General features: G+C 68.8%; 90 protein-coding genes, 1 tRNA gene and 6 pseudogenes (1 of these 97 running past the window's edge). 34 read left to right on the plus strand and 63 right to left on the minus strand.

What is annotated here, in order from left to right; translation table 11 throughout:
* Positions 1-647, minus strand: a 647-nt coding sequence (locus ACFZDL_RS24265) for a site-specific integrase (RefSeq protein WP_353592832.1), incomplete at its 3' end; no start/stop codon positions are given.
* Between the two features lie 111 nt (positions 648-758).
* On the opposite strand from ACFZDL_RS24265, the gene ACFZDL_RS24270 reads away from it, so the two are divergent.
* Positions 759-1,406: a transposase gene (locus ACFZDL_RS24270; RefSeq protein ID WP_353592831.1), complete on the plus strand. Its 648-nt coding sequence runs from the start codon at positions 759-761 to the stop codon at positions 1,404-1,406.
* A 56-nt stretch (positions 1,407-1,462) separates the two neighbouring features.
* Positions 1,463-1,894, plus strand: coding sequence for a DUF4259 domain-containing protein (locus ACFZDL_RS24275; protein ID WP_353592830.1), 432 nt, complete (start codon positions 1,463-1,465; stop codon positions 1,892-1,894).
* Positions 1,895-2,084: 190 nt separating this feature from the next.
* Here ACFZDL_RS24275 and ACFZDL_RS24280 read toward each other — a convergent pair whose 3' ends face one another.
* The gene (locus ACFZDL_RS24280) at positions 2,085-3,056 is read right to left on the minus strand and encodes an aminoglycoside phosphotransferase family protein (protein WP_353592829.1); all 972 of its coding nucleotides are present in this window, start codon (positions 3,054-3,056) and stop codon (positions 2,085-2,087) included.
* Positions 3,057-3,613: 557 nt separating this feature from the next.
* On the opposite strand from ACFZDL_RS24280, the gene ACFZDL_RS24285 reads away from it, so the two are divergent.
* Together ACFZDL_RS24285 and ACFZDL_RS24290 are read left to right on the plus strand one after the other, a co-directional pair.
* Positions 3,614-4,711, plus strand: coding sequence for an integrase core domain-containing protein (locus ACFZDL_RS24285; protein WP_353592828.1), 1,098 nt, complete (start codon positions 3,614-3,616; stop codon positions 4,709-4,711).
* A gap of 9 nt (positions 4,712-4,720) precedes the next feature.
* Positions 4,721-5,089, plus strand: coding sequence for a tyrosine-type recombinase/integrase (locus tag ACFZDL_RS24290; RefSeq protein ID WP_391192246.1), 369 nt, complete (start codon positions 4,721-4,723; stop codon positions 5,087-5,089).
* Positions 5,090-5,325: 236 nt separating this feature from the next.
* On the opposite strand, the gene ACFZDL_RS24295 is transcribed toward ACFZDL_RS24290, so the two are convergent.
* From ACFZDL_RS24295 to ACFZDL_RS24325, 7 genes are all read right to left on the minus strand, one after another.
* Entirely contained in the window at positions 5,326-5,823 is a 498-nt protein-coding gene (locus ACFZDL_RS24295) for a hypothetical protein (RefSeq protein WP_353592827.1), read from the minus strand.
* Positions 5,824-6,010: 187 nt separating this feature from the next.
* Positions 6,011-12,472 (minus strand): RHS repeat-associated core domain-containing protein, encoded by a 6,462-nt coding sequence (locus tag ACFZDL_RS24300; RefSeq protein WP_353592826.1) that lies wholly within the window; start codon positions 12,470-12,472, stop codon positions 6,011-6,013.
* 84 nt (positions 12,473-12,556) lie between these two features.
* Positions 12,557-16,288, minus strand: a complete 3,732-nt coding sequence (locus tag ACFZDL_RS24305) for a LamG-like jellyroll fold domain-containing protein (RefSeq protein WP_353592825.1) — start codon at positions 16,286-16,288, stop codon at positions 12,557-12,559.
* Positions 16,289-17,508: 1,220 nt separating this feature from the next.
* Complete coding sequence (locus tag ACFZDL_RS24310; protein WP_352142243.1) at positions 17,509-18,039, minus strand: hypothetical protein; 531 nt, start codon at positions 18,037-18,039, stop codon at positions 17,509-17,511.
* Positions 18,040-18,189: 150 nt separating this feature from the next.
* Positions 18,190-20,235 (minus strand): hypothetical protein, encoded by a 2,046-nt coding sequence (locus ACFZDL_RS24315; protein ID WP_353592824.1) that lies wholly within the window; start codon positions 20,233-20,235, stop codon positions 18,190-18,192.
* Complete coding sequence (locus ACFZDL_RS24320) at positions 20,232-21,425, minus strand: 5'-methylthioadenosine/S-adenosylhomocysteine nucleosidase (protein ID WP_353592823.1); 1,194 nt, start codon at positions 21,423-21,425, stop codon at positions 20,232-20,234. The genes ACFZDL_RS24315 and ACFZDL_RS24320 overlap by 4 nt, the downstream gene beginning before the upstream one ends.
* A 6-nt stretch (positions 21,426-21,431) precedes the next feature.
* Positions 21,432-22,190, minus strand: coding sequence for an NUDIX hydrolase (locus ACFZDL_RS24325; protein WP_353592822.1), 759 nt, complete (start codon positions 22,188-22,190; stop codon positions 21,432-21,434).
* A gap of 129 nt (positions 22,191-22,319) precedes the next feature.
* On the opposite strand from ACFZDL_RS24325, the gene ACFZDL_RS24330 reads away from it, so the two are divergent.
* Positions 22,320-22,655, plus strand: coding sequence for a hypothetical protein (locus ACFZDL_RS24330; protein ID WP_353592821.1), 336 nt, complete (start codon positions 22,320-22,322; stop codon positions 22,653-22,655).
* 174 nt (positions 22,656-22,829) lie between these two features.
* Positions 22,830-23,336 (plus strand): hypothetical protein, encoded by a 507-nt coding sequence (locus ACFZDL_RS24335; RefSeq protein ID WP_353592820.1) that lies wholly within the window; start codon positions 22,830-22,832, stop codon positions 23,334-23,336.
* A 74-nt stretch (positions 23,337-23,410) separates the two neighbouring features.
* Here ACFZDL_RS24335 and ACFZDL_RS24340 read toward each other — a convergent pair whose 3' ends face one another.
* Both ACFZDL_RS24340 and ACFZDL_RS24345 read right to left on the minus strand, forming a co-directional pair.
* Positions 23,411-23,596 (minus strand): hypothetical protein, encoded by a 186-nt coding sequence (locus ACFZDL_RS24340; protein WP_353592819.1) that lies wholly within the window; start codon positions 23,594-23,596, stop codon positions 23,411-23,413.
* 165 nt (positions 23,597-23,761) lie between these two features.
* Positions 23,762-24,874, minus strand: coding sequence for an integrase core domain-containing protein (locus ACFZDL_RS24345; protein ID WP_353592818.1), 1,113 nt, complete (start codon positions 24,872-24,874; stop codon positions 23,762-23,764).
* A 112-nt stretch (positions 24,875-24,986) separates the two neighbouring features.
* Here ACFZDL_RS24345 and ACFZDL_RS24350 point away from each other — a divergent pair, with 112 nt between their 5' ends.
* Positions 24,987-25,790, plus strand: a complete 804-nt coding sequence (locus ACFZDL_RS24350) for an integrase core domain-containing protein (RefSeq protein ID WP_353592817.1) — start codon at positions 24,987-24,989, stop codon at positions 25,788-25,790.
* A gap of 1,655 nt (positions 25,791-27,445) precedes the next feature.
* Here the strand turns inward: ACFZDL_RS24350 and ACFZDL_RS24355 are convergent.
* The 4 genes from ACFZDL_RS24355 to ACFZDL_RS24370 all read right to left on the minus strand — a co-directional run bounded on the left by ACFZDL_RS24355 (position 27,446) and on the right by ACFZDL_RS24370 (position 30,487).
* Positions 27,446-27,943, minus strand: a complete 498-nt coding sequence (locus tag ACFZDL_RS24355; protein ID WP_353592816.1) for an alpha-L-rhamnosidase C-terminal domain-containing protein — start codon at positions 27,941-27,943, stop codon at positions 27,446-27,448.
* Position 27,944: 1 nt separating this feature from the next.
* Positions 27,945-28,559, minus strand: a complete 615-nt coding sequence (locus tag ACFZDL_RS24360) for a TetR/AcrR family transcriptional regulator (protein WP_353592815.1) — start codon at positions 28,557-28,559, stop codon at positions 27,945-27,947.
* A 67-nt stretch (positions 28,560-28,626) separates the two neighbouring features.
* Positions 28,627-29,508, minus strand: coding sequence for an SDR family NAD(P)-dependent oxidoreductase (locus ACFZDL_RS24365; RefSeq protein ID WP_353592814.1), 882 nt, complete (start codon positions 29,506-29,508; stop codon positions 28,627-28,629).
* A 70-nt stretch (positions 29,509-29,578) separates the two neighbouring features.
* Positions 29,579-30,487 carry an alpha/beta fold hydrolase gene (locus ACFZDL_RS24370; protein ID WP_353592813.1) on the minus strand — a complete coding sequence of 303 codons (909 nt, stop codon included), beginning with the start codon at positions 30,485-30,487 and terminating at the stop codon, positions 29,579-29,581.
* A 529-nt stretch (positions 30,488-31,016) separates the two neighbouring features.
* Between ACFZDL_RS24370 and ACFZDL_RS24375 the strand changes: the two genes are divergently transcribed.
* The gene (locus tag ACFZDL_RS24375) at positions 31,017-31,214 is read left to right on the plus strand and encodes a hypothetical protein (protein WP_353592812.1); all 198 of its coding nucleotides are present in this window, start codon (positions 31,017-31,019) and stop codon (positions 31,212-31,214) included.
* Positions 31,215-31,292: 78 nt separating this feature from the next.
* On the opposite strand, the gene ACFZDL_RS24380 is transcribed toward ACFZDL_RS24375, so the two are convergent.
* Both ACFZDL_RS24380 and ACFZDL_RS24385 read right to left on the minus strand, forming a co-directional pair.
* Positions 31,293-31,928, minus strand: a complete 636-nt coding sequence (locus ACFZDL_RS24380) for a TetR family transcriptional regulator (RefSeq protein WP_353592811.1) — start codon at positions 31,926-31,928, stop codon at positions 31,293-31,295.
* 188 nt (positions 31,929-32,116) lie between these two features.
* Positions 32,117-33,715, minus strand: a complete 1,599-nt coding sequence (locus ACFZDL_RS24385) for a DHA2 family efflux MFS transporter permease subunit (protein ID WP_353592810.1) — start codon at positions 33,713-33,715, stop codon at positions 32,117-32,119.
* A gap of 471 nt (positions 33,716-34,186) precedes the next feature.
* Here ACFZDL_RS24385 and ACFZDL_RS24390 point away from each other — a divergent pair, with 471 nt between their 5' ends.
* The 3 genes and pseudogenes from ACFZDL_RS24390 (at position 34,187) to ACFZDL_RS24400 (ending at position 35,222) form a co-directional block, all read left to right on the plus strand.
* A complete protein-coding gene (locus ACFZDL_RS24390) occupies positions 34,187-34,516 on the plus strand; it encodes an integrase (protein ID WP_353592808.1) in 330 nt (109 codons plus the stop codon).
* Positions 34,459-34,578, plus strand: a pseudogene (locus ACFZDL_RS24395) (transposase); the annotation flags it as partial. The gene ACFZDL_RS24390 and the pseudogene ACFZDL_RS24395, both read left to right, overlap by 58 nt.
* 164 nt (positions 34,579-34,742) lie before the next feature.
* Entirely contained in the window at positions 34,743-35,222 is a 480-nt protein-coding gene (locus ACFZDL_RS24400; protein WP_353592807.1) for an integrase core domain-containing protein, read from the plus strand.
* A gap of 47 nt (positions 35,223-35,269) precedes the next feature.
* Here ACFZDL_RS24400 and ACFZDL_RS24405 read toward each other — a convergent pair whose 3' ends face one another.
* Positions 35,270-35,941 carry a transposase gene (locus tag ACFZDL_RS24405; RefSeq protein WP_353592806.1) on the minus strand — a complete coding sequence of 224 codons (672 nt, stop codon included), beginning with the start codon at positions 35,939-35,941 and terminating at the stop codon, positions 35,270-35,272.
* 204 nt (positions 35,942-36,145) lie between these two features.
* On the opposite strand from ACFZDL_RS24405, the gene ACFZDL_RS24410 reads away from it, so the two are divergent.
* The 3 genes from ACFZDL_RS24410 to ACFZDL_RS24420 all read left to right on the plus strand — a co-directional run bounded on the left by ACFZDL_RS24410 (position 36,146) and on the right by ACFZDL_RS24420 (position 38,248).
* A complete protein-coding gene (locus tag ACFZDL_RS24410; protein WP_353592805.1) occupies positions 36,146-36,982 on the plus strand; it encodes a helix-turn-helix domain-containing protein in 837 nt (278 codons plus the stop codon).
* 79 nt (positions 36,983-37,061) lie between these two features.
* Entirely contained in the window at positions 37,062-37,532 is a 471-nt protein-coding gene (locus ACFZDL_RS24415; RefSeq protein WP_309064099.1) for a cupin domain-containing protein, read from the plus strand.
* Positions 37,529-38,248: a GDSL-type esterase/lipase family protein gene (locus ACFZDL_RS24420; protein WP_353592804.1), complete on the plus strand. Its 720-nt coding sequence runs from the start codon at positions 37,529-37,531 to the stop codon at positions 38,246-38,248. Before ACFZDL_RS24415 ends, ACFZDL_RS24420 begins: the two co-directional genes overlap by 4 nt.
* A 655-nt stretch (positions 38,249-38,903) precedes the next feature.
* On the opposite strand, the gene ACFZDL_RS24425 is transcribed toward ACFZDL_RS24420, so the two are convergent.
* The 7 genes and pseudogenes from ACFZDL_RS24425 to ACFZDL_RS24455 all read right to left on the minus strand — a co-directional run bounded on the left by ACFZDL_RS24425 (position 38,904) and on the right by ACFZDL_RS24455 (position 45,134).
* Positions 38,904-39,689 carry a DUF5707 domain-containing protein gene (locus ACFZDL_RS24425; protein ID WP_353592803.1) on the minus strand — a complete coding sequence of 262 codons (786 nt, stop codon included), beginning with the start codon at positions 39,687-39,689 and terminating at the stop codon, positions 38,904-38,906.
* 192 nt (positions 39,690-39,881) lie between these two features.
* Complete coding sequence (locus ACFZDL_RS24430) at positions 39,882-41,423, minus strand: hypothetical protein (RefSeq protein WP_353592802.1); 1,542 nt, start codon at positions 41,421-41,423, stop codon at positions 39,882-39,884.
* Positions 41,420-41,755 carry a helix-turn-helix transcriptional regulator gene (locus ACFZDL_RS24435; RefSeq protein ID WP_353592801.1) on the minus strand — a complete coding sequence of 112 codons (336 nt, stop codon included), beginning with the start codon at positions 41,753-41,755 and terminating at the stop codon, positions 41,420-41,422. Before ACFZDL_RS24435 ends, ACFZDL_RS24430 begins: the two co-directional genes overlap by 4 nt.
* Positions 41,756-41,993: 238 nt before the next feature.
* Entirely contained in the window at positions 41,994-42,437 is a 444-nt protein-coding gene (locus ACFZDL_RS24440; RefSeq protein ID WP_353592800.1) for a DUF6262 family protein, read from the minus strand.
* Positions 42,438-42,529: 92 nt separating this feature from the next.
* Positions 42,530-43,717: pseudogene (locus ACFZDL_RS24445) on the minus strand (IS3 family transposase).
* A gap of 304 nt (positions 43,718-44,021) precedes the next feature.
* Positions 44,022-44,255 (minus strand): annotated as a pseudogene (locus ACFZDL_RS24450) (transposase); the annotation flags it as partial.
* Between the two features lie 3 nt (positions 44,256-44,258).
* A complete protein-coding gene (locus ACFZDL_RS24455) occupies positions 44,259-45,134 on the minus strand; it encodes a LysR family transcriptional regulator (RefSeq protein WP_353592799.1) in 876 nt (291 codons plus the stop codon).
* A gap of 1,087 nt (positions 45,135-46,221) precedes the next feature.
* Between ACFZDL_RS24455 and ACFZDL_RS24460 the strand changes: the two genes are divergently transcribed.
* From ACFZDL_RS24460 to ACFZDL_RS24470, 3 genes and pseudogenes are all read left to right on the plus strand, one after another.
* Positions 46,222-46,542: a hypothetical protein gene (locus ACFZDL_RS24460; protein ID WP_353592798.1), complete on the plus strand. Its 321-nt coding sequence runs from the start codon at positions 46,222-46,224 to the stop codon at positions 46,540-46,542.
* Positions 46,543-46,753: 211 nt separating this feature from the next.
* Positions 46,754-47,095, plus strand: a pseudogene (locus ACFZDL_RS24465) (DUF4158 domain-containing protein); the annotation flags it as partial.
* A gap of 1,093 nt (positions 47,096-48,188) precedes the next feature.
* Positions 48,189-49,613 (plus strand): annotated as a pseudogene (locus tag ACFZDL_RS24470) (transposase).
* 130 nt (positions 49,614-49,743) lie between these two features.
* Here ACFZDL_RS24470 and ACFZDL_RS24475 read toward each other — a convergent pair.
* From ACFZDL_RS24475 to ACFZDL_RS24495, 5 genes are all read right to left on the minus strand, one after another.
* The gene (locus ACFZDL_RS24475) at positions 49,744-50,106 is read right to left on the minus strand and encodes a hypothetical protein (protein ID WP_353592797.1); all 363 of its coding nucleotides are present in this window, start codon (positions 50,104-50,106) and stop codon (positions 49,744-49,746) included.
* On the minus strand, positions 50,099-50,293 hold the full coding sequence (locus ACFZDL_RS24480) for a hypothetical protein (RefSeq protein WP_353592796.1): 195 nt from the start codon (positions 50,291-50,293) through the stop codon (positions 50,099-50,101). Before ACFZDL_RS24480 ends, ACFZDL_RS24475 begins: the two co-directional genes overlap by 8 nt.
* A 91-nt stretch (positions 50,294-50,384) precedes the next feature.
* Positions 50,385-50,606: a hypothetical protein gene (locus tag ACFZDL_RS24485; RefSeq protein WP_060950821.1), complete on the minus strand. Its 222-nt coding sequence runs from the start codon at positions 50,604-50,606 to the stop codon at positions 50,385-50,387.
* A 228-nt stretch (positions 50,607-50,834) separates the two neighbouring features.
* Positions 50,835-52,520, minus strand: a complete 1,686-nt coding sequence (locus ACFZDL_RS24490) for a hypothetical protein (RefSeq protein WP_353592795.1) — start codon at positions 52,518-52,520, stop codon at positions 50,835-50,837.
* Positions 52,521-52,661: 141 nt separating this feature from the next.
* Positions 52,662-53,810: a DGQHR domain-containing protein gene (locus ACFZDL_RS24495; protein WP_353592794.1), complete on the minus strand. Its 1,149-nt coding sequence runs from the start codon at positions 53,808-53,810 to the stop codon at positions 52,662-52,664.
* 342 nt (positions 53,811-54,152) lie between these two features.
* Here ACFZDL_RS24495 and ACFZDL_RS24500 point away from each other — a divergent pair, with 342 nt between their 5' ends.
* Together ACFZDL_RS24500 and mihF are read left to right on the plus strand one after the other, a co-directional pair.
* Positions 54,153-55,169, plus strand: coding sequence for a recombinase family protein (locus ACFZDL_RS24500; protein ID WP_353592793.1), 1,017 nt, complete (start codon positions 54,153-54,155; stop codon positions 55,167-55,169).
* A gap of 85 nt (positions 55,170-55,254) precedes the next feature.
* The gene (gene mihF / locus ACFZDL_RS24505; RefSeq protein WP_353592792.1) at positions 55,255-55,569 is read left to right on the plus strand and encodes an integration host factor, actinobacterial type; all 315 of its coding nucleotides are present in this window, start codon (positions 55,255-55,257) and stop codon (positions 55,567-55,569) included.
* Here the strand turns inward: mihF and ACFZDL_RS24510 are convergent, their stop codons facing one another.
* Positions 55,570-55,992, minus strand: a complete 423-nt coding sequence (locus tag ACFZDL_RS24510; RefSeq protein ID WP_353592791.1) for a hypothetical protein — start codon at positions 55,990-55,992, stop codon at positions 55,570-55,572.
* Positions 55,993-56,041: 49 nt separating this feature from the next.
* Between ACFZDL_RS24510 and ACFZDL_RS24515 the strand changes: the two are divergent.
* Positions 56,042-56,831: pseudogene (locus ACFZDL_RS24515) on the plus strand (integrase core domain-containing protein); the annotation flags it as partial.
* A gap of 207 nt (positions 56,832-57,038) precedes the next feature.
* Here ACFZDL_RS24515 and ACFZDL_RS24520 read toward each other — a convergent pair.
* On the minus strand, positions 57,039-57,377 hold the full coding sequence (locus ACFZDL_RS24520) for a hypothetical protein (protein WP_353592790.1): 339 nt from the start codon (positions 57,375-57,377) through the stop codon (positions 57,039-57,041).
* Between the two features lie 405 nt (positions 57,378-57,782).
* Between ACFZDL_RS24520 and ACFZDL_RS24525 the strand changes: the two genes are divergently transcribed.
* The 3 genes from ACFZDL_RS24525 to ACFZDL_RS24535 are packed head-to-tail and all read left to right on the plus strand — an operon-like array spanning position 57,783 to position 64,270.
* The gene (locus ACFZDL_RS24525; protein ID WP_353592789.1) at positions 57,783-58,565 is read left to right on the plus strand and encodes a hypothetical protein; all 783 of its coding nucleotides are present in this window, start codon (positions 57,783-57,785) and stop codon (positions 58,563-58,565) included.
* Positions 58,566-58,568: 3 nt separating this feature from the next.
* The gene (locus ACFZDL_RS24530) at positions 58,569-63,350 is read left to right on the plus strand and encodes an SNF2-related protein (protein WP_353592788.1); all 4,782 of its coding nucleotides are present in this window, start codon (positions 58,569-58,571) and stop codon (positions 63,348-63,350) included.
* Positions 63,347-64,270: a hypothetical protein gene (locus tag ACFZDL_RS24535; RefSeq protein ID WP_353592787.1), complete on the plus strand. Its 924-nt coding sequence runs from the start codon at positions 63,347-63,349 to the stop codon at positions 64,268-64,270. Before ACFZDL_RS24530 ends, ACFZDL_RS24535 begins: the two co-directional genes overlap by 4 nt.
* 874 nt (positions 64,271-65,144) lie before the next feature.
* Here ACFZDL_RS24535 and ACFZDL_RS24540 read toward each other — a convergent pair.
* Positions 65,145-65,221 (minus strand) — tRNA-Pro (locus ACFZDL_RS24540).
* 207 nt (positions 65,222-65,428) lie between these two features.
* The gene (locus tag ACFZDL_RS24545; RefSeq protein WP_353592786.1) at positions 65,429-66,379 is read right to left on the minus strand and encodes an alpha/beta hydrolase; all 951 of its coding nucleotides are present in this window, start codon (positions 66,377-66,379) and stop codon (positions 65,429-65,431) included.
* Between the two features lie 428 nt (positions 66,380-66,807).
* Here ACFZDL_RS24545 and ACFZDL_RS24550 point away from each other — a divergent pair, with 428 nt between their 5' ends.
* Entirely contained in the window at positions 66,808-70,029 is a 3,222-nt protein-coding gene (locus tag ACFZDL_RS24550; RefSeq protein WP_353592840.1) for an amidohydrolase family protein, read from the plus strand.
* 169 nt (positions 70,030-70,198) lie between these two features.
* On the opposite strand, the gene ACFZDL_RS24555 is transcribed toward ACFZDL_RS24550, so the two are convergent.
* Both ACFZDL_RS24555 and ACFZDL_RS24560 read right to left on the minus strand, forming a co-directional pair.
* Positions 70,199-72,823: an ABC transporter permease/substrate binding protein gene (locus ACFZDL_RS24555; protein ID WP_353592785.1), complete on the minus strand. Its 2,625-nt coding sequence runs from the start codon at positions 72,821-72,823 to the stop codon at positions 70,199-70,201.
* Entirely contained in the window at positions 72,816-74,003 is a 1,188-nt protein-coding gene (locus tag ACFZDL_RS24560; RefSeq protein WP_353592784.1) for a glycine betaine/L-proline ABC transporter ATP-binding protein, read from the minus strand. Before ACFZDL_RS24560 ends, ACFZDL_RS24555 begins: the two co-directional genes overlap by 8 nt.
* Positions 74,004-74,237: 234 nt before the next feature.
* Between ACFZDL_RS24560 and ACFZDL_RS24565 the strand changes: the two genes are divergently transcribed.
* Positions 74,238-75,149 carry a 5'-3' exonuclease gene (locus tag ACFZDL_RS24565; protein WP_353592839.1) on the plus strand — a complete coding sequence of 304 codons (912 nt, stop codon included), beginning with the start codon at positions 74,238-74,240 and terminating at the stop codon, positions 75,147-75,149.
* Between the two features lie 49 nt (positions 75,150-75,198).
* Positions 75,199-76,065, plus strand: coding sequence for a siderophore-interacting protein (locus ACFZDL_RS24570; RefSeq protein WP_353592783.1), 867 nt, complete (start codon positions 75,199-75,201; stop codon positions 76,063-76,065).
* Positions 76,066-76,236: 171 nt separating this feature from the next.
* Here ACFZDL_RS24570 and ACFZDL_RS24575 read toward each other — a convergent pair whose 3' ends face one another.
* The 15 genes from ACFZDL_RS24575 to ACFZDL_RS24645 form a co-directional block, all read right to left on the minus strand.
* Complete coding sequence (locus ACFZDL_RS24575; protein ID WP_353592782.1) at positions 76,237-77,013, minus strand: ABC transporter permease; 777 nt, start codon at positions 77,011-77,013, stop codon at positions 76,237-76,239.
* Positions 77,010-78,023, minus strand: coding sequence for an ATP-binding cassette domain-containing protein (locus tag ACFZDL_RS24580; protein WP_353592781.1), 1,014 nt, complete (start codon positions 78,021-78,023; stop codon positions 77,010-77,012). The genes ACFZDL_RS24575 and ACFZDL_RS24580 overlap by 4 nt, the downstream gene beginning before the upstream one ends.
* A gap of 273 nt (positions 78,024-78,296) precedes the next feature.
* The gene (locus ACFZDL_RS24585; protein WP_353592780.1) at positions 78,297-78,953 is read right to left on the minus strand and encodes a PadR family transcriptional regulator; all 657 of its coding nucleotides are present in this window, start codon (positions 78,951-78,953) and stop codon (positions 78,297-78,299) included.
* 185 nt (positions 78,954-79,138) lie between these two features.
* Positions 79,139-81,967 (minus strand): DEAD/DEAH box helicase, encoded by a 2,829-nt coding sequence (locus ACFZDL_RS24590; RefSeq protein ID WP_353592779.1) that lies wholly within the window; start codon positions 81,965-81,967, stop codon positions 79,139-79,141.
* Between the two features lie 90 nt (positions 81,968-82,057).
* Positions 82,058-82,969: a diacylglycerol kinase gene (locus ACFZDL_RS24595; RefSeq protein WP_353592778.1), complete on the minus strand. Its 912-nt coding sequence runs from the start codon at positions 82,967-82,969 to the stop codon at positions 82,058-82,060.
* A 53-nt stretch (positions 82,970-83,022) separates the two neighbouring features.
* A complete protein-coding gene (gene tatC, locus ACFZDL_RS24600; RefSeq protein ID WP_353592777.1) occupies positions 83,023-83,928 on the minus strand; it encodes a twin-arginine translocase subunit TatC in 906 nt (301 codons plus the stop codon).
* Positions 83,929-84,050: 122 nt separating this feature from the next.
* Positions 84,051-84,353 (minus strand): Sec-independent protein translocase subunit TatA, encoded by a 303-nt coding sequence (gene tatA, locus ACFZDL_RS24605; RefSeq protein ID WP_353592776.1) that lies wholly within the window; start codon positions 84,351-84,353, stop codon positions 84,051-84,053.
* A 171-nt stretch (positions 84,354-84,524) separates the two neighbouring features.
* Positions 84,525-84,797 carry a hypothetical protein gene (locus ACFZDL_RS24610; protein ID WP_353592775.1) on the minus strand — a complete coding sequence of 91 codons (273 nt, stop codon included), beginning with the start codon at positions 84,795-84,797 and terminating at the stop codon, positions 84,525-84,527.
* Between the two features lie 10 nt (positions 84,798-84,807).
* A complete protein-coding gene (locus ACFZDL_RS24615; protein WP_353592774.1) occupies positions 84,808-85,074 on the minus strand; it encodes a hypothetical protein in 267 nt (88 codons plus the stop codon).
* A complete protein-coding gene (locus ACFZDL_RS24620; protein WP_353592773.1) occupies positions 85,064-86,023 on the minus strand; it encodes a WYL domain-containing protein in 960 nt (319 codons plus the stop codon). The genes ACFZDL_RS24615 and ACFZDL_RS24620 overlap by 11 nt, the downstream gene beginning before the upstream one ends.
* A 14-nt stretch (positions 86,024-86,037) precedes the next feature.
* Positions 86,038-87,030, minus strand: coding sequence for a WYL domain-containing protein (locus ACFZDL_RS24625; RefSeq protein ID WP_353592772.1), 993 nt, complete (start codon positions 87,028-87,030; stop codon positions 86,038-86,040).
* Between the two features lie 152 nt (positions 87,031-87,182).
* Positions 87,183-87,557 carry an FKBP-type peptidyl-prolyl cis-trans isomerase gene (locus tag ACFZDL_RS24630; protein WP_014181055.1) on the minus strand — a complete coding sequence of 125 codons (375 nt, stop codon included), beginning with the start codon at positions 87,555-87,557 and terminating at the stop codon, positions 87,183-87,185.
* A 39-nt stretch (positions 87,558-87,596) separates the two neighbouring features.
* Positions 87,597-88,598, minus strand: a complete 1,002-nt coding sequence (locus ACFZDL_RS24635) for an FKBP-type peptidyl-prolyl cis-trans isomerase (protein ID WP_353592771.1) — start codon at positions 88,596-88,598, stop codon at positions 87,597-87,599.
* Between the two features lie 120 nt (positions 88,599-88,718).
* Entirely contained in the window at positions 88,719-90,080 is a 1,362-nt protein-coding gene (pafA, locus tag ACFZDL_RS24640; RefSeq protein WP_353592770.1) for a Pup--protein ligase, read from the minus strand.
* Between the two features lie 9 nt (positions 90,081-90,089).
* Positions 90,090-91,358, minus strand: coding sequence for an MFS transporter (locus ACFZDL_RS24645; RefSeq protein ID WP_353592769.1), 1,269 nt, complete (start codon positions 91,356-91,358; stop codon positions 90,090-90,092).
* A gap of 486 nt (positions 91,359-91,844) precedes the next feature.
* On the opposite strand from ACFZDL_RS24645, the gene ACFZDL_RS24650 reads away from it, so the two are divergent.
* Positions 91,845-92,846, plus strand: a complete 1,002-nt coding sequence (locus ACFZDL_RS24650) for a substrate-binding domain-containing protein (protein ID WP_391192369.1) — start codon at positions 91,845-91,847, stop codon at positions 92,844-92,846.
* A gap of 134 nt (positions 92,847-92,980) precedes the next feature.
* On the opposite strand, the gene prcA is transcribed toward ACFZDL_RS24650, so the two are convergent.
* The 6 genes from prcA to arc form a co-directional block, all read right to left on the minus strand.
* Complete coding sequence (gene prcA, locus ACFZDL_RS24655) at positions 92,981-93,754, minus strand: proteasome subunit alpha (protein ID WP_353592767.1); 774 nt, start codon at positions 93,752-93,754, stop codon at positions 92,981-92,983.
* A 54-nt stretch (positions 93,755-93,808) separates the two neighbouring features.
* Positions 93,809-94,654 carry a proteasome subunit beta gene (prcB, locus tag ACFZDL_RS24660; RefSeq protein WP_353592766.1) on the minus strand — a complete coding sequence of 282 codons (846 nt, stop codon included), beginning with the start codon at positions 94,652-94,654 and terminating at the stop codon, positions 93,809-93,811.
* On the minus strand, positions 94,606-95,118 hold the full coding sequence (locus ACFZDL_RS24665) for an endonuclease VII domain-containing protein (RefSeq protein ID WP_353592765.1): 513 nt from the start codon (positions 95,116-95,118) through the stop codon (positions 94,606-94,608). Before ACFZDL_RS24665 ends, prcB begins: the two co-directional genes overlap by 49 nt.
* A 127-nt stretch (positions 95,119-95,245) precedes the next feature.
* Complete coding sequence (locus ACFZDL_RS24670; RefSeq protein ID WP_089509449.1) at positions 95,246-95,464, minus strand: ubiquitin-like protein Pup; 219 nt, start codon at positions 95,462-95,464, stop codon at positions 95,246-95,248.
* Positions 95,465-95,600: 136 nt separating this feature from the next.
* Positions 95,601-97,112: a depupylase/deamidase Dop gene (gene dop, locus ACFZDL_RS24675; RefSeq protein ID WP_353592764.1), complete on the minus strand. Its 1,512-nt coding sequence runs from the start codon at positions 97,110-97,112 to the stop codon at positions 95,601-95,603.
* Positions 97,113-97,401: 289 nt separating this feature from the next.
* The gene (gene arc, locus ACFZDL_RS24680; protein WP_353592763.1) at positions 97,402-99,168 is read right to left on the minus strand and encodes a proteasome ATPase; all 1,767 of its coding nucleotides are present in this window, start codon (positions 99,166-99,168) and stop codon (positions 97,402-97,404) included.
* A gap of 255 nt (positions 99,169-99,423) precedes the next feature.
* Here arc and ACFZDL_RS24685 point away from each other — a divergent pair, with 255 nt between their 5' ends.
* Positions 99,424-99,714, plus strand: coding sequence for a ferredoxin (locus ACFZDL_RS24685; RefSeq protein WP_391192371.1), 291 nt, complete (start codon positions 99,424-99,426; stop codon positions 99,712-99,714).
* 4 nt (positions 99,715-99,718) lie between these two features.
* Here ACFZDL_RS24685 and ACFZDL_RS24690 read toward each other — a convergent pair whose 3' ends face one another.
* The 3 genes from ACFZDL_RS24690 to ACFZDL_RS24700 all read right to left on the minus strand — a co-directional run bounded on the left by ACFZDL_RS24690 (position 99,719) and on the right by ACFZDL_RS24700 (position 102,799).
* Positions 99,719-100,348: a hypothetical protein gene (locus ACFZDL_RS24690; protein ID WP_353592761.1), complete on the minus strand. Its 630-nt coding sequence runs from the start codon at positions 100,346-100,348 to the stop codon at positions 99,719-99,721.
* A gap of 156 nt (positions 100,349-100,504) precedes the next feature.
* Positions 100,505-101,467, minus strand: coding sequence for a tRNA (adenine-N1)-methyltransferase (locus ACFZDL_RS24695; RefSeq protein ID WP_353592760.1), 963 nt, complete (start codon positions 101,465-101,467; stop codon positions 100,505-100,507).
* Positions 101,468-101,554: 87 nt separating this feature from the next.
* Positions 101,555-102,799: a site-2 protease family protein gene (locus ACFZDL_RS24700; protein ID WP_353592759.1), complete on the minus strand. Its 1,245-nt coding sequence runs from the start codon at positions 102,797-102,799 to the stop codon at positions 101,555-101,557.
* 264 nt (positions 102,800-103,063) lie between these two features.
* Here ACFZDL_RS24700 and ACFZDL_RS24705 point away from each other — a divergent pair, with 264 nt between their 5' ends.
* The gene (locus tag ACFZDL_RS24705; RefSeq protein WP_353592758.1) at positions 103,064-103,864 is read left to right on the plus strand and encodes a PD-(D/E)XK nuclease family protein; all 801 of its coding nucleotides are present in this window, start codon (positions 103,064-103,066) and stop codon (positions 103,862-103,864) included.
* A 21-nt stretch (positions 103,865-103,885) separates the two neighbouring features.
* Positions 103,886-104,557, plus strand: a complete 672-nt coding sequence (locus tag ACFZDL_RS24710; protein WP_014181038.1) for a response regulator transcription factor — start codon at positions 103,886-103,888, stop codon at positions 104,555-104,557.
* A gap of 144 nt (positions 104,558-104,701) precedes the next feature.
* Here the strand turns inward: ACFZDL_RS24710 and ACFZDL_RS24715 are convergent, their stop codons facing one another.
* The 3 genes from ACFZDL_RS24715 to metH form a co-directional block, all read right to left on the minus strand.
* Positions 104,702-106,306 (minus strand): ABC transporter substrate-binding protein, encoded by a 1,605-nt coding sequence (locus ACFZDL_RS24715; RefSeq protein WP_353592757.1) that lies wholly within the window; start codon positions 106,304-106,306, stop codon positions 104,702-104,704.
* A gap of 340 nt (positions 106,307-106,646) precedes the next feature.
* Positions 106,647-107,348, minus strand: coding sequence for an HAD family phosphatase (locus ACFZDL_RS24720; protein WP_353592756.1), 702 nt, complete (start codon positions 107,346-107,348; stop codon positions 106,647-106,649).
* Between the two features lie 184 nt (positions 107,349-107,532).
* Positions 107,533-111,063 carry a methionine synthase gene (gene metH / locus ACFZDL_RS24725; protein WP_353592755.1) on the minus strand — a complete coding sequence of 1,177 codons (3,531 nt, stop codon included), beginning with the start codon at positions 111,061-111,063 and terminating at the stop codon, positions 107,533-107,535.
* Between the two features lie 250 nt (positions 111,064-111,313).
* Here metH and ACFZDL_RS24730 point away from each other — a divergent pair, with 250 nt between their 5' ends.
* The 4 genes from ACFZDL_RS24730 to ACFZDL_RS24745 all read left to right on the plus strand — a co-directional run.
* Complete coding sequence (locus tag ACFZDL_RS24730) at positions 111,314-112,078, plus strand: IclR family transcriptional regulator (protein ID WP_353592754.1); 765 nt, start codon at positions 111,314-111,316, stop codon at positions 112,076-112,078.
* 262 nt (positions 112,079-112,340) lie between these two features.
* Entirely contained in the window at positions 112,341-113,135 is a 795-nt protein-coding gene (locus ACFZDL_RS24735) for an MIP/aquaporin family protein (protein ID WP_353592753.1), read from the plus strand.
* Between the two features lie 44 nt (positions 113,136-113,179).
* On the plus strand, positions 113,180-114,706 hold the full coding sequence (gene glpK, locus ACFZDL_RS24740; RefSeq protein ID WP_353592752.1) for a glycerol kinase GlpK: 1,527 nt from the start codon (positions 113,180-113,182) through the stop codon (positions 114,704-114,706).
* 3 nt (positions 114,707-114,709) lie between these two features.
* Positions 114,710-115,343, plus strand: the beginning of a protein-coding gene (locus ACFZDL_RS24745) for a glycerol-3-phosphate dehydrogenase/oxidase (RefSeq protein WP_353592751.1). Its footprint extends 980 nt past the window's final position; the window shows 634 of its 1,614 coding nt (coding positions 1-634); it begins with the start codon at positions 114,710-114,712; the stop codon falls past the right edge of the window.

Genomic DNA, 115,343 nt, shown 5'->3' on the forward strand with positions numbered 1-115,343 from the left:
GGGTCGAGGTCGGTGACCTGCAGCAACCGGACCTCCGAGCTGGAGGCACCGTGGAGCAGGGCGAGCATGCCCACCAGGGCTTCGTGCGGGTGGACCTGTTCGTCAGTGGTCCAGCGGCGGAAGAGCTCACGCTGCTGGTCGAGGGTGAGGGTTCTGCCGCGGAAGCCGTTCGGCTCCTTCGCGGTCAGGGTGAGGGTCGGGTCGACCAGGACGATGTGCTGGGAGCGGGCGAAGCGGAAGAACTGCCGCAGTACGGTCAGCCGCCGCTTGCGAGCTCGGGGCAGGGTGGCCAGGAAGGCTTCGACGTCGTGCACCTCGGACAGGGCCCAGTCGTTCTTGCCTCGATGATCCACAAGAAAGAGGGCCAGGTCACGCAGGGTGGCCAGGGCCGTTTCCAGAGTGTGGTTGCTGCGGGGTCGGGTGCCAGCCCGGCGGGCCCGCTCCTGGGCCCGCATGCGGGAGGCGTCGAAGGCGGCGACGGCGGGACGGAGAGGTTCAGGGACGGCATCGATGCGGCGTTTGCGCCGCCCGGCGGCGAGCCGTTCGGCCTGGTCGGTGGGCACGGCCAGGCCGTTGAGGGTGAAGAAGTCCTCCAGCGCGCGGGCGAAGGACCCCATCGAGCGTCCCAGGCGGCGGGAGCGTGACACCCGCGTTACCTGAGCCCCAACCCGTGACAGTCCCGGCCGCGGGCCAGACCGAGTCGCCATGGCCACCTGGAGGCAGGCCACAGCCAACGCTCGATCCAGCGACAACTCGGGATGACCTGGCGGACCGTCAAACAGTTCGCCGATGCCTCGAAGCCGGAGGACCTCTTCACCGGCCAATGGCAGAATCGGCCCTCCGTCCTCGACGACTACAGGCCTTACCTGGACGACCGCTGGAACGAGGGCTGCACCAACGCCTGGAAACTCTGGGAGGAGATCCTGCCCCTCGGCTACAAAGGCAGCTACCAGCGCGTCCGCGCCTACCTGCACGACAAGCGCACCTCGCCACGGCCGGTGACCGCACGGCCGCTCTCGCCCCGAACGGTCGCCGGATGGATCCTTCGCCGCCCGGACACCCTCACCGAGTCCGAGCAGATCCAACTCAAGTCCGTCCGGACTCACTGCGCCGAACTCGACGCTCTGACCCGCCACGTCCGGTCCTTCGCGACCATGCTCACCGAGCGCCAAGGCGAACGACTTCCGGACTGGCTCGACGCCGTCCGGCAGGACGACCTTCCCAGCCTCCACACCCTCGCCGCCGGCATCGACCGAGACCGCGATGCCGTCATCGCCGGCCTCACCCTGCCCTGGAACTCCGGAGTCGTCGAAGGCCACGTCAACCGGATCAAGATGCTCAAGCGCCAGATGTTCGGCCGCGCAGGCTTCAATCTTCTTCGCAAACGGGTCCTGCTCGCCCCGTAATCGTGTTGTCAGTGCCTGATGCGAGGATCCGGGCGACCATACGCAAGGAGATCAGCATGGGCACCTGGGATACCGGCCCCTTCGACAACGACACAGCCGCAGACTTCGCCAACGCACTCGACGAAGCCGGGCCCAAGGCACGAGAAGCCCTGATCCGAGGCGTCCTCGTCCGAACGATCGACGCAACCGGCTATCTCACGGAAGCGGAAGAGGCAGTGGCCGCCGCCGCCTTGATCGCGGCGCAATGCCCGGAAAGCGACCCCGTCGTCACGCCCTACGGCCCCGAAACACCTATGCCCCTGTTCCCCTCCGACCTGCGCGCACTCGCCGACGAAGCCCTCGCCCGCATCGTCAGCGACGAGGATGGGCCAGCCTCAAACTGGGTCGACCCGGAGAACTGGAAGCAGTGGCGAGCCATACTCACGCGCCTTCGCGCAGTGCTTGCCCCGCCACCCCCTTCCATCGCTCTCTTCGATGTCCAGCCGTAACGGAGCGTCACTCAGCACGGAACTTGAGTCAGAACCCGAGAAATGACGTCGCTGCATGGTGCCGGCCCGCCGCCCGGGTGTCCACTGTCGCTCAGCGGACGACTCTTGACACCAAAGCGGGTCGCCGCGGGTCAGCAAGGCGGCGGCGACCGACTTCACTGGCAGCCGAGTGGAGGCAGCACGTTCCGCTTCACATCCGCTGTCCCAGCCAGCGCAGCGAGGCAAGGCCCAGGGCGGTCATCATGGCCACGAGGTGGCGATCGGCTGCCGGTCCAGCCGCGGCGGCCACTTGCAGCAGGAATCCCGCCTGCAGTGCCAGCACTTCATTGACGCGGACGGGATCGAGGTCACGGATCAGGGGGTGGCGCTCTGCGATCGGCTGTGGCTCTACACCGCTGAGCCACGCGCTCGACAGCAGTGTGACCGTGTCACAGTGCCGGGGTCCGATCCAGGCATGCGGCCAGTCGACGACGAAGACACGGTCCGCGGTGAGCATGATGTTGAACGGATATAGATCTCCGTGCAGGAGGGTGCTGCCGACGAGGGAGGCGTTCTGTTCCAGGGCGACGAGGTCGTCTAAATGGCGGGCCGCCCACGGTGACAACTCCCCTACCTTGGCCCTGACGGCGGCATCCGCAGCCACCTCCAGCCATCCCCCGAGGCGCGGCTTGCTCAAGATTGCCTTGTCCACGGGCGATGGGGTCAGGGCCTCGGTCATGTCGGTGACCGCCGCGAGCACCCTGTCGAGTTCGTCCGGCTGCCACGGCTGGGCGGGCAGACGTCCAGGGATGTCCTCGAAGGCCAGCACCACCCAGGTGCCGTCGTCGTACGCATCGAGCAACCGCGGTGCTGGCGCTTCCGCGGGGAGTCGCTGTGAGACCGCGGTCTCCCGGCGGTGGAAGTCCGCCACTGCCGGCGCCACCAGCGAGCTCGCTGCCTTGATGAACGCATGCTTGCCGTTCGCCAAGTTCACTCGCGCGGCCAGCCCTTCGGAAAAGCCGCCTGGCTGGCTGGACGCGCCAGCAACTGGGCTGCCGAGCATTTGCTCGATCCGGGCCGTCACCTCCCGGGGCAGCGCTGCCCAGGCCATCCTTCGGCTACCTGTGGCCTCGGGCATGACCAAGCCCCGCGCGAGGTGACGTTCGTCGCGGTCGCCTGTCATCGTGGTCTTCCCCCGTCTTCAGCGGATAACGATCATTTTGTGTGAGAACGCTGCCCGGCCTCAACGTCCCACGCGATCTGAGGCAGCCCTGGCCGACGGCGCTTTCCCCCTCCTCGACGTGACCACCCGACGGGCGACGCAGTGATGTCCAGAACATGTCGCCGCGCCCGGCCGCTGTCCTCGCACGGCCATCCTCGACAGGGAAGTTGGTCGCAGCACGTCGGACGACCGCCGTCGACTGACTTCCCCGTCCAAGGACATCGGAGAGCGGCGGGCCGTCGGACAGAAACCTGGAGTGGTCAGCACCATCCCCGCGGGCGCGGGGAGCAGGACCCGGCGTCGTACATCGCATCGGCCATGGTGGGACCATCCCCGCGGGCGCGGGGAGCAGGACGGTGGAGGCGGCGCCGGCCCGGTAGATGAGGGACCATCTGCCCCTGCCAGAAACCTCATCCGCCCTGGTAGGGGCCGGTGCATCGGGTTTCCCGAAATCTGGCCGCGGTCGTCTGAGCCGACGCTCTCGCGCAGCTGCCGTCAGCACGTCATGATGATCGATCGTGCTGCTGCGACTGGCTTACCTGGGCGTGTCGAACGCGTTCGCGATGCTTCGCCTGCTGCCGATGACCGACCGAAACAAGGACGCTGAGATCCTCGCCCTGCGCCACCAGATCACCGTGCTGGAACGCCAACTCGGCAACGAAAAGATCCGGTTCACGCCGAGCGATCGGGCCTTCCTGGCGGCGCTGCTGCACCGGTTGCCGCTGCACGTCCTGCGAAGATTACGGCTGCTCGTACGCCCCGACACGGTGCTGCGCTGGCACCGCAGCCTCGTCGCGCGCCGCCATGCCGCCGCCTGCCGGTCCAAGCGCCCGGGACGGCCGCGCACGGTGCGCTCGATCCGCGTCCTGGTGCTGCGGCTGGCGAAGGAGAACCCGAGCTGGGGGTACAGGCGTCTGCACGGCGAGCTGCTCGTGCTGGGTGTGAAGGTGGGCGCGTCCACCGTCTGTGAAATCGTGAAGGAGGCTGGCATCGACCCAGCACCCGAGCGGACCTCCAGTACCTGGGCCACCTTCCTTCGCGCTCAGGCTGATGCCCTGCTGGCCTGTGACTTCATGGAGACAGTCACCCTGTCAGGCATGCGGATGTATGTGCTCGTAGTAATCGAACACAGCAGTCGCCGGATCCGCATCCTGGGCGCCACCGCGCATCCGACCGCCTCCTGGGTAGCGCAAGCAGCGAAGAACCTCGTCATGGACCTCGAAGACCTCGGCTGCCGGGCACGGTTCATGATCCGGGACCGGGACGGGAAGTTCCCCGCCCTCTTCGATGCCATCCTCAAGGACGCAGGAATCGACGTCGTCCTCAGCGGCATCCAGACGCCCAGGATGAACTCGATCATGGAAAGGTGGATACAGACCTGTCGCCGCGAGCTCCTGGACCGGACGTTGATCTGGAACCAGCGACATCTCCTCGCCACCCTGCGCGAGTTCGAGCAGTTCTACAACGGACACCGACCACACCAAGGCATCGCGAACGCCAGACCGCTACACCCCTTGCCCCCACCCATCGACGACCCGGACACGTTAGCCCGCCTCCCCATACGTCGACACGATCGCCTCGGCGGCATCCTCCACGAATACCGACATGCAGCGTGACCTGCACGGATGAGATTTCCGGCAAGGGCACTGTTCACCGGACCGCGCGGGGGCCGGATCACGACCGCTGTCCTGCGGGATGCTACCCACTGGGATGAAGTCGTGGTCCGGCTCGGGTACGAGCATCTGCGACGCCACGGCCTTCGGCACACCGGACTCACCTGGATGGCGGACGCCGGGGTCCCCCTCCATGTGCTCCGGAAGATCGCCGGACTCGGCTCGCTCACCACGACTCAGCGCTACCTGCACCCCAACCGCCGCTCCATCGACCTGGCCGGGGCCGCGCTCAGCGAGCATCTTGCGGCCGGCCGGACCGCGACTGGTCCCAAACTGGTCCCAGAAGATCGCCCGAAACGGCATCTGCGGCTGGTGAAGTGACCGGCCTCGTAACGTGCGAAAGCCCGCTGAGCTGGGGATTCACTCCCCACCAGCGGGCTTTGTGCACCGTCGGGACGACAGGATTTGAACCTGCGACCCCTTGACCCCCAGTAGCAGTCTGCTTGGGATCCGTACACCGCCGCACAGAGAAACAGAACGCCACTCTCAGCGGCTGTCCCAGCGAATTCTTAGCCGCCATAAACGGGCCACCGAGCACACTCCGGTCGGACAGGATTTCAACTCTCCTCAGTCCTCACCTGATTTCCACTTACGATAATCGTGCAACGCTCCCCAAACTCCCCGACTCCCACCACTTCGCCATCCAGGGTGTGATTGAATGTAAATTCCAGGAATTCAGGTGCATAGTATCTGTTTTTTATCGGCGCCGCCATCTCGTCAGCCAGAGCAGCCCCAGGCTTAAGGAATTGGTCAATTATATAAGACATCCACTCCGCCGCAAACGGAAATTTACTGCGCCGACTCCATTCCAGTGAAGCACCCGATTCGTCGGGGGTCCATTGGCAATATAGACCAGGCTGCCCGGCAGGGGGCTCATTAACGTCCAGGATATCGCCGTCCGGCACAACAAGACGTCCAGTTTCAACGGTGGAGTAAGGACCAGAGGTGCGCGCCATCCTGCGAGTATTCGAGAACCTTTGCAGATAGAGGACTTCACTCTCATTCAGCAGCGGATCAATCGACACAGATCCAATGAAGTTCGTAAACTCGCTCATGCTATTTCCTATTTCAATGACAGGGGAGTCATCAACAGCAGTCGAGCCAATTCAACCGCTGTTGACGCCTTCCGCAAGATCGGAAATCACTGCCACACCTGCTGAACAGTGTTGGCCCTCCACGCCCTCTCTGCCCTACTGAAGGCCTTGGCATTCCGTCGCAGGGGAGCCAGGGGCTACAGGGGTCTTACGGAGTCGCAGCACCGCCAGTCAAAATGGTGAGAGCGATGCCTGCAGCCGTTGCAGTCCCATAGGCAATGCCTTTTTTGATGTTTTTCACCGCACTTGGGCTGGGACTCCAGTCCCAGACTCTGGCCGGGACGGTTCTGGGATAGGGTTTCAACGACGGATCCTTGGGGCCAGAACTCCTGCGGGTCCACCAGCTTATTGCCCCGTCGTGCTTACCCTTACCCACGAGGTCGGCCCGCTTCTTGTTTGTTGAAACAGTCACCAGGACGCGGTCCTTTTGCACCACATCGGGGGTCACAAGTTGAGGGATGTCGAAACCTGCCTTAACTTGCAAATGTTGCCCTCCCGGACCGTTTTGGAGAATTCTCTCCATTTTAACATAGTGCGCTACCTCGGCCGCAGCCACCTTCTCATCCTTACCGCGTCGCCCGGACTTCACTTCCCATATGTACAGAACACCGGCCTCCAGCATCACAATGTCGGCCGAGCCATCGGTTGCACCATTCTTCCCTGCACCTAAAATCTCGTACTCAGCCTGCACCGTAGCCCCGGGGTGAGTCAGACGTAAATACTCAATAGCGACACGCTGAGCTTCATTGTGTCGCTTGTTGGCTTCAGAACTATTTATAAGTTCACCTGTACTGCTCGACTGAGCAGTACCCGCGCCTGAACTGCGGCCGGTGCCGTTACTGCTGCCTCGAGGGTAGCGGTCCTCCGGTGGTGCGTCTTTGCCTGCATCGCCGCCGTTGGTCGGCATGCAGCGTCCGTTGCCAGGGTCCATGCACAGGCCGGTGGGGTCGGACGCGGTGGCCGGGTTCTGGTTGGCGTAGCTGTAGCCGTTGAGGGATTGGGCTTGCCCGGGGCTCAGGAGTGGGTCGGTGCTGAGGAATTGACCGAGGATCGGATCGTATTCGCGGGCGCCGATGTGGGTGAGGCCGGTGGTGGTGTCGGCGGGTTTGCCGAGGAAGGATTTGTCGTCGGGCCAGGCTTGTGGTTTTTGGCCGCGTGGGGCGCCGAAGGGGGTGGTATAGCGCTTGGTGATGGCGTAGGTGGTGGCGTCCAGGGCGATGCTGGAGGTGCCGTGGTGGTCAGCGGCCAGGAAGGACAGTTTGGTGCCGGTGGTCGCCGTGCTGGCGGTGCGGACGGCGATGGTCTGGCCGTTGGCCGTGTAGTAGCGGGTGCCGGACAGGGTCTTGGTGCCGCCCTTGACGGTGAGGCGTACTTCGGTGGCGCCGAGGTAGAGGACGGTGTCGCCGTCGGTGGTGGTGGCGCGGCGGATGAGGAGTTCGCCGTCGGCGTCGTAGAGGTAGCCGGTGGCGGTGGCGGGTTTGCTGCCGGCGGCGGGTTCGGTGGTGGTGGCGAGTTTGCCTTCGGGGTTCCAGGTCAGGGTCTGGGTCGCCTGGGTGCCGGGGCGGCCGGTGGTGTTACCGGTCTTGTCGTAGGTGTAGGTGCGGGGTGCCCTGCCGTTGGTTTCGGTTTTGGTGAGAGGGTGGGGCTGGCCGGTCTGGGTGCCGTAGGTGTAGGTGGTTTTGGTGTCGCCGGCTGTGGTGTGTTCGGTCTGCTCGTCCCGCTGGCCTGCGGTGTTGTAGTGGTAGCTGGTCCAGTAGGGGGCGGCGCCGGCGAGGTTGGCGGTGGTGCGGCCGGTGGTAGCGCAGTTGGCGGTGGCCGGGGTCCAGGCCTCGGTCATGCGGCGGTAGCCGTCGTATGCGAAGCACTGATAGTCGGCCTTGCCGGTGCCGCCGAGTGTCGTACTGTCGAAGATGGAGGTGACGTTGCCCGCGTCGTCCTGGGTGAACTTCAGCTCCTGCGGCATGTAACCGTGGACGTCGTCGGTGACGTAGGAGCGGGTCAGGCGGCGGGTGCCGGGCTCGTAGTCGTAGTTGAGGTAAGCCTTCTTCGCCGAGCTGGTCCCGGACATGCCCACGGTCAGCTGACGCAGGTCCCCTTGCGGAGAGAAGGTGGCGCCTTGGAGGTATCCGGTGGTGCCCAGGGAAGTGAGCTGCTGGCCGGTGGCGTTGTACGTGTAGGAGACGGTCTCGGCGGCGAGTCCGCCGACGGCCGGTTCACGACTCTGGCTGATGGTGCCGTCGAGGCGGTAGCCGGTGGTGAAGGCCAGGGTCTTGGGTACGCCCGCCTTGACGAGCGGATCCTCGTCGGGCAGCGTGAGCTCGCTGCCCTTGACCTGGTAGAGGCTGTCGTACTCGGTCACTTTCCGCGTGTACGCCTTGCCGGCCAGGCCTCCGTCATAGCGGACGGCGGTGTCCTGCTGCCCCTTGGCCAGAGTGTCGAAGGTCCAGGCGGCGAGCTTGTTGGCATCCGTCTTGGTGCCACTCCACATGCCCGTCTGGCGGCCGAGTTCGTCGTAGTCGTAGACGAGGGTCTGCTTCTCGGCGTTGGTGCTGCTGGTGACCTGGTCGAGGGCGTTGTAGCTGGTGGTGGTCTTGCCCTTGTCCGGGTCGTCTGCCTCGACCTGCCGTCCGGCCAGGTCATAGGAGTAGGACCAGGTGGCCTTGTCCGGACCGGTGATGGTCTTCTGCAGACCGCCGGGGGTGTAGGTGAAGCCGGTGGTGGCGAATTCGGTGCCCGTCGGCTTGGGGCTCGCGTATTCGCGGCGCTCGGTGGTCTGCCCGCGGACATCGGTGACCTCGGCGACGCCCTGGCCGCCGGCGGGGGCGCTGGTGGTGACGGTGTCGCCGGTGTAGGTGGTCTCGGTGGTCCAGCGGGTGACGCCGTAGTTCTTGGTGACCGTCTTGGTGGCCCGCCCGGCGCCGTCGTAGGTTGTGTCGGTCTGGACGGGGGCCTGGCTGCCCTCGGTCTGCACGGGTGTGCCCGAGGGGGACGCGGTCTCGTCCCAGATGTCCACCTGAGAGCTGACCGCAAGTCCCCGGTCGTCATACAGGGTCAGGCCGATCAGCCGGCCGCCGACCGGGGTGGGTGACTGGACCTGGCGGGCACGCAGGAGCGAGTCGTAGATCTCGTAAGTGGTGTTGTAGCCGGAGCCGTCGCCCCTGAGTGCGCTGGTGGAGATCCAGGGCAGCGAGGTGCTGTTGAGGTGGTAGCCGTAGGTGTAGTTCGGTGTGGTCGGCCACAGGACCTTGGTGTGGTTCGGCAGCCAGACTTTGGTGACCCGGCCGAGCGCGTCGTACTCGCTCTCGGTGATCTTGTTATTCGGGTCGGTGACCTTGAGCGTGGCTCCGGTGGCGAAGTCGAGGGTTGTGGTGGTCTTGAAGCTCTTGGCGTCAGCCACTGTGGTCGACGTCAAGGGTCCGGTGCTGGTCGGTGTGTAGGTGCTGGTGGCGGTGGTGTTGTCCAGCGCGTCCTTCACCACGGTGGGCCGACCCAGCGTGTCGTAGGCGGTGGTACTCGTCTGCTGCCACACGGGGGCGTTGTCGGTCCCGTAGCCCTTGGCCCGCCCGGTCCACCGGGCCTCGCCCTTGGTGGGCTTCTGTGATGCGCTCCAAGTGGTGGTGTCGTAGGCGGTGGCGGTGTCGGAGATGACGTCGCCCTGCCGACTGGAGTCCGCGGGCAGGTCGAGGTCCGCGTCCGGGGTGTCGCAGGGCTGTGAGGTGGTGCGGGTGCGGGAGACCAGCGCGTTGATGCCCTTGTCGTCATTTCGCGCGTACCACGTGCGGGTGCAGGTCTCGTCGTTGGACTTGGCGTCGTCGCCGCGGTCCTCGACCGTCTGGGCCATGCCGTAGTCGTCGTACGTGGTGGCGGTGGTCCGCACACGGTCCACGGGGGTTAGGCCGCTGGTGATGCGGGTGCGGGTGTGGGTGGCGGCGGTGCGGACGTAGTAGGCCTCGGTGTCGGCGTACGACTTGTGCTGGGTGGCGGTGCGCTTGGACCACGGGTCGTTGACCGTGCCCGACACCTCGGTGTCCCCGCTGTAGGTGACGGTCTCGCGGGTGAACCCGGCGTACTGGTCCGAGTCGGTGATGGCCTCGCCCTTGATGCCGGTGACCTTGGCCTGTCTGCGCTTGTCCGGGTCGGGCGTCTTGCCGTCCGCCCCCAGGACGCGGTCGCCGTTCATCCCGCGCAGATAGACGGTGACCGTCTTCAGCTGCGTGTTGTCACGGTCCCCTGTGAGGTGGGTGACCTTCTCGAAGCCGCGCCAGATGGACCAGGTGCGTTCCTTGGCCGGGGTCATCGGGTCGTCGTTGTAGTGCCAGGCGGCCCCCCCGTCCTCATAGCTGTAGGTGTTCTGCACGGCCTCCGAGCCGCCGTATGGGTCGGTGGTGGACACGGCGGTGACCGGGTACTTCTGGAACCAGTCCAGGACCGGGTTCTTCTCGCCGTTCGGCGACCAGTACACCGGGTAGCAGAGGCGGGTGTTCTCGTCGGCCTTGGGCATCGTCTGCCCGGCCACGCAGTCGGCCTCCGCATAGCTGACGATGGTCTGGGCCCCAGCCTCGGAGGTGACCGTCTTCAGGCGCGGCTTGTCGAGGGAGAGGATGTCGTCGCTCGCCCCGTCGACGCGGTTGGGCAGGAAGACGTGGGTGAACTTCACCGGGTCCAGGGCCAGATCGCTGCCGTGTTTTCCGGTGTGCTTGATCTCGTCCAGCCAGAGGGACTGGTCAGCGGTGTCGCCAGTGTCGCCCGGGTCGAGGTAGAGCTGCTTCAGTGTCCAGGTGTCGACGGCGGCATAGCCGGGGGTGGAAGCGGCGGCGTTCCACGCGTAGGTGGTGATGCCCGTCATCCTCTTGCGGGTGAAGAAGAAGGGGCTGACCGTACCGGTGCACTTGTCGTCGTCCTTGCACACCGCGTCGAAGGGAATATCCGGCCAGTTGTCGCGGGTGTCCTTGGTGAGCGAGTCGCAGCCGGTGCCGGAGGCCAGGCACCGCTCGGCGTAGTCGAAGACGACCTTGTTGGAGGCGGCGGGGGCTGCGGAGAACAGGGCATCCTTGCGCTGGCCGTAGCGGATCTCCTTCAGGTAGCCGCCGCGGATGTAGCCGGTGCCGGTGTTGTCGTCGCCGAGCTTGTCGTAGTTGTTCTCCTCGGCCTTGTACCAGTAGGTCATGGCGTTGCCGTGGGTGTCCTCGACGAGGTCGAGGTTCCACCGCCAGGCCTGCTTCTTGTCCCGGCCGGAGAAGCTGCTGCCGTCCGCGTAGCCGGGCTCCCCCTCATCGTCTCCGAAGACCGGCACGGTCCACACCGACGCGGTGCGGTCGTCCGCGCCGGCCCCGTCGAGCTTGTTGAGGCCGAAGGTGTAGACCGTGCCGTCGCCGGTGGTGACGGTCCAGTACTCGCCGTTGTCGTCATCGTTCTCGGCGCCGGTGTGGTGCTCGACGGTGGAGGCGTCGTCGTTCTTCAGCCGCCATCGGCCACTGGTGTCGTCCTTGACCAGCTCGGTGGCCTTGCCGTTCAGGACGAGGGAGGCGTTGTCGTACTTCCAACACAGGTCGAACTTGTCGTCCTGCCCGTCGTCGTCGCAGGAGCCGTACTTGCGCTCGATGAAGGACGAGGTGAGGTCGAAACCCTCACCGATGGCGGTTCCTTGGTTGTTCGTGGACGCGGTGCGCCCGTCCACGCTGCCCGAGTCGTAGGAGATCGACAGGTCCGGGGACGGCCCCGCCGCGGCGGGCGGGGTCCGCAACGGGTACGACCAGGTGAAGCTGCCGGACGAGCCGCCGGCCTCCCAGGTCGAGGAGGCCGCGAGCGGAGTGGCCTTGTAGTCGCCGGACCCCGACTTGGTCCCGGCTGCCAGGGCCAACACCACTGACTGCCCTGCGGGTGCGGAGGCGAAGGACAACGTGGTCTCGAGACGCCGGCCGGCCCGGTCATTGGTGAAAGGCACGGTCTCGCGGCTTCGGCAGTGCGCTTCTGCAGGGGCTTCCAGAGCGCAGTCCGCAAGCTTCACCACCTGAAGCCGTCCGGCCCAGTCACCGCCGTAAGCGGAAGCGAACGCCGAGTAGTCAACGCTGAGCCGGGCCCTGCCCCCGTCCGTGGGGCCCGTGGCGGTGAGCACGACGCCCTTGACACCGAGCTCGCCGGCCGCCTTCTGGTCGAGGACCTTGACGGTGACGGTGCGGGCGACGTGTCCCTTCTTCCCGTCCTTCCCGACCGTGGGAGGGGTCAACGTCACAGGGAGGGCGCCTGGTTCTGCCTTGGCGGTTTTCTTGGCGCCGAGTGTGAGTGTTTCCTGGCCCTGCCGGGGCCAGGACACCGACCGTTTCTGATCCGCCTTCGCCCGCCTGGCCGCGGTCAGGTCGGCGGCTTCGGACGCTTTGACCACGCGGGCGTTCTTGTCATTCGCCCTCTTGGTCAGCGGGGAGACTGTTGAGGACCGGGGTGCCTTCAGCTTGGGCTTTCCGAGCGGGTCCGGAGCGTCAGCGAAGGCGACCGGAGACAGCAGCCCCGGCACCAGGGCGAACCCCGCTAAGACGGCGAACCGTCTCTCCCAGGATCGTCTCCTGCGTGCCGTGCCGCCTATCCGGGGCATGCCGGACCCGAACTGGTTCATGGCAAGTCTCCTCGTGTGCGGGCGCCGACGCGCCCGCACACCGTCAAAGGTCTACAAACAGGTGGAGTACGAGGGCCGAGGCGGCTATGTCGAAGGTTGCGCGATCTGCGAAGCCACTTGCTCGGGCGTCATCGCGCCGGTCCACACACGTATCTTCGCCAGATCGCCCGGAAGGTAGTGGCCCGTGGCGCCGACGGCCGAGCCCCTGCCCGCGGAGAGAGCTCCACCGCCCTGCTGGGGCATCTCAAGGCCGACGTCTGATGGGCTCTGCTGAGCGAACTGACCGATGAACAACTGCGCTACGCCGAATCGCTGATCGCCGTCACCATCGGTGAACGGGAGTCCCGCGTCGAAGACCCCGGTCACATCGACCCAGGTGTCCCATTCCTTCTCGCCCACGGTCTCCTGGGCGGCGGCCAGCGCGGTGTCCGTCACTTTCCCGGTGCCGTCGACTGCCGTCCGGCCGAACTTCCACTGGTAGGTGCCCTCCGCGGGCTTCTCCACCCACAACGCCCACGACGACTCCTTGCCGACCGGTGTGGCCTGCGCGGCAACCAGTCCCCGGTAACCGACCGGCTTGACCGCGAGCAGCGCCTTATTCAGTCGCACCCGCGCCGACACCGTAAACGAACCGGTCTCATCAACCACCGGACCCGTGGCCGAGGCGTAACCGGAGCTGCCGTTGAGTACCAGCGCCGTCGCGTCCTCGCCGCTCAGAGTCGCGCCTGCCCCGGACAGTGTCATGGGGCCGCGCCGGTAGGGGAATGTGGTGCTGGCCGGGTCATCCGGATCCTCCGGGCTCTCCACCACCTGACTGCCCTGGGAGATGGTGGCGTCCCAGTGCGCCACCAGTTCGTTCGTCGGCGCTCCATCCTTGTCCAGTCGGTCTTCTTCCCGGATCTGCTCAGGAGTACGGGCGTCCTGCCAGACGGCGATCTCATCGACGCGGCCCAGGAAGTACTCGCCGTACGCTCCTGCCACCTTGGACCGTCCGATCATCAGGTTGCGGTCGACCGTCCACGGCTCGTACGTGGGCGCCACGTCGGCCAGGACGATCGGGTCGCCTTGAGGTCGTCCGTTGATGAACAGATGGATCGTGTCGTTGCTCTTGTCGGCGTCGTTCTGTGTGTCGAAGACACCGGTCAGGTGTGTCCACACCCGCAAGGGAGGACTTTCCGCATCCGCCAGCGAGCGAATGTACACCGGATCGTTCTTGTCCCGGTCAGTCCGGTTGAAGACCCACTTCTTGTAGGCGGCCGAGTAGTACAGGGTGAGTGCCGAGCCGTACTCCCCCGGTGCCGACAGCACCACGTGATTAGTCGACGCGTCGGTGAGATACGCCCAGGCGGAGACGGTGAACGAATCCTGCGTGTTCACGGCCGCGCCATCCGTCGAGGCATAGCCCACCTGCCGGGATGGATCGCTCACGTTGTCGTTCAGACGCAGCGAATAGTCGCCGGCACCTCGCCTGGCGAGGGTCGACCAGCCAGTGCCGGCCTCGTCCCGCAGTACGAGGTTGTGGCGGGTGCCCACCTCGCCGGTGTCCTTCGCCACCGTCAACCCCGACCCGGGGCCGCCGTCGTCGAATCGCCACCGTCCGGTCGGCCCGGGAGCAGCCGCCACCTTGAAGGCCAGTTCAGCAGGGGGTCCCCAGCGCACCCGCCCTTCCTTGTCCAGCTTCAGATCACTGGCCTCCACCGACAGCGTCTGCGTGCCAGGCAAACCAGGCTTGACGTCCTTGACCTGCACCGAAGCATTCGTGGTCGGGGCAGTCACCCGCTTGGTCGCATCGGCATCCGAGGTCAGCAGCCGCCACCGGTAGGCCTTCACGTCCTTGTCAGCAGCGTTCGGTTTGAAGGTGAAGGTCCCCGGTTTGCCCGGGCCACCGTGTGCTGCGCAGTCGTTGGCCGTGCACTCGGTGTACGGGGCGCCGGGAACGATGACCGGCACCTTGGGCGCGGTGGAGTCGATCCGCAGATAACACCATGCCGAGTAGGGCGAGAACAGATCGCCCGACTTGCCGTTGTACGCCCAGTGCGACTGGGTCCGTGCCCGGAACCGGTACAGCCCGCCATCGGCCCGCTTGTCCGTCGTCGTCTTCTCTAGCGTGCCGTCCGGATCCCAGCCACTGTCCGGCTTGTAATCGCTCCACACCTGCGACCAGGATCCCGAGTTCGTGTCCGTGCTGCTGCGCTGCATCACGAACTCCGCCTGCAGGGATCCTTCTTCATCGCCCTCATGGGCTTCGACCTTCGTCTGCACACGCGCCTGGACCGTTGGCGTGTCCACCGTCACCGTCAGCGGATCCGATGAAGAACGGCACTGCGCTTTGGTGCCCGTGCCCGGGATGGCCCCGACCGACGTCGGCACGCCGGGCTTGTGCGCGTACCACACCTTCAGCTCCGCGTTGGAGTCGAACCGCTTCCAGGCCCGCGGCTCGCCCTCGTCCTTGGCCCGCAGCATCAGCGTCAGCCTGGATATCTTGCCGTCCGCCAATGACCGCACCGTGGAGGTGAGGTTCTCATCCGGCTCGTCCGGGTTGTCGTTGAACTCGATCCACTTGTTCGGCTGCTCCGGGCTGCACAGATCCCCCCGCCCAGCCGATACATAGCGGTCGCCCATCTGGTCCAACTGCTTCGGGCCCGGCCAGCGCGTCCCCTCGGAAATGTTGTCGGTCCGCTCGAGGTCCACCCAGTACGGGTTGCAGTTGAACGACCACGTCTCATACGCCCGGAACGTCGCGTCCAGCACATGCTTACCCGCCAGCTTCGACGCGCCGAACTCGAAGTACATCCGGTCTCGGTAGCCCGACCCGCAGTAGTAGCCATCCGCGCTGCCGCACAAGCCGACACCCTTCGGCTCGTCGAACTTCCAGAACCTGTCCCCGTCGGACGACAGCTTCGTCCACTCCGACGCCCCCAGACCCACGGACGGATCGATGAACACCGGATACGCGGTCTTCTCCCCGCGCAGCAACTCCAGGTCCGGCTCCACCGAAACACTGCCGTTCCCGACGGTCACCGGCAGTTCGGCGGTCGCATCACCCTCGCCCGGCTGAGCCAATTCATCTTTGGTGTTGCTCAAGCTCCGCTGCTTCCCGGACGGTACCGACCGGGACTGGGTGCGCGCACCCACGGTGTCTTCCCCTGCCGAGTCCCACATCCGCCCCGCCGGGCCCCGGAACACCGCGTTGCCATCCGCGTCAACCGCCCGCACACCACCACCGGCACCCGGCACCACGCTCAGGCCGTCCCCAGTGGCGGTGAGCTTGATCTTCTCCAGTTCCGGGTTGGCCGCCGCCTCAACCGTCTTGACCACCAGCACCTCGCGGTAGCCCTCGGCCGTCGCCGTGAGCTGCAGATCCACCCCCGCAAAAACATCCGGGTATGTGGCGGTGGCCCCATCCAGCGTCGGCGCCGGCAACGAGCCGGGCCAGCCCAGCCGTAACTCCTGCTCACCGCGCCCCATGGCCAACATGCCCGAGCCGCTCCCGCCACCGGAGAACGACAACTCCACCACGGCGGACTTCGGCCCCACTCTGCCGTCCGGGTACCTCTGCAACGTGACATCGATGTCGCGCCACGTACCGTCAGCGGCACGCGCACGCCGCGGCTCCGTCGACTGGGTGAGGGTGAAGGTGCCGTCCGGGTTCGCCACCGTCTGCGAGTACTCAGTCTGCGCCGAGGTCACTTCCACAGGCTCGCCGGATGCCACTGCCCGTGCAGACGCCGACTCCTCCGACAGCTCCGACGCGGGTGCCGCCGCATGCGCGACAGGCGAGAGGGACGCGACCGGCGACAGGACGGAGAGCAGCATCTCCGTCGCGAGCGCCCCACCGACCACAGGAAGTAACCAGAGTCTTCGCGCTCGCGCACGCCTCGGTCTCCACCCCAACTCCACAGTCCCCACCCCAGAGTCACAAGATTTTCAAATGCGCAGCGAGTTAACGGCCCTCTGATTCCCTCCGTCAACGTGAAGCAGATCACGTTTCCACTGGACGGGTGACTTACAGCCACCCGTCTGACACGACCTCCAGCACGACTTTAGTGATCACTCGAAACCCCGCCCCGCTCCTCAACCGCCCACTAACGATCACTGACCGAGGCCCGCCACTCTTGCACCCCGCCCCTCGGCCGTAGGCAAGACACCAGAGATGTGCGGGCCCCCTTCCACAGCGAGGGAAGAACCCCATCCTCGGATGACCAGCGTGAACAACTGGTCGAACCGGGAACCCGGCGCCAAACCCCGCCCGAGTTTCCGCCGCGGTACAAGCTGCGCACAGTGACCGAGGCAGCTCCGTCCGGACAGAGGAACGAGGCAGTGCTGCACCGAGAGCGGTGAAACCGCTCCCCCATCGTCGAGACATCCAACGCCTGGCAATAATTGCTCTGACCGGCGAGCACACCAACCCGAGCCCGGCCGAAAAAGACCACGTCCCCGCCGAGCCGACGTGGCTGCATAGGGATGTGGCCTGGCTGGAAAGCTCTGGGACCCGGGCAGCCGAGGCCACAGCCACGGAGTAGGGCTTCGCGCGGTTCGGAACTGTTTGCCGTGAGCAGCCGGCTGAGGAACATCGCAGACACGGGGTGGACGAGCGATTGCGATCAGGTCGGCGGCCCCCTGGCCGGCCTTCTCCGGAGCCACCTACTACCGGCCCCTCAGACCACGTTCGCGGTGAGGCCCGAGTCCGATGCGCCTGGCGCGGGCTACTGCACCTGTTGCCGAGCAGCTGCCCAGCTCACCACGTCCGACACCGCTCCTTCGAGCCCGCCCGCTGGCGGCCCCATGAAGCACGAACAGCGCGACGAAGCCTGGCGCTGCCGCACGCACCCGAAAGGGGGCGCCGCCGGTCAGATTCCTCGATGAGCCTTGGGTGATGGCAGTCGCCCTTGCTACGCGTGATCGAGGGCAAACCCGCCTGGCGCGAAGGCCCGGACGGCTCCCGCGAGGTGTGGCAATGGGACACCGAAGGCGACCTCGCCCGCCCCACCGAGCAGACCGGACACATCACTCAGTCCGTAGCGTCGGGCAGCATCTCACCTCTCGGCATATTGCAGAAACAGCACACCCAGGACGACGAGTCCGGCGGCTTCCAGGATTGAGACCGCGACCAGAAGGGCGCTGTCCACGCTGTGGCACCAGAAGGTGATGAGTGCGGCAAAGGGAGTGACGAGGAAGGCCACCAGATCGACGACTGTCTGTGTGATCTTGCGCGAGATGCGTCTGTCGTCGCTGCGATGGTAGGTCTCCCAGCCGAACAGCGGTTCCTCCACGTTTGTGGCCTCTGCGAGCCGGGACGCGAGCTCGGTGCGGACGTAGCGTCCGATGGCTGAGATCTTTTCGTCGTTGACCAGGTGCGTCCATCCGAGCACAAGACACACCACCGGAAGGGCCAGGATCAGCTGCGGGTAGTCCGTCTGCGCGGCGACAGCCGCGACGGCGGTCACGGCCGCGAGCGTCACGTACAGCAGGTTGTCCCGAAAGCTGATACGTGCACGCTGCTCGTCCTTGATCTGTGCGTACTCGGCAAGGAGTAGGGCGCTGGTGCTCCGTTCTCTGTCCGTCATGGCTGGCTGTCACCCTCGTTTTCGCGACACCTTGACAGGGGGTGGCTCGGTGGTACCCGTACTCGGCCCATAGTGCCTGGACATTCAGGGAGCTGCAGTGCTCTCGGCAGCTCCCTGGCCGGTCGGCCTCCGCATCCGGTTCGGGAGGACTCAGTCGGTGCTGTCCGCGGGCGGTGGACTGTCGGCGTTGTTCCGCTCGATCCATGCCTTCCCGTCGGCGGCGATGCCCTCCAGGAGACGGAACGTATGGGCGAAGCCGGCCGCGTCGAGGTTGATCTGCGAGAGGTCCCGGGCGTTCTCGTACGGTTCGAGCTGGTGGCTGTCGGCGTCCTTGATCCGGATGGTTCTGGCCGGGCCGTTGGAGAGGAGCAGCACCATCTCGTAGCCGATGCGATCGTCCTCGGTGACCTGCACGGAGGAGAACGCGTTGAAGCGGTAGTTGGTACGTTGTTCGCCCGGGCGAGTGGCGCGGGCGAAGTCGACTTCGGTGCTGATCTCGCGGATACCGTTCCGTGTAGCCAGGAACAGCCGCAGGGTGTATCGGGAGTAGCGCCAGGGGCCGCCTCGGCGCCGTGCTCGTCTGTAGGGGCGTGCCGGTGTCGTCAGGATCGTGTGGGCGATGATGTCGTGCCAGGTGAGCTGGTGGTGACGGAGCACATCGGCGGTGAACAGGACCTTGTCGTGGCTGAGCCACGCCTCCATCTCGGCGTCGGAGGGCCGGATGGCGTCCAGGTGCTCCTTCCAGCGCTGGAACTCCTCCTCACGCGCGTACATCCGCCGGTGGTACTCCTGCGTCTCCTCGGCAAACCGCTGTTCCTCGCTGCGTATGTCCAGCCACACCGCCGCTGCCCGGCGCCCGCTCCCGATGCCGCCGAAGAACACAGCGACGGTCAGGAAGCCGTGGAACGCACTCGCCGAACCTGTCGCGGCGGTGACGGTGACGGCCAGGGATGTGACGCCCAGGACGGCGAGGGCGAGCACGCAGGCCAGTTTCGTCGTCACCGGAGTCCGGTACTGCTGCCGGTGGGCGAACAACGTGCCGTTGTTATGGCGATCCTTGGCGTCCCGGGCCAGGTAGCGGATCAGCCAGTTGACCCGGTCGACGCTGATTCTGCTCTCCCGGTAGAGGAACGCGACCTCGGCGGCCAGAACAGCGCGGATGCCGGCGGTGTGGGCGAGCCACTCGAGCCGGTCGCACCCGTGCGGCAGGTACTTGCCGAAGTAGTGCTCGAAGGACTTGCGGACACGGCTGGTGAACCCGTCCGCCGCGGGGACTCCGCCGCCCGCGGATGCGGGGGAGGGGGCGGCCGAGGAGCGGGCCGGATCGGGTACCGGCTCCTGGTTCGACGCTTGGCCCAGCTCCTGCTCCTTGGCCTGCAGCCGGTGCTTGTTGTGCCACCATCGCTGGCCGAACCGGGCGGCGAGGAATCCGGTGCCGAGCGCGATCAGCAGCTCGACGATCGCGGTCACCGGCTCCGCGATCACTGCCGAGATCCCCAGGAATCCCCCGGCGACGACGAACAGACCGGTCCAGGCCGCCAGGCGAGGACGGTAACGGAAGGCGGTGCTCTCCTCGGGAGGCCGGGTCCGTGCCCCGATCGGATCGGGCTCGAAGTAGTACCGGACCCGCCGGGAACGGTCGCCACGGAACTGCCCGGCCTTGGCGAGCTCGCAGACCTCGGCCCACAGGCTGGCTTTTGTCCGGCTGGTGAGCACGAGGTCGAGGTGGTGGACGATCAGGTCACGCTGGGGCGGTGCCAGATCCCCCAGCCGCTTCAGCACAGCGGCGGTCTCACTGTCAGCTTTGCCGGGCAGTGCCAGCAGATCGAAGACGACCTGCAGACCGGGTTTCCAGTCCTTGTCCTCGGCGTAGCCCTGCATGACGTCCCGCGTCCGGTCCAGCTGACGGCGCTCCTCGGCACTGAGGTCATGGTGGGCGCGTTTGCTGAGCATGGCGAGCGCCCAGTAGAAGCGGATCTGCGGGCCGTCGTGGTTGTGGGTGATCGCGTCCCAGATCAGCTCCCGCGCCCGGCCGGGTAAGCCTTCTTCCAGACAACGGACCCCGACCTCGTACTTCTCCTGGGGCGAAGCGTCCGGCGGGACGATGTTGATGGTGGAGTCGTGTACGGCCGAGGCCTGGACGGCGACGAAGGAGCCATGCGCCTCGTTGTGCGTGGAGGGAAAGCCCTCTGTCATACCGGGTCACCCGCCGCCGCGATCAGGGCCGCAAGACCGGCGGCCAGTTCCGGGTAGTCGGCGAGCAGGCCGCGTAACTTCCTGAGCGCCAGAGCTGCCTTCTTCGGAGGCGCCGGGGCGTTCGCGGCGCACTTCTCCGCTACACGCCTCGCGATGCTCAGTTCCGCCTGTGCCTCCTGGTGAATGTCCGCGTCGAGGGTCCCGTCGGCGTGGTGCCGTGTGAGGTCCTCACGAAAGCGGTCCAGCATCGCGACCAGTTCCATTGGGGTGGACGCCTTCGGAGTTGCCCCGCTGACGTGGACGGTGCTGCCGGTGACCTCTCCGGCCATGATTCCCACCGTGCTGGAGAAGGCCGTGTTGACGACACTTCCGCCGCCCCTGCCAGTTCTGTCTTTCTGGGCCATGACGATCTGCTCCTCTTCTTCTGCTTTCTCTGCCAGCTCTGCTTCCTTGATCAGTTCCGCAGCCAGCCGTACCGCGAAAGCCGCCGCGTTCGCCGCGGCGCGCGGTTGCCGCTCGCGGTCCTCCGCGCCGTTCTTCGTGCCGTCCGCCCGGTCACTGATGCCACGGATGACGCCGACCGGCAGGCCGCTGAGATGGCCGGCCTGTGCCACGCCGGCGGCTTCCATGTCGATCGCGAACGCGTCGTTGTAGTGCTGCCGGAGCCATGCGGCCTCGGCGGAGTTCCGCGAGTTCTGCAGGACCTCACCGGCGGCTATCGGGCCGAAGTGCACCCGCGGCACTCCCCCGTTCTCCGGTGCATGGCCGGCCCGGTCCGTCATCCGGGCCAGATGCTGGCCGAGCTGGATGATGGGGTGCGGCGCCTCCCACACCCGGGGCCGCGCCTTGAGCCCGTCGTCCTCGCTGGTCGCGCCGTGGTAGGCGTACACATAGGTGGCCATCACCACGTCGCCCAGCGCGATCGAGCTCCGCATGCGCCCGGCGACGCCGACGAACAGCACGGCTGCCGGAGAGAAGTGCTCGATCGCGCGCTCCGCCAGCACTGCGGCCGAATGGTTCCCCTTGCTCGTCAGGCCGAGTGCCACCCGGCACGACGTGCCCGGCACGGTCCCGACCTCAAACCGCGTGCCGCTCTTGTGCACGGTCACCTGCGGTTCGGCCAGTTTCCGGTGCACGGCCTCGTATTCGAGATTGAGGGCGGTAAGAATCACCACCAGGTCATTTGGCATGTGTTCTCACTCCTTTCCGTGTTCCTCTGTTTGTTCTTCCACCTGCTGTTCCGCCGGTGCCGGCACAGGCCGGACCAGCGGAGGCGAGAGCACCGTGGTCGGTCCCGCGCGGAACAGGCGTGCGGGGCGCCCCACCGTGGTCCTACGTCCCATCCCGGCCGGAACGATGAACCCGTCCACGGCCTGGATCTTCCGGTAGAAATTCCGGGTGTCGAGCGTGACGCCCCACACCGCCTCGTACACCTGCCGCAACTCGGCGATGGTGAAAAGGTCTCCACAGAACGCCGTGGCCAGTGAGGAGAACTCGAGTTTCGTACGGGCGCGTTCAATTCCGTCCGCCACTATCCGATCGTGATCGAAAGCAAGCTTCACCTGCCCGGAAAGGACCGTGTCCGCCGGAACCCATGAGGCATTCGCGGCATCCGTTCCCGCGACCGGCTCAGGAAGGCGCGGTGCGATCGCCAGATGCGCAACCGAGACGACCCGCCCACGCGGATCACGCCCTGGATCCCCATAGGTGGCCAACTGCTCCAGATGAAACTGCCGGGCATCAACAGCGGTCTCCTCGCCCAACTCGCGGCGAGCGGCCTCCGGGATCGCCTCACCGGCGTGGTTGAGGAAACCGCCGGGCAGCGCCTGCATGCCCGCGAACGGTTCCTTGCCCCGCTCAACGAGCAGGACACACAGCCGCCCCTTACGCAACGTCAGGATCACAAGGTCAACTGTGAGCAGAACGGACGGCGGCGCCCAGGAATCATCACGCATGGTGCCGACCGTAGCGAATTACTGTCACATTGACAATATATTTCCTCGATCTACCCTCTGTGGCAGATCACCTCCACGACTCGGACGGGCAAGAACCGGGCGAGTGGTGTAACCCCCGGTAACGTGCGGGTGTATCTACTGAAGGCGAACGGGTGCGTCATCGGCTACCTGACCGCCCACGACGCCAACCGGCACCGCCGCTGGGATCTGATCGAGGAGTCCTCGCCCGGCGACCAAGGCGACACCCTGCGCCCGCGCGTCATCCTGATCTGGGTGGCGGACGTCTACCGCCATCGGGGAGTCGACGCCGCGCTCGTGCAGGCACTCGTGGACGACTTCGGATGCCACGTTGCCGATGTCTACTGGTCGACCCCGATCGGTGACGCTGGCCAGCGCCTCACACGCCAGCTCTCGTCCGAGGGCATCTGGATCAGCTGGCCCGCAGGCAGACTTCAGCGCCGCTGATCAGCGGACACCAGCCCGAACAGCGGCCGGTCCACCACCTCGTGCGGTGAAGTCCAGATATTGAGCGAGCCTGAGGCTAATGTTGTGCCTTACGTCGGCGCGTGCGCAGCCCGGGAGTCGTGGTTGCCAGTGGGCGCACCCGCCGCAGGGGGCGATCATTGACCAGGGGGGCAAGTGGAGCCGAGAAGCGCAGCCGCTGCAGGAAGAGACTTTCCCTATGCGGCGGGGACGACCTGCTATATCGAAGTCCATGAGGACGGCAGAGTCACTCACGGGGACTCACGGGCCGGATACAAACGGGCCGTTGCGGGCAAGTCCCGGCTGTTCGCCGTATGGCCTGGCCAGTGGTCGAGCGACCTCTTCCTAATCGACGACCTCGACGAGTACGCCAAGGCACATGGGATCAAGCACGACCAGGTTCGCACCGGGCTCAGCGAGCACGTCCACGATGTGGAGTGGACCGAGGAGGTGGCCTACAACACCAACCCTCGCAGCCCGTACATCACCATCCGCCTCACCATGAAGTGCGGGTGCGAGATCCGAAACTTGGACACCTTCGCCAAGCAGATGCGGGAGCAACAAGGCTGGAGCGTAGCGACCAGCGTCGGCTGGGGCAGTAGCAGCGGCCCGGAAGGCACGTCCTATTCCCTGCGGGTGCGGCGGAAGAGTCTCCGCGCCTGATCAAAGGTGCGCTTACCGAGAATGTCATCCGCCCTGGTCGGAGGTCTGCACCGAACCCTGTGCCGTTCGGAAACTCATCCCTCCTGCTCGCGGGTGGTCTGGCGCGCCATCACCGTCTGCTGGAACCCTGTCCGGGTGATCGTTTCGCTCGTATACCAGGTGACTCGGAAGCTGCTCAAGGTCGCGGCGGTGCCCTCGACCACCTCTTGATCTGGAACGAGACGCACGCTCGGCAGGTCCTCGATGCTTACGCCCGGCATTACAACCCTCATCGCCCCTACCGGGCTCGCGGACAGCTCCCTCCCCTCCTCCAGGAGCACCCGACGTCCATGGTCGACCCGTCCGCTCACCGGGTTCTGCGCACCCGAATACTCGGCGGCGTGATCAACGAGTACAGATACGCCTGAAAGGTGTCAATATTCCGATCAGGCTGCTGAGCTGGGCGTTTCCTGTGGATGGTGAGGCGGTCGGGGTGGCGTGGTGTGGTACTCGTTGAGCTGTCCACCAAGGACCTGGCGGCGCCTGACTGTGCCAGCAGGTAGGGGGATGATGTGCGGGTCGTCGTCGGGGGCACGTAGGCCCAGGCTGCGGTGGGCTCGTCCGGTGTTGTAGTGCTCGGCGTACTGGTCGAGGACCGTACGCAGGTGTCGTTCGCCGGTGATGAGGAGTCGGTCGGTGCATTCGGCGCGGGCTGTGCGTATCCATCGTTCGGCGAACGCGTTGGAGCGGGGGCTTTGCGGCGGTGTCGGGATGACGGCTGTGCCATTGCCAGCGAAGACGGCATCGAACGCGGCGGTGAACTTGCTGTCCCGGTCACGGATGAGGAACCGAAAGCACCCAGCCCTCTCTTCGAGGTCCATGAGCAGATTGCGGGCGAGTTGGGCAACCCATGCACCGGTCGGATGGGCGGTGACACCCAGGACATGAACGCGCCGGGTCGCGATCTCCATGACGAAGAAGACATACAGACGTCTCAGGAAGACGGTCTCTACGTGCATGAAATCGCAAGCCAGCAGCGTGTGTGCCTGGGAGCGGAGGAAGGAGCGCCAGGTCTGCTGGGATGCGCGCTGCGGTGCGGGTGGCAGGCCGGAGCGGCGCAGGACGCGCCGGACCGTGGCGGCGGCGACACGATGGCCAAGCCGTCGCAGCTCGCCCTGGATCCTGACGTACCCCCAGGTCGGGTTCTCTCGCGCCAGGCGCTGGATGAGCGCCGCAATCTCTTCCGGCAACGGTGGCCGGCCGGGCCTGGCCGGTGCCTGCCGCCACTTCCAACGCACCAGACGGCGGTGCCAGGCCAGCAGCGTCCCCGGGGTGACCAGCCGATGGCGGCGCAAGGCGGGCGGAAGGTGCCGTGCGAGAGCGGAGAGCACAGCACGATCAGCCCACGACAGCCGCGGCCGCTCTACCTGCCGGCGCAGCACGGCGACCTCATGGCGGAGAGCGAGGATCTCGGCGTTGTTCGCGGCAGCCGACCGGCCCAGCAGGAGGAGGCAGCCCAGTAGGCGGCAGAAGATCAGGTAGAGCAGTCGCAGACCCACAATCACTGATCATGCCCATACGTGGGCAACCACAAAGCCCCAGGTCAACCACCCTACGGCAATAAAGACACCCTTCAGGCGCCAAGCACCGGTCAGACCCGGTCGTCCGCCGTTGTCCGAAGAGACGGTCGCGCTCATCCAGCGCCTGGCGAGAGAGAACCCGACCTGGGGGTACGTCAGGACCCAGGGTGAGCTGCGACGGCTCGGTCATCGGGTTGCCGCCGCTACGGTCCGGCGCGTCCTGCGCCGCTCTGGTCTACCGCCCGCACCGCAGCGCGCCTCCCAGCAGGCCTGGCGTACCTTCCTCTGCGCCCAGGCCCACGCGCTTCTGGCCTGCGATTTCATGCACGTGGACACCGTTTTCCTCAAACGCCTCTACGTCTTCTTCGTCATGGAGATCAAGACCCGGCGCGTTCACGTGCTGGGTGTCACCGCCCACCCGACCGGCGCATGGGTCAGTCAACTCGCCCGCAATCTGCTCATGGACCTCGAGAACAGGGCTGATTGCTTCCGGTTCCTTATCCGTGACCGGGACAGCAAGTTCACCGCCGCGTTCGACGCCGTCTTCGCCGGCAACGGCACAGCCGTCGTCCCGACTCCGCCGCAAAGCCCCCGGTCAAACGCGTTCGCTGAACGATGGATACGCACAGCCCGCACCGAGTGCACCGACCGCCTCCTGATCACCGGTGAACGACACCTGCGCACGGTCCTCAACCAGTACGCCGAGCACTACAACGCGGGACGGGCCCACCGCAGCCTGGGCCTACGAGCACCCGACGACGACCCGAACGTCATCCCCCTGCCCGCTGCCGCGGTCAGGCGCCGCCAGGTACTTGGCGGACTACTCAACGAGTACCGCACCACGTCACCCCGGCTGCCTCACCGTCCACAGGGAAAGCCCAGTTCAGCAGCCTGATCGGAATATTGACACCCTTCAGGGATCAACGGGGCAATCCTCTGCTGCGACCACGGCAATGTAAGGAGAAGACGCAGTGGATCTGGCTTTGGCGCCGGAGACCTTGGCGCGATGGCAGTTCGGCATCACGACCGTCTACCACTACCGCGGACCACCGACCCGCGCACCGCGATGCTGCTCGGCGTCGCCGCATGGCGCACGTCCGCACTGCCGGAGTCCCGCCGGGCCGTGCTGGGTGCGCTGGCCCAGCCCGAACTGGACAACTTCACCGACCCGGCGCCCGGTGACGAACCGACGCGGGTCCTCGACGTCTCCGGGCGCACGCTGCTCAGCATCGGCGACAGCACCGCCTGGCGGACGTGGGATGTGGGAAACCACCGCCGTATCGCCTCGGGGCCGCTACCGCACGGGTCGGTGCTCGCCGTGGGCCCGGGCGGCCGGGTACTCGTCATCCAGACCGCTGACAGGACCCAGCGGCTGTGGGACACCCGAACGAGGCGCTGGATCGGGGGTCCCCTGCCGGACACGTACACCGTGAGCTTCGGGGCGAGTGGGCGCAATTACCTGGTGACGAGCCTGTTCGACGACCGGGTTGGGCTCTACTCCGCCACCGACGGCCATCTGGTCTTCCGGACCCCGTCGGCCGGCAGCGGGGAGCGCGCCGCCGCGGCGGCCGACGTCCGGCTGCTGGTCGTCTGCCCGCGCGGCCGGGCCCCGCAGGTCTGGGACACGTCCACGCGCAGCGTCCGCTCCGGTGCCTGGACGAACGCTCGCGGCGTCTGTGATGACGGAACCCTCCTCCTCGACCTCACCGGCGGCCGACTCCTGGCTCTTGCCGGGGGCCGGGTGCGAGTGTGGGACACCGCTTCGGGACGAAAGCTCGCCGACGTCGCCCACCCGGGTGCCCTTTCGGCCGTCGTGAGCGCGGACGGCTCCTTTCTGGCGACCGGCGGCGGCCAGGAGATCAGAGTGTGGCGTCTGTCCAAGGGCGGCGCCCCCGTTTTCCGACACCCCTTGGACAACGAGTCGCTCTCGGGTCTCGCCTGGGACCCCTCGCGGCCCCTGCTGCGGTACCTCGAGGGAGGCACGGTCCACACCCTCGACCTCACCACGACGCTCACCCGCGCCTGGCGCACGAGTCCGCTCGCAGGGGTCAGGCTCAGCCCCGACGGCAGGACGCTCGCCACCGCCGAACGTATCGGTGACCGCTACGTCTTCCATCTGCGGAACACGCGTGACGGCCGTCTGCTGCGAACCCTGCCGACCCCGTCACGTCCTTCCTTCCGCACCGGCGCCCCGAGGGTCCCCGGGGACATCACCGAGCCCTTGCTGTCCTTCAGCCCCGACGGCGGCACGTTCGCGTACGGAGTCTCCGCCCCCTGGGACACGGCGCCTCAGCGTCTGACGGTGTGGGACGTGGCCGCCGGACACGCGAAGGCCACGGTAGACCTGGCGACGGCGTCCACCACCTCCACGGACGCGATCGCCCTGGGACCGGGCGGTCGTACGCTCCTCACCGCACGTCTGACCGAGGGCGGCTACTTCAACGAGACATGGGACACCACGCGGCAGCGGAGGACGGCGCTTCTCCCCGACCAGCGGCGGTTGCCTGTCGACCACCCCCGATCGGTGCCGTCTCGCTCGTTCACGCCATCTCAACCAACGCCGCCCCGGGACACCCATGAACCCAACCGGCCCGACAACACGACGCTTCCCGTTGATCGCCCGCTTCCGCACCGCCTGCCTGCCGCTGCCCGACCGCGTACGCGCCCTCGCCGAGATCGCGGAGAAGGCCGCCGCAGGAAGCGACCAAAGCCCGCCCTTCCAGGTCGGTCAGGAACTTCTCGCCGTCGCGCATCACTCCGGCGAGCACCCGTACGGTGGTCTCGCCGCGGCTCCGGAGCCCACCTCGATGACGCCCTGCCGTCCGGCAGGACGACGTCGGCCGTGGTGTTCGGAGGGACGACGGCCTCCACGGTGAGTTCACGCCCGGAGAGCGCCCAGGACACCTCGGCGGTGCCGTACGGCGTGCACAGACGTGCTCCGGCCTGGGTGACACCGCCACCCGGAGGGGGAACGATCCGCAGGCGGCGATATCCGAGCGTGGCGGGAGCCAGGCCGGCCGCCGTACGGTGACGCGGCCCCGGACGCACTTCAGCGGGCGAGCAGTCCGCGGAGAACCACCCTTTCCACAGCTGTGACGAGTTCCGTCAAATGGGAGGCGTCGGCGCGGAGTCGGTCCGCGCGCCAGGAGAGGCCGAGAACGCCGTTCATGGCAGCCCACAGCGCGGTGGCGGTGGTGACGGGGTCGAGGTCGGCGGCGAGCGAGCCGTCGGCCACCCCGTCGGCCAGGGCGGCGGCGAGTTTGGCGTTCTGCTCGTCGACGAGCGCGGCGACCCGTTCCAGGGCCGCGGGTTCGTCCGGCGGCTCGGCCAGCAGGCGGAACTGGTGCGGGCGCTCGGCGGCGAAGCGGACGTACGCGGCCGAGGCGGCCCTGATGCGTTCCACGGGGGTGCCCGGGGCAGCGTAGGCGTCGTCCATGTAGGTCCGGTTGTCCTCGAGTGCCCGCTCGGCAACCGCGATGAGAACGGCCGCGCGGCCGCCTACCCGGTTGTACACCGTCTGCACGGCGACATCCGCGCGTTCGGCGATGCCTTCCAAGGTGACCGCGTCGGGGCCTCCGGCGGCCAGCAGTTCCTCGGCGGCGTCGACGATGGCCGCACGGGTTGCGGCGGCCCGACGTGTCGTGCGTGTGACCTTGATTGCCATGGTCTCCGCTACTTTACGAGGTGCCCGAACGGCCGGACCCCCTGGGCCGCTTCCTCCAGCCCCAACTTCAGCGGGCACCGGCCTGGTGGCGCTCATGCACCGCCGGGTCGTGCCAGCCCGACGCCGAGGCGAGGCCGAGGGCGCGCCGGACCGTCTGAGGGCGGAAACCGACACGCTCGAGCATCGGCCGGAACAGACCGGGAGCGTTCGCGGTCAGGGTGAGGGACCTGGGGACAACGACGCGGTCCGCACGGCGCTCGATGCCGCTGACGATACCGGCGATGACCTTCTCCAGCGACACCATCTTCCACAACCCCTTGGAGTTGCCGCCCCAGAGGGCGTGCCCGGCCGGGTCCGCGGTCACGTCGTCCATCATCGGAGTGCGGAAGAACGTGGGGTGGGCGCTGCCCACACCGACACCCAGGTGACGAACCTCCAGGCGAAGGCTGTCGCACATCGCCCACACGCCCGCCTTGCTCGCGGTGTAGGAGATCTGGAGCGGCGAGTGCACGAAGGCGGCCATGGAGGAGATCGCGAGGAGATAGCCCCGTTGGGCCTCGACGTGGGGCAGAGCCGCGCGGAAGGTGCGCCAGACGCCGTTGAGGTTGATGTCGATCACGCGCTCGTAGGCGGCAGGGTCAATCGTCGCCAGGGGGGCCACGGTGTCGATGCCCGCGCCGGCGACGGCGACATCAAGGCGCCCGAAGTGCGCGGTGGCTTCGTCCATGGCCGTCTGCAGTCCGGCCAGGTCGCGGACGTCCACGCCCCACCCCCGCGCGACTGTGTCGCCACCCAGTTCCTCCGCCTGGGCCTGGGCCGCCTCGGCGTCGAGGTCGAACAGCGCGAGGTTGGCACCCCGCTCGCGCAGGGCGTTGGCCAGGGCGATGCCGAGGCCGCCGGTGGAGCCGGTGAGGGCGACGGTGCGCCCGGTCAGGTCGTAGCGGGTCATAGCAGCCTGCCTCTGTTCAGCGGTGGATGCGGAGGTCTGGTCCACATGACGTCTGGAGCCGGTTCCCGGGTCATCGAGGGGATGTTTCCTGCGCGACAGGGACGTGGGCGGCCAGGAAAGCCAGCTGGTCGTGGAGGACACGCTCGAAGGGCTCACCGCGGTAGATGTCGAAGTGACCGTCCGGATAGCGGCGGATCTCGCCGCGGGGTGCCCTGCGGGCGTACCTGAGCGTGGGCCCCGACGGGGCCACGCTGTCCGTCTCGCACACGCAGAACAGCACCGGGCAGACGATCCTCCGGGTCCTGCGACCGGGCCGGTACCGGACGATGTCGAGGGCGAAACGCGCTGCCACCCGGTTCTCGAACGGGGCATCGCCGGGCACCAGGGCGAGGTACCCCGGCTCGGCGTCCGGTGCGGTCATCAGTGCCGCCGAGCCGGGGTGTCCGGCGGTTGCGACCAGGACGGGTGCACGGCCCAGACACATGCCGACCACATCGCGCATGGCGCGAGCCATGACCTTCACCGAGCTGATCGGACGCATCGCGAGAGCGGAGGCCACGCCGTCGGTGAACAGCCCCTGAGCGATGACCGCGGCGATATCCGGGTCCTGCGCGGCGGTCGTGAGGACATGGCCGCCGCTGAAGGACGTGCCCCACAGGATCACGTGCCGGGGATCGGTCTCCGGCCGGGAGCGCGCGTACGCCACGGCGGCCCGCCAGTCCTGGAGCTGTCGTCTGATGCTCAGGAGCTGTCGCGGCTGGCCGCCACTGGCCCCGAAGTGCCGGTAGTCGAACACCAGACACGCGTAGCCGGCGGCGGCGAAACGCTCGGCGTAGGCGTCCAGCCGCATCTCGCGGACCCCACCGAGACCGTGTGCCATGACCACCACGGGACGCCGCCCCCCGCCCTCGGGCAGGTACAGCCAGGCGTGACACTCGTCCGGCCCCGAAGGAAACGTCACATTCAATCGGTCGGTCATCGGACCTCCGTAACAACCGCTCGCCTTGTTGGGATCGCGAAAACTTGGAACCACTTCCAACATTAGAAGTTAATCCAACATTGCGGGGCTGTAAAGCAAATCGACGGCAACGAACCCGTCACGTCTCCACTGGGCTCTGGAGCCACGCTCTGCCCTTCGAGGAGGATGTGCCGGCCTGTGGGGCGATCACCGATCGAGGGCGCGGAGTACTGCACGCGGGCCGCGCCCCTCATGGCAGGTGCATCGCCGGTTGAGCCCTCAAGTAGTTCCCCGCGGGCCCAACCTTCTCGGTCCGGGAGGTGTCGTGCGGTCAGATGTTGTTGCCCCCCTGCGCCTTCAGCGGTTCTTTGGGCGCGGCTTCCCGTCGAAGGAAACCGTGATCCTCGACATCTGGGAGCAGACGAACGCCCGTCTCATGGAGCTGATCGAGACCGTGGGCAACCTGAGGCCGAGGTGCCGCCGATGCTCACCGAGGCCGTCGTGACCCGGTGTCGCGTATACGGGGGGCCTCTTCCCCGCCCCGGCTCCGGTGATCGAGCAGTCCGAGACCCTCATGGCGACCGTCAACCTCCACACGGTCGTCCGGGAGGACCATCTCGCGGACGCACTGCGTGTGCGGTACCCGGAACTCGACGAGATGGACGCCAAGGTGTGGAGTTCCGCCCCGCTTACGGCCTCCGTTGCGCGGAAGCCGCCCAGGACGTCTTCGACCGGCTTTCCGCACTGACGTCAAGGAACTCGTCGCATCGCACCACAGCAGGCTCCCGTCGCCCCGGCGGCATCGCCTGGCGCCTCGACTCCGGGCTCAGCCCTCTGCCCAGTGGCGGTCGAGGGGCTCGTTCAACATCTGCAGGGCGTGCTCGCGCAGCCGAGCCAGATCCTCCGCCGTGCCCTGAGGAAGAGCCGCCCAGTGGTGATGGGCCGCGCGCAGGGCCGTGCCGACGGCACCGACGACGAGGAAGGGGCGCAGGTCGGTGTCCGGGTCGACACCCTCGCGCTCGGCGAGCTTGCGCGCGAGACGGTCCTCGATCGATAGGGCACGCTGGTAGTGGGCGGCCAGCAGCGGCGGGGAATTCTCCAGCAGCCACACGATGCGCGTCCACAGCTCCCCAGTGCTGTCGTCGGCCTGCATCAGCTGCTCCACGACGGTACGGGCCGCGTTGGCCAACGCGGTGACCGGCGGCTCCTCGGCCGGGCGTGCCTCCAGGGCGGGAAAGATAGCCTCGTCGACCTCGGTGATCAGGGCCAGGGCGACCTCGTCCTTGGTGGCGAAGTAGCGGAAGAAGGTGCGGGGAGCAACCTCGGCGGCTTCGGCGATCTCGGCGACGGTGGTCTCGTCGTAACCGCATTCCACGAAGAGAGTCACGGCGGTCGAGATGATCGCATACCGGGTGCGCATCTTCTTGCGCTCCCGCAGACCGGGCTTCGCCGCAGTCGTCATATCGTCCTGCCTCCGCTCTTTCCGCAGGAAGTCTGCCACAGGTCACAAGGAGAGGCCGGGGCCCGCCGTCCCCACGAGGGCCCCGGCCAAGCGGGGAGCGCCAGAAGAAGACCCGCCCGGCGCCGCTCAGACCGGGCGGTACGCTCCCCGCGTCTAGGGGCGGGCCGCTAGACCCGCCTGGCAGGACGTCAGATGTGCACTGCCGTGCCTTCGACCTTGCGGCCCTGCCTGGTCAGCAGACCGATCGCGGCGCCCACGATGGCGACGACGCCGGCGACGACGAACGCGAGACTCATGCCGTCCATGAAGGCGTGGTGCGTGATGTTCGTGATGACCTCGGCAACGGGCGCCGGGGTCTTGGGGGCGACCGGGGCGACGCCGACGGAGACCGCCTCCTTGGCCTGGGCGAGCTGCTCGCCGCGGAGCGGGGGCAGGTGGGCGTCCGACCAGCGTTCGGTGAAGACGTCGTCGACCTTGGCGGTCATCACCGCGCCCAGAACCGCGGTGCCGAGGGTTCCGCCGACCTGCATGGCGGTGGACTGCAGACCGCCGGCCACACCGGCCAGCTCGACCTCGGCGTGGCCGACGATGACCTCGGTGGCGCCGACCATGATCGGGGCCAGGCCGAGGCCCAGCATGCCGAACCACACCAGGGTGTCGTTGGCGCCCGAACCGGTGTCGAGACCGCCGAGACCGAACAGGGCTCCGGCCGTCACGAGCATGCCGACGACGATCGGCGGCCGTGGACCGAACCGGTTGATGAGCACACCGGCCAGCGGTGAGCCGACAACCATCAGGCCCGTCAGGGGGAGCATCCGCACGCCGGCGTCGACGGCGCTCATGCCGTGCACGTTCTGCAGGTAGAAGGTCATGTAGAACATGGCGCCGAAGAGGCAGAAGGCCAGCATCAGTATCAGTACGGTGCCCGCCGACAGGGGCAGGGAGCGGAACAGGCGCAGCGGCAGAAGCGGCTCCTTCGTCCGGCTCTCACGCAGCACGAACAGAAGGCCCACGACCAGGGTGGCGCCAAAGAAGCCAAGGGTCTTCGTGTCGCCCCACCCGTAGTCGGGGGCCTTGATCAGGGCCCACACCAGCAGGAACAGGGTGCCGGACAGCAGCACGATCCCGGGGACGTCGAAGGACTTGGAGTCCTGGTCGCGCTCGGTGTCCTTCAGGAACAGCAGACCCATGACGAGGGCGACGATGCCGACGGGCACGTTGATGTAGAAGCAGGACTCCCAGTTGACGTGCTCGACCAGCAGACCGCCGACGATCGGGCCGGCCGCGGTGGACGCGGCGACCACCGCGCCCCAGATGCCGATCGCGGAGTTCAGCTTCTCGGGCGGGAACGTGGAGCGGACGATGCCGAGCGCGGTCGGCTGGAGCATCGCGCCGAACAAGCCCTGCACCACGCGCAGGCCGATCATGACCTTGATGTCACTGGTCAGGCCGATGCCGACGGAGGAGGCGACAAAGCCGACCGCGCCGATCAGGAAGATCCTCGTGTGGCCGAAGCGGTCGCCGAGCTTGCCGACGGTGATCAGGCTGACCGCGAGGGCCAGCAGGTAGGCGTTGGTCACCCACTGGATGTCGGACAGTGAGGCGTCCAGGTCCTTCTGGATGGCCGGGCTGGCGATGGCGACGATCGTCCCGTCCAGCGCGACGAGCATCACGCCGAGCGCGACGGCCAGCAGCGACAGCCACGGATGGCCGCGCAGTCGGCGAATGCCCGCGGCGGCTGGGGCCGGCTTCTGGACGGAAGCCTCGGCAAGGGTGGGCTTGCTCACGGTGAGGGGTCTCCTGAACTCACGGTTCGATCGGATGAGTTCAGGTTATGGCATTAAGTGCCATGTGACAGTCGAGTGCCACATTAATTCGGAGTGACATATGGCACGTGATGCCGTCAGGGTGGGAGGCTCGGCGGCTGCACAGCGAGGTCGGCGAGCAGCTCCGCGGCCCGGCAGCGGCAGGTGCGCAGCGGCATACCCAGCTCCCGTGCGTCTGCCTCATCGATGGCGCCGACGCACAGGACTACGGCGGTCCGGTCATCGATGCGGGCCCTCGTGAAGCGTGGACGGCGCAGACGTCCGCCGCGAAGCTCTCGGCACAGCACTCCTACCTGCGGAAACGCGGTTCTGAGGTGTGCCGTCCGAACAAGATCCTACGCATGCGAAATCCCGTAGCGCTCCAAAATGGCTTCACCGGACCTGACCTGAGGTAACGAACCCGACCACCAGATTCCAGCATGATCAGTCCTCATGCTGGTGCGACTTACCTACCTGATTGCCACACGGATCTTCGCGTGGCTGTTCCTGATGTCTCGATCCTCTGCGGCCAAGAACGCGGAGATACTGATCCTGCGGCACGAGCTCGCGGTCCTGCGTCGACAGATCACCGCACCCAAGCCCGACTGGCCGGACCGTGCAGTGCTCGCCGTCCTGACCCGACTGGTCCCCCAAGTCCTACGCGAACGCCGGATCGTCTCACCGCGCACCCTGCTGGCCTGGCACCAGCGTCTGGTGAAGCAGAAATGGACGCAGTCGCCGTCTACCGGACGGCCGCCCCTGCCGGAGGAAACCGCGACCTGATCATCCGGCTCGGCGCCGAGAATCCCCGATGGGGCTTCCGACGCGTGCACGGCGAACTGCGCCGCCTCGGGCACAAGGTCAGCCCCGCCACCGTCCGGCGTGTGCTGCGAGCCGCCGGTCTCGGTCCCGCCCCGCGTTCCTCAAAGCCCAGGCCAGCGGCCTGCTCGCCACCGATCTCTTCCATGTCGACACCATCAACCTGCAGCGCCTCTACGCGCTATTCATCATGGAGGTGCGCACCCGCACCGTCCATATCCTCGGAGTCACCGCCCACCCAACCGCCGCATGGGCCACTCAGCAGGCCCGGCAGTTTCTGTGGCAACTCGGCGATGGGGCCGCAGAATTCACCCACATCATCCGCGACCGGGACGCGAAGTTCACCGCCACCTTCGACACCGTGTTCGCCAGCGAGGACATCACCGTGGCTAAGATCCCTCCACGCAGCCCCAACTGCAACCCACACGCAGAACGCTTCATCCGATCAGTACGGGAAGAGTGCACCGACCGTGTCCTGCTCTTCGGCCGTGGTCACGCCGAGAAGATCCTCCACGACTACGCACACCACTTCAACACCCACCGGCCTCACCAAGGCCGTGACCAGCTCGCGCCCAGCGACAATCCGAACGTCATCCCCCTGCCAGCAGCCAGGATCAAACGCCGACAAGCCGTCGCCAGCCTCATCAACGAGTACCACCGAGCCAGCTGACCATAGGAAAAATCCCAGCTCACAATCGGTGAAGCCTTTTTGAAGCGCTACGCATGCACCCGCCTCCAGCAGCGCGAACCCGTCCCGGCCGTAGACCAGAGCCATCTCCTCGCGCTTGCTCGTGGAAGCCGGCGGATGCCAGGAGTGAGTCTGCGGACCGTAGCGTTCTGCCCATTCCCGAACGGGCACCGCCTGGGCCAGCCAGTCCGGGGCCGCGCAGGCCAGCGCCTCCAGCGTGGCCCGCAGTGTCTCCCCGCCAGCTCCAGCCTGTTCAGGTCGCGTACCGCCGCCAACACGCGGGTGAAGTCGGTGCGCTGCTTGCCTCCGGCATTCACCAGGCCCCGGTCCTTGAGCGCGGTCAGCAGCAGGTCGAGCACCTTCTCCTCCATCCCGTGCTCGACCAGGCGCGTGCGGAACTCGGACAGCACCGAGGCGTCGAACCCGGGATCATCCAGCTCCAGGCCGAGGGCGTATTTCAAGTCCATGCCGTACCGCACCCGATGCGCTGCCGCCCGGTCGGTGAGGTTCTCGGTGAACTGCACTGCCGTCACCAGCGCCAGCTGGCCAGGTGACCAGCCCGGCCTCCCTCGGGTTCCGAACGCCTCGGCGAACTCGGCGTCCGCGAACAACTCGCCCAGTTCGTCACGGACCCGCATCGCCAACGGGTACGGGCCCCGTGCCGCCACCGCCCGCGCCACCTGCGCGGTCAGTTCGGGCACCTTCGGCCACGGCCTCGGCCGCATCGACATTCCACACCCCACCCGCGACCGGAACGCCAAGACGGCCGCTGCTGTCCCAACCAACGAGCCGCCAGCCCCGCCGGGCACGGAATAAGCCAGCAGGATCGTCACCAGCCGCAAACGGCGGTAATCAGTCCTTGGATGGTGATCTTCCTGGGCTGGGCGGCTCGTACACTGACGAAAATGGAGGACCACACGGCCACTGGGATCGGTGCACGTCCGGCGCCCGTCTTGCGGCAGTACGTCGACTCGTATGTCGGCTTCGACCTCCGCGGGCTCCCGACGGGGGTGCACTGCGGCCCGCCGAGCCGCGCGCTCACTGCGGTGATCAGCCTGTCAGATCCTTTGGAGATGGCGGCGGGCGTTGACGACGGGTCACCGGTCACCCGATTCGGCAGCGTGGCCGGCGGTCTGATGTGCCGGTCCGTCGCGATTCACCACGACGGACGCCAGCAAGGTGTTCAGGTATCGCTGACACCGCTCGGGGCCCGGGCCATCTACGGCATGCCCGCCGCCGAGCTCGTCCACCGACTGGTCCCACTTGACGAGCTTCTCGGAGCGCTTGCCGTCGAGGTGGTCGACCGGCTCCGATCGGCGACAACGTGGGCGGCGCGGTTCACCGCGCTGGACGAATTGCTCCTCCGAGCTGTCGGCCGTGGCGCCTGCGGCGACCATGTGCGCTGGGTGCGCCCCGAGGTAGCCGAGGCGTGGCGCCGCCTCGTCGCCGCGCGGGGTTGCGTCCAGGTTGGTGCGGTCGCCGCGGAACTCGGCTGGAGCCGTCGGTACCTCACCGACCGGTTTCGCGGTGAGGTGGGCCTGTCGCCGAAGACCTTCGCCCGAGTCTTGCGCTTCGAGCACGCGCACGAACTGGCGGCGGCGCAGGACCCGCTCCCGTGGGGCGATGTGGCAGCCGTCTCTGGCTACGCCGACCAGGCCCATCTCGTTCGGGACTGGCGCCAGTTCACGGGCCGATCGCCGACGGCCTGGCGTCGCAGCGAAGTCCTCCTCGGAGCCGGGTAGCCGCCAACCGTCTGCCCGTCGCGTCGGCTCTTCCCTTTTCTTCAAGACCGCCCGATCGCTGTCGTGGACGATCGTCGGCATGAGACTCGTCAACCACGAACGCAATGCCATGGACCTGCGGACCACCCCCGTGCACCTCGGACTGGGATCGAGAGCGAAACCCGTCAAGGGCTTCACCTGGGACCCGGAGGTGCTCCAGGCCTACAGCGCCGCGGTCGCGGCAGACGGCGCCGAGGGCCGGATGGTGATGATCTTCGACGGCGACGGGCTCGGCGACCATTGGGAGAGCCACCCTGCAGGCGACGAACTGGTCGTTTGCCTCAGCGGGTCCGTGACGGTCACCCGCGACGTGGACGGGGTGCCCGACCGCGTTCTGCTCGGGCCGGGCGAGGCCACCATCAACCCGGCCGGGGTATGGCACGTGGTCGACATGGAGGGGCCGACGTCCATCCTGGCCATCACTGCGACCCTCGGCACCGACCACCGTCCTCGGACCGACACCCGCCCGACCGAACGCGTCGGCACGCCCAGCCCGGAGGAAGCGCCGTGACGACACGCATCGCGTGCCTCGGCGACAGCCTCACCCGCGCGCAGGTCAGCGTCGACTACCTGGATCTTCTCGGACGACGCCACCCTCCCGGTGACGTGCAGCTTGCCCGTTTCGGCGCCAACGGCGACTTCGCCTACAACCTCTTGCAGCGCCTCGATGCCGTCGTCACGAACCCACCCGATGTGATCACCGTGTTGATCGGGACCAACGACGCCCGAGCGAGCCTCGCCGGCTACCCCGTCGAGCAGGCCATGAAGCGCAAACAGCTCCCCGATCGCCCGTCGGCCGGCCGGTTCCAACAGTGCCTGGGAGCCGTCGTCGCACGGCTGCGAGCGGAGACCGACGCGACGATCGGTCTGCTGTCGCTAACGGTACTCGGCCAACAACTCGACGGAGCAGCGGCACAGGCACCGCAGGCGTACAGCCGGATGATCGCCGAGGTCGCCGCCACCAACGAAGTGGCCTACCTTCCGCTCCACGAACGCCAGATCGAGGAACTACGCCAAGCGGACCCGCCGCCGATTTCATACCGGGAGGTGACGCCCGCAGCGGGCCTCGGCGTCCTCGTCCAGCACGCAGTGCTGCGCCGCAGCCTCGACACGATCTCGCGGCGGCGAGGTCTCGTGCTCACGACCGACCACATCCACCAGAACAGCCGCGGCGCCGCCCTTATCGCTGAGGTCATCGACGCCGGTCTGCTGACCCAGAGCGCGTAGCTGGTTCCGGCGCCCGGCCAGTCGGATGCCATCTACCGCGCCGAGGTGGCATCCGATCCAGGCGGTCAACGCCTACGCCATCCGGCTCGTCTGGCTGCGTGACCACCGCGAGGGCACCTGGCTCACGGTCCCGTGGCGGCTGCTGTCGTCGACCGCGACCCCATTCGGCGAGCCGGTGGCTCCGTCGATGACGAGGAGCAGCATTTCTCGGGCAGTTCGGGAGGCACTGCCCGTGCTGGATGTCGATGGCTTCGGGCAGCAGCTTGGTGCCCGGCCTTGGTACTGGTGGGCTCGCATATTCAACTGTCGTCAATTCACCATGGAACCCACCCTATAAATGACCGTGCGTGGTCGCCGGAGGCATGCTGGTTCCGGGTTCCACCGAACTCGGATGCGAAGCGGGATGTGAGGACGCGGTGGCAGACAGGGGCGGCAATGGAGGCGGACGTCCCGGGGCCTGCTTTCGGATTGCTGCGGTGCGGCTGGCAGACTTGGGGAGGCCGAGATCGTTGATCAACTTGGAGAGCACGAAGGGATGCAGCGGCTGACCGGCCCGCCGGCCGGGAAACAGCCAGCGCTCAACGGAGGCTCAGACCGAAGGGTCTCCGGCCTGAGCCTTCTGGGCTTGCTGGGGGATAGATGATCCTCCTGAGAGTTACTTCACGTCGACGTAGTCCGCCGCGGAGGCAACCGCCGGGGTGGTGGACGTGCCTGCGAAGGAGTAGCGGAAGTAGCCGTCCGCCGTGGCCTTCGTCGTCGTCCTCAGGTTGCCCTTGCTGTCCGTCGTGACGGTCTTGAGGGTCTTGTAGGTGCTGGTGCCCCTCTTCTTGAACTGCAGCTTCACCGGCTGCTTCGTGTAGCCCCCGTACTTGTAGGTCTCCCAGTTGGCGCGGGTCAGGGCGCCCGTGACGGTGATCGTCTTGTTCTTCTTCACCGGTTCCGGCGAGGCGTTGACCGTCAGCCTGGAGTTACGCAGGACCTTCGCCTTCGCGGCGGAATCCTTGGTGATGTAGTCACCGTCGTTCGCCAGGGCGTGGGCGCTCACGGTCCAGGTCCCGGCCGTGGTGTTGTCGAGGTCGATGCGCGGGTTGATTTCCAGTGTGTAGGTGCAGGTAGTCGTGGTGAAGCTCTCGCGCACGCACTTGCCCGCGATGTCGTCGGGCACCACGAGACCGTAATAGTCGCCGTTCGGGAGGGGCCTGTGCCACATGACCGGGAAGGTCCTTCCGACCTCGATGCCCGAGTCGTCCGTGGCGGTCACCGCGATGGTGAACGTCTTCACGCCCGTGGTCCCCAGGACGATGTTCTTCCCTCCGTTGACGACCACCTTCGTGATCCTAATGTCGCCCGAGACCTCATCTGCCTGGGCGGCCCCCGGAATCGCGAGCGCGGACAAGGCGAGGGCCCCGGCGAAGCCTGCCACGATGGTGCGGTGATGCATGAGGCGTTTCCCCCATGTTTCAGCGCCTCAGGAACGTCCCGAGGCGGAGCTGACAATGCCCACCCAGTACGCGGGTGGCACGGACATGACCATCAGGTCGCAGGAATGGTTGCCCATCGATCACACGGCTGCCAGGACGAGCACGAGGCTCACGCCATCTTCCCGCCTCGGTTTACTGGTGGGCTCTCGAATTTAACTGTCGCTGGTTCCCCGAGGAACCCAGCCCGCTGGTGACCTTGTGTGATCACCTGGGGCGTATCGGCTCCAGGTTCCGCCGGTCTCGTTGCGGAGGCGGCTGGTGGTCTTGTCGTGGTAGCCGAGAGCATCCGCGACGACGGGGGCGGGCAGTTCGAGGAGTTGCTGTCGGATAGCGGCGCCGCGGGCGGCGGCGATCGGGATTCCGACCTCGTTCAGGAGCGCGGACAGGTGATTGGGGCCAAGTGGCTGGCCGGTCCGGCGACCGGGGAAGAGCCAGCGGGACGCCGGGTTGGTGGCGGTGTTCATGTTGCCGCGGTTCGTGATGTGTTCCAGCAACAGGGTGGCGACCGGCGCCGGGACGGGTGAGGGCGGCTCGCCGAGTCGTAGCAGCACGGCGTCGCCGTCCCGGATGACATCGTCGTGAGTGAGCCGGACGACGCGGCTCAGCGGTTGTGCGTAGAGGAGAACGATGACTCCGGCGACGCGGAGTCGCATCGGGATCTCCGTATCGGTCAGAAGCCTGCCCAGAGCGGCGAGGCGTTCGTCTTCGCTCAATGCGGGCCGACGGGAGATCTTCATCGCGGGGATGGTCAGGGAACGTCGGCAGTGACCGCCCTGCATGGCCCAGTTGAGGAAGCCTCTCAGACGGATGCGGGCGTGCTCGGCGTGCTCGGCGAACCAGGCGTCGATGTCGACCTGGCCGCATGCCGCAAGGGTGGTGTTCCGCTCGCCGAGCCAATGCAGGAAGGTGGTCGCGTACTTGATCTGTTCGCCGGCGAAGCGTCGGATGCTGGGTGTGATGTGGCTCCTCTCGGCGCGGGTCCGCAGCCCGGGGAGGATGTGCCAGGTCGCGAAGAGTCTGATCGTCTTGGCGTGCTCGGGATCGGCGATGTCGGCCAGGTGGCCGGGAAGCCAGCGCTGAAAGGAACAGATGTGCTTGTCGACCGCGGGCAGGACTCCGCATGCCATGAGGAGTTCTTCCAGGTGAGAGGCCGCTCGCCAGGGCTGGAGTTCGTGGAACGCGTCGTGTGTCAGCGGAATCTCGCCCAGGGCGAGCTGGCGAAGCAGCTGTGAGGCGCTTCCCATCTGGCCGCGGCGTATGTCCAGCCATGCCAGTCCGCTTCCGGGCTTGTCCATCGTCACGAGCAGGTCGAACAGCGGGACCAGCGCGGGACGGACGCAGCCGGTGCCGTTGTCGAGGAGGTCGGTGAGGCGGTTGGTGAGCGTGCAGCGTTCGCAGAGCCGACCGCGCAGGAGCTTGCCCTCGAAGCCGCAGCGTGAGCAGTCGAAGGTCTGGGAGAAGCCGGCGCAGCTGGTGCAGATCGCAGCCCTGTCGCCGGGGCGGAGCCCAGGAAGGGCACGGTCCTGGCCGCATCCCGGGCAGGTGCCTCGCGTCCTGACGGCTCGGTCCGAACAGGTGCGGCAGACGTATCCGTCCGGCCAGCTGCCGGCCTTGTGCCTGTGGCGGCCGCAGCGGCAGCACTCGGCCATGAACCAGCGTTCGTACTGTTCGTCGGTGGCGTAGGAGCGGGTCATGCGTCGGGCAGGATGCAGGCTGCGCGGGGGCGGAGCGTGGCGACGTTCGAGGGCGGGGTGGGAAGGTCTCCGGTGGCGGTCTTGCGGACGCCGGCGTTCTCGGCGGTGGTGGCCACCAGGTCGGCCGGGGTGCAGGACAGGATGTCGCAGAGCGCGGCCATGACCTGCAACGACAGGCGTTCGGGGGTGCCGGAGACCAGGCGGTGCACCTGGGAGGCGGACAGGTCGATGCCGCGTTCGCGCAGCAGCGGCACCAGTTCGGTGGCCGTGAAGATCTGGTGCTGGGCCATGACCTCGCGCAGCCGCCAGGTGTAGCCGACCTTGCGTTTCATGCTTGCCTCCCGGTCTGGGTCTGGAGGGCGGCGGTGATGGTGGAGTCCAGATGCCGCCGCAGGGTGCGGGTGCGGAAGTCCGAGGACACGCAGGTGTAGAGCGAGGTGGTGCTGGCGTGTTCGTGGCCGACTTGCTCCTGGATTATCTTGAGTTCGCTGACTCGGCAGGCTGTTGACCTGTGTGTTTGCGTCGCGGTGGTTGTCCGTGACGTAGCGGATGAGGGCATTGGGGGTCCTTTCAGCACGGGCCGATCGTTGCCGACCTGGGATCGCCTGCGCCTGCCCGTGGTGGGCTGGTGCGGGTCCTCGCGGCGCGTTGTTCACCGAGTGCACGGGCGAGTTGGTCGCGAAGTTGCTGGTTCTCCTCGGTGAGCCGCTGAATGCGGGCGTTGGCGGCTTCGAGGCGCCGCAGCAAGGACGCGTTGGATGTGCGTTGGCGTGCGGGAACCGGTGATCTGGGTTCCCGGCGGTGTGCTGCCCGTAGTCGCTCGATCTCCGCATGCAGGTCCGGCTGGACATAGAGCCACGACCGGGACACTCCGGCCTGCTTGGCGACGGTCTCGAAAGTGACCGGCTCGCCCGCCGCGTCGAGGGTGCGGAGGGCCTGGATGGCCTTGGCGCGGGTGTACTCGCTGCGGCGGCGGGCGGCATCGACGATGTGCTGGCTGTTGTCAGCTCGCATCGGCGGTCGCCTCCGGCTGCCCGGGGTCGTCTTCCAGACCAGTGATGATCTTTGAGCTGCCCTGAGTTTCGTAGCGGCCGGTTTGCGTGTCTTCAGGCGGCGTTTAAGATGGCCAGGGACCGGTAGTACGCGGCTTCGAATTCCTCGGGTGGGACGTAGTCGAGGGCGGAGTGCAGGCGCTCGGTGTTGTACCAGCCGACCCACTGGACGACGGCGTGTTCGACCTGGTCAGCGTCTCGCCATGGGCCCTGGTGCTCGATCAGCTCGGCCTTGAAGGAGCCGTTGAGGGCCTCAGCCATGGCGTTGTCGTAGCTGTCGGCGACGGAGCCGACTGACGCGCTCGCGCCCGCTTCCAACAGCCGTTCGCCGTAGCGGATGGATACGTATTGCGAACCGCGATCACTGTGATGAATCAGCCCCGAGCCCTTCTTGATGCCACGCCGCCACAGGGCCATCTCCAGGGCATCCAGCGGGAGATCGGTGCGCATGTGGGTGGCGAGCTGCCATCCGACGATCACGCGCGAGTACACGTCCAGGACGAAGGCGGCGTAGACCCAGCCTGACCAGGTGCGGATATAGGTGAGGTCGGCGACCCACAGCTGGTTCGGACGATGGGCTTCGAAGTGGCGGTTGACCAGGTCCGGCGGCCTGGGTACGGACGGCTCGGAGATGGTGGTGCGGCGCCGCTGTCCGCGGATGACGCCTTCCAGGCCGTCTTCGCGCATCAGCCGTTCGACGGTGCACCGGGCGGCGTGCACGCCTTCGCGTCGCAGCTGGCGGTGGACGCGCCGGGCTCCGTAGGTCTCCCCGGAGGCGGCGTGGATGCGGCGGATGTGCTCGACGAGCCGTTCGTCACGCAGGTGCCGGGCGGATGCGGGCCGCCTGCGGCGGGCGTTGTATGCCGAGACCGACAGGTCCAGTTCCCGGCACACCGGCTCGACCCCGAAGTCGTCGCAGGAGGTGGTTGATCACCGCGTCGGCCTCGTGCGGGGCTGGTCGAGCTCCTTCGCGAAAAACACCGAGGCGGCTTTGAGGATCTCGTTGGCTCGCCGCAACTCGGCTATTTCCTTGCGGAGTTGCGTAAGTTCGGTCCGCTCGGCGGTGGTCAGCAGGTCGGGCCGGCTGCCCTGGTCGGCTTCGGCCTGGCGGACCCAGCCCCGCAATGCTTCCTTGTGGATGCCGAGGTCTCGGGCCACGTGGGCGACCGGTCGACCGGAGGTCTGGACTTCGCGGACAGCCCGCTCACGTAGCTCGTCCGGGTACTTCCTTGGTGCAGGCATCGGACCTGTGTTCTCCCATCTGCCGAGGCGATCATGCCTGGCTTCAGGGCCGCTACAAAATCCGGTTCAGCTCAGATCTCGGCGTTGTTCACGGCGGCCGACCGGCCCAGCAAAAGGAAGCAGCCCAGGAATCGGCAGAAGATCAGGTACAGCAGTCGCAGACCCACGATCACTGATCATGCCCATACATGGGCGATCGCAAAGCCCCAGGCCAGCCACCGTACGGCAATAAAGACACCCTTCAGGGTGCCGGGTTCCACTGCTCCGGCTGGGTTGAGCTGCTCGTAGGACGGAAAGTTGCTGGTCAGCCAGGGTTGGGCAGTGCTGAGAGCCGTTGCAGAGCTTCGGTGATCAGGCCCGCCCAGGGCCAGTGCTTGGCCAAGCGGAGGATGCGGCGTCGTCCGGTGGTGATGAGCTGCGCGGCGGCGGAGAAAAGGCGAAGCCGCAGGCGGCGGGGCTCCCACAGGCGGGCTTGGCCGGTGAGGGCGAGCAGGGGCATCCAGGCCAGGAGGTCGCGAGCGATCTGGACGATCTCCACCTTTCACGGCTGCTTGGATGTGACGTTTTGTGCGGCCTTTCGGAGGGCGGTGACGGTGGGTTTGTCCCGGTCTTGGGCGCGCCATGCGAGCGCTGTCCAGCAGGGGGTGAGATCGGTGACGTCGACGTAGGCGACGCCGTGCCGCTGGTAGAGCCATCGGGATGGTTCCGGGGGGAACATGATGCCTTCGCCGAGGCCGATGGCGGTCAGGGCGGGTTCCCATTCGGTGGTCTGGTAGGCGGCGTAGCGGATAGGGGTGCCGTCGGGTCTGGGGTCGACGGACCAGAAATCGCGCCAGGCCTTGGGGATCCTTGGCGACCAGCCGACTACGGGCCGGTCGGCGAGCTGCTGGAGGGTCAGTACTCCCTGGTTGGCGAGGGGGTCGCGGTCGTGCAGGCACACGACGCGGTCCATGGTGGCCAGGCGGTGGGTCTGCACTCCCGGCGGCACGGGCGGGAAGACGAACGCCACGTCCAAGTCGCCGGCGAGAAGCGCCTCGGCCCAGTCGGCGAATCCCATACGCAACACCTCGATGGATAGGCCGGGGTGTGCCGCCTGCAACTCGTCGAAGATTTCGGGTATCGGCGGTATGGACGTCGTGGCCTCTAAGGAGCCAATCACGACGCGGCCAGAGACAGCGCGCTTCTGCACGGCGACGGCCTGCTGCAACCGATCCGCCGCCTCCACCAGGTCGCGGATACCAGACAGCAGAGCCTGTCCTGCCTCAGTGAGGCCTGCCGTACGGGTGTTGCGTTCGACCAGCTTCAAGCCCAGGCGACGCTCAAGAGAACGGATCTGCTGAGAGAACGCAGGCTGCGTCATGAACGCCCGCTGTGCTGCACGACCAAAGTGCAACTCATCGGCCAGCAGCAGGAACAAGCGCAGCTGATGCGTGCTCGGGTCCCCTGATCGACCGGGTTCGCGACCGGCTGGTATCCCCGCCTCACCCATACACGAAAGTGTATCAATGACATTCGAGTTCGACTCAGGAGTGCCTTTACCTACCGCGTGCCAAGCGGGAACCCTTAACTACGCGAACGCAGAACCGCGCGACCGCATAGAGCGGCTCTCCCGCTGGCCCCACAGCTGATCAGAGGAGTTTCACATGTTCCGTGCATTAGCTCCGATAGTCGGGGCCGGAACGGCCTTGGCTGCGACTATGGCCTTGGCCACCCCGGCGAATGCGGCACTGTCACCGGCTGGCAAAGACAGTGCCCAACGTATCGCTGCTTCGTGCCAGCATGAGCAAGGCACAAACCGCTGGTGGCGCACCAACAAGTGGGGGCCCCGGTGGTCGCCGACAACACTACCGATGACGTTGTGGGATTCATGTTCACCCAGCCTTCATGGTTCATCTGTCGCAACGAGGGCCTTGACACGGGTGGCGGTGGGCCTCACCCGAATCGGTGGCTGTACACCCAGGCCGACAACGGCGCATGGGGGTGGATGGCAGACAACTACATCTACGAGGAGACCGACCCCGTTCCCACCTGCCCCTAGCCTCGGGCTTTCGTCCAGGCGGCTCTGAGACGGGCACCCAGGCGGGCAGGGGAGGCATTTGGTCAGCGCAGAGGGGGACTGTGTCGGTTCCCTTGGCCAACCTGATCACAGTCACCTCCCAGGTGAGTACCGCGACCGCGGGGGTGTCGACGGGTGGGTCTGATCTGGATCGTTGCGGGGTTGCAGGGATCGCCCCCGTTGGCCTGGTGATCGATTCGATGGTTTCTGTGGTGCTGGAACCTTGTGGTCTTGCTGTTGTGTCGGTGTGGGTGGGTAGGGTCCGGGGATGGGGAAGATCGAGGTCGTTCCGGAGAAGGTGGCCTGGGTTCTGGTGCGTGACGGTGCCCTTGCCGGAAATCTCATCCGCCCTGGTGGGGACCGCTTGTTCGGGTCCCGAGAGCTTGGCCGCGGTCGCTCGATCCGACGCTCTGGCGCAGCTGCCGTCAGCGCGTCATGGTGATCGATCGTGCTGCTCCGACTGGCTTACTTGGGTGTATCGAACGCGTTCGCGATGCTTCGTCCGCTGCTGATGACCCACCGGGACAAGGACGCGGAGATCCCCGCACTGCGCCACCAGATCACCGTGCTGGAACGCCAGCTCGGCAAGGACAAGATCCGGTTCACACCCAGCGATCGGGCGTACCTGGCGGCGCTGCTGCACCGACTGCCACCGCACGTCCTGCGCAGATTACGGCTGCTCGTACGTCCCGATACGGTACTGCGTTGGCACCGCAACCTCGTCGCACACCGCCATGCCGCCTCCTGTCGGCCCAAAAAATGCCCGTGACGGCCCTGCTCTCGTATAGCTGCCGCCACCCGACAAGTAGCTCTCTGTAGCAAATCAGGGGTGAGCTTGTCTCGGTTTTCGATCTTCCCGTCCCCTTCCCTGTGCGGCGCGGTCACGGTGGTCCGGTCATGACGACCGGGAGGAGGCCGGAGTGCGGCAGGAGTGGGAGCCGGAGGACCTGATCGAGGTCTGGACGCTGCTCGAAGACGACATGAAGCGGCTGCGGAACAAGTCCGGCGCGAACCGGCTGGGGTTCGCTTTGCTGCTGAAGTTCTTCGAGGTGGAGGCCCGTTTCCCGGAGAGCGCCGGGGAGATCCCGGAGCCGGTGGTGTCGTACGTGGCCCAGCAGGTGAAGGTGCCGGCCGGGGAGTGGGCGTCGTACGACTGGGCGGGGCGGGCGATCACGCGGCACCGGTCGGAGATACGGGCCGCGTACAAGTTTCGGGAGTCGACCGAGGAGGACCAGGCGGCGCTGGCGGAGTGGCTGAGCGCGGAGCTGTGCCCGGTGGAGCTGTCGCGTGAGCGCCTGGTGGCCGCGGTGGTGACCCGCTGCCGCAACGACCGCATCGAGCCGCCCGCACCGGCGAAGGTCGACCGCCTGGTGGGCCGGGCGATCCGGGCGTTCGAGGAGCGGTTTTGCCGCACCACGATGGAGCGGCTGCCGTGGGCGACCCGGGACCGGTTGGATGAGCTGATCTTGGGTGAGGAGCCCGCCGGCGGCGAGGGCGAGGCCGATGTGGTGGGCGGCGGGCGGTCGTTCTTCTCCGAGCTGAAGGCCGATCCGGGTGCTCCGGGGCTGGAGAGCCTGCTGGCGGAGGTGACCAAGCTGGAGCGGGTCAAACGGCTGGAGCTGCCGGCGGACCTGTTCGCGGACGTGTCGGAGAAGCTCGTGGACGCCTGGCGGGCGCGGGCGTCGAAGGAGTACCCGGCGAACCTGCTGCGGATGAAGCGGCCGGTGCGCCTGACGCTGCTGGCGGCGCTGTGCCACGTACGGCAGACAGAGATCACCGACTCAGGCGATGCTGCTGCGGGTCGCCGAGGCGGCGCTGGCGGAGCCTGCGGGGGTGGTGCGGCGGGTGATCTACCCGGTGGTCGGCGGGGAGAAGACGCTGAAGGCCTTGGCGGCGGAGGCCGCGGCGAACGAGGCGCGCTACAAGGCCAGGGTGCGCACGGTGCTGCGGTCGGCGTACTCGGCGCACTGGCGGCGGATGCTCAAGCCGCTTTTGAAGGCGCTGGAGTTGAAGTGCAACAACACGGCCTACCGGCCGGTGATGGACGCGATCGGCCTGCTCACCCGTTATCTGGACCAGCCGCTGAAGGAAGGTGCGTTCTTCGACGAGGCGGAGCGGATTCCGCTGAAGGAGGTGGTGCCCGAGCAGTGGCGGGCGGCCGTTGTGGACGAGCGGGGCCGGGTGGAGCGCATCCCGTACGAGCTGTGCGTGCTGGTGTCCCTGCGGGACGCGCTGCGGCGGCGGTCGATCTGGGTGGCCGGGGCGAACCGGTGGCGCAACCCGGAGGACGACCTGCCGCCGGACTTCGAGGACAACCGGGACGTGCACTACGCGGCGATCCGCCAGCCGCAGGACCCGGAGGAGTTCATCGCCGCCTTGCAGGGACGGCTGCGGGCGTCCCTGGACCGGCTGGAGATGGCGCTGGTTCAGGACACCACCGGCGGGGTGAAGATCACCCGGCGGCACGGCGAGCCGTGGATCAAGGTCTCTCCCCAGCCGAAGCTGGAGGAGCCGGAGAACCTCGTCGCCATCAAGGCCGAGTTGGAACGCCGCTGGGGGACCATCGACCTGCTGGACATCATCAAGGAAGCCGAGTTCGACACCGGCTTCACTGGCGAGTTCACCTCGGTGGCCACCAGCGAGCGGCTGCCGCGGGAGGTGCTGCGGCGCCGGCTGCTGCTGGTGCTGTTCGCGCTGGGCACGAACATGGGCATCAAGCGGGTGGTGGCCACCGGCAAGCACGGCGAGTCGGAGGCGGTCCTGCGCCGGGTGCGGCACCTGTTCGTCAACCGGGACAACCTGCGCGCGGCGGTGACGAAGCTGGTCAACGCCACCTTCGCCGCCCGCGACGAGACGTGGTGGGGCACCGGGACGGCGTGCGCCTCGGACAGCCGCAAGTTCGGGGCCTAGTCGAGCAACTTCATGACCGAGTGGCACCAGCGCTACCGCGGGCCCGGTGTGATGATCTACTGGCACGTAGAGCGGAAGTCGGTGTGCATCTACTCGCAGCTGAAGTCGTGTTCGGCCTCCGAGGTCGCCGCGATGATCGAGGGCGTGCTGCGGCACTGCACCGAGATGGTCGTCGACCGGCAGTACACCGACACCCACGGCGCCTCGATCGTCGGGTTCGCCTTCGCCCACATGCTCGACTTCAAGCTGATGCCGAGGCTGAAGAACATCGGCTCCTCCCGGCTGTACCGGCCGGCCGCCGGGGAGGACGACAACTGGCCCACCCTGGCGCCGGTGCTGTCCACCCGCACCATCGACTGGGAGCTGATCCGCCAGCAGTACGACCAGATCGTGAAGTACACCACCGCGCTGCGGCTGGGCACCGCCGAGGCCGAGCAGGTGCTGCGGCGCTTCACCCGCGGCGGACCCAAGCACCCGACCTACCGGGCGATCGAGGAGCTGGGGCGGGCGGTGCGTACGGCGTTCATCTGCGACTACCTCGCAGACGCCGAGATGCGCCGGGAGATCCACGAGGGCTTGCAGGTGGTGGAGAACTGGAACAGCGCGAACAAGGACCTGTTCTACGGCAAGGACGGTGACCTGACCGGCAAGGACAGGGAGTCGCAGGAGGTGTCCATGCTCGCCCTGCACCTTCTTCAGTCCGCCCTGGTCCACGTCAACACCCTGCTGCTTCAGCAGATCCTCGCCGACCCCGAGTGGGCCGAACGCCTGACCGACGCCGACCGGCGGGCCCTGTCCCCGCTGTTCTGGACCCACATCAACCCCTACGGCCGGTTCGAGCTGAACATGAGCTACCGGCTCGACCTCAACCCGGCCGCGACCATCCCCAGCCAGCGGACCAGTCAGGACCAGCCGGCCCCCGCGCCGTGACACCGCGCTGGTCCTGCTGCGGCAGCGTGCGAAGGGCGGCCCCGAGTCGGGGCCGCCCTTCGGCGTGCTGGTGGTGCTCACCAGGTGGCCGGCACGCTGGCGGCCTGGTGCATGTCGGTGAGGGCGGAGGTCAGGCGGGCGGAGCCGACGGTGGCCGCGAGCGCGCCGTGAGACGGATGCAGTCGGGTCGCGGCCGGAATCCCGGTCCGTTAGTGCGGGAAGACGTCAACCGGGTTAGGCGTACGACGTGGTGGTGGTTGGTGTCGATGACGTACTCGACCAGGCCGCGGCCGTGAGGGATCGGGAGTCGGCGCCAGTCGCCGGCGCTGTCGCGCGCGGTGCTGTCCGGCAGCCACGGGTCCTCGACGACTTCGACGGTGAGCGCGACGATCGCGGAGAACAGTTCGACGGGCAGTTTCGGGTCAGCGAGCATGTCCTGGATGGCCTCGGACGGCTCGACCGGCCACAGGTCGTCGGGATCGGTGTCACTCACCCGGCAGCTCTCCGCCTCGCTCGTGGCGCAGGCGTACGACGTCGGCCATGGTGACCGTGGGCAGGGTGCCGGCGATGATCAGGTTCTGCTTGGGATCGGAGTCCAGCTCGGCCTCGCACCACCAGAGGGTCAAGACAGCCTGAACCCGGTCGATCGGGTCTTGGCCGAGGTCGCGGTAGAAGGCCATGCGACGGGCGCCGCTGAGCGGCTCGGCGATGCCGGGTTGCTCGTCAGAGTGGCTTTCGGCGCGTTCCAGGGCTACAGCAGTAGGGGCGCAGTCAGAGATACTGCCTCAGCCAGTCGGGCATGCTCGGCTCGTCAAGTCCCCAGGACTCCACGATCGATTCGTCCTTGTCCCAGACGTTCTCATCGCCATCGAAGAACTTCTGCCGGTGGCACTTGTACTTGACGACGGTGTCGCCTTCGAGTCGGTACTCGTGCCAGTAGTAGTTCTGCTTCCCGTAGCCGTTCCACTCCCGGGTCGTGTAGATCGTCGTCATGAAGGCGGAGTGTAGCCGGGGCGCTGAGACGGCTTGCTCAGCGGCTGAAGTCGACCGTGACCTCTTTGAGCGGAGCTGTGAAGTACGGGACTGTCTCGATCTCCGAACCGCACTCCTCGCAGACCCGGGTCTCGACCGTCTCGGCACCGTTCAACGTGCCGGGCGGAAGTCATGGCGTGGTGCCCGGTCAAGGCGTGATCTTGACCGGCACCCGGGCACAGGCCTGCTTCAGTTGGTCTTCGTGTTGGTCAGGTGGGGCCCGATGTAGCCCACGATCACCCGACCTGTGATGCCTTGCGTGTCGTCCAGGAAGTAGATCCTCGGCGAGGTGCTGCCCTTGGAGCCGAGTTTCAGGTGGGCCTGCATCTCCGTGCGCCCCGAGGGGTCCACATCCTCGGGCACCGCGAAGATCCGTTCCGCGCCCCACCGGTTCATCGTCGTGTCAGACTCGGCTGGGGCAAACTGCTTGAGCGGCCAGTTCACCGCCCCCGGCCGGTCCGACGTGCAGTGCTGGTAGAAGCCTCCGTTGAAACCCTCCCGGGCAGCCTGTGTGTAGGAGTCCAGTGCCCGAAGCGCGTTCCACGCCTTCGCCGCCCACACACGAGCCCGTTCCCCCTCGTCCAGTTCGAGCGCCTTGCTCCTGTCTGCAGTGACCAGGACCCCCTCGAAGTCGTCCAACCGCTCCCACAACTCCTCGAACGAGTCCGGCACTCCCCGGGGCTGCTCGACGACGACGGTGTCGTCGTAGCGGCCTGCATCGCGGAGCCGACGCCGCAAAATGTCCGCCTCAGCTCGCGCTCGCTCCACGTCGTCCAGAGCACGCAGGGCCTCCTCCATGTCCCCGTCCGCCCGATCCATTGCGCCGTGAAGCTGCTCTTCCAGCGAGGCCACGGTCAGTGTCGACAGCTCGGCGGTCCGTGCCGCCTCCTTCAGCTCCTCGTCCGCTTGGGCGAGTAGGGCCTTGAGGTCTTCGACGTCCTTGCGCATCACCGCCAGCTCGTCGGACGGCCGTACCGTTGCCAGCGCGACCTGCCGCTCCTGGCGGTGGCGCCGACTCGCGTCGTCCGGGAACGCGAGAGTACGCAACGCGTCAGGCAGCGGGGCCTCGGTGGAGAGCCGCTGGACGGTTCGGGCGAGGCCGCGCCAGGCGTGATCCTGGGAATCGCTCATCCGGGCCACGGTCAGGAACCGGTGACGGGAGGCATCCTTCGGCCATGCCGGATCCACCTCGGTCAGGAACGTCCGCACCGCGCCCGGGGCGACGCGGTGGTACTCGCCGATCGCCGCACGGAACACATCGACGGCTTCTGTGTCCACGAGGAGGTACAAGGCAGCAGCGCCGGCACAGTCGCGCATTGCCTTCGCCATCCGCTCCGACCACAGCGGATCGGGGCGGAGGGGGCGAGCCGCGACGATCACGGGCATGTGCCGCGCAGGGTCGCAGAGCACCTCGATCAGAGCATCGACTCCTTCAGCGCTCACACTCTGGGCATCCAGGGTCAGCGGCGCCGGACCGTCGATGGGCTTCAGGTCCCGGACAAGGTCGCGAACCAGGCCCGGTCGTACGGGGGTCAGTGGCGTGTCGTCGTTGGGAAAGACCTCCAGGCTGACCGAGAGCAGCGCAGAGGAGTCCTCGAACGCAACGGCGGTGATGGTAGTGCGCCACGTGGCCTCGGGCTTGTCCTCGCGCAGCTGAAGGCGTATCGCGTGTTCCGCGCCGTCTGCGAGGTAGGCGGCATGGTTGGTCAGGACCGACATCTGGTCGAGATGGTGATGTCCGGACGTGAGGGGAGCGCTGCCGAACTTGCGGGTCAGCCATCGAGAGCTGATTCGGCGGACGTCCCGGAAGGGGTTCTCGGAGTGGGGGACGGTGAGGATCGTTCTGTGGGCGAGTGGGTTGCTGCTGGGGTTCATGACGGTTCAGTTCCTCCTGGCGGAGACGCTGGCGGGTCGGCGAACAGACTGATCGCGGGGCTCGGCCGCATGGTTGTGCGGTCGAGCCCCGCGAGTGGGTGAGGACAGCGTCGGCACGATGACGTGGTGCGACGAGCCGTGTCAGAGCTGGATAGTCTCCGCAGGGGAGGGCAGGCGGCTCTGAATGAGCAGGCTCAGTCGCCGACGGCCGGCGTCACCGCTGAATCCGGAGGCGACCGATCCCACACGCCAGAAGTCAGCTCCCGAGCGGATCACCCGCTGACCGTCGTTGTCGACGGACTCGCCTTCGAGCGTGGGCAGTTCGGCCATCACCTCAGCGTAGCCCTCGGGCTGGCCGAGCCGTCCGCCAGTGCTCCGGACTACCTCGACCACCTGCGGCAGTACGCGGTGCAGGGCCACGGCCCCGTTGCCCTTCTGAAGGACGAAGTCCGACGCCTCGTCGAAGGGCTCGGGCATGACCTGCTTGATGCCGGTCCAGTAGGCGTTGAGCACGACGGCAACCGTCGCGGCATCCGCCCGCTTGAACGACGGCATGTCGAGCACGGGCTTGAGGGAGCGCGCGAACTGCGGCTTGGGGATGGTCACCCCGTCGCCACGGGTCTTGCGCCGGTTGGCTTCCTGGAACCTGCCCTTCCAGGGGCCGTCCAGCTTCTCCAACTCGTCCACCACGGCGTAGGCGCGGGTGATCCAGTCCTTGTCCTCTGCCGCGAGCATCTCCCTCAGCTCGGGGTCGTCCTCCGCCATCTTGGTCAGCAGTTGCCAGGCGAGGTCGGTCTTGACGCTTGCCGCGTTGGTGTTCACCTCGTAGAACTCGCGCATCTCCTCGCCCGGGTCGAGCCCGAGCGTGAGGCTGATGGGCACGGGAAAGTCCTCGAAGTCCTCCTGCTCGCTCAGCAACTGGTTCAGGCCGCCGGCGCGGTGCTGCCCGTCGTAGATCCACAGGGAGAGGTCGTCGGTGAACTCGATGCGTCCGGTACCGATCCAGTTGCCGCCTTTGAGGACCGCGTTCTCGTACCCGGACTGGTCGGCATCCACGACGACGACCACACGCTCCGCGTCCATGTCGTCCTTGCGGATGTTGACGAGGAGCGGGTTGGGCATCCGCCCCCGCTTCTCGTCGTAGTAACGGGCCGCCTTGCGAACGCGCGCGGTGACCGGTGCCCGCTGGTAGCCCTCTCCGGTGTCGGGGTCGAAAATGTCGACCTCCTGGTGGTCCGACACCGTGACGGCGTCGGCGAACGCCTGGAGCATGCGCGTGCCCCGCTGCACACACAGAGCTCCCGCGATTCGAACAGTTGCCTTGTCCTGCTTGTCCATGCCGCTCCCCAAGTCCCGCGAACGAAGATGACAATCCATCAGTCGGACCTAGATGCTAGATCCGACCTGTAGATCCGTCAAATAGATCCCGTCTGCGAGATCTGACGAATAGATCCGGACGGCAGCCTTCGCCGACCCTCGCTCTCGCCGTCTCACAAACGGTCCTTTGCGCGAGCAAGATCAATCACGCGCCGTCGAACCCCCGCCGACCCTGGATTTGTTCTCAGAACCCGTTCTCACTCAAAGCGGGAGTCACCCTGTTCTGAGACTTGCATTGTGCGAAAATCCGGGCCCATGACGGACCCTCAGCAGCCCTCCCCGACCGACCGGTCGGACGCCGACGACGTCGAACAGCATGCCTGTCCGAAGTGTGACGCCCAGCCCGGCTCACCCTGCCGCTCGCGCGGCGGCGCGGTGGCCTCCGCCTACCACACCCGCCGCTTCACGAAGGTGCCCCGGCTCGCGAAGCTGCTGCGGGTACCGGCCCCGGCCGACCGGGGTCCGGGCCGGCCGTGGCGGCCGGGCACCCCGCCGCCGGCACCGATCGATCCGGACCTGCCGAGCGCGGACATCCGCATCGGCTACGCCCGCTGCTCGACCCTCGGGCAGGAACTCGACTCCCAGCTCGACGCGCTTGCCAAGCACGGCATCCCCAGGGACAAGATCTTCGCCGAGAAGATCAGCACCCGCGTGCGGGTCCGCCCGAAGTTCGAGGAGGCGCTGAGGACGGCCCGGGAGGTCAAGGCGCACGCACCGCACTGCCGGGTCATCTTCACCGTGTACGAGATGAAGCGGCTCGGCCGGGACGCCGCCGAGCTCACCGCGCTCGCCGACCACCTCACCGCCCACGGCCTGGTCCTGGAGATGCCCGCCGGGCCCCTGCCTGGCATCTACGACCCCACCGGACCCGGCAAGCTGCTGTTCGCGTTCTTCGCGGCCATGGCGGAGACCGAGCGGGAGAACATCCGCGAGTCCACGCTGGAAGGGCTCGACACCGCGGCCCGCAAGGGCAAGCACGGCGGCCGGCCGCCCGTCATCACCGACGACATGCTCCACACCGTCCTCCGCCGGCGGGCGAACGGCGAGTCCGTCGAGCAGATCCAGCCCGACCTGATCATCCCCACCGGCAAACGCAAAGGCCAGAACCCCTCCGTCGCCAGCATCTACCGGGCGCTCGCCGAGCACGCCAAGCGCGAGGCGTACCCCGAAGCCATCGAGGCCGCGCACGCCGACTTCGCCGCCCTCCAAACCGTCGGCGACATCCCCCAGCCCCGCCCGGAGCGCATCCTCACCACTGAAGAGACCGTGTAAACACCGTAAACGTGCTGGTCAAAGCGTTGACGGCAGGGACATGATGAGGCCCGTTCCATTTTGTACGACGAGAGGACCACTCCTCATGGCTCTGCCCCCGCTTTCGCCCGAACAGCGTCGCGCCGCACTCGACAAGGCCGCCGCCGCGCGCAAGGAGCGGGCCGAGGTGAAGGACGCCCTCAAGCACGGCAGGCTGTCGCTGCGCGAGGTGCTGGCCAGCGACTCCGAGGCCATCCTCAAGATGACGGTCCGCGCCCTGCTCGAATCCCTGCCTGACATCGGCAAGGTCCGGGCCCAGAAGCTCCTCACCGAGATGGAGATCTCCGACAGCCGGCGCGGGCGCGGCCTGGGCATTCAGCAGCGCGAGCGTCTCCTCGAACGGTTCGCCGCCAAGGGCTGACTACCGCTGGCGCAGTTCGTACGGAGCGATCTCTTCGTACCGGTCATCCTCATCGAGACGGCCAAAGCTCTCTCCCCAGCGCTCCGGCCAGTTCCCCGGGCCGCCGACCCGGAACCGGTCGTCGGCCCAACGGGGTTCGGCCACACAGAAGGCATGCACCTGGGGCTGCTCGTCACCGTCCCGGCGGACGAACTTCTCGTCGTAGATGAGGAAGTGGCCCATGTCGTCGCGGTCCTCGCGGACCTCCTCGGGCAGCGTGACCACCCGGGTCACCTTGTCCTCCTCAACGTCGACCTCGACCATCACCGGCACCACGTACCGGACCCACCGCTTCGCCACCGCGGCCCCGCCCTTCGCATCGCGTCGTCGGCGGCACGCTACCGGCACCGAGCCCACCTCGGAGACCGGTACCCAGGGCTTCACGCTCAGCTACTTGTCGGGTGACGGCAGCTATACGAGAACAGGGCCGTGACGACCACGCACCGTGCACTCCATGCGCATCCTGGTGCTGCGGCTGGCAAAGGAGAACCCGAGCTGAGGGTACCGACGCCTGCACGGAAAGGTGCTCGTGCTGGGGGCGAAGGTGGGCGCGTCCACCGTCTGGGAGATCTTGAAGGAGGCCGGCATCGACCCTGCGCCCGAGCGGAACTCCAGTACCTGGGCCAGCTCCCTTCGCGGCCAGGCTGATGCGCTGCTGGCCTGCGACTTCATGGAAACAGTCACCCTGTCGGGGGTACGGATGTACGTGCTCGTGGTGATCGAACACGGCAGTCGCCGGATCCGCGTCCTGGGCGCCACCGCCCATCCGATCGCCTCCTGGGTAGCGCAAGCGGCGAAGAACCTGGTCATGGACCTCGAAGGCCTCGGCTGCCGGGCACGGTTGATGATCCGGGACAGGGACGGGAAGTTCCACGGCCTGTTCAACCGTCCACAAGGACGCGGGGATCGAAGTCGTGCTCACCGGCATCCAGATGCCAAGGATGAACTCGATCATGGAAAGATGGATACAGACCTGTCGCCGCGAGCTCCTGGACCGGACGTTGGTCTGGAACCAGCGACATCTCCTCGCCACCCTGCGCGAGTTCGAGCAGTTCTACAACGGACACCGACCACACCAGGGCATCGCCAACGCCAGACCTCTGCACCCCCTGCCCCCACCGATCGACGATCCGGGCACGTTAGCCCACCTCAACATACGTCGACACGATCGCCTCGGCGGCATCCTCCACGAGTACCGCATGCTGCTTGACCTGCACGGATGAGGTTTCGGGGCAAGGGCAGTGTCCCCTCCTCAAATGCAACCGCTGTTGCGCGTGTTGGTTGAGGCCGACGCCATACAACACCCCCGCGGACGACGCCCGGCCTGCGGCAACTGGGCTCACACGGGCCCCTGTACGCTGCACCGGCCTTGTTCCCGCCCCGCACGCCGCTGGCGCGAACCACAGGGGACGGAAGCTCAGCTCCGAGTGTCAGGAGCCGAGTCCCGTCTTGATCTCGGTTTCCCAGACGATGTAGGCGCGGTCGACGTGCAGGGCTGCCAGAAACGCGGACAGCCGGTCGTCCTCGGCATCGACCAGTGCATCGCGGACCAGGACGGCACGCGCCTGAGCCAGCCGGTCCTTCACCCGCCACCACTGCCGGTCGACCCCAGTCTTCTCCTGGACCGTCTCGTACAGGGCCTGCAATGCGTAGCGGACTGAGCGTACGTCGCCGGGAGCCACCTCCAGGCAGGGGATGGTGGGGTCGAGGATGGTCCGGCCCCAGGTGTTGATCCGTACGACAATCCGCCGCAATGAGACCTCCGCCATCGGAACGCTGAAGGCGGAGCCGTCAGCGTTCCGATGGCTCCTGGTCTGGGTGGGCCGGAGCGTTCGGCGTCAAGGTGAGCAGACAGGCTTGTTCCAGCAGCCGAGCCATGGGTCCGCAGGCATCTTCGACCTGGTGGAATGGGCAGTATTCCGGGGTCAATGCGGGGCCTTTCACACGGTGGCGGGCAGTAGAGCCGGTCATGTTACGCCAGAAAATCCGTCGCCCGACACACCCGCTTTCACAGCTTTCAGTCGAATTGCGGCTAAGCTGCGCTTGCAGCGTTCAGGCGCTGATTATTTGCAGCGTGGGCGGTGTCGGCGTGTACACCGGGTCGGCATCGCCGCGCTGCGGTACAAATCGCCTCCATGTCGAGGACCACCCCCACTCCGCCCAAGCTGGCACGCGTGATCGCACGCAGGCGTAATGGTGCCGCCCGGCGCGTCGAAATCTCCGCTCAGGAGGTCGAGGAAGCCTTCCGGCTCCTGCAGTACGTACCCGCTCCTGAGGCCCGTCAGCTACGGGACAAGCTCGAGGCCCTTCTCCGGCCCGTGTGCTTCTGGGCATCGTCGCGCACGGGACGCCACTCCAACTACCCGGCGTGGGGTCCGTGCGGGGTGTTCGTCAGCGCGCCGAACCAGCGTTGCGTCGAGCACCAGTGGCCGCTGCCCGCCGACGTCCCGGATCCCTTCCCGGAGCGGTGTACCGTGACGTTGGACGAGGAACTTGAGGACTCCCGCTGGGTGGAGTACTCCGGCGGGCTGCGCTGCCCCTTCAAGCGACGTACGGGAAGCGAACGGTGCGCACATCACGATCCGCGCGACGGGGAACTGTGCGGCTACCCCGCGGACGGCGGCGCCGCCTGTACGACCGCCGAGGGATTCTTCGCGTGCCACATCCATCGGTGGGTGAGGCTCACGGGCCTCAAGAGCGAACTGGAACAGCTGCCGCTGACTCTGGAATGCGGCTACTGCGATGCAGCCTCGGGAGAGTGCTGCACGAACAGGAACGGCCAAACGGTCGCATTCCACAAGAAGCGCGTCAACGCCGTCAAGGGCTCACCGGAACACCGGGAACTGTCCGACACGATTGAGGGCTGCGTCTGTGAACGGTTCAGTGACGTCCCTGCAGCGCTGACGGCTGCCGGAGCGGGGGCATGCATGAGGACGCGCCGTGCGCCGTCCTCCTGACAGGTGAACCGCACGGTCCCGATGTTCCATCCCCCGAAAGAGTCGGTCGGCGCAGGTGTGTTCTGGTTCTCCCTGCAGGCCACCGAGCCCGAGAACGTGCTGGTCAACGGCATCCTGCTCCATGCCGCGGCGGATCTTGCCTGCCGGGGACCGGCCACGTCGAAGGTGCTTTGCTATCGGCCGCCCCATTTCCTCGTGCTTTCCGTGAGGGTTGAGATGGCCTCCGTACCGCCAAGTCCGTCGAGTCCCCCCCTTCGTGTGCCGCATCCCGCGTCCGGTTCCCGTGTTGCTCTTGAGTCGGCGGATCCGCATGTGTTCTCCCGGCTGTTGGAGGCAGCATGGGAGAACCGCCATGTGCCTGCCGAGCTCGCCGCCGAGGCCGCCGCACGTGGAGGCTCCGGACGCCTCGGCATCAAGGATCTGCGCCTACTGTTGATGCGAGCCGCTTCGCTCCCGTCCACCCAGGCGGCCGTCTCCGGTGCATGGGCGATCGTCTCGGCCCGCCCTGAACTGGCCGCCTCCGTGCTCCACACCCACTGCCAGGACATCGGGATCCCGTCGGCGTTCGTGATCCGCGAGGTGCCCGGTGCGAACCCGCAGATGTTCAGCGCTCAAGCCGGATGGCGGCAGCCCGGTGTGAGAGCCCATGGCGCCGTAGTGACGCGCCCCAGCCGCAAGGCCGCCCATCAGAGCGCGGCCGTGAGCCTGCTTGGACACCTGTGCGGAGCCGAGCCGGTCGAGCAGGACAGCACCCTGTCCGGCTGGGTGCCGGCCGGCCGCTTCTCATCGTCCTCGCCACCGGCCCAGGCCCGGGACGCGTCCTTCCCGACCCGCCTTCAACGGGCTCTGGACCGCCCCCAGATCGCGCCCGCGGAGGTGGCCGAGATCGTGCTGCGGATCAACGCAGGAGAGCTGATCCCGCGCGACCTGCACGCCGTTTTGTTCACCGCACGGGCCGCAGCATGGCAGCCCGCTCGCGAGGCGGCTCTGGCAGCGGCTCACGATCCCGCCGTCGCCGTGGCGGTGCTGACCCTGCATCAGTCACTGCGCTACGGGCCGACGCCTTCCTATGCGGAAGAGGTACGCAAGAGCGAGCCCGGTCCGCCGCTGTTCAGGATGCGCGCGACGTGCGTTGTCGACGGGGAGGAGGTCAGTGAGCTCGGTCCTTGGCGCAACAACAAGCGGCTGGCGCGCGGGGCTGCCGCAATCCGGCTGCTGGCCCAGCTGGCCGGCCTGCCAGTGCAGGCGCCGCTGCCGGTTCAGGGCAACGGCCCGCGCGCTGTGACGGGCTACGGACCCGTGCAGGAGAAGGATCCGCACGAGCAGCTGAAGGTGCTGGCGGAATCCGGTGTGATCAGTGAGCTCGTCTTCACGAGCGCGCCCGGCATCACGGGGCTGGAGCCGCTGTTCGTGTGCGTTGCCGCTTGCGTGCACCGTGGTGAGCTGCTCACCGTCACCGGGCGGGGGCTCGGCCGCGCCAGCACGCGGTTGGCGGCTGCCCGTCAGCTGCTGGAGACCGTTCAGCGTGCCGTGAAGGCAGGCTGCGGTCTGCGCCTCGGCCGTATCCCGGTGCCCGAACTCGGCGGCAAAAACCCGCTGATGCTCCTGAACGAGCTCAAACAAACCGGCAGAATCAGCAAGTTGAGCATCGCGGACCCCGCCAAGGACCCCGCTGGGTTCGCCGCACGGATCACCTGCAAGGTGCACGCAGAGTGGCTGGAGACCATTGGTCACGGGCCCAACAAGCGCGACGCGCAACGCCAGGCCGCCGAGGCGATGATCGAATTGCTGGCCACTCCGATGGAGGGCCAGAGCTGTGAGCGCAGTGTTCCCGCCGCCCGGGAGTCGCAGGCTGCGGCGGTCGCCGGTGCGGGCGGCGTGGGTTCCCACCGGAGTCCGGCCGGTCCCCTCGCAGGCTGCGATGAGGTGGCAGCCGCCGAGGACGCGCTGGTGGAGCTGCTGCGACAGGGCCTGGAGATCACCATTGATCTGCAGGACGGGGCTGGCCGTTTCCTGCTCTACCAGGTCGATGGGGCTCCGGTGGAGGGCTCCTGCCACAAGCCGATCAGATGCTGCACGGCCGATCTCGTCCTGCCCGGTCAGGGCCTCTCGGTCGGCCCCCGGCCGGTGGAATGCTGGCAGGTGCCCGTGCGGCTGCTGGCCAACGCCATGGCCCGGACACCCGACGGTGACCAGGTCGCCCCGTCCGTGCAGCTGTGGCGTCAGGCGATCCGTCTGGGGCTGGCCGTGGTGGCCGATGGCCGGGTGTATCCGACGCTGGACAGCCACGGTGTCGACGTGTGGCGCCTGGGCCCGCTCAACGAGCACGAACGCAACCGCGCACGGCAGTTGCGTCAGGCCATGGTGCCTTCCGCGCACTGCGGGGCAGCCACCGACACCCGGCCCTACCAATTGTGGGCACCACGCGTCGCGATCCGCGCCGGACTCAACGCCGTCGCCGAAGCAATGCTGCGCGGCCCCGGCGCCTCAGCGGTTCTAGGGAACACGCCCTTCGCCACCCCCATTCCGCGGCAGCAGCGCAGTTCCGCACTGCACCAGTGGGCCGACCGCGCCGAGGACGATCGCGCCGAGGTACCGCCGGTGGACTTGAAGCTCTCCGTACACGCCCCGAAGAAGGCCAGCCCCGACGACACAGAACTGCTGTGGGCCGAGCTGCTGGTCGCCCAGCCCACCGCGGACAACCGTCAGCAGCAGCTGTTCCAGCAGGTTGCCAAGGTAGCCGGAGACGAGGCTGTGGTGGGGCACATCCGCCGACGGCTTCGGCGTATCGCCGAGATGTGGGAGCCGGCCGGGCGGCTTCTTCAGTGCCCGGTACCCGACCGGTTCACGCTGCTGGCCGACGAGGCCGTCCTGCTGCTAGGCGCCACACGGGATCAACTGGAACGGGCCGGACTGAGCGTGTACTGGCCCCAGCAGTGGACCAGCCTGCTGCGCACACGAGTCGTGGTCGGGGCCGGAGCCGAGCCGTCCGTGGCCGCGCCGCGGCCACGGTTCTCCCTCGACGATGTGCTGGACGGCCGGTGGCAGATGTCGCTCGGCGACGCCGACCTGTCCGACCAGGAGATGGACGACATCGGGCAGGCGCCGCAGCCTTTGACCAAGGTCCGCGACCAGTGGGTGATGGTCGACGAAGACACCGCCCGCCGTGCCGCCAACCGCAACATCAGCCCGATCCCCTCGGACCAGGCCCTGCGTGCATCCCTGACCGGGGCCATCGACATCGACGGTCAGGCCGTGCCGTGCGAGCCGACGGCTTCTCTTGCCAGCCTCGTGGACTTCCTGCGCACCGGCTCCCGCACCACGCCTGTCCCCGAGCCGGGAGCCTTGCAGGCAACCCTGCGCGACTACCAGCAGATGGGCCTGGCCTGGCTGGCGAACACCACCGGCGCGGGCTTCGGCGCGATGCTCGCCGACGACATGGGCCTGGGCAAGACGCTGACCGCTCTGGCGCTGCACCTGCACCGCCGGGAAACCACCACCGGCGCCACGGGGCCGACCCTGATCGTCTGTCCTGCCTCCGTCGTCATCAACTGGGAGCGCGAAGTCCACCGGTTCGCCCCGACCGTGCCGACCCTGCGCTACCTGGGAACCGACCGAACCCTCGAAGACGCCACCTCCCGCACGATCGTCATCACCAGCTACGAAACGCTCCGCCGCGACATCGACCTGCTGGCCCTCATCTCCTTCGACCTCGTCGTCGCCGACGAAGCCCAGATGGTCAAGAACCACCGCACCGCCACCGCGCGCGCCCTGCGCCGCATCAAGGCCAGCGTCCGCGTGGCCTTGACCGGCACCCCGGTCGAGAACAACCTCACGGAGGCGTGGGCCCTCATGGACTGGCTCAACCCCGGACTGTTCGGCACCCAGCGCGTCTTCCGCGACCAGTTCGCCCGCCCCATCGAAGACAACATCGCCGACACCGAGCGCACCGCACGGCTGTCCGGCCTCATGAGCGCGTTCATGCTGCGCCGCCGCAAGAGCGACCCGGGCATCCTGACCGAGCTGCCGCCCAAGGACATCCGGCCGCGCGTCGTCAGCCTCACCCGTGAACAGATCGAGCTCTACCAACAGACCGCCGACGACACGTTCCAGGCGATCCGCGACGCCCACGGAGTGCACCGCAAAGGCCTGTTGCTGGAGCTGTTCAACAAGCTGCAGCAGATCTGCAACTCGCCCGCCCAGTGCCTCAAAGACTCACTGGAGGACGACCACGACCCCGAGCTGGCAGCAGCCAGGTCCGGCAAGATCGGCGCACTCGACGACCTGCTGCCCACCCTGACGGCACCCGACGAATCTGCACTGATCTTCACCCGGTACCGGTCCATGGCCAAACTCCTCCTCCGGCACCTGCGCAGCCACGGCCACGACCCTCTCTACTACAGCGGCGACATCCCCTCCGTCCGCGAACGCCAGCGCATCATCGACACGTTCCAGGCCCGTTCCGGCCAGCTCATGGTGATGACCGTCAAAGCCGGCGGCACCGGCCTCACTCTCACGCAGGCCAACCATGTCGTGCTCTTCGACCGCCCCTGGAACCCCGCTAAGGAGAGCCAGGCCATCGACCGCGCCCACCGTCTGGGCCAGCAGCGCACCGTCACCGTGCACCCGCTCATCACCGAGAACACCCTGGAGGACCGCGTCGACGAACTCCTCAAGCACAAACGGGCCCTCGCCGACGCCGTACTCGCCGATGGCTACTCCGCCCTCACCGAACTCACCGACGACCAGATCATCGACCTGATCGCCTTGGGAGCACAGCGATGACCCCGAACACATTTGCCCGCACCTGGGAGACCCTCCTACGCGCCACCATCAGCAACGAGGCTCTCTGGCTCGCCGGCCACAACGATCTGTCCGCAGGAGGCCTCACCCACCTCACCCTCGAACCCGGCCGAGTCACCGCCACCGCCACCGACCGGCACCACACCACACCAGCACACCCCACGATCACCTTGCCAGTCCTCACAGACACGCAGATCACAGCCTGGCAAACTGCCTCTCCCACCTGCGGCCACCACCAAGCTGTCCGCACTGGCAAGCTCCCCGAATGCCTGACGAACCCGGACCACACCGGCGGCGTACCCACCCAGCCCGCGTCCGAAGAGATCACCTTCAGCTGTGGCTGTGGAACCTCACCGTGCCGCCACATCGCCGCCCTCGCTCACGCCATCACCGCACGCCTGACCGCCCGGCCCACCGACTTCGCCACGCTGCGCGGACTCCCCGAACACCCCACGCAGCCCCCCGCAACCGGCACGGACCAGCCCGTCACCACCACCCGCAAGACGCCCGGCGGAAAGGTCCACATCCCTGCCCACCACGCATGGGCGTGGTATCGCGAATGCGCCGAACCGCCCCTGCTGCCCACCTACACGCCCGACCCGACCGACAAACTGGTGCCCGGCCATCCGGCAACCACAGCTCCTCCCGCACCTGCACCCGATCCGGAACAGATCCACGCACTCATCAGCGACGCCGCGTCACAGGCACGGACACACCTACGGGACGCCACTCGGCTGGAGTGCGCACTGCACGAGGACGCACTCCGCCTCGCCGTAGCAGTCCCCGGCATCCGGCTTCCCGAGACGGCCGAGCGACTGGGCATTGACATCGCCGACTTGCGAGAACAGATCTCGGCGTACACACCCAGCCGCGGTAGCTCCCAACAGAAACCCACTGCGTAACGGTCGCCTCCCCCAGGCACCATTTCCCTTAAAGAGAATGAGCTACGTGTTAAAGGATAAGTCGGGTGACCCGTGGTCGGCCGCCGACTCTGCGGGCACCGATAAATCATCCGCAGAGGCCGGGAGGCTGTTCTCCCCTTGAGATTCGCCCCAAGTACCTTCACCCGCAGAGGACTGGGGCGGCATCATGTTCTGTCTTGCTGCTACGTCTGTCCTACCTTGCCGCCACCAGCGCCTGCGCGTGCTGTCTACCTGCCTAGCCACCCAGACATCGGGCATCAACACTGGGACGTCTGCTGCGGCGACACCATGCCCCGGCATGCCTCCGCCTCGCTTGGCACACTTTTTCTGTGCCGCAGGGCCTCTGCGAACTGTCTCGCTACTGCGCCACAGAACCGAGTACGGCGCCCACGCCCTGGGAGTGCCCTATCTGCCAGCGGACGGCAAGGGGCTTTGCCCCTCCTTGATATGGGGCGCACCTGGCGACCAGAAGCCCCGCATGCACGCTGCCTGCGAAAACCGCCCCGGAGAGATCGCCAGCGGTCCGCCCTGCCCTGTCGCATGGGGAGCACAACAACGTGCTCCCACCGCGAAAGGTGCTCGAGAACCGACAAGGGGTCCTTATGCCTCTCGATGCACAAGACATCCGAATCGATCGGGTGACGTCGGGGGTCTGTGGTTGACGACGGCGCGTGGGGGCGCGGTACGGCGTTGTAGGTCTACCGGATCGGGTGACGGACGAATCGGGCGCCGTTGACACGTCTGCGAGTTGGGAGCACGAGGGCTCCCAGAGGGCTCCCCATTGCTCCCAGCCCGGACATGGTTAAGGCCGCCTCCGCTACCCGCGGAAACGGCCTCCGACCTGCGATGATGCTGGTCGGGACGACAGGATTTGAACCTGCGACCCCTTGACCCCCAGTCAAGTGCGCTACCAAACTGCGCCACGTCCCGGTGCTTGTCCGGCTTGGGCTTTCGCCCTGGCCGGTCGCGCAAGAGAACAATACCGCACTTCAGGGGGTGGTCGCTGCCAGCTTTCGGCGGGGGCTTCGGCGGGGCGGGGATGGACCCTCTGGTTACGCTGGGTTTGTGGTCGATGGCTGAGTGTTTCGGGAGCGGCCGCGCCTCCGTTATGGAGGTAGAGGGCGGTGGTGCGGGGGCTCAGGTGTGGGCGTTCAGCCAGGTCAGTAGGTCTTGGTGGACCTGGTCGCGGTTGGTTTCGTTGAGGATCTCGTGGCGGGCGTCGGGGTAGCCCTTCCAGCTCAGGTCGTGGATGCCGAGGTAGCGGAAGTCCTCGAGGAGTTCGTGGACCAGCGTCAGTCGCTGGTTGCACGGGTCCTCGGCGCCCACGGCGATGTGGATCGGCAGCTCGGTCGGGGTGCGGGCTTGGTTGTGCGGGTCGTTGATCTTGCGGACGGCGCGGACCCAGTCGAGGGAGAGCCCGGCGCTGAAGGGGAAGCCGCATCGCTCGTCCGCCGTGTAGGCGGCCACCTCCCCAGGGTCGCGTGAGAGCCATTCGTAGCCGGTGCCGGGTTCGTAGGGGTCGTTGAAGGAGGCGAAGAGCTCGGTGGTGAAGCCGGACAGGGCGGTGCGGCCGTGGGTGGCGATCTCGGTTTTGAGGCGGGTGATGGCCTTGTCGGGGTCCGTCGCGGGCAGTGAGCGGAAGGTGCCGGAGAGGATCAGGCCGGACAGTTCGCCGCCGTACTCCTGGGCGCAGTCGCGGGCGAGCATCGAGCCCATGCTGTGGCCCAGCAGGATCAGCGGCGCCCCGGGGAGGGCCTGCCGGGTGCGGTCGCCGACTGTCCGCAGGTCCGTGACGATGGCCCGCCAGCCGTCGCCCTCCTCGCCCACGACGCCGAAGCCGCCCGTCGAGGCGGCGGTCGCGCCGTGGCCGCGGTGGTCCGAGGCGACCACGGCGTAGCCGTGGTCGCACAGGAAGCGGGCGAAGCGGTCGTAGCGCTGGGCGTGTTCCGCGGCGCCGTGGGCGATCTGGACGATCGCGCGTGGGGTGCGGGACCCCGGCAGCCAGGTGTAGGTGGCCAGGCGTACGCCGTCCGGGGTGGGGATGTGGTCGGTGTGGTGGGTGTGGTCGGTGGTGCCGTCCGTCGGCATGCCGTCTCAATCTCCTGTGCGGAAGGGGAGGGGGATGGGATCACTCCTTCCCTCCGGGCGTGGGGTCACGCTCCCGCCCCGCGCGGAGTCACGCTCCCGCCCCGAGGCGGAGTCCGGTCCCGCCGGGGGCAGGGGCACGCCCGCAGGCGCGAGGGCACGCTCCCGCCGGCCCCGGAGTCACGCCCCCGGCCGGGCCCGGGGGCACGCGCCCCGCCCGGGGCGGAAGTGTGCTGTCCACCGCGCCTCGGCGTCTTCGCCCACGTGATCGCGACGCAGTGTTGACCTCAGGCCCGAGGTCTGTGAAACGATCAAGTGCTGCACGCACCACTGCCCACTCCTGCTCCGCACAACTACGTGTTCCAGGAGGACCGTTGGAGACCGCAGACACTGCCGCCACAGCCGAGCCCGCCCCCAGCATCGAACCCGGCATCGAACCCGGCGCCGAACCGGGCGTCGAACTCCTCGCCGCCGACGCCGCCCCGCCCCCGCTCTCCCGCCGTCGGTTCCTGCAGGCCGCCGCCGGTACCGCCGCCGTGGCCGGGGCGGTGGGCGGGTTGCCCGCGCAGAGTGCCGCCGCGCAGGCGCGGCGGGGGGCGCTCACCTTGTCGTTCACCGGGGCCACCAACGGCGCCGCGACGCTCTCCCCCGCCGGTGACCGGCTGGTCGCCGAGGTCCAGAACGTGCTGTGGTCCCTTCCCCGGAAGGGCGGCGCCGCCACCGCGCTCACCCCGCCCGATCTGGAGCCCACGCGGCCGGTCTTCTCGCCCGACGGGAAGCTGCTGGCCGTCTGTGCGTACCGGGGTGGCGGCTTTCATCTGTGGACGCTGCGCCCGGACGGCTCGGATGTGCGTCAGCGAACGGACGGGCCCTGGGACGACCGGGGGCCGGCCTGGTCGCCGGACGGCACCCGGATCGCCTTCGCCTCCGAGCGCGGGGGCGACCCGGTGGCGGGCAGTCCGTACCGGGTGTGGGTGCTTGAGGTGGCCACCGGGGAGCTCACCCGGCTGACCGGGGTGCCGGGGCAGGACGGGCCGCTGCAGGACGGTGCCTGGGAGGACTTCGACCCCGCGTGGTCCCCCGACGGCGAGCGGGTGCTGTTCATACGTGGCCGGCTCGCCGGGACCGCGCTGGACGCCCGTACGGTCGCCTCGGTTCGGGCCGACGGCAGCGGGCCGGTGACGGTGGAGCACACCGAGACGGCCACGGGGGTGCAGCTGCTCGCGCCCTCGGTGTCGCCCGCCGGCACGCTCGCCTATCTGCGGACCACGCCCGCCCCCGAGGCCTCCTGCACGCTGGTCGTGGATGGTGCGGCCGTCAAAGTGGAGGGCGACGTGCAGCCGGTGCCGCCGCGCTGGACGGCCGGCGGGGAGCTGCTGCTCACCGTGGGCGGGCGGTTCCGGCTGGTGCGACCCGGGGCGCCGGGGGGCGGGGAGGAGATACCGTTCGAGGCCGCCTTGCCGGTCAGCCGGCCGCGCTACCGCGTCAAGCGGTACGACTTCGACGGCGGCGGCGGGGCGCGGCCGGTGCGCGGGGTGCATCTGCCCTCGCTGTCCCCCGACGGGCGCAAGGTGGCCTTCGCCGCGCTGAACTCCCTGTGGGTCGCGGACACCACCGGCGGCCGGGCCCCGCGCCGGATCGTGCGGGCGGCGCCCACCCGCTATCTGCTGGCGCCGACATGGACGCCCGACGGGCGGGCGCTGATCTACGCGGACGACCGCGACGGGCTGCTCGGCGTGCGCCGCCGGGATCTCGCCTCGGGAGAGGAGACCGAGCTGGCCTCCGGGGGCCGGGTGCATCCGGCGCTGTCGCCCGGCGGCGATCGCCTCGCCTGTGTCGACATGTCGGGAAATCTGGTCGTGCGCGACCTGGCCGCGGGTACCGAGCGGACGCTGGCCGCGCCGCTCGGTGGCGGTGGGCTGCCCGGCAGACCGAGCTGGTCGCCGGATGGGCGATTTATCGCCTATTGCGATCGCAATCGATTGAACCAACGGTTCCGCGAGGGCTACAACCTCATCCGGATCGTGGACGCGTCCAGCGGCGCGGCCCGGCTGTACGCGCTGGCGCCGCACACCTCGCTCTCCGACCGCTATGACTCAGGCCCCGTCTGGTCCCCCGACGGCCGCCATCTCGCGGTGATCGCCGAGTCCGCCCTGTGGCTGCTGCCCGTACGGCCCGACGGCACCCCGGACGGCGAGCCGCGCCGGCTGACCGAGGAGAGCGCCGACCACCCCTCCTGGTCCGGGGATTCGCGCTCGATCCTGTATCTGTCGGCGGGCAGGCTGCGGCTGCTGGACGTCGACAGCGGCACGGCCCGTACCGTGCGCGTCCCGCTCGACCACCGGCGCCCGAGCCCCGCCGACACCGTCGTGCACGCCGGGAGGTTCTGGGACGGCACCGGGGACGACGGTACGGTCCGCGAGGACGTCGACATCGTGGTGCGCGGCGGGCGGGTGACCGCCGTCGAGGCGCACCGCGCCGGGCGGCCGGCCAAGCGCCGTGTGGACGCCTCCGGCCGCACCGTCGTGCCCGGTCTGTGGGATGCCCACACCCATCCCTGGCAGTACACCTACGGCGCCCGGCAGACCGTGCTGCAGCTCGCCTACGGGATCACCACCGCCGTCTCGCTCGGCGGTTTCGCGTACGAGCAGGCGCGGCTGCGCGAGGCCATCGCGGCGGGGGCGCTGGCCGGGCCCCGGCTGCTGGCGACCGGGGAGCTGCTGGACGGGCCGCGCGTCGCGTACAGCATGGGCCGGGCGCACCGCACCCGGGAGGGGCTGCGCCGCTCGCTGGAGCGCGGTGCGGCGCTCGACTGGGACTTCGTCAAGACGTATGTCCGCGCGCCCGGCTGGATCATGGAGGAGGCCGCCCGCTTCGCGCACGACCGGCTCGGGGTGCGCACCGGCAGCCATCTGTGCTCGCCCGGCGTGCAGCTCGGACAGGACCTGACCACCCATCTGCAGGCCACGCAGCGCCTGGAGTACGGGCACGCCACGACGGCGACCGGGCAGTCCTTCCAGGACGTGACGGAGATCTACACCGCCACGGACTTCCGTCTGATAGCCACACCGTTCACGGCCTCGCCGCTGGTGGGGGCCGACCCCTCGCTGGCCGAGGACGAGCGGGTGACCCGGCTCATGCCGCCGTGGGACACCGCTTTGGTGCGGCAGCTCGCCCAGGCCCCGCCCACCGACGCCCAGCTGGCCACCCTGCGCACCGAGATCGGGGTCTACCGGCGGATCCTCGCCGGCGGCGGGGTGGTCGCCCTGGGCACGGACGCGCCGCTGGTGCCAGTGGGGCTCCATCTGCACCTGGGGCTGCGGGCACTGCACCGGTACGGGCTCTCGGCGGCGGAGGCGCTGCGCACCGCGACCCTGCTGCCCGCGCGGGCGTTCGGCGCGGACCGGGATCTGGGCACCCTGGAGGTGGGGAAGCTGGCCGATCTGACGGTCGTGGACGGCGATCCCTTCACGGACTTCGACTCGCTCGTGCGCACGGTCTCGGTGCTGCGGGGCGGCGTGCCGTACGAGCGGGACGACCTCGTCCGCGCCTTCCCGGAGGGCGGCCGGGCGCGGCACGGGAAGTCGGCGGAGCACTGGCTGGAGGTGGGGCGGCTGCTGCGGCGGGACACCTGCTGCGACGGGGAGGGGTGACACGCGCGGGCCGGAGACGGCTCCGCCAGCAGCCGCCGCGGGCCCGAAGCGGCTCCTACGACCGCCTCCGCGGGCCGGGCTTCGGCCCTACGGCAGCCGCCGCGGGCCGGAGCGCTTGCTCCGGCCCGCGGCGGCGGGGGCTACTGCTTCCTGCTGGTCCGGTGGGCCGTCAGTGGCTCACCGGGGCCATCTTGTCGACGATGCCGGGGTGGGCGTCGATCCACTTCTGGACGCCCTCTTCGACATTGCCCTTGCCGGCCTCCTGAACGGCCTGCTCCAGGCTCGCCAGTTCCTGCTCGGTCATGTGCCAGTTCTTCAGCCACCCGTAGAACTCGGGGTACTTCTTCGGGAAGGACTTGTGGCCCAGCGAGCGGATCTCGTTGTTGGCCCCGAACGCCTTCTTCGGATCGGCCAGCTTGGTGAGCTGGTATTTGCTGTACGCCCAGTGCGGGGTCCACAGCACGACGGCGACGGGCTCCTTCTTGGCGTACGAACGCTCCAGCTCGGCGAGCATGGCCGGGGAGGCGTTGTTGGTGACCTCGTACTCCTTGTCCAGGTCGTACGCCTTGAGGACCTTGCTCTTGAGCAGCTGCATCTCGCCGGTGCCCGGCTCAATGCCGATGATCTTGCCGTTGAACTTGTCGGCCTTGCCCTTGAGGTCCGCCAGGGACTTCACGTCCTTGACGTACGAGGGCACCGCGATCTCCAGCGAGGTCTTGTCGTACCACGCCCCGATGTCGACGAGATTCTTCTTGTACCGGTCCCAGTACTGTTTCTGGGCGACCGGTAGCCAGCCGTCGAATTCGACGTCGATCTGCCCGGCGCTCATCCCGGTGAACATGGAGCCCACGTCGTACTGCTTGATCGACGGCTTGTAGCCCCGCTTCTCCAGGACGTTCTTCCACAGGTAAGTGGTGGCGATGTCCTCGTCCCAGGGGAAGTAGCCGATCCGCGGCGCGGCCCCGGCCTGCTTGCCCTTGGTGGCGGTGCCGGCGCCGCCCGCCGGGGCGAGCTTGTCGACCAGGCCGGGGTTCTTCTTCAGCCAGGCGCGCACGCCCTCCTGCTGCTTGCCCTTGCCCGCGTCCTGGATGGCCGCTTCGAGGCTGGTGAGCTGCTTCTCGGAGAGCTTGAAGTTCTTCATCCACTGGGCGATCTGCGGCTCCTTCTGGGAGAAGCCCTTGCGCCCGATGGCGTGGATGCCGTCGCCCTTGCCGAAGGCGCCCTTGGGGTCGGCGAGCTTGGTCAGCTTGTACTTGCTGTACGCCCAGTGCGGGGACCACAGGGTGACGGCGACCGGCTCCTTCTTGGCGTAGGAGCGGTCCAGCTGGGAGAGCATGCCCGCGGTGGAGCCCTTGACCAGCGTGTACTCGCCGTTGAGGTCGTAGTCCGGGAGGACCTTGTCCTTCATGAGCTTCATCTCGCCGGCGCCCGGCTCAATGCCGATGATCTTGCCGTTGAAGGTGCCGGCCTTGCCCTTGAGGTCGTCCAGGGACTTCACGTCCTTGACGTACGAGGGCACCGCGACCTCCAGCGAGGTCTTGTCGTACCAGGTGCCGAGGTCCTCCAGCTGGTCCTTGTACTGGTTCCAGTACGAGGCGTGGGTGGCGGGCAGCCAGGCGTCCGTCTGCATGTCGATATCGCCCGCGGCCATGCCGGTGAACAGCGCGCCGACGTCGTACGTCTGCAGCTGCGGCTTGTAGCCGCGCTGCTCCAGGATCTCCTTCCACAAGTAGGTGGAGGCGACGCCCTCGTCCCAATTGATGTAGCCGAGCTTGACCTTGCTGCCCTTGCCGACGTCGGCGGTGACCTTCTGGCCACTGTCGTCGCCGCCGAAGATGTTCAGGCCGCCCGCGACGAGCGCGAGAACGACGACGCCGACCATCGCGACCGAGGTCGCCGGGCGCCACTGCAGCACCTTCCATCCGCTCACGGCGTTCGCGGCCTGCTTGGCCAGGGCCCGACGACCGAGTGGCGAGACGCGCTGGTTGAGGGCGCCGGTCATCCGGTCCAGGTACATGGCGAGGATGACCACCGCGATGCCGCCCTCGAAGCCGAGGGCCACGTCGACCGAGCTGATCGCCTCGAAGACGGAGGAGCCGAGGCCGCCGCCGCCGACCATGCCCGCGATGACGACCATGGACAGCGCGAGCATGATGGCCTGGTTGACGCCCGCCATGATCGTGGGCAGGGCGAGCGGCAGCTGGACGCGGAGCAGGGTGCGGCGCGGGGCGGTGCCGAAGGCCTCGGCCGCCTCGACCAGCTCCGAGTCGACCTGGCGGATGCCCAGCTCGGTCATCCGCACGCCCGGCGGCATGGCGAAGACGATGGTCGCGATGACACCCGGGACCACGCCGACGCCGAAGAAGAAGATGCCGGGGATGAGGTAGACGAAGGCGGGCATCGTCTGCATGAAGTCCAGCACCGGGCGGAGCACGGCGCTCACGGCGCGGTTGCGCGAGGCCCAGATGCCCAGCGGTACGGCCAGCACGATCGTGATCACACCGGCGACCAGCACCAGCGACAGCGTCTCCATCGCCTCGTCCCACTGCTGGATCGAGTCGATGAGCGCGAAGCCGGCGAAGGCGAGGACGGCGGGCACCAGGCCGCGCAGCCACCAGGCGAGCACCGCGAGGATGCCCGCGAGGAGCAGGGGGTTGGGGGCGGCGAGCACATCGTGCACGCCGTCGTACATCCCCTGGACAACCTTGGAGATGAAGTCGAAGAGCCACTCGAAGTGGTTACGGAGGAAGTTGATGCCGGACCGGATCCAACTTCCGAGCTCGATCCTAGGCACCGGCGATCACCTTCCCCTCGGGAGTCTCGGGAGCGTCCGAGGTCTTGGCGGCCTTGAGGGCCTCGGAGGACACGGGGGCCTCGGCGGCCTTGTCCGGTCCGCCGTCCGCCCCCGGCTCCGGCTCGCCGAGCACGGCGAGCAGCCGGGCGCGGGGGACGACGCCGATGAGCGCGTCCTCCTCGTCGGTCACCGCGACCGCGACGCCGCTGCGCGAGCAGGGCGTGAACAGCTCGACGATCGGGGTGTCGGCGGTGACGGTCGCGGGGGCGGCCGCCAGGATGTCGCTCTCGGTGCGCAGCACCGTGCCGTCCGGGGTCGTGGTGCCCAGCGCCTCCCCGGGAGCGGTCATGATCGCGCCGGCGGTGAGCACCCGGGTGCGGTCGACGTCCTGGGTGAAAGAGGCGACATAGTCGTTGGCCGGGGTGACCAGGATGTCCTCGGCGGTGCCGATCTGGACGATCCGGCCGTCGCGCATGACGGCGATGCGGTCACCGAGACGCATGGCCTCGTTGAGGTCGTGGGTGATGAAGATGATGGTCTTCTTCAGCCGCTTCTGCAGCTCGAGCAGCTGGTCCTGCATATCGCGGCGGATCAGCGGGTCGAGCGCGCTGAAGGACTCGTCCATCAGCAGCAGGTCGGCGTCGGTGGCCAGCGCTCGGGCGAGACCGACGCGCTGCTGCATACCGCCGGAGAGCTCGTCGGGCCAGGACTTCTCCCAGCCCGCGAGGCCGACGAGGCCGAGCGCTTCGGTGGCGCGCCGCTGGCGCTCGGCGCGCGGCACGCCCTGCACCTCGAGGCCGTACCCGGCGTTCTCCAGGACGCTGCGGTGGGGGAAGAGCGCGAAGTGCTGGAAGACCATGCTGATCTTGTGCGAGCGCACCTCGCGCAGCTCGCGCGGGGCCAGGGCCGTCAGGTCCTCGCCGTCGAAGAGGACGCGCCCGGCGGTCGGCTCCAGCAGTCCGTTGAGCATGCGCAGCAGCGTGGACTTACCGGATCCGGACAGACCCATGACGACGAATATCTGGCCCGCTTCGACGGCGAAGGACGCGTCGATGACCGCCGCTGTCGTGCCGTCCGCGCGCAGCTCGTCACGGTCCGTACCGCCCTCGAGCTTCGCCACCGCCTCATCGGGTCGTCTGCCGAACACCTTGTAGAGGTGTTCGGCTTGCAGCCTGGACACATATACCTCTCGGGTCGTACCAAAAAACGACCCACCACCCCCGCCGGCAGGTCGTGGAGCGGGCGGTTTCCGACCGCTTGCCCGTTGCAATAGTTGTTTTGCTCTCACGGGTCCCACTCCGGCTGCGCGCCTGCCCTCAACCTTTTGGCGTAAACCCATCGGTGGCCCACATCACATTCTCGGGGCGTCCGTGTCAGTGGCGTGCGGCATCATCGAGGCGTGACCCGACGCCTGATGCTCCTCGACACCTCGTCCCTCTACTTCCGCGCCTATTTCGGGGTGCCGGAATCCGTCCGCGCCCCCGACGGCACACCGGTGAACGCCGTGCGCGGGCTGCTCGACTTCATCGCCCGGCTGGTCCAGGACCACCACCCCGACGACCTGGTGGCCTGTATGGACTTCGACTGGCGTCCGAAGTGGCGGGTCGATCTGATCCCCTCGTACAAGGCGCACCGGGTGGCCGAGGAGGCCCCCGCGCGGGGCGGGGTGGACCAGGAGGAGGTGCCCGACACCCTCTCCCCGCAGGTCCCGGTGATCGACGAGGTGCTGGACGCGGTGGGGATCGCCCGGGTGGGCGCCGAGGGCTACGAGGCGGACGACGTCATCGGCACGCTCGCGGGGCGGGCGTCCGGCCCGGTCGACATCGTCACCGGCGACCGCGATCTGTTCCAGCTCGTCGACGACGGGCGCGCGGCGCGGGTGCTCTACCCGGTCAAGGGGGTGGGCACGCTGCAGGTGATCGACGAGGACGCGCTGCGCGAGAAGTACGGCGTGGGCGGCGCGGGGTACGCGGATCTGGCGCTGCTGCGCGGCGACACCAGCGACGGGCTGCCGGGCGTCCCCGGGATCGGCGAGAAGACCGCGGCCAAGCTCCTCGCCTCGTACGGCGACCTGGCCGGGATCATGGCCGCGGCGGCCGATCCCGCCTCCAAGCTGACCCCGGCGCAGCGCAGGCGGCTGGAGGAGGCGCGGGAGTATGTGGCGGTCGCGCCGAAGGTGGTGCGGGTGGCCTCGGACGTCCCGCTGCCCGCCTTCGACCCGGCGCTGCCGCGCCGGCCGCGAGACGCGGGGGCGCTGGAGGAGCTGGCGGAGCGGTGGGGTCTGGGTGGATCACTGCGCAGATTGCTCTCCACTCTTGAGGAGTGAGGTGTTAAGTTAGGTAACCCTAACTCGTTTGTGGATCAGGGAGGTGGCCGTGGCAGACCGTCCGGCCCGCAAGACGCCGCAGGTCAACCGGGCGCGGGTGGCGCGCACCGAGCGGCTGACACCCCATCTGACACGGGTGGTGCTCAGCGGTGGAAGCCTGGCCGGCTTCTCCGCCGGCGAGTACACCGATCATTACGTCAAGCTGCTCTTCCCGGCCGAGGGCGTCGCCTACCCCGAGCCGTTCGACCTGGCGCGGGTCCGCGCCGAGTTCCCGCGCGACCAGTGGCCGCGCACCCGCACCTACACCGTGCGCGCCTGGGACCCCGCGGCCCAGGAGCTGACCTTGGACTTCGTGATCCACGGCGACGAGGGCCTGGCCGGGCCGTGGGCCGCCCGCGCGGAGCCCGGCGAGGAGATCCTCTTCCTCGGCCCCGGCGGGGCGTACACCCCGAACCCGGAGGCCGGCTGGCATCTGCTCGTGGGCGACGAGAGCGCGCTGCCCGCGATCGCCGTCGCCCTGGAGCGGCTTACGGAGCGGCCGACGGGCGCGCCGGTGCACGCCCTGATCGAGGTGGCCGGGCCGGAGGAGGAGGTCAAGCTGAGCGTGCCGGACGGCGCGGAGATCAGCTGGCTGCACCGGGGCGGTGGGCCGGTCGGCGAATCGCTGGTGGCGGCCGTACGGGCGCTGGACTTCCCGTCCGGCCAGGTGCACGCCTTCGTCCATGGCGAGGCCGGTTTTGTGAAGGAGATCCGCCGTTATCTGCGGATCGAGCGGGAGGTTCCGCGCGAGTGGCTGTCGATTTCCGGCTACTGGCGGCGCGGCCATGACGAGGACGGCTGGCAGGCGTCCAAGCGGGAGTGGAACCAGCAGGTGGAGGCGGAGCAGGAGGGGACCGCGGGGGCCGCGGCGGCCTGAGGTGTGAGGTCGGGCCTGGTCTGCGGGGTCCGGCCCATACTCCGGGCGCCCGCTGCCTCTGCGGGGCTGCCCAGCCCATCCGGGTGAAATACGCACACAGGGCGGCCCCGGCGGTGTCCGCGCACCGCCGGGGCCGCCCATCGCGCCGTGATGCGCGCGTACGGGGCGCGGTCAGACCGACCGCTGGTACGACCGGAAGGTGCGGGTCGACAGCCAGACCGCGGCCAGGGCGAGCGCCAGGAGCGCTCCGCCGCGGCTCGCCACATCGGCCCAGTCCGGGTTCTCCGCCATGGCGGAACGGCCGGCCACCAGGGCCCAGTTGACCGGGTTGAAGTCGGCGATGTGCCGCATCCACCCCGGCATCAGGGAAGGTGCCATGAAGGCCTCGGAGAGGAAGGTCAGCGGCAGCAGCAGGAAGGTGTTGATGCCGATGATCGACTCGCGCTCGCGGACCAGCATGCCCAGGGCGTTGGAGAGCGCGCCGGCGACCGTGCCGAGCAGCACGGACGCCACGATCAGCAGTGCCAGCCCGGTGATGCCGCCCGGGTAGTCGGCGCCGCCGAGTTTGCCGAGCGCCGCGATGATGACGGACTGGAAGGCGGTGGTGATGCCCTGGGAGACCACATTGCCGTTCATCAGGGCGCCCCGGGAGACCGGCGTGGTCAGAAAGCGGTTGAGGGTGCCCCGTTCGATCTCCTCCAAGGTCCCCATGCCCGCCCACATATTGGAGGACAGGGCGCTCATCACCACGATGCCCGGGACCAGATAGTCCAGGTACGAGCCGGTGCCGAAGCCGCCGAGGTCGGTGATCTTGCGGAAGAGGGAGCCGAAGAGGAACAGCCAGATGACCGGCTGGACCAGATTGATCAGCAGGAAGACGGGCTGACGCCAGTAGCCCATCAGCTGGCGCTGTGTCATGTACCAGGTCTGGGTGAGGGTCGCGCTCATCGGGCACCTCCCGCGGCGCCGGCCGGCACGGGCGCCTCGGCCGCGGCCTCCGCCTCGGTGAAGCTGCGGCCCGCGTAGCGCAGATAGACGTCGTCGAGGGAGGGACGGGCGACGGTCGCGGTCGCCACCGCGGCGCCCGCCCGCTCCAGGGCGGCCAGCAGCGTGGGCACGGCGGCGGCGCCGTCGTCGGCGCGGGCGCTGACCCGCCGTCCGTCCACGGCCACCTCGTGTACGCCCGGCAGCGCGCCGAGCGCACCGCGCAGCGGCGGCTCCGCGCCGTCCGCGACGGCCTGGCGCAGCTCCAGGTGGACGGCGTCGCCGCGGAGTTCACCCTTGAGCTCGTCCGGGGTGCCCTCGACCACGACCCGGCCGCGGTCGACGATGGCGATGCGCTCGGCGAGGCGGTCGGCCTCCTCGAGGTAGTGCGTGGTGAGCACGATCGTCAGGCCCTCCTCCCCCGCGAGGCGGCCGATCTCCTCCCACATGGCCGTGCGGGCCTCGGGGTCGAGCCCGGTCGTGGGCTCGTCGAGGAAGAGCACTTGGGGGCGGTGTACGAGCCCGAGCGCGACGTCGAGCCTGCGGCCCATCCCGCCGGAGTAGCCCTTGACCGGGCGGTTCCCGGCGTCGGCGAGGTCGAAGCGCTCCAGCAGCTCATCGGCGCGCCGGGCGCAGGCGGCGCCCCGCAGCCCGTACAGCCTCCCCTGCAGCAGCAGGTTCTCCCGCCCGGTGGCCACCGGGTCGGCGCCGGATTTCTGCGACACGACGCCGATGGCGGCGCGCACCCGCCCGGGGTGGCGGAGCACATCGTGTCCGGCGACCGTCGCCGTGCCCGCGTCGGGCCGGGCGAGGGTGGTGAGTATCTTGACGGTGGTGGACTTCCCGGCCCCGTTGGGGCCGAGCAGGCCGAAGACGATGCCGGACTCGACGGCCAGTTCCATGCCGTCCACGGCCTTCACCCCGCCGGGGTAGGTCTTGACCAGTTGGCTGGTTTCCACTGCGAGCGCGCGCATGCGCGTGCGATGCGGGGTGTGTCCCCCGGTTGTTGGCGCCATGATGGCGTATCTCCACTCTGATCTGTCGAACGACGTCGGTCCTTCGCGCGGTGTTCTCGCGCGCGACGTCGGTCTTTCCTGTGCGAAATCCGCCGCACCGATCCACGGGTGGAGAGCCGGGCTATCCTGGGTGTGCCGCACCTCGATCGCCTGGCCTGCCATCACCGCAGGTCCGGTCCGGGGTCAGGGCCTCGGCGCGCGCTGTTGGCGCAGCGCGCGCCGAGGCCTTCTTCACTCCTTCAGCTTGATCCGCTCCTTTATCTCGACCCATTCCGCCGGTATCTCGCCCGTCCGGCTCAGCGTCCGCCAGGCGTCCGCGCCGGAGAGGCCGCCCTCCGCGAGCTCCCCGCGCAGGGACCGGATCCACTCCGTCTCGGCGCGGATCATGTGCAGTTGGTACTCCGCCTCGAGCAGGAACACCCTCGGCAGGTCCTTGGTCAGGGCGTCCATCTCGTGATCGAGGGCTTCGGCCCGGGCCTCCAGTGCCTCGACGCGCTGCCGCAGCAGTTCGTCGGCCTCGTCGAGAGGCAGCACCAGGATCAGCGAGAGCGCGGCCGCGAAGGCGGGGTACTCCTGGGCCGGGACGGACACCAGTTCCGCCAGCCAGTCGTGCAGCTCCCGCCGGCCTTCCTCGGTCAGTCCGTACACCGTGCGCTCGGGGCGGAGCCCCTGGCGCTGGACGCCGGCGACCTCGACGAAGCCGTGTTTCTCCAGGTTCTGGACGACGGTGTAGAGCGAGCCGTACTTGATCTTGATGCTCTGGTCCTTGCCCCGCTGCCGGAGCACCTGCGCGATCTCGTACGGATGCATCGGCCGCTCACTCAGGAGCGCCATCACCGCGAGCGCCAGCGGGTTGCTCAGCTTGCGCCGCTTCGCCGTCACCGTCATCACCTCGCCCCCGTATATCCGTCGACGAACATATCGCGACCCAGCGGAGGCGTCAACCGCGATGTATCGCGACTTTACTGACTCTACGGCCACGGGGGGACGCCGGAAAGCGGCATGCGGCATGCGAAGGGCCGTGCCCGGCCGGGGAGTGCGCCCCGGCCGGGCACGGCCCGGAAAACGGCGGGTCAGCCGACGGAGGAGTACGCCACCACGCCCCGCAGCAGCGCGTCGACCGCCCGGCGGGCGGCGCGCGCCACCGTGCCGCCCTCCGGGGCGGCCACGGCGATCTGGCCCAGCACGTCGATCACCTGCTTGCACCAGCGCACGAAGTCGCCCGCGGGCATGTCGATCTCGCGCAGCACCTCGTCCAGGCCGTGTCCGGAGGCCCAGCGGTACGCGGCCCAGGCGAAGCCCAGGTCGGGCTCGCGCTGACCGACCCCTTCCGCCTGCTTGATCTTGTGGTCGTCCTCCAGGGCGTCCAGCCGGCCCCAGATGCGGACCATCTCGGCCAGCGCCCCCTTGGCCCGGCCCGCGGGCAGCTTGGGCGGCAGCGCGTCGTCCGCCGCCCGCGCCTCGTAGACCAGCGCGGAGGCGCAGGCCGCGAGCTCGGCGGGGGCCAGCCCCTCCCACACGCCCTCGCGCAGACACTCGCTGGCGAGCAGGTCCAGCTCGCCGTAGAGCCGGGCGAGCCGCTTGCCGTCGTCGGTGACCTCCTCGCCGCTCAGATAGCCGAGCTCGGACAGCAGGGCGCAGATCCGGTCGAAGGTGCGCGCGATGGTGTTCGTACGCCCCTCGATGCGCCGCTCCAACTGGCGGGTGTCGCGCAGCAGCCGGTGGTAGCGCTCGGCCCAGCGGGCGTGGTCCTCGCGCTCGTCGCAACCGTGGCAGGGATGGGCCCGCAGGGCGGCGCGCAGCCGGGCGATCTCGGTGTCGTCGGCGGCGGCCGAACGCTGCTTGCGGTGGCGGCGCGCCTCGTGGTGGCCCGCCTTGGTGCGCAGCGCGGACGCCAGGTCGCGGCGGGACTGCGGGCTGCGCGGGTTGAAGGACCTGGGGATCCGCATCCGCTCCAGCGGCTCGACCGGCACCGGGAAGTCGATCGCGGCCAGCCGCTTGACCTGGCGCTCGACGGTGAGCACGAGCGGGCGCGGCCCGTCGTGGTACTCAAGGCCCCGGTGGCCGCCCGTACGCCCGGCCGGCAGCCCGGGGTCGAGCACCAGCGCGAGCCCGGCGTACTTGCCGGTCGGGACGTGGATGACATCGCCGGGGCGGAGCTTCTCCAGCGCGTCGGCGGCGGCCGCGCGCCGCTGCGCCACGCCCTGCTTGGCGAGCTCGGTCTCGCGGTCCTTCAGATCACGGCGCAGCCGCGCGTACTCGTCGAAGTCGCCGAGGTGGCAGGTCATGGAGGCGCGGTAGCCGCGCAGGCCCTCCTCGTTGCGCTGCACCTGCCGGGAGATGCCGACGACCGCCTTGTCGGCCTGGAACTGCGCGAAGGAGGTCTCCAGCAGCTCGCGGGAGCGGTGCCGGCCGAACTGCGAGACCAGGTTGACCGCCATGTTGTACGAGGGCCTGAAGGAGGAGCGCAGCGGATATGTGCGGGTGCCGGCCAGGCCCGCGAGGGCGGCCGGGTCCATCGCGCGCTGCCACAGCACCACGGCGTGGCCCTCGACGTCGATGCCGCGCCGGCCGGCCCGGCCGGTCAGCTGCGTGTACTCGCCGGGGGTGATGTCGGCGTGCTGCTCGCCGTTCCACTTGACGAGCTTCTCCAACACCACCGAACGCGCGGGCATGTTGATGCCGAGCGCCAGGGTCTCGGTGGCGAACACCGCCTTGACCAGCCCGCGGACGAACAGCTCCTCCACGACCTCCTTGAACGTCGGCAGCATCCCGGCGTGATGGGCGGCGATGCCCCGCTCCAGGCCCTCCAGCCATTCGAAGTAGCCCAGCACATGCAGGTCTTCGTCCGGTATCCCGGCCGTCCGCTCCTCGACGAGGGAGCGCACCCGGGCGCGGGCCGCCTCGTCGTTGAGCCGCAACCCGGCGTACAGGCACTGCTGCACGGCCGCCTCGCAGCCGGCCCGGCTGAAGATGAAGGTGATCGCGGGCAGCAGCCCCTCGGCGTCGAGCCGCTCGATGACCTCGGGCCTGCCCGGGGTCCAGATCCGGCTGCGCTGACGGCGCTCGCGCTCCCGGTCGGCCTCGCGCATGTTGTTGCGGCCGCGGCGCTTGTCGCGGCCGAAGCTGGGGCGGGTGTTCTCCATCCGGGCCAGCCGGACCAGGTCGGGGTTGACCTCCCGGCGGCCGGCCTGGCCGTCCCCCTGCGCGCTCTTCTCCTCGAAGAGGTCGTACATCCGGCGCCCGGCCAGGACGTGCTGCCACAGCGGGACGGGGCGGTGCTCGGAGACGATCACTTCGGTGTCGCCGCGGACCGTGTCGAGCCAGTCGCCGAACTCCTCCGCGTTGGACACGGTGGCGGACAGCGACACCAGCGTCACCGAGTCGGGGAGGTGGATGATGACCTCTTCCCAGACGGCGCCGCGGAACCGGTCGGAGAGGTAGTGGACTTCGTCCATCACCACGTAGCCGAGCCCCAGCAGCGACTGGGAGCCCGCATACAGCATGTTGCGCAGGACCTCGGTGGTCATCACGACCACCGGGGCCTCGGAGTTGATGCTGTTGTCACCGGTGAGCAGGCCGACCCGGTCGGCGCCGTGGCGCTTGACGAGGTCGGTGTACTTCTGGTTCGACAGCGCCTTGATGGGCGTGGTGTAGAAACACTTGCGGCCCTGGGTGAGCGCCAGGTGGACGGCGAACTCGCCCACGATGGTCTTGCCCGAGCCGGTGGGGGCGGCGACCAGCACGCCCTTCCCGGCCTCCAGGGCCTTGCACGCCTCGATCTGGAACGGGTCGAGATCGAATTCGTACATCTCGCGGAAGGGGGCCAGCGCGGTGGCCTCCTCGGCCGCGCGCACACGGGCCGCGGCGTAGCGCTCGGCGGGAGATAGCTCGTCGGTCATCGTACGTACGAGACTACCGGCCGCCTCTGACAACGCACGCGATCTTATCTGCTGATCGGGACGGGCGCAGCGAGGGCACGGCGTCCGGGTTCAGGCGCCGGCGCCCGGCCCGGGCGCCCCCAGCAGCCGTACGGCGCCGGGGACCGCCCGGGCGGTGAGCGGCAGCGGCCCCAGGCGCTCGCCGTCCGCGTACGCGGCCAGGCCTTCGGCGGCCAGGGACACCGAGGCGGCCCGGTGGGTGGTGACCACCCGGTGGCCGAGGTGGGTGCCGCGGTAGACGCGGGGGAAGACCGTCAGCAGCGTGGTGCGGGAGCACGGCCCGACGACCGTGATGTCGAAGAGCCCGTCGTCCAGGGCCGCGCCCGCGCAGATCCGCATGCCGCCGCCGTACGAGGAGGCATTGCCGACGGCGATCAAGGTGGCCTCGACATCGTGCTCCGGACCGCCGTCGAGGCTCATCCGGTAGCGGACGGGCCGCAGGGCCGCCAGTTCGGCGAGCATGGCCAGGTCGTAGCGGAGCCGGCCGCGCGGCCGGCGCATCCGGTTGCCGCGCTCGTTGACCCGGGAGTCGAAGCCGGAGGCGAGGACGGTGCCGAACCAGACGTCGCCCGCCCGCCCCAGGTCGACCTCGCGGCCGCCGTCCTCCTTGAGCGACGCGGCGATGAGCCGGGCCGCGGCGCCCGGGTCCTGTATCGGCAGCCCGCTGGCCCGCGCGAAGTCGTTGCCGCCGCCGACGGCGATCACCCCCAGCGGGGTGCCCGTCCCGGCTACCGCCTGGAGGGCCAGCGAGACCATCCCGTCGCCCCCGACGGCCACCAGCGCCCCGGTGCCGCCCGCCACCGCCTCGTGGGCCCGCCGCAGGGCGTCGGCCCCGTCGGCGCCCACCACGACCCGCGCGGTGAATCCGGCGGCCCGCAGGGCCCGGACGGCGGGCGGGGCGGCGTGGGCGGCGCGCCCGCGGCCCGCCGTCGGGTTGACGAGAAGGGTGATGTCGCAGGTCACCCGCGGACCCTACCGGCCGGGCGGGTTCAGGTCACCGGCCCGGCCGACTCGGATCAGGTGATGTCGTCGTAGCCGTTCCGCCGGGTCGGGCCCGAATCGTCCGGGTCGTCGGGGCGGGGCGTCGGGGAGACCTGCTCGATGTCGCCGATGGGCACGGGGGTCAGATCGAGGTCGGAGGCCTCGTCGTCGCTGAGCCCGGCGTCCGGGTTGCCGCGGCGGCGCCGGCGGTCGTTGAAGAGGCAGATGCCCGTGGCGCCGAAGTACAGCACCACGATGGGCGCCGCGAGCAGCGACATGGTCAGCGGGTCGCCGGTGGGCGTGGCGATGGCGGCGAAGACGGTGATGCCGACGACCATGCCCCGCCACCAGCCGAGCATCCGGCGGCCGGTGATCACTCCGCCGAAGTTCAGCAGCACCAGCAGCAGCGGGAGTTCGAAGGCGAGGCCGAAGACGATCACCATGCGCGTGACGATGTCGAAGAACTCGTCCGCGGGGAACAGGTTGTCCCAGTCCTCGGGGGTGAGGCCGACCAGGGCCCCGGCCGTGGTCGGCAGCACGGCGTAGGCCAGCCAGGCTCCGGCCAGGAACAGCGGCACGCCCGCGGCCACGAAGCCGAGCGCGTACTTCTTCTCGTGGCTGTGCAGACCGGGCGCGAGGAAGGCCCACAGCTGGTAGAGCCAGATCGGGCTGGAGACGACGACGCCGGTCATCAGGCCCACCTTCAGCATGATCGTGAAGGGGGCGAGAAGACCGTTGGCGGTGATCTGGGCACAGGGCTTGGTGTGATCGCCCCCGATACCGCCGCCGTCCTTGCACCCGACGCTGTCGATCACCGGGCCGGTCAGGAACTCCGCGATCTGCTTGTAGTAGATCAGCGCGACGACCGTGACCACGATGATCGCGACGACCGCCTTCAGCAGTCGGTTGCGCAGCTCACGCAGATGCTCCGCGAGAGGCATCCGCCCCTCAGGGTCCTTCTGCTGTTTGCGGGCAGACTTGAGCAACCCACGTCCTCGTCTCGTGCGAAGGCCGTCGCGGGCTCAGCGGGCCGCGGCGGCACTCTCGGCTTGCGTCGGCTGCGTCAGCTCTGGGCGGTGCGGTTCGGCTCGGTGACCGGACGGGAGCTGGTCACATCGCCGGGGGCCGCCTGGATGGTCCGCGGAGCGGCCTGCGCGGCGGGGTCGGCGGGCGCCGACGCCGTCGTCGGAGCTTCGGCGGTCTTCGCCGCCTCGTCGTCCTTCTTCATGGCCTTGGCCTCGCTCTTGAGGATGCGGGCCGACTTGCCGAGGGACCGAGCCATGTCCGGGAGCTTCTTGGCACCGAAGAGCAGCAGGATGACAACGAGGATCAGAACGATCTCGGTGGGCCTCAGATTGCCGAGCATGTGCGACTACCTTCTCGCCGGGGCGGCGTAAGTTTCATGCCTGCCGTTTGGGATCGGACTGGCGTGCTAGTGCTGGCAGCGATCGTAACCCGCAGGGGTAAACCACGGGCAATGCCTGTGCATACTCCCCGTTGCGACCACGGCATCGCCGTCACAACTGCGCCAAGCAGCCTACCCCGCTGACCCGTGCGTCAGTCCCTGGCCTCGGTCAGCCGCCGGTTCTGACGAAAGTACGTCGTGCCGCCCGTGGCTCAGCGCGCCCATGTGACCGCCCAGCGGGGCCGTGGCCCGCTCCAGGTCCTCGGCGGCCCGGGTGATCCGCCGCGAGCTCTCCCCCACCTGCCGGGCGAGCCTCCGCACTTCGACGAAGACCCGTGCGGCGAGCACGGCGAGCACCGCGATTCCGGTGAAGGCGAGGGCGAGGGCGAGCATCGGCCAGAGCATGGGCCAGAGCCTAGACCTTGGAGTGCAGCCGCAGCGTGCTCACCCCACCGCCGGTGAGCAGCTCCACGATCCGCTCCCCCGCCGGTTTGCGCACCGCCGACCCGCAGTCGGGGCAGGTGAAGGAGTAGAACGTGGTGCGGTCACTCCCCCCGATCGCCAGCCTGAAGGCGGTGGCGGCCAGCTCGAACCGGCCACGGCAGTCCGGGCAGGCTGCCTTGAAGATCACCGAGGTGGGATTCCCCCCAGCGGTCACTGTGCGTGTCCCTTCACTCACCATAGGCCGCGAGCGCCCGCTGCGCCGCGTCCCGCGCGCTGTCCGCCAGCCCCCGCGGGGAGACGATCTTGCCGTCCCTGCCCAGCCTCAGCGCCAGGCGGCGCAGCGAACCGGGGTCGGGGGTGCGCAGCGTGATCCTGAGGCCGCCGTCGGGCAGCTCCTCCGCGCTGTCGTGCGGGTAGTACTCGGCGACCCAGCGCCCGCCGGGGCCGACCTCGACGACCACCTCGGGGTCCTCGGCGCCGGTCTGCACCAGCCCGGCGGACAGGTCCGACAGATCGCGCAGCTCGATCGGCGGCGGGTCGGCGGGCGCGTCGAGCAGCTTGATCTCCGCGACCCGGTCAAGCCGGAAGGTGCGCCGAGCCTCGGAGAGCCGGCACCAGGCCTCCATGTACGTGCGGCCGACGGCGAACAGCCGGATCGGGTCGACCTCGCGCTCGGTGAGCTCGTCCCGGGCGGGCGAGTAGTAGCGCAGCCACAGGCGGCGGCGCTCGGCGATGGCCCGGTCGACGTCGGCGAAGACCCCGCCCTCGGACTCGAAGGTCACCGACAGCCGGGAGCTGGCCCCGGCCACCTCACCGGCGGCGGCCTCCAGCTTGGCGGTGGCGCGCAGCAGGGCGTCCCGGTCGCCCTCGCGCAGCCCGGGGAGGGTGGCCACGGCGCGGGCGGCGACCAGCAGCGCGGTGGCCTCGTCGGCGGCGAGCCGCAGCGGCTCCGCCACATCGTCGGGGTTGTGCCACCAGATGCGCTCGCCGTCGGTGTCGATGTCCAGCAGGTCGCCGCCGCGGAAGCTGGTGCCGCACAGCGGCAGCACATCCAGGTCCGAGATCAGCTCGTCCTCGGTGATGCCGAAGGCGCGGGCGACATCGGCGATGTAGGCGCCGGGGCGCTCGCGCAGATACGTCACCAGGGACAGCATCCGGCGTGTCTGGTCAATGGCGTTTCCGGCCATGTGAAGTCGCCCCCTCAGCCCTTGGCCACGGCACGCAGCCGGTCGATGACATCGGCCCGCAGCTCGTCGGGCGCCAGCACGACCACGTCCGGGCCGAACTCCACCAGCCAGGCGTCGAGCCCGTGTCCGTACGGGATCTCCAGCTCGTCCCAGCCGTCGTCCAGCGGGCGGGTGTGCAGCGCCCTGGCCCGCAGCGGATAGCCGTGGCCGGAGCGCAGCCGGATCCGGGCGGTGCGGGTGGCGGTCTCCCCCGACCACCGCTCCACGGTCTCGCGGACGGTGACGTGGTCGGGCACCTCGGCGGTGTAGGCGCCGGCCCGCAGGCGCACCTTGCCGGTGATCCGGGAGAGCCGGAAGACCCGCTCGGCCGTGCGCTCGCGGTCCCATCCGGCCAGGTACCAGTGGCCGCGCCAGCACTCCAGCGCCCACGGCTCGACATGGCGCTGCTGGGGCCGGGCGGCGTTCGACTTGCGGTAGTCGAACATGACGGGGCGGCGGTCGCGGCAGGCGAGCATCAGGGGCTCGAAAGCTGCCTCGTGGACCGGGATGCGCGGCTCCAGGGCGCCGGCCGGCTGGGTGTCGTACGGGTCCTCGGCCAGCGGCATCCCGGCGGCGCGCAGCTTCTGCAGCGCGCCGCTGGCGGCGCCGGCGAGCCGGGCCTGCTGCCAGACCTTCGCGGCCAGGCCGAGGGCCGCTGCCTCCTCGGCGTCCAGGGTGATCGCAGGGAGGCGGTTGCTGTCGCGGCGGGCGAGGTAGCCGATTTCCCCGTCGACGCTCTCCACGGTCTCGATGATCAGGCCGAGTTCGCGCAGATCGTCCTTGTCCCGCTCGAACATGCGGTTGAACGCCTCGTCGCCGGCCGAGGCCGAGCCGGTGGCCGACGCGGCTGCCGCGGCCTCGATGTACGCCTCTATGGATTCCCGCAACTCACGCTTCGTCAACGGGCGCCGGGTTCCCAGCAGGCACAGCGCCAGATTCATCAGCCGCTCGGCCTTGGCAATCGCCATCGACGCCCCTTCTTCGTGACCTTCCGACCGTGACCGTACCGCTACCGGGACGCGGGACAAAAGCCGAGGGCCCCTGCCGGGCGGCAGGGGCCCCAGGCGGGCGCTCGGGTCACGGGCTCAACGCTCGCCCGCGGACCTTCGGCGCGCCGGACTCAGGCGGCGACCAGGTCGCATACGAAGATCAGCGTCTCGCCCGGCTTGATCCGGCCGCCGCCGGCGCCACGGTCGCCATAGGCCAGGTGCGGCGGGATGATCAGCTGGCGGCGGCCGCCGACCTTCATGCCCTGCACCCCCTGGTCCCAGCCGGAGATGACCTGGCCGGCACCGAGCTGGAACTGCAGCGGGGTGCCGCGGTTCCAGCTCGCGTCGAACTCCTCGCCGGTGCTGAAGGCGACGCCGACGTAGTGGACGGAGACGGTGGCTCCGGCCTTGGCGACGGGGCCGTCGCCCTCCCAGATGTCCTTGATCTCCAGGTCCTTCGGCGGCTCGCCGCCCGGGAAGTCGACCTCGGGCTTGTCGATGCTCACGAAATTGCTCCTCTTACGTGGTGGGCAACCCGCCCAGTCTTACAGAACCGCCAGGATGTCGACGGAGAAGACCAGCGTGGAGTTGGCCGGGATGCCCTGCTGCGCCTGCTTTCCGTAACCGAGCTCCGGCGGGATGACGATCAGCACACGGCTGCCGACCTTCTTCCCGGTCAGCCCCTGCGCCCAGCCCTTGACCACCTGCTGCAGCGAGAACTGCGCGAGCTGGCCCTTCTTGTAGGTGGCGTCGAACTGCTTGCCGCCGTCCCACAGCACGCCCTTGTACTGGACGAGCAGGGTGTCGGTGGCCTTGACCTTCGGCCCGTCGCCCTCGATGACGTAGGCGGAGACGAGCTTCTTGGGCGCGGGCTTCTTCGGGACGTCGATGGACGGCGCCTTGCCGTCGGTCCCGGTGCCGACCTTGGGCAGGTCCAGGTTGCTCTGGGCCACCGTGTCGCCCTTGGCCGAGCTCTTGCCGTTGAAGGCGTTCTTGATGTCGACGACGAACACCATCGTGTCGGTGCCCTTGATCCCGGCCTGCGGCTGACCCTGCTCGCCGTATCCGAGGGCCGGCGGGATGGCCAGCTCCACCCGGCTGCCGGTCTGCTTGCCCACCAGCCCCTTGTCCCAGCCCGGGATGACCTGGCCGACGCCGATCTGGAAGACGGCGGGCTTCCCCCGGTCATAGGAGTTGTCGAAGACCTTGGCGGTGTTCCAGATCTGGCCGAGATAGTCCACCTGGAGGTAGTCGCCCGCGGCCACCTCGGCCCCGTCGCCCTTGATGACCGTCTTGACGGCCAGATCCGAGGACGGCGCACCCTTGCCCTTGGCGATCTTGGGCTTCTCGCCGAACTTCGTACCACCGGTGATCTCCGGCACCGGCCCGCTCACGATCTTGCCGGTGGGCTTCGGGGCCTTCGGGCTGCTGGTCTCCGGCGAGGGCGAGGCCTTGGAAGACTTCTCGGATCCTGATTTCTCGCTGCCACAGCCCGCGGCGGTGAGCAAGCCGGCGGGCACGGCCAGAAGTACGGAACGTCGGCGCACGAAAGTCCTCGTTGGGTAGATCCTGCGGGGGCAATGCGCGCCACTCTACGACGTGCCCGGGGCCCCGTACGCGAAACGTACGGGGCCCCGCACCGGACATGGGCCGTCCGGACGCCGTCGTCACATTCCCGCGATCAGTTTCTCCACGCGGTCGTCCACCGAGCGGAACGGGTCCTTGCACAGCACCGTGCGCTGCGCCTGATCATTGAGTTTGAGGTGCACCCAGTCGACGGTGAAGTCGCGGCGCTGCTCCTGGGCGCGGCGGATGAAATCGCCGCGCAGCCGGGCCCGGGTGGTCTGCGGCGGCACCGACTTGCCCTCGAGAATCTTCAAGTCGTTGCACACCCGGGCCGCCTGACCGCGCTTCTCCAGGAGGTAGTACAGCCCCCGGCGGCGGTGGATGTCGTGATAGGCGAGGTCTATCTGGGCGATCCGCGGATGGGACATGGTGATGTTGTTCTTGGCGCGGTAGCGCTCGATCAGCTTGTATTTCATCACCCAGTCGATCTCGGTGCCGATCCGGTCGAGCTCCTCGGTGCGGACCGCGTCGAGGGTGCGGCCCCACAGTTCGAGGACGCGCTCCACGGTGCCGGTGCGGATTCCGCGGCGCTCGCAGAAGTCGACTGCCTTTTCGTAGTACTCCTGCTGGACTTCGAGGGCGGATGCCTCGCGCCCGCTGGCCAGGCGCACCTTGCGCTGTCCGGTGATGTCATGGCTGACCTCGCGGATGGCCCGGATGGGGTTCTCCAGGGTCAGGTCACGCATCACGGTGCCCGCCTCGATCATGCGCAGCACCAGGTCGGTGGCGCCGACCTTGAGCAGCATGGTCGTCTCGGACATGTTGGAGTCGCCCACGATGACATGCAGCCTGCGGTAGCGCTCGGCGTCGGCGTGCGGCTCGTCGCGGGTGTTGATGATCGGCCGGGAGCGGGTGGTCGCGGAGCTGACGCCCTCCCAGATGTGCTCGGCCCGCTGGCTGACGCAGTAGACGGCGCCGCGCGGCGTCTGCAGCACCTTGCCGGCGCCGCACAGCAACTGCCGGGTCACCAGGAAGGGGATGAGAATGTCGGCGAGGCGGGAGAACTCTCCGTGCCGGGCCACCAGATAGTTCTCATGGCAGCCGTAGGAGTTCCCCGCCGAGTCGGTGTTGTTCTTGAAGAGATAGACGTCGCCCGCGATTCCCTCCTCGTGCAGGCGGCGCTCGGCGTCCACGAGCAGACCTTCGAGAATGCGCTCGCCTGCCTTGTCGTGGGTGACCAGCTCGGTCACGTTGTCGCACTCGGGGGTTGCGTATTCCGGGTGCGAGCCCACGTCGAGATAGAGGCGGGCGCCGTTGCGCAGGAAAACATTGCTGCTGCGGCCCCAGGAGACGACACGGCGGAAGAGGTAGCGCGCCACTTCGTCAGGAGACAACCGGCGCTGTCCCCTGAATGTGCACGTGACGCCGTACTCGTTCTCCAGCCCGAAAATGCGGCGGTCCATGCCTGAACATTACGCCTGATGGCCTGCTCTGAAACCGGGTTCGACGGCACGGTTGCGATCATTTTCCGGCAGAAGTTCATCCGGGTCGCCCGGTGTCACCCCTGGTGTACCGGTGAGGAAGCGCGCGGTGGCCAGAAGAACGGCCAGGGCCACCGCCCCGGCCGCCCCCGGGACGGCGAAGCCCCCCGCCACCCCGCCGAGCTCCATCACGGGCCCCGCGGCGGCCGTTCCCGCGGCGTTGCCGACCACGAAGGTGGTCACCAGCCAGGAGAACGCCTCGGTGACCGTGCCGCGCGGGGCGTGCCGGTCCACGACGATGAAGACGCAGGCGAGCGCGGGGGCCAGGAAGAGGCCGGAGAGCCCGGCGAGGGCGGTCATCGCGGCCACCCCGGGCACCAGGACCAGCGGGAGGTAGCCGAGCGCCAGCGCGGCCACCAGGGCCCGCAGCCGCCGCTCCGGCGGGCCGGCCCAGGGCCGCGCGCCGTACGCGAGGCCGCCCACCAGCGCGCCGGCGCCCAGCGCGGAGAGCAGATAGCTGGACACCATGCCGCCGCCGTGCTCGTCCGCGTATCCGACGGCCGCCACTCCGATCGAGCCGAGGGCGACGCCGACGAAGAAGAACGTGCCGAGGAGCACCAGCAGGCCCCGCGAGCGCAGGGCGCCGAGCCAGTGCGCCTCGCGCGGGGCCGAGCGCCAGCGGCGGGAGGGCGGCGAGATCACGACCGACAGCGCGCCCCCGACCCCGATCGCGTTGATGACCAGCAACGCCGCCGCCTCCGACCAGAGGGCCACCAGGGCGGTCACCAGCAGCGGCCCGACGCAGAAGATCACCTCCTGGGCGACGGCGTCCAGCGCGTAGGCCGCGTGCACCCGCTCCTCGCGCCCGAGCACGCCCGGCCACAGCGCCCGCAGCCCGCCCTCCAGGGGCGGCGTGAACAGGCCCGCGGCCAGCATCGCGGCGTACGCGACGGGCAGCGGGTCGAGCCCGACCGCGGCGAACGCGGCCATGGCGAGCGCGGACACCACGGCAGCGGGCAGCATCACCCGCGGCTGCCCGTAGTGGTCCACGGCCCGGCCGAGCAGGGGCTGGCCGATCGCGTTGCCCACGCCGTAGACGGCGGACAGCCCGCCGGCCAGGGCGTAGCTGCCGCCCTCGGCGCGTGTGAAGAGCACGACGGCGAGGGCGGCGGTGGCGTTGGGCAGCCGGCCGATGAGCGTGCCGATGAGGAGGCGGGCCGCGTGTTTGGTGCGCAGCAGGTCTCCGTAGCCAGCGGCCATCGTCCGCCCTTTCCGTTCGAGGTTTCCCGGTTCGGGCGTGGCCGCCCGAGGTTTTACGTATAACGTCCGTCGTTATACGTACCATGGCTGCCGACCGCAGTCCACCTCACGGTGGGCGACCGTGATGACCATGGCGAGGGGAAAGCGATGGTGGCGAGCGCGAATGGGGACCGCGCGCCGGGGGCGCGCGCTCCCGGGACGCGGAGCGGGGGCGCGGGCCGTTCCGCCGGCCGTTCCGGGGGTTCTTCCGGGCGGCCTTCCGGGGGCATGGGAGCGTTCGTGGGTCCGGCCGCCGTGGAGAGCCACGGCACGGCGGAGCCCGAGGCCGATGCGGTCGGCGTGGCCCCGGGCCGGGGCCACGCGGGCGATGCGGACGACGTCGGCGATGCGGGCGGCCGGACGGCACGCGAGCCGGGTGCCGCCCGGGGACTGGGCGCGGGGCGCGGGGGCCGGCCCGCGGCGGGGGCCCGGGCGACCAGCCGGGACGTGGCGCGGGTCGCCGGCGTGTCGCAGGCGACCGTCTCGCTGGTCCTGGGCGACAAGTGGGCCGGACGCGTATCGGAACGCACCGCGGCGGCGGTGCGCGCCGCCGCCCGCGAGCTCGGATACCGCCCGAACCTCGCGGCGCGCAGCCTCCGCCTGGGCCGGACCAGGACCGCGCTGCTCGTCGTCCCGGCGCTCACCACGGAGTTCTTCGCCCGGGTGTACACCGGCGCCGCGCGCGTGGCCGCCGAGAGCGGCTTCGGGGTGGTGCTCTATCCGTCCCCGGAGGGGGTGGGCCCGGCCCGCGACCCCTTCGACTCGGCGCGCGCCTCGCTCGACGGCGTGATCGCCTCCTCGATGGCGGCGGAGGCGCTGGCCGCGGTGCGCGGCGGAGGGCTCCCGCTGGTGATGCTCGACAGCTCCCCCGATGAGACCGCCGCGGCGGCCACGGTCAACCTCGACATCGCCGACGGCATGCGGCAGGCCGCCGGGCACCTCCTGGGCCTTGGACACCGCCGTGTGGCCCATGTGGCGGCGGCCGTGGACACCTGGACCTTCCGGGTCCGCGCGCGGGCCCTGGCGGCGGCGGTGGGCGCGGTCCCGGGCGCCTCCCTGCACACCGAGACGGCCGCCCTGACGGTCGACGAGGGCCGCCGCGCGGCCGAACGGGCGCTCACCCGCCCCGGACCCCGCCCCACGGCGCTCGCATGCGACGACGACATCCTGGCGGCCGGCGCCTGCAAGGCCGCCCGGCGACTGGGGCTGCGGGTGCCCGACGACGTCTCGGTCACCGGCTTCGACGACCTCGCGCTGGCCACGGCGGTCGACCCGGAGCTGACCACGGTACGGCTGCCGGCGGAGGCGGTCGGCGCGGCCGGCATGCGGGCCCTGATGGCGGTCCTGGACGGCGAGCCGGCACGCGACACGTCGCTCCCGGTGGAACTCGTCCCCCGCGGCTCCAGCGGCCCGCCGCCCCGCCAGGACCCGCCCACCCGATCTCTGTGACGCCATGCCTCTGCGGCCGGCGACGCCGTGGAGGCCGCCGCGGCAGTGAGTGAGCGGCGAGGCAAGACGGACACCACGCGACACGCCCCGGCCGGGGCCGGGGCGTGTCGTGGTGGGTGGGGTGGCGGGGAGGGCTACTCCTCCGTGTCGGAGGACTCCTCGGCCGTGTCGGATTCGGTCGCGGCCTCGGAGTCGGTCGCGGCGCCCTCCTGTTCCTCCAGCAGGCGGGTCAGCTGGCGGCCAAGGACCCGCTTGAACTTCCGCTGCTGCGGTCGCGTCCGGTCCAGCACCGCGACCTCGAGCTGCTCGGCGGTGAGGCTGCGCTCGCCGCCGTTGTTGTCCCGGGCCAGGGACTCGACGGCCAGTTTCAGCCCTTCGGCGAGGGTCATGCCGTCCCGGTGGCGCTGGTCGAGATAGCTGCTGATCTGGTCGGCGTTGCCGCCCACCGCGACCGAGCCGTGCTCGTCGACGATGGAACCGTCGTGCGGCAACCGGTAGATCTGGTCGTCCTCGGGGCCGTCCCCGACCTCGGCGACGATCAGCTCGACCTCATAAGGCTTCTCCGCGGCGCTGGAGAAGATGGTGCCGAGCGTCTGGGCGTAGACATTGGCGAGGCCGCGGGCGGTCACATCGTCGCGGTCGTAGGTGTAGCCGCGCAGGTCGGCATAGCGGACACCGCCGATGCGCAGATTCTCGAACTCGTTGTACTTACCGACCGCCGCGAAGGCGATCCGGTCGTAGATCTCGCTGACCTTGTGCAGCGCGCGGGACGGATTCTCCGCGACGAACAGGATGCCGTCGGCATACTGCAACACGACCACGCTGCGGCCGCGCGCGATGCCCTTGCGGGCGTACTCGGCGCGGTCGGCCATGGCCTGCTGGGGCGATACATAGAACGGCGTCGTCACCGGCTATCCGTCCCTTTCTGTCAATGGCGAATGCATTCCGGGTCAACCGTCCCCTCAGAGCAGCGAGGCCCGCGGGCCGTCCGGCTGCTCGAGCCTCCGCTCGTGGATGGTGCGGGCGATCTCGGAGACCTCCGCCTCGGTGAGCCTCTTGAAGCCGTCCTCGGTGATCACCGTGACGATGGGGTAGATCCGCCGGCCGAGGTCGGGGCCGCCGGTCGCGGAGTCCTCATCGGCGGCGTCGTACAGCGCCTGGACGACGGCGGTGGCGGTGTCGGATTCGGTCAGATCCTCGCGGTACAGCTTCTTGAGCGCGCCACGGGCGAACAACGAGCCGGAGCCGGTGGCGGCGAAGCCGTGCTCCTCGGAGCGCCCGCCGGTCACGTCGTAGGAGAAGATGCGGCCCTTCTCGCGGTCGACGTCCCAGCCCGCGAAGATCGGGACGACGGCCAGGCCCTGCATGGCCATGCCCAGATTGCCGCGGATCATGGTCGACAGCCGGTTGGCCTTGCCCTCCAGGGAGAGGGTGGTGCCTTCGACCTTCTCGAAGTGCTCCAGCTCCAGCTGGAAGAGCTTGACCATCTCCACGGCGAAACCGAGCGTGCCCGCGATGCCGACGGCCGAGTACTCGTCGGCGGGGAAGACCTTCTCGACGTCGCGCTGGGAGATGAGGTTGCCCATGGTCGCGCGGCGGTCACCGGCGAGCACCACGCCGCCGGGGAAGGTCGCGGCGACGATCGTCGTGCCGTGGGGGGCCTCGATCGCGCCCTGCACCGGGGGGAGCGGGCGGTTCCCCGGGAGCAGCTCGGGCTGGTGCTCGGACAGGAAATCCATGAACGAGGCCGACCCGGGCGTCAGGAAGGCAGCTGGTAGACGCCCGGTGCTACGAGGATTGGCTTCCACGCGTTTCCTTCCACGTATGTCGCAGCCCGCCTTATCACATCGGGCCGATCCTTGAACTGCCCCAGTGCCGCGTTGCAGCTGAAGCACAGTACGCCACGGACCCTACCCTTCTCATGGCAGTGATCCACATGTGCGGCCGGGGCGGCAAGGCATATACAGCAGATGCCTTGCTGCTCGGCGACCAGCGCGTCCAACTCTGCGGGCGTGAGGCCGTACTTGCGCTTGAAATAGCTGACCCGGTTCCGCTCTGCCCTGCACGCCCGGCAATAGCTCGCCCAGCCGTCCGACGAAGACTTGTTGCGCTCCCACTCGGAGTGCGGCCTCACCTGTTCGCACTGCGGACACCGTTTGTGTCCCGGCGGGACCAGGACTTTCTCCCGAACCCTCTTCCCCTTGGCCTCCTGGCGTTGCCGGTAGTACTCGGCGTAGCACTTCCGGCAGTACGCCTGGAGACCATCGGGCATGGACCTGTTGCTTGCAAAGGCAGTCCGCGGGAGGCCCTGCTTGCAACGCGAACAGCGCCTCGTTTCCGTCTCTTCGTTCACTCCACGCGACCCTCGACCTCGCCTTGGAATCGAAGGCAAAGGCAGCCTACTGGCCACCCTTCTGAACGAAGGACCTCACGAAATCCTCGGCATTCTCCTCGAGTACGTCGTCAATCTCGTCCAGCACGGAGTCGACGTCGTCCGAGAGCTTCTCGTGCCGCTCCTTGAGATCTTCCGCCGCCTGCGCGTCCTGCGCCTGCTCCTCGACCTCCTCGGTCGTGCGCGACGCCTTCTGCTGTCCGCCGCCGGTGTCCTTTGTCGCCATATCCCTCACCCCGCTCGGTTCGCCCCAGCTTGATTCGATCGGTCAAGATCAGACCCTACAAGCCGGGTCCGACATCGGCCTCGCAGTTGTTACAACGCACCGAGGCCACCTCCATGATTCCCGGCCACGGCCCATTTCAGCCCCCCGAGAGCACCCGGACCAGGTCCTCGGCCGTGCGGCAGCGGTCCAGGAGCTCCTTGACGTGGTTCCTGGTGCCGCGCAGCGGCTCCAGCGTCGGGACCCGCTGCAGGGAGTCCCGGCCCGGCAGGTCGAAGATCACCGAGTCCCAGGAGGCCGCGGCCACGTCGTCGGCGTACTGCTCCAGACAGCGGCCGCGGAAGTAGGCCCTGGTGTCCTCCGGGGGCTTGCTCCGGGCCCGGGAGACCTCGTCCTCGTCCAGCAGCCGCTTCATCTTGCCTCGGGCCACCAGACGGTTGTAGAGCCCCTTCTCGGGGCGCACATCGGCGTACTGCAGGTCCACCAGGTGCAGCCGGGCGGCGTCCCACTCCAGGCTGTCACGGCGCCGGTAGCCCTCCATGAGCTCGCGCTTGGCGACCCAGTCCAGCTCGCCTGACAGGCTCATCGGGTCCCGCTCCAGGCGGTTCAGGACGTCCTCCCAGCGGGTGAGCACATCCCGGGTCTGGTCGTCGGCGTCGGCGCCGAAGCGGTCCTCGACGTACTTGCGGGCCAGCTCGAAGTACTCCATCTGGAGCTGCACCGCGGTGAGTGTGCGGCCGCTGCGCAGCGTGACCAGGCGGCGCAGCGTCGGGTCGTGGGAGACCTGGTGCAGGGTGCGCACCGGCTGGTCCACCGCGAGGTCCACGGCGATGAAGCCGTCCTCGATCATCGACAGCACCAGGGAGGTGGTGCCGAGCTTGAGGTAGGTCGAGATCTCGGAGAGGTTGGCGTCACCGATGATCACATGCAGTCGCCGGTACTTCTCGGCGTCGGCGTGCGGCTCGTCGCGGGTGTTGATGATGGGGCGCTTGAGGGTGGTCTCCAGGCCCACCTCGACCTCGAAGTAGTCGGCCCGCTGACTGATCTGGAACCCGTGTTCATGGCCGTCCTGGCCCAGGCCCACGCGGCCGGCGCCGGTGACGACCTGCCGGGAGACGAAGAAGGGGGTCAGATGGCGCACGATGTCCGAGAAGGCGGTCTCCCGCTTCATCAGGTAGTTCTCATGCGTGCCGTAGGAGGCGCCCTTGTTGTCGGTGTTGTTCTTGTAGAGGTGGATCGGCTGGGCTCCGGGCAGCTGGCCGGCGCGCAGGGCGGCCTCGGCCATGATGCGTTCGCCCGCCTTGTCCCAGAGCACCGCGTCCCTGGGGTTGGTCACCTCCGGGGCGGAGTACTCGGGGTGGGCGTGGTCGACGTAGAGCCGCGCCCCGTTGGTGAGGATCACGTTGGCCAGGCCGATGTCCTCGTCCGTGAGCTGGCTGGCGTCCGCGGACTCGCGGGCGAGGTCGAAGCCGCGGGCGTCCCGCAGCGGGTTCTCCTCCTCGAAGTCCCAGCGGGCTCGGCGCGCCCGGTGCATCGCCGCCGCGTACGCGTTGACGACCTGGGATGAGGTGAGCATGGCATTGGCGTTCGGGTGGCCCGGGACGGAGATCCCGTACTCCGTCTCGATCCCCATTACTCGCCGTACGGTCATGCGGCCCTCCTTGCCCGGCGCCGCCCCTGGACGGGGTGGGCGCTCAAGTACCGCTGTGCTTCCGGTCCGTGCGCGGCCCCCGATCCCCCGCACCGCGATGCCGCGGTACCGCAGAGCCTAGAGCCGCTGCGCGGCCCTGAGGCGATCATTTCAGTCATTGCTCCGGTCCGGCTCGTAGGTGCCCGCTCGCTGTGCTGACAGGTCCGACATACACATCCGAAATCACGGTCCGAAAAGCGCATCCGGCTGCGGATGCCCCGTCCAGGACATCCGCAGCCGGACCGCGGTGTTACAGGTACTGACCGGTGTTCGCCACCGTGTCGATGGAGCGTCCCGTGTCCGCGCCCTGCTTTCCGGTGACCAGGGTGCGGATGTAGACGATCCGCTCGCCCTTCTTGCCGGAGATCCGGGCCCAGTCGTCGGGGTTCGTGGTGTTCGGCAGGTCCTCGTTCTCCTTGAACTCGTCCACGCAGGCGGCGAGCAGGTGGGAGACGCGAAGGCCCTTCTGGTTGTGGTCCAGGAAGTCCTTGATGGCCATCTTCTTGGCCCGGTCCACGATGTTCTGGATCATGGCGCCGGAGTTGAAGTCCTTGAAGTAGAGGACTTCCTTGTCGCCGTTGGCGTAGGTGACCTCCAGGAAGCGGTTCTCCTCGGACTCGGTGTACATCTGCTCGACGACCGACTGGATCATGCCGCCGACCGCGGCCTTGGGGGAGCCGCCGTGCTCGGTGAGGTCGTCCGCGTGGATCGGCAGGGTCTCCGTCAGGTACTTCGAGAAGATGTCCTTCGCGGCCTCGGCGTCCGGACGCTCGATCTTGATCTTCACATCGAGGCGGCCGGGGCGCAGGATCGCCGGGTCGATCATGTCCTCGCGGTTGGAGGCGCCGATGACGATCACATTTTCCAGGCCCTCGACACCGTCGATCTCCGAGAGCAGCTGGGGGACGATGGTGTTCTCCACGTCCGAGCTGACACCGGAGCCACGGGTCCGGAAGAGGGAGTCCATCTCGTCGAAGAAGACGATGACCGGCGTGCCCTCGCTGGCCTTCTCCCGCGCCCGCTGGAAGACCAGCCGGATGTGCCGCTCCGTCTCGCCGACGTACTTGTTGAGCAGCTCGGGGCCCTTGATGTTGAGGAAGAAGCTCTTCCCCGCGGGCTTCCCGGTCACCTCGGCGACCTTCTTGGCAAGGGAGTTGGCTACGGCCTTGGCGATCAGCGTCTTGCCGCAGCCGGGCGGGCCGTACAGCAGCACACCCTTGGGCGGCCGCAGTTCGTGCTCCTTAAACAGGTCGGGGTAGAGGTACGGAAGCTCGACCGCGTCCCTGATCAGCTCGATCTGGTTGCCCAGGCCGCCGATCTTGGTGTAGTCGATGTCCGGGACCTCTTCGAGGACGAGCTCTTCGACCTCGCTCTTGGGCACGACCTCGTAGACGTAGCCGGAGCGGGGCTCGAGCAGCAGGGCGTCACCGGGGCGGATGGTGGTGTCCAGCAGCGGCTCGGCGAGCCGCACCACGCGCTCCTCGTCGGTGTGCCCGATCACCAGGGCGCGCTCGCCGTCCTCAAGGACCTCCTTGAGGGTGACGATGTCCCCGGCGCGCTCGAACTCCATGGCCTCGACCACGTTGAGCGCCTCGTTGAGCATGACCTCCTGGCCCCGCCTGAGATCCTCGAGATCGACGCTCGGGCTGACGTTCACCCGGAGTTTCCGTCCTCCGGTGAAGATGTCGGCCGTACCGTCCTCGTTCGCCTGCAGAAACACCCCGAAGCCGGCCGGCGGCTGCGCGAGCCGGTCGACCTCCTCCTTGAGGGCCACGATCTGGTCGCGGGCCTCACGGAGCGTGTTGGCGAGCCGCTCGTTCTGCGCGGACACGCCCGCCAGGTTGGTCTGCAGCTCGACGATCCGCTCTTCGAGAATCCTCGTGTGCCGCGGAGAGTCGGCGAGCTTGCGTCGCAGGACGGCGATTTCCTGCTCGAGATAGGCAACCTGGCCGGCTGGGTCGTCAGACCCCCGCCCCGGCCGGATGCCGCGGTTGATGTCGTCGTCGTGGGCTGCCACGGTCCTCACCTCCTCCAAGGGGAGCTGGACGCTTCCTGACCCTACCTGGGCCGGTGCGGGTTGAAACCCCTAGATCACAAACCCGGTCGGCGTGTGTCCGATCTTCACCCTTGCGCACTCCCTCACGCCAGGTGAATACCCACCCAACAACATCGGAAAGCGACCGGTTGTATCGTCGAGGTGGTCAACACCCGCCAAGGCTGGCGCTATTTAGTCAATGTTGAAACATGTATCAGGGGACGGCAGGTCGTGACTGTGCGGAACGAGGAGCTCGGTGACCTTGAGGTCTGGATCGACCAGGATCTGTGCACGGGCGACGGGATCTGCGCCCAGTACGCACCCGAGATCTTCGAACTCGACATCGACGGTCTAGCTTACGTCAAGAGCGCGGACGACGAATTGCTGCAGGACCAGGGCGCGACCACGCGCGTCCCGCTGCCCCTGCTCACCGAGGTCGTGGACTCGGCCAAGGAGTGTCCGGGCGAGTGCATCCATGTACGGCGGGTATCCGACCGGGTCGAGGTGTACGGCCCCGACGCCGAGTGACGGATCAGACACTGCCCGGGACCGGCAGGGCCTTGAGCACGAACTTGCCGCCCTGCCACTGCCAATTGACTTCGCGCTGAAGGTCAGGACAGCAGCGCGGCACCTGCTCCGAGGAGTAGCCGAGCAGAGTGGCCGAAACCTTGGTTCCGCGCAGCGCGAAATCCTTGATGCTCATCCCTTCCTTCGGGTCGAGGAAGGTCGCGACGACCCGCGGCCGCCGCGGGCCACCGCCGCCTCCCCCGCCGGCCTTGCCGCCTGACCCGCTGTCCGGCTGAGCCAGCACATACATGCCGCTGGGCGGGGTGCCGGTCTCGGAGTGGCAGCGCACCACGGCCACCGTCTCCGGCCGCCCGTCACCGTCCAGATCGCCCGAGGCGCGGTCGGTGACGTCCAGCTTCGCCGGTCCGCAGTCCACGGGGTAGTCCGCGGCGGTGGGGTCCGGAGCCCGGACACTCGGGGCGACCGGGGCGTGGGACCCCGGCGCGGAAGCCGTGGTGGTGTCGGTCGTGGCCTTGGCGTCGGAGGGCTGGAGCACCGCCGCCCCGGCGACGACGGCGGCGAGGGCGGCCGCGGTCGCGAGCCAGTGCACCGGCCGGGGGTGGGTGTGCGGAAGGTCCGGGCCCAGAGGCAGCACGCGGCGTGACTCCTGTGAGAGCGGTGGCGTCAGGGGGGGGTGTCCCGCATCGTGCCACATCTCACACCGCGCGGCCACCGCCTCCCCCGGCGGAATGCCGGCGGAAGTCGGTGGCCGCGCCCGGGTGTTGGTGCGGGTTGAGGGTACGGGCTCGGATCAGCCGCGGTCGGCGGAGCCGTTTCCGGGGCTCTCCGCGCCCCGGCCGCCCGCTCCCGCGTCCCCGGCCGCCCCGCCGCCGCTGCCCCAGCCCGCGTAGTCCTCGCCGTAGGCGCCCTTGGCGGGCCTGCGGCGGCGCAGCGGGGGCTCCACGCCGTCCGCGAGGCGGCGGGCGGTGAGCAGGAAGCCGGTGTGGCCGATCATGCGGTGGTCGGGCCGTACCGCGAGGCCCTCGACGTGCCAGGTGCGGACCATGGTCTCCCAGGCCGCGGGTTCGTTGAAGGTGCCGTGCTCGCGGATGGCCTCGACGGTGCGGGCCAGCTGGGTGGTGGTGGCGACGTACGCGCACAGGATGCCGCCGGGGACGAGCGCCTTGGAGACGGGCCCCAGGCACTCCCAGGGGGCGAGCATGTCCAGGATGACGCGGTCGACGTCGGAGTCGGAGAGGTTGTCCTGCAGATCGCCGACGGTGAGCCGCCAGGCGGGGTGCGGGGCTCCGAAGTAGCGCTCGACGTTCTGCTTGGCGATCTCGGCGAAGTCCGCCCGGCGCTCGTAGGAGTGCAGCATGCCCTGGTCGCCGATGGCACGCAGCAGGAAGGTGCTGAGCGACCCCGAGCCGACGCCCGCCTCGACGACGCGCGCGCCGGGGAAGATGTCGGCCATCGCCAGGATCTGCCCCGCGTCCTTGGGGTAGACCACGGCGGCACCGCGTGGCATGGACAGGACATAGTCGGGGAGCAGGGGACGCAGCGCGAGGTACGCGACGTTTCCCGTGGTGCGCACGACGGTTCCCTCGGGGGCGCCGATCAGCTCGTCGTGGGGGAAGGAACCCTTGTGGGTGTGGAAGTTCTTCCCGGCCTCGAGCGTGAAGGTGTAGTGGCGTCCCTTGGGATCGGTGAGCTGGACCTGGTCCCCGACCTGGAAGGGCCCGCGACGGCGGGCGGCACCGGTCGGTTCGGACATGTGGCCAGCCTACCGGGCCTGCGAGGACCCGCCGACCGCCGGTCGTCCGTACGCCGCCCCACAGGCTTGCGCCGGACAGCGCGGCCTTTAAGGGGCGGGCGTTCTGGCCATGGCCGCCACGAAGGCGCGCTCGACGTCCGCCGTCGACAGGACGCCGTAGATCTCCCCGGTCTCCTCGACCACCAGGTACTCGGTGGCCGGGGTGGCACGCAGGGTGTCCAGCAGTTCCTCGCCCGTCAGCTCGGCGGAGACCCGCATGCCCTCCTTGAGGTCCTGGGCGAGGCCGCTGACGGCCACCCAGGGGCGGCGGTGCTCGGGGATTCCCACGATGGCCGCCTCGCGCACCACGGCGGTGGGCGCGCCCTGGCCGTCGACCACGACGAGGGCGCGCGCCCCGGCGTCGTTCGCGCGGCGCAGCGCCTCCGAGAGCGGGGTGTCCGCGGCGACCGGGACGGCCCGCCGGGTGAGCGTACGGGCCCGCAGGTCCGGAAGGCGCTCGCGCAGCCGGGCCATGCGCAGGCTGTTCCCGGCGCCGGTCCAGATGATCGCGGCGAGTATGGCGGCGAGCAGCGCGTCGGTCAGCGAGTCGACGCTGCCGAAGCCCTCGGCCTCGTCCCCGAAGCCGCCGGTCTGGGTGGCCAGCGGCAGGCCCACCAGCACCGCGACCGCGAGCGCCCGGCCGGTCCAGGCCGCGGCCACCGTGCCCGTCATGGGCTTGCCGCTGATCTTCCAGACGACGGCCCGCAGCATCCGGCCGCCGTCCAGCGGGAGGCCGGGCAGCAGGTTGAAGGCGGCCACGATGAGGTTGGAGATCATCAGCCCGGCCAGCAGCACCCCGACCACCGTGTCCGGCTCCACGAGCAGCATGCCGAGGTAGAACAGGCCGGAGAGGATCAACGAGAGCAGCGGGCCGACGAAGGCCAGGACGAACTCCCGGCCGGGCGTCTCGGACTCCTTCTCGATCTCCGAGACGCCCCCGAAGAACTGGAGCTGGATCCGGCGCACCGGGAGCTTGAAGCGCAGCGCCGCGACGGTGTGGGCGAGCTCGTGGACCAGCACGGAGGCGTAGAAGGCCACGGCGAAGAAGAGCGAGACGATGTAGCGCGCCGCGCCCAGTTCGGGCAGCACCCGCTCCAGTTGGCCGCCGAAGACCCAGGTGATGAGCGCGGCGACCAGGAACCAGCTGGGCGAGACGTATACGGGCACGCCGAACGGCCGGCCCATCAGGAAGCCGCCGCCCGCCTCACGGGGGCGCTGCGGCTTCTCGCCCTCGGGCCCGGTCGTGCGGTCCGATCCCCCGCTGTCGGACTGCCGCTGCCCGCTGTTGTCCACGGTGTCCCCTCGTCGGATGCGTCGTTCGCACCCCTTCTTCGGTATGGTCCCCACGATCATGCAGTGCGAGGACCTCGGACGTCGATGGTATGCGTCCGGCTGTCGGTGGCGGGCCGTAGGGTCTGCGCCATGGGAACCTCCACCGGGAAGGCCGAACCGGCCGATCGGACGCCTCAGTCCGGTCGGTCCTCCGCTGTGCCACCGTCCGCGCGCGGCTTGTCACGGTCCACGCCGTCCTTGTCGCCGTCGCGCGCGGCGGACTTCATGCAGTGTCCGTTGCTGTACCGCTTCCGGGTGATCGACAAACTGCCGGAGAAGCCGAGCCCCGCCGCGACCCGGGGCACGGTGGTGCACGCGGTGCTCGAGCGGCTGTTCGACGCCCCGGCCGCGGAGCGCACCGCCCCGCGCGCCCGCTCGATGGTGCCGGGCGAGTGGGAGCGGCTGCTGAAGGCGCGGCCGGAGCTGACGGAGCTGTTCCGCACGGAGGACGGCGCCGAGGACCCCCAGCGGCTGGAGCGGTGGCTCGCGGATGCCGAGCGGCTGGTCGAGCAGTGGTTCTCGCTGGAGGATCCGACGCGTCTTGAGCCCGCCGAGCGCGAGCTGTACGTGGAGACGACGCTGGAGTCCGGGCTGACGCTGCGCGGCTATATCGACCGGGTGGACGTCGCGCCGAGCGGCGAGGTGCGGATCGTCGACTACAAGACCGGCAAGGCGCCCGCCCCGCAGTACGCGGCGGGGGCGCTGTTCCAGATGAAGTTCTACGCCCTGGTGCTGTGGCGGCTGCGGGGGGCGGTGCCGCGCCGGCTGCAGCTGGTCTACCTGGGCAGCGGCGATGTGCTGACGTACGACCCGGACGAGTCGGATCTGCTGGCCGTGGAGCGCAAGGTGCGGGCCCTGTGGGAGGCGATCTCGCAGGCGATGGAGACCGGCGTCTTCCTGCCGCGCCAGAGCAAGCTGTGCGGCTGGTGCGACCATCAGGCGCATTGCCCGGAATTCGGTGGGACTCCCCCGCCTTATCCGCCGACCGCCGTGCCCGCGCAGTCCGGCAGAATGGGGCAGGTCTAGCGGTCCGGCGAAGGAGTTTCTGTGGCAATCCGCGTCCTGCTGGTCGACGACCAGCCGCTGCTGCGCACCGGCTTCCGGATGATTCTCGAGGCCGAGCAGGATCTCGCGGTCGTCGGTGAGGCGGGGGACGGTCTGCAGGCCCTGGATCAGGTGCGGGCGCTGCAGCCGGACGTGGTGCTGATGGACATCCGCATGCCGCGGATGGACGGTGTGGAGGCGACCCGGCAGATCACCGGCCCGGGCCGGGACGGCCCGGCCAAGGTGCTGGTCCTGACCACCTTCGACCTGGACGAGTACGTGGTGGAGGCGCTGCGCGCGGGGGCCAGCGGCTTTCTGCTCAAGGACGCGCCCGCCCATGAGCTGGTGCAGGCGATCCGGGTGGTGGCGGCGGGCGAGGCGATGCTGGCGCCGAGCATCACGCGGCGGCTGCTCGACAAGTACGCCGGGCATCTGCCGTCCGGCGAGGAGCCGGTGCCGGACACGCTGCACACCCTCACCGAGCGCGAGGTGGAGGTCCTCAAGCTGGTCGCCAAGGGGCTGTCCAACGCGGAGATCGCGGCGGATCTGTTCGTCAGCGAGACGACGGTGAAGACCCATGTGGGGCATGTGCTGACGAAGCTGGGGCTGCGGGACCGGGTGCAGGCCGCCGTCTATGCGTATGAGAGCGGGCTGGTGCGCCCCGGCGCGCAGTAGCGCGCGAGCCCGCCGCTTTGCGTCAAGGCGCGCCTGCGCGCACCCAGGCGCCGGGGCGCAGCGACGTACGCAGGACAAGACCGAGGGCCGTATCCCCCGCCGCCTCCTGGCGGTGCGGGATACGGCCCTCGGCGCTGAACCGGCTCAGCCGTCGCTGGTGCGGCCGAGCTCCCACAGCTGGAGCATGCTCGATGCGTCGAGCAGGTACTCGGTCCCCACGACGCCGTCGCGGGCGGCCACGTACTGCTTGCCCTGCCACAGCGGCAGATACGGCACATCGCCCGCGACGATGTCCTGGATCCGCTGGAGGTCCTTGACCGCGAGGGCCCGCTGGGCCTCCTGACGGGTCCTGGGGATCAGCTCGTCCTGGACGGTCTTGTTGTGGTACGGGGAGTTGAGCCAGTTGTCCTTGGTGAGGAACGGCGCGACGTAGGTGTCCGGGTCCGGGAAGTCGGGCAGCCAGCCCATGCCGTAGACGGCGTACTCCCGCTTGACGACGGCCGGGCGGAACTCGGTCCACTTGACGCCCTTGATCCTGACCGAGAACAGGCCGCTGGCGTTCAGCTGGGCCTGGAGCTTCTTGAACTCCTGGGCCGTCTCCGGGCCGTAGTGGTCGGTGGTGTACGTCAGCGTCAGCTGCACCGGGGTCTCGACGCCGGCCTGCTGCAGCAGATCGCGGGCGGCGCCGACGTCCGGGTCGCCGTACTCGTTGTGGAAGGAGTTGGTGTGCGAGGAGATGTTGTTGGGGACCATCGAGTACAGCGGCTCGGCGGTCCGCTTGTACACATCGCGCACCAGGGCCTGGCGGTCCACGATGCGGGCGATGGCCTGGCGGACGGCCTTGTTCTTCACCACCGGGGCCGAGGTGTCGAAGACGAGGTAGCGGATGCCCTGGCCGGAGGTCTCCTGCAGCTGGATGCCGTCGACACCTTCGGTGTCCATCCGCTCGATCTGCTCGGGCGAGAAGCCGCGGTTGACCACGTCGACATCGCCCTTGGTCAGGGCCTTCTCCATGGTCTTGGCGTCGTCGAAGAAACGCATCTCGAGCGTGTCGCTGCGCGGCTGGATATCGCCCTGGTACTGGGAGTTCTTGGTGAAGACCACCTTCGTCAGCCGGTTGTCCCGCACCTCGGTCGTCGCCGTGTACGGACCGGAGCCCACGACGTCGAAGCCCTTGTGCACCGCGCCCTTCTTGTAGACCTCGCTGTCGACGATCGCCGCGGCGGGCGTGGTGAGCTTGGAGGGGAACGTCGCGTCCGGGCTGGCCAGGTGGATGACGACCTCGCGGTCGTTGGGGGTCTCCACCTTGTCCACGTTGGACAGCAGGGACCACACCCCGCTCTGATCCTTGATCCGCAGCACCCGCTCCAGCGAGAACTTCACATCGGCGGAGGTCAGATCGTGGCCGTTGGAGAACTTCAGCCCCTTGCGCAGCTTGCAGCGGTACTGCTCGCTCTGCCGGTCCTGGAAGCCGCACTGCTCGGCGGCGTCGGGTATGGGGTCGGTCCCGGAGCGGGGCAGTCTCATCAGCGTCTGGAAGGTGCTGTGCAGCACGCTCCAGGAGGCGAAGTCATATGCCTGGGCCGGGTCCAGCGGCGCGTTCGCCACCTTCGACGCCTCGATGCGGTCGGTGCTCCCCACGACGATCGCCCCGTCGTCCGAGCCTGCGCCGTCGGTACCGCCGCAGCCGGCGAGCGTGGAGGTCATCAGGCCCGCCAGGACCGGAAGCACCAGCGACTTGCGGTTCATTCTCGGGAGTCTCCCTGCGATCGATCAACTACTCGCGAAGAGATTAGTCCGCGCCGCCAGCCCTACTGGAACACAACGAAGTTGAGGCGTTATCACGCCCCGATAACATGTAACGGTTCACCGATATCCGGACGCCGTCACGTTTCACATGACATGGCATCAATCTGGACACATGGGTCCGCGCAAATCGGGCCAGAGGGGACCCGAAGCAGAGCGCATCCAGCCTGTCGACGGCGGGCGCGGTGAGAAACATCACGTCTCCCGCCGTGCGGCGAGGCAAGCGGAATTAGAGCAGTCCATTTTCCGGCCCGCCCTTAATCGAAATACGCTCGGTGCGCGATCAGTGCATTCCAGTGATCAGAGTGCGCAAAAACGGAACGTCGACTTCTTCCAGTGAACCGACGACCGTACGGCCCACGGCGGGTTCGATGGTCACCAGCGACGGCACGGCCACCACCTGGCACCCGGCCGCCTCGGCCGCCGTCACCCCGGTCACCGTGTCCTCCACCACCACACAGCGCGCCGGGTCCGCGCCCAGCCCCGCGGCGGCGAAGAGATACGGGTCCGGATGCGGCTTGGTCCGGCCGATGTCGTCGCCCGCGACCGTGAGCGCGAAGTGCTCCGGGCCGATCGACCGCAGCACCGACTCCATCACCCGCCGGTGGGAGGCCGAGACCAGCGCGGTGGGCACGCCGTGCGCGGCCAGCTCGGTGAGCAGCCTGCGGGCGCCCGGGAGCAGCGGCACGGTGCCGTCGATCAGCTCGGTGAAGCGGCTGTTCAGCAGGCCGGTCAGCTCGGCGAGCGCGATGTTCGCGCCGGTGGCCTCGATCAGGAAGGAGGCGCTGCGGGTCATGGGGCCGCCGACGACCACCTGACGGTACTCCTCGGCCAGTGCATGGCCGAGCTCGGCGAAGATGGAGACCTCCGCGTCCCACCAGATGCCCTCGGTGTCGACCAGGGTGCCGTCCATGTCGAGCAGGACGGCTTGCAGGGCGGAGCCTTCGGCCGTACGAGGGTCGACGGCGGGGATGCTGCTGGTCATCCGATCACCTCCGGGCGAGGGGCACGAAGGCCGGCCGCCCTCCGCGAGCTGTGCGATCCGCGCGGTTCCCGCGCTTTCGCGATGCGGAAGACGACCGGCCTCTACCGGACCGACCAGTGTACGACGGTCTGCCGCGTGGCGCCCGGCGGATTCCCACGGGGCGCGGCGGGGCGGGACCGATCCGTCACCGTGCGTTGAAGTACTTGGCCTCCGGGTGGTGGATGACGATCGCGTCGGTGGACTGCTCGGGGTGCAGCTGGAACTCCTCCGAGAGCTTGACCCCGATCCGCTCCGGGCGCAGCAGGTCGGCGATCTTGGCGCGGTCCTCCAGGTCGGGGCAGGCCCCGTAGCCGAGGGAGAAGCGGGCGCCGCGGTACTTGAGGTCGAACATGTCGGTGACGTCGTCGGGGTCCTCGGACCCGAAGCCCAGCTCGGCGCGGACGCGGGCGTGCCAGTACTCGGCGAGTGCTTCCGCCAGCTGGACGGACAGCCCGTGGAGCTCGAGGTAGTCGCGGTAGGAGTCGGCGGCGAACAGCTCGGCGGTGGCCTCGCCGATCTTCGAGCCGACGGTGACGACCTGCAGCCCGACCACATCGGTCTCGCCGGACTCCTCCGGGCGGAAGAAGTCCGCCAGGCACAGGCGCCGCCCGCGCCGCTGGCGCGGGAAGGTGAAGCGGGTCAGCTCGCTGCCGTCGTCGTTCAGCAGGACCAGGTCGTCGCCCTTGGACACACACCGGTAGTAGCCGTAGACGACGGCCGCCTCCAGCAGGTTCTCGGTGTGCAGCTTGTCGAGCCAGCCGCGCAGCCGCGGCCGGCCGTCGGTCTCCACCAGCTCCTCGTAGCTCGGCCCCTCGCCCGTACGGGCCTGCTTCAGGCCCCACTGGCCCTTGAAGAGCGCGCCCTCGTCCAGCCAGGACGCGTAGTCCGCCTGCTGGATGCCCTTGACGACGCGGCTGCCCCAGAAGGGCGGGGTGGGCACCGGGTTGTCGGTGGCCACGTCGGAGCGGACCGGCCCCTCCGGATATTCGGGCGTCGCGGCCTCCACCGCCGCCGCGCGCTTGGCCACCCGGCGCTGCTTGAGCTCGGGCAGGGTCGCGCCGGGCACCCCGCGCTTGACGGCGATCAGCGCGTCCATCAGCCGCAGGCCCTCGAAGGCGTCGCGGGCGTAGCGGACCTCGCCCTGGTAGATCTCGTGCAGGTCCTGTTCGACATACGCCCGGGTCAGCGCCGCCCCGCCGAGGATGACGGGGTACTGGGCGGCGAGCTTGCGCTGGTTCAGCTCCTCCAGGTTCTCCTTCATGATCACCGTGGACTTCACCAGCAGCCCGGACATTCCGATCACATCGGCGCGGTGCTCCTGCGCGGCGTCCAAAATGGCCGAGACCGGCTGCTTGATGCCCAGGTTGACCACGTTGTAGCCGTTGTTGGACAGGATGATGTCGACGAGGTTCTTGCCGATGTCATGGACGTCGCCGCGGACCGTGGCGAGCACGATGGTGCCCTTGCCCACCCCCTCGCTGTCCTCGGTCTTCTCCATGTGCGGCTCCAGATGGGCCACCGCCGCCTTCATCACCTCGGCGGACTGGAGGACGAACGGCAGCTGCATCTGCCCGGAGCCGAAGAGGTCGCCGACGACCTTCATACCGTCCAGCAGGGTCTCGTTGACGATGTCGAGGGCGGGCCGCTCCCGCAGGGCCTCGTCCAGGTCGGCCTCCAGGCCGTTGCGCTCGCCGTCGATGATGCGGCGCTTGAGGCGCTCCTCCAGCGGCAGGGCGGCCAGCTCCTCGGCCTTGCCGGCCTTGAGGGACTTGGCGGTGGCGCCCTCGAACAGCGCCATCAGCTTCTGCAGCGGGTCATACCCCTCGGAGCGGCGGTCGTAGATCAGGTCGAGGGCACAGCCCACCTGCTCCTCGTCGAAGCGGGCGATCGGCAGGATCTTGGAGGCGTGCACGATCGCCGAGTCGAGGCCCGCCTTGACGCACTCGTCGAGGAAGACGGAGTTGAGCAGGATGCGGGCGGCCGGGTTGAGGCCGAAGGAGATGTTCGACAGGCCCAGTGTGGTCTGCACGTCCGGGTGGCGGCGCTTGAGCTCGCGGATCGCCTCGATGGTGGCGACGCCGTCCTTGCGGGACTCCTCCTGACCGGTGCAGATGGTGAAGGTCAGGGTGTCGATGAGGATGTCCCCCTCATGGATGCCCCAGTTGCCGGTCAGGTCGGCGATCAGCCGCTCGGCGATCTCGACCTTCTTCTCCGGGGTGCGGGCCTGGCCCTCCTCGTCGATGGTCAGCGCGATCAGCGCGGCGCCGTGCTCCTGGGCCAGTCGGGTGACCTTGGCGAAGCGCGAGTCGGGGCCGTCGCCGTCCTCGTAGTTGACGGAGTTGATGACCGCGCGGCCGCCGAGCTTCTCCAGGCCGGCGCGGAGGACGTCGACCTCGGTGGAGTCCAGCACGATGGGGAGGGTGGAGGCGGTGGCGAAGCGGCCGGCCAGCTCCTCCATGTCGGCGACGCCGTCCCGGCCGACGTAGTCCACGCACAGGTCGAGCAGGTGGGCGCCCTCGCGGATCTGCTCGCGGGCCATCTCCACACAGTCGTCCCAGCGGCCCTCCAGCATGGCCTCGCGGAACTTCTTCGAGCCGTTGGCGTTGGTCCGCTCGCCGATCGCCAGATACGAGGTGTCCTGGCGGAACGGCACGGTCTGGTACAGGGAGGCGGCGCCGGGCTCGGGGCGCGGGGTGCGCTCGGTGGGGGTCAGCTCGCGGACCCGCTCCACGACCTGGCGCAGATGCTCGGGCGTGGTGCCGCAGCAGCCGCCGACCAGCGACAGCCCGTACTCGCGCACGAACGTCTCCTGGGCGTCGGCGAGCTCGCCCGGGGTGAGGGGGTAGTGCGCCCCGTCCTTGCCCAGCACCGGCAGGCCCGCGTTCGGCATACAGGACAGCGGGATGCGGGAGTGGCGGGCCAGATAGCGCAGGTGCTCGCTCATCTCGGCCGGGCCGGTCGCGCAGTTCAGGCCGATCATGTCGATGCCCAGCGGCTCCAGCGCGGTGAGCGCCGCGCCGATCTCGGAGCCGAGCAGCATCGTGCCGGTGGTCTCCACCGTCACCGAGCAGATGACGGGGAGGTCGGTGCCCGAGGCGTCCAGGGCGCGGCGGGCGCCGAGGACCGCGGCCTTGGTCTGCAGCAGGTCCTGGGTGGTCTCCACCAGCAGGGCGTCGGCGCCGCCGGCGATCAGGCCCTCGGCGTTCGCCTGGTAGGCGTCGCGCAGCACGGTGTACGGGGCGTGGCCCAGCGTCGGCAGCTTGGTGCCGGGGCCCATGGAGCCGAGCACCCAGCGGGGGCGGCCGTCGGCCGCGAAACCGTCGGCGACCTCGCGGGCGACCCGGGCTCCCGCCTCGGACAGCTCGAAGACCCGGTCGGAGATCTCGTACTCCCCCAGCGCCGAGTGGTTGGCGCCGAAGGTGTTGGTCTCCACGCAGTCCACGCCGGCTTCGAAGTACTCGGTGTGGACCGAGTGGACGATGTCGGGGCGGGTGATGTTGAGGATCTCGTTGCACCCCTCGAGCTGCTGGAAGTCCTCGAGGGTGGGGTCCTGGGCCTGGAGCATCGTGCCCATCGCTCCGTCGGCGACCACCACCCGGGTGGCGAGGGCCTCGCGGAGTGCGTGGACCCGGTCGGCGGGGTCGGTGGCTGCGGACGTAGGCGTATGCGAGGCCATGGGTGAGCTCCCTGGGTGCGACGGCTGTCGGCTTTGCGCCCTCCTCGGCGGAGGGCGCACCAGGCCAGGGTAGCCGCCGGGGCGCTCTGTGGGAGCGGTGTTCCACGTGGCGGGACAGGTCGCGGGGGACACGATGGGCGCCGTCCGCGGCGGATCTTTGATCGTTTACCCTTTCCCCGCTGTACCGCGGGGTCGACATGGACCGATAGTGTTCAGCATTGTCGAACCGTAGTGTCAGGAGGGGTGCGCGATGGCACGGACCATCCAGTCGCTCGAGCGAGCTGCCGCGATGCTACGTCTGCTCGCCGGGGGCGAGCGCCGTCTGGGGCTGTCCGACATCGCCTCGTCGCTGGGGCTGGCCAAGGGCACCGCACACGGCATTTTGCGCACGCTCCAGCAGGAGGGCTTCGTCGAGCAGGACGAGGCGTCGGGCCGCTATCAGCTGGGCGCCGAGCTGCTGCGTCTGGGCAACAGCTATCTGGACGTGCACGAGCTGCGCGCCCGCGCGCTGGTGTGGACGGACGACCTGGCGCGCTCCAGCGGGGAGAGCGTGTATCTGGGCGTGCTGCACCAGCAGGGCGTGCTCATCGTCCACCATGTCTTCCGCCCCGACGACAGCCGCCAGGTGCTGGAGGTCGGCGCGATGCAGCCGCTGCACTCCACGGCCCTGGGCAAGGTGCTGTCCGCGTACGACCCGGTGGCGCACAGCGAGGCGGCCGAGGCCGAGCGGGAGGCGTTCACGCCCCGCACGGTGACCTCCATGGCGGGTTTCGAGTCCGTCCTGGACCTGACCCGGGCGCGCGGCTGGGGCTCGGACGTGGAGGAGACCTGGGAGGGCGTGGCGTCGATCGCCGCCCCGATCCACAACCGGCGGCGGATGCCGGTGGGCGCGGTGGGCGTGGCCGGCGCGGTGGAGCGGGTGTGCAAGGAGGGCGAGCTGCGCTCCGATCTGGTCGCCGCGGTGCGGGACTGCGCGCGGGCCGTCTCCCGCGATCTGGGCGCCAGCCGCTTCTGAGAGTTACCAGTCGGTATCAGTCGGTTCACTCCCGCTTGTCCCGGTACGAGTTTTCAGTCACACGACCCTTGACCTCGACCTTCACCGTGCAGAAAACTGCCGTTCGTCGGTCGGCATTGTCGAACATCTAACGACAATATTCGCTAGGGTGTGACTCGCCGCGGGCCGACCAGCCCTCACCGAGGGGGCACGGGCCATCGGTTGATTCCCGTGGTACGGCGCTTCCCGGTGTCCATCTGGACGAAGGACAAAGGAGTCGCGGGTGTCCAGCTCCGACATCTTCATCGGCGAGACCATCGGTACCGCCGTACTCATCCTGCTCGGCGGTGGTGTCGTCGCCGGCGTTGTCTTGAAGCGCTCCAAGGCGTTCGGGGCGGGATGGCTCGCCATCACCTTCGGGTGGGGCTTCGCCGTGCTGACCGGCGCGTATATCTCGGCGCCCCTGTCGGGGGCGCATCTCAATCCCGCCGTGACGCTGGGCCTCGCGATCGAGGGCGGCACGAAGTGGAGCGACGTACCGCTCTATCTGGTCAGCCAGATGCTCGGCGCCGTCATCGGGGCCACCTTGGTGTGGGTGGCCTACCTGGGCCACTTCAAGGCCCATCTCACCGACCACGAGATCGTCGGCGGCCCCGGCGCCCAGGACACGGCCAAGGCCGCCGCCCAGGTGAAGTCCGACGCCGGCCCGGTGCTCGGCGTCTTCTCCACCGGCCCCGAGATCCGCGACACCGTGCAGAACCTGGCCACCGAGATCATCGCCACGACCGTGCTGGTGCTGGCCATCCTCACCCAGGGCCTGAACGGGGACGGCAACGGCCTGGGCGTCATCGGCGTGCTGATCACCTCGCTCGTCGTGGTCGGCATCGGCCTCTCGCTCGGCGGACCGACCGGCTACGCCATCAACCCGGCCCGTGACCTCGGCCCCCGTATCGCCCACGCCCTCCTGCCGCTGCCCAACAAGGGCGGCTCGGACTGGGGCTACGCCTGGATCCCCGTCGTCGGCCCGCTCATCGGCGGCGCCATCGCCGGCGGCATCTACGAAATCGCCTTCGTCTAGCCCCACACCCACCCCGTCTTCAACGCGCAGGAGAGCCGCACACCATGACCGACACCCACTCCACCGGCCCGTTCATCGCAGCGATCGACCAGGGCACCACCTCGAGCCGTTGCATCGTCTTCGACCGCGACGGCCGCATCGTCTCGGTCGATCAGAAGGAGCACGAGCAGATCTTTCCCAAGCCCGGCTGGGTCGAACACAACGCGACCGAGATCTGGGAGAACGTCCAGGAAGTCGTCGCCGGGGCCATCAGCAAGGCCGGCATCACCTCCGCCGATGTGAAGGCGATCGGCATCACCAACCAGCGTGAGACCACGCTGCTGTGGGACAAGAACACCGGCGAGCCGGTGCACAACGCCATCGTCTGGCAGGACACCCGCACCGACGCCCTGTGCCGTGAGCTCGGCCGCAACGTCGGCCAGGACCGGTTCCGCCGGGAGACCGGCCTGCCGCTCGCCTCGTACTTCGCGGGCCCGAAGATCCGCTGGCTGCTCGACAACGTCGAGGGGCTGCGCGAGCGCGCGGAGGCCGGGGAGATCCTCTTCGGCACCATGGACTCCTGGGTGATCTGGAACCTCACCGGCGGGACCAACGGAGGCGTGCACGTCACCGACGTCACCAACGCCTCCCGCACCCTGCTGATGAACCTCCGGACCCTCAACTGGGACGAGCGCATCCTGTCCTCGATGGAGATCCCGGCGGCCGTGCTGCCCGAGATCCGCTCCTCCGCCGAGGTGTACGGGAACACCGCGGCGGGCGTGCTCGCGGGCGTGCCGGTGGCCTCCGCGCTCGGCGACCAGCAGGCCGCCCTCTTCGGGCAGACCTGCTTCTCCGAGGGCGAGGCCAAGTCGACCTACGGCACCGGAACGTTCCTGCTGATGAACACCGGTGGCGAGCCCGTCAACTCGTACAACGGCCTGCTGACCACCGTCGGCTACCGCATCGGCGACCAGAAGCCGGTCTACGCCCTCGAGGGCTCGATCGCCGTCACCGGCTCGCTGGTGCAGTGGATGCGCGACCAGATGGGGCTGATCAACAGCGCGGCCGAGATCGAGACCCTGGCCAGCTCGGTCGAGGACAACGGCGGCGCCTACTTCGTACCCGCCTTCTCCGGTCTGTTCGCCCCCTACTGGCGGGATGACGCGCGTGGCGTCATCGCGGGTCTGACCCGCTATGTCACCAAGGCGCACATCGCGCGCGCCGTACTGGAGGCCACCGCCTGGCAGACCCGCGAGATCGTCGACGCGATGACCAAGGACTCCGGCGTCGAGCTCACCGCGCTCAAGGTCGACGGCGGCATGACCTCCAACAACCTGCTGATGCAGACGCTCTCCGACGTCCTGGCCGCGCCCGTGGTGCGGCCGATGGTCGCCGAGACCACCTGCCTCGGCGCCGCCTACGCCGCCGGTCTGGCCGTCGGCTTCTGGCCGGACACCGAGGCGCTGCGCGCCAACTGGCGCCGCGCCGCCGAGTGGACCCCCCGTATGGACGCGGATGTCCGCGACCGCGAGTACAAGAACTGGCTCAAGGCCGTTCAGCGGACCATGGGCTGGATCGAAGACGAGGAGTAAGAAATGACCACCCTGCGATGCGTCCCGGCCCTCGGGACGCACCCGGCTGCCGGTTCGCTCCCGAGCCGCGCCGAAACCCGGGAACAGCTCTCCAGGGCAACGCACGACCTCCTGGTGATCGGCGGCGGCATCCTGGGCATCACCACTGCCTGGCACGCGGCGCAGTCGGGACTGCGGGTGGCCATGGTGGACGCCGGCGACTTCGCCGGCGCCACCTCCTCGGCCTCCTCCAAGCTGCTCCACGGCGGTCTGCGCTACCTGCAGACCGGCGCGGTCAAGCTGGTGGCCGAGAACCACTTCGAACGGCGCGCGGTCTCCCGCAGCGTCGCCCCCCACCTGGCGAATCCGCTCACCTTCTACCTGCCGGTCTACAAGGGCGGCCCGCACGGCGCGGCCAAGCTCGGCGCGGGTGTGTTCGCCTACTCGGCCCTCTCCGCCTTCCGGGACGGCGTCGGCCATGTGATCAAGCCCGAGCGGGCCGCGCGGGACGTCCCCGAGCTGCGTACCGAGGGCCTCAAGGCGGTCGCGGTCTACGGCGACGGCCAGATGAACGACAGCCGCATGGCCCTGATGACGGTGCGGGCGGCGGTCGAGGCGGGCGCGACCGTGCTCAACCACGCCGAGGTGGTGGGGCTGC

Origin of the sequence: Streptomyces sp. NPDC007917, from assembly GCF_042959105.1 — a bacterium.
Classification (GTDB): Bacteria; Actinomycetota; Actinomycetes; order Streptomycetales; family Streptomycetaceae; genus Streptomyces.

What these genes read in the sequence shown, in the direction of transcription:
- ACFZDL_RS24270 (WP_353592831.1), top strand. Translation starts at nt 759, where the DNA reads ATGACCTGGCGGACCGTCAAACAGTTCGCCGATGCCTCGAAGCCGGAG.
- ACFZDL_RS24275 (WP_353592830.1), top strand. Translation starts at nt 1,463, where the DNA reads ATGGGCACCTGGGATACCGGCCCCTTCGACAACGACACAGCCGCAGAC.
- ACFZDL_RS24280 (WP_353592829.1), bottom strand. Translation starts at nt 3,056, where the DNA reads ATGACAGGCGACCGCGACGAACGTCACCTCGCGCGGGGCTTGGTCATG.
- ACFZDL_RS24290 (WP_391192246.1), top strand. Translation starts at nt 4,721, where the DNA reads ATGAGATTTCCGGCAAGGGCACTGTTCACCGGACCGCGCGGGGGCCGG.
- ACFZDL_RS24295 (WP_353592827.1), bottom strand. Translation starts at nt 5,823, where the DNA reads ATGAGCGAGTTTACGAACTTCATTGGATCTGTGTCGATTGATCCGCTG.
- ACFZDL_RS24300 (WP_353592826.1), bottom strand. Translation starts at nt 12,472, where the DNA reads ATGAACCAGTTCGGGTCCGGCATGCCCCGGATAGGCGGCACGGCACGC.
- ACFZDL_RS24305 (WP_353592825.1), bottom strand. Translation starts at nt 16,288, where the DNA reads ATGCTGCTCTCCGTCCTGTCGCCGGTCGCGTCCCTCTCGCCTGTCGCG.
- ACFZDL_RS24310 (WP_352142243.1), bottom strand. Translation starts at nt 18,039, where the DNA reads ATGACGGACAGAGAACGGAGCACCAGCGCCCTACTCCTTGCCGAGTAC.
- ACFZDL_RS24315 (WP_353592824.1), bottom strand. Translation starts at nt 20,235, where the DNA reads ATGACAGAGGGCTTTCCCTCCACGCACAACGAGGCGCATGGCTCCTTC.
- ACFZDL_RS24320 (WP_353592823.1), bottom strand. Translation starts at nt 21,425, where the DNA reads ATGCCAAATGACCTGGTGGTGATTCTTACCGCCCTCAATCTCGAATAC.
- ACFZDL_RS24325 (WP_353592822.1), bottom strand. Translation starts at nt 22,190, where the DNA reads ATGCGTGATGATTCCTGGGCGCCGCCGTCCGTTCTGCTCACAGTTGAC.
- ACFZDL_RS24340 (WP_353592819.1), bottom strand. Translation starts at nt 23,596, where the DNA reads ATGCCGGGCGTAAGCATCGAGGACCTGCCGAGCGTGCGTCTCGTTCCA.
- ACFZDL_RS24360 (WP_353592815.1), bottom strand. Translation starts at nt 28,559, where the DNA reads ATGGCAATCAAGGTCACACGCACGACACGTCGGGCCGCCGCAACCCGT.
- ACFZDL_RS24365 (WP_353592814.1), bottom strand. Translation starts at nt 29,508, where the DNA reads ATGACCCGCTACGACCTGACCGGGCGCACCGTCGCCCTCACCGGCTCC.
- ACFZDL_RS24370 (WP_353592813.1), bottom strand. Translation starts at nt 30,487, where the DNA reads ATGACCGACCGATTGAATGTGACGTTTCCTTCGGGGCCGGACGAGTGT.
- ACFZDL_RS24380 (WP_353592811.1), bottom strand. Translation starts at nt 31,928, where the DNA reads ATGACGACTGCGGCGAAGCCCGGTCTGCGGGAGCGCAAGAAGATGCGC.
- ACFZDL_RS24390 (WP_353592808.1), top strand. Translation starts at nt 34,187, where the DNA reads ATGCTGGTGCGACTTACCTACCTGATTGCCACACGGATCTTCGCGTGG.
- ACFZDL_RS24400 (WP_353592807.1), top strand. Translation starts at nt 34,743, where the DNA reads ATGGAGGTGCGCACCCGCACCGTCCATATCCTCGGAGTCACCGCCCAC.
- ACFZDL_RS24410 (WP_353592805.1), top strand. Translation starts at nt 36,146, where the DNA reads ATGGAGGACCACACGGCCACTGGGATCGGTGCACGTCCGGCGCCCGTC.
- ACFZDL_RS24415 (WP_309064099.1), top strand. Translation starts at nt 37,062, where the DNA reads ATGAGACTCGTCAACCACGAACGCAATGCCATGGACCTGCGGACCACC.
- ACFZDL_RS24425 (WP_353592803.1), bottom strand. Translation starts at nt 39,689, where the DNA reads ATGCATCACCGCACCATCGTGGCAGGCTTCGCCGGGGCCCTCGCCTTG.
- ACFZDL_RS24430 (WP_353592802.1), bottom strand. Translation starts at nt 41,423, where the DNA reads ATGACCCGCTCCTACGCCACCGACGAACAGTACGAACGCTGGTTCATG.
- ACFZDL_RS24435 (WP_353592801.1), bottom strand. Translation starts at nt 41,755, where the DNA reads ATGAAACGCAAGGTCGGCTACACCTGGCGGCTGCGCGAGGTCATGGCC.
- ACFZDL_RS24440 (WP_353592800.1), bottom strand. Translation starts at nt 42,437, where the DNA reads ATGCGAGCTGACAACAGCCAGCACATCGTCGATGCCGCCCGCCGCCGC.
- ACFZDL_RS24480 (WP_353592796.1), bottom strand. Translation starts at nt 50,293, where the DNA reads ATGGCCTTCTACCGCGACCTCGGCCAAGACCCGATCGACCGGGTTCAG.
- ACFZDL_RS24485 (WP_060950821.1), bottom strand. Translation starts at nt 50,606, where the DNA reads ATGACGACGATCTACACGACCCGGGAGTGGAACGGCTACGGGAAGCAG.
- ACFZDL_RS24490 (WP_353592795.1), bottom strand. Translation starts at nt 52,520, where the DNA reads ATGAACCCCAGCAGCAACCCACTCGCCCACAGAACGATCCTCACCGTC.
- ACFZDL_RS24500 (WP_353592793.1), top strand. Translation starts at nt 54,153, where the DNA reads ATGACGGACCCTCAGCAGCCCTCCCCGACCGACCGGTCGGACGCCGAC.
- mihF (WP_353592792.1), top strand. Translation starts at nt 55,255, where the DNA reads ATGGCTCTGCCCCCGCTTTCGCCCGAACAGCGTCGCGCCGCACTCGAC.
- ACFZDL_RS24520 (WP_353592790.1), bottom strand. Translation starts at nt 57,377, where the DNA reads ATGGCGGAGGTCTCATTGCGGCGGATTGTCGTACGGATCAACACCTGG.
- ACFZDL_RS24535 (WP_353592787.1), top strand. Translation starts at nt 63,347, where the DNA reads ATGACCCCGAACACATTTGCCCGCACCTGGGAGACCCTCCTACGCGCC.
- ACFZDL_RS24545 (WP_353592786.1), bottom strand. Translation starts at nt 66,379, where the DNA reads ATGCCGACGGACGGCACCACCGACCACACCCACCACACCGACCACATC.
- ACFZDL_RS24565 (WP_353592839.1), top strand. Translation starts at nt 74,238, where the DNA reads ATGCTCCTCGACACCTCGTCCCTCTACTTCCGCGCCTATTTCGGGGTG.
- ACFZDL_RS24575 (WP_353592782.1), bottom strand. Translation starts at nt 77,013, where the DNA reads ATGAGCGCGACCCTCACCCAGACCTGGTACATGACACAGCGCCAGCTG.
- ACFZDL_RS24580 (WP_353592781.1), bottom strand. Translation starts at nt 78,023, where the DNA reads ATGCGCGCGCTCGCAGTGGAAACCAGCCAACTGGTCAAGACCTACCCC.
- ACFZDL_RS24585 (WP_353592780.1), bottom strand. Translation starts at nt 78,953, where the DNA reads ATGACGGTGACGGCGAAGCGGCGCAAGCTGAGCAACCCGCTGGCGCTC.
- ACFZDL_RS24590 (WP_353592779.1), bottom strand. Translation starts at nt 81,967, where the DNA reads ATGACCGACGAGCTATCTCCCGCCGAGCGCTACGCCGCGGCCCGTGTG.
- tatC (WP_353592777.1), bottom strand. Translation starts at nt 83,928, where the DNA reads ATGCCTCTCGCGGAGCATCTGCGTGAGCTGCGCAACCGACTGCTGAAG.
- tatA (WP_353592776.1), bottom strand. Translation starts at nt 84,353, where the DNA reads ATGCTCGGCAATCTGAGGCCCACCGAGATCGTTCTGATCCTCGTTGTC.
- ACFZDL_RS24610 (WP_353592775.1), bottom strand. Translation starts at nt 84,797, where the DNA reads ATGCTCTGGCCGATGCTCGCCCTCGCCCTCGCCTTCACCGGAATCGCG.
- ACFZDL_RS24615 (WP_353592774.1), bottom strand. Translation starts at nt 85,074, where the DNA reads ATGGTGAGTGAAGGGACACGCACAGTGACCGCTGGGGGGAATCCCACC.
- ACFZDL_RS24620 (WP_353592773.1), bottom strand. Translation starts at nt 86,023, where the DNA reads ATGGCCGGAAACGCCATTGACCAGACACGCCGGATGCTGTCCCTGGTG.
- ACFZDL_RS24625 (WP_353592772.1), bottom strand. Translation starts at nt 87,030, where the DNA reads ATGGCGATTGCCAAGGCCGAGCGGCTGATGAATCTGGCGCTGTGCCTG.
- pafA (WP_353592770.1), bottom strand. Translation starts at nt 90,080, where the DNA reads ATGGACCGCCGCATTTTCGGGCTGGAGAACGAGTACGGCGTCACGTGC.
- ACFZDL_RS24645 (WP_353592769.1), bottom strand. Translation starts at nt 91,358, where the DNA reads ATGGCCGCTGGCTACGGAGACCTGCTGCGCACCAAACACGCGGCCCGC.
- ACFZDL_RS24665 (WP_353592765.1), bottom strand. Translation starts at nt 95,118, where the DNA reads ATGCCCGATGGTCTCCAGGCGTACTGCCGGAAGTGCTACGCCGAGTAC.
- ACFZDL_RS24670 (WP_089509449.1), bottom strand. Translation starts at nt 95,464, where the DNA reads ATGGCGACAAAGGACACCGGCGGCGGACAGCAGAAGGCGTCGCGCACG.
- dop (WP_353592764.1), bottom strand. Translation starts at nt 97,112, where the DNA reads ATGACCGTACGGCGAGTAATGGGGATCGAGACGGAGTACGGGATCTCC.
- ACFZDL_RS24695 (WP_353592760.1), bottom strand. Translation starts at nt 101,467, where the DNA reads ATGTCCGAACCGACCGGTGCCGCCCGCCGTCGCGGGCCCTTCCAGGTC.
- ACFZDL_RS24705 (WP_353592758.1), top strand. Translation starts at nt 103,064, where the DNA reads ATGCAGTGTCCGTTGCTGTACCGCTTCCGGGTGATCGACAAACTGCCG.
- ACFZDL_RS24715 (WP_353592757.1), bottom strand. Translation starts at nt 106,306, where the DNA reads ATGAACCGCAAGTCGCTGGTGCTTCCGGTCCTGGCGGGCCTGATGACC.
- ACFZDL_RS24720 (WP_353592756.1), bottom strand. Translation starts at nt 107,348, where the DNA reads ATGACCAGCAGCATCCCCGCCGTCGACCCTCGTACGGCCGAAGGCTCC.
- metH (WP_353592755.1), bottom strand. Translation starts at nt 111,063, where the DNA reads ATGGCCTCGCATACGCCTACGTCCGCAGCCACCGACCCCGCCGACCGG.
- ACFZDL_RS24730 (WP_353592754.1), top strand. Translation starts at nt 111,314, where the DNA reads ATGGCACGGACCATCCAGTCGCTCGAGCGAGCTGCCGCGATGCTACGT.
- glpK (WP_353592752.1), top strand. Translation starts at nt 113,180, where the DNA reads ATGACCGACACCCACTCCACCGGCCCGTTCATCGCAGCGATCGACCAG.